Origin of the sequence: Halorubrum sp. LN27 (assembly GCF_016635065.1) — an archaeon.
GTDB classification, from domain to species: Archaea; Halobacteriota; Halobacteria; order Halobacteriales; family Haloferacaceae; genus Halorubrum; species Halorubrum salipaludis.
This window is the reverse complement of the sequence record NZ_JAEPET010000001.1, coordinates 1,112,936-1,224,455: the sequence shown is the minus strand read 5'-3', so window position 1 is coordinate 1,224,455 and position 111,520 is coordinate 1,112,936. Positions and strand designations below refer to the sequence as shown.

Below are 111,520 nucleotides of genomic sequence, written 5' to 3'. Positions count from 1 at the left end.
CCGTCCTTTTTAAGCGTCGGAGGCACCCATCGCCGCGTATGACCACGGTCTGGCTCGTCGATCGGGAGTTCGACTCGAAGGGACTCGTGCGGCTCACCTACGCCACCGAGGACGGCGAGCGGATGCACACGAAGGAGCTGGCCGAACAGCGGCTCCTCACGGGCGACGGGATCACCGCCGGCCGGGAGGTCGAGGAGACCGCGCTCGGCGAGAGCCCGGCCGACGAGGTCGAGCGGTTCGCGTCGGAGGCGTCGAAGATGGCGGCCGAACACGACCTCGACGACACGGTCTAACCGCGCCCCTCCGCGGAGGCTCCGCCCGCGGTCGAACGCGCTCGACCGCGCTGGCCCGCGATCCCGTCCCACACAACCGAGGCCGTTAAGGGGGAACCGCGGGAAGATGCGCGTGAAATGCCCAGTGGTGAGTACGACCCCGACGCCGTCGAGCCGCGGTGGCAGCGGCGATGGGTCGACGAGGAGACGTACGCCTACCCCGACGACGACCCGGTCGATCCGAACACCGTCTTCTCCATCGACACGCCCCCGCCGACGGTGTCGGGGAGCCTCCACATGGGCCACCTGTACGGATTCACCCTCCAGGACTTCGTCGCCCGCTTCGAGCGCATGAGCGGCGGAGCGACGTTCTTCCCGTTCGGCTACGACGACAACGGGATCGCCTCCGAGCGGCTCACCGAGGACGAGCTCGACATCCGCCATCAGGACTTCGAACGCCGCGAGTTCCAGGCGAAGTGCCGCGAGGTCTGTGCCGAATACGAGGAGCAGTTCACCGAGAACGTCCAGTCGCTCGGCGTCTCCGTCGACTGGGACCACACCTACCAGACGATCGAGCCGCGCGTCCAGCGCGTCTCTCAGCTGTCGTTCGTCGACCTGTACGACCAGGGCCGCGAGTACCGCGAGAAGGCGCCCGCGATCTGGTGTCCCGAGTGCGAGACCGCCATCTCGCAGGTCGAGACCGAGGACGACGAGCAGGCCAGCCACTTCAACGACATCGCCTTCCCCGTCGCCTCCGCCGACGAGAGCGACGATACCCCCGAGGAATTCGTCATCTCGACGACGCGCCCGGAGCTCCTCCCGGCCTGCGTCGCCGTCTTCGTCCACCCCGACGACGACGAGAACCAGGCCCTCGTCGGCGAGTCCGCCGAGGTCCCGCTGTTCGGCCATGAGGTGCCGATCATCGCCGACGAGCGCGTCGACATGGAGACGGGCTCCGGGATCGTGATGTGCTGTACGTTCGGCGACCAGAACGACATCGAGTGGTACCAGGTCCACGACCTGGACCTCCGGGTCGCCATCGACGAGTCCGGCCACATGACCGAGGTCGCCGAGGAGTACGAGGGACTCCACTCCGCCGAGGCCGGCGAGGCCATCGTCGAGGACCTCGAGGAGGCCGGGGCACTGTTGGACCGCCGCGACATCACTCACACCGTCAACGTCCACGAGCGCTGCGGCACGAGCGTCGAGTTCCTCGTCACCGAGCAGTGGTACATCGAGATGCTCGACAAGACCGACGAGTACCTCGAGATCGGCCGGGAGATGGAGTGGTCTCCGGAGAAGATGTTCAGCCGGTACGAGCACTGGGTCGAGGGGCTGCAGTGGGACTGGCTCATCTCCCGCCAGCGCTCCTCCGGCATCCCGTTCCCCGTGTGGTACTGCGACGACTGCGGCGAGGAGATTGTCGCCGAGAAGGCCGACCTGCCGGTCGACCCGCTCTCGGACGACCCGCCGGTCGACGCCTGCCCCGAGTGCGGCCACGACGAGTTCGAGCCGGAGGACGACGTGCTCGACACGTGGGCCACCTCCAGCCTGACGCCGCTCATCAACGCCGGCTGGGACTGGGACGAGGATCGCGAGGAGTTCACGATGGAACACCCGGAGCTGTATCAGTTCGACCTCCGGCCGCAGGGCCACGACATCATCAGCTTCTGGCTGTTCCACACGCTCGTCAAGTGCTACGAGCACACCGGGGAGGTCCCGTTCGCGGAGACGATGATCAACGGGCACGTCCTCGACGAGAACCGCGAGAAGATGTCGAAGTCCGTGGGCAACGTCGTCGAGCCCGAGACCGTGCTCGAGGAGTTCCCGGTCGACGCCACGCGCTACTGGGCCGCCGGCACCGCCGTCGGCGACGACTTCCCGTTCAAGGAGAAGGACCTCCGCGCGGGCGAGAAGCTGATCCGCAAGCTGTGGAACGCCTCCAAGCTCGTCGAGTCGCTCGCGCCGGAGCCGTACCCGGACGAGCCGGCCGACGAGGACCTCCGAGAGCTCGACCGCTGGCTGCTCGCCGAGCTTGACGGCGAGGTCGAGCGGCTCACCGAGCTGTTCGAGGACCGCGCGTTCTCGAAGGCCCGCGACGAGCTCCGGAGCTTCTTCTGGAACACGTTCTGTGACGACTACCTCGAGATTGCCAAGCAGCGCGAGGACGAGGCGGCGGCGTACACGCTCCGGACCGCTCACCGGCGGTTCCTGAAGCTGTTCGCCCCGCTGCTCGCCCACGTCACCGAGGAGCTGTGGCACGACATGTACGCGGACGCCGCGGCCGAGGCGGCCGACGCCGCCGACGGCGCCGCCGACTCCGTCCACCTCGTCGACTGGCCCGAGCCGCTCGGGATCGACGCCGACCGGGACGCCGGCGCGGCCGCCACCGCCGTGGTCGGGACGCTCCGCAAGTACAAGAGCGAGAACCAGCTCCCGCTGAACGCCGAGCTGGACGCCGTCGAGGTGTACGCCGATGTCCGCGGGTTCGAGGACGACATCACCGGCGTGATGCACGTCGCCGACCTCACGGTCCACCCCGACGAGGACGCTCCGGTCGAGACCGTGGTCACCGGGATCGACCTCGACTACGCGACGGTCGGCCCGAAGTACGGCGACCAGGTCGGCGACATCGAGGCGGCCTTGGCGCAGGGCGAGTACGAGATCGACGGCGACGAGCTTCACGTCGCGGGCGTCACGCTCGTCGACGAGGAGTTCGAAATCGAAGAGGAGCGGCAGTATCAGGGCGACGGCGAGCTGTTAGAAGCGGAGGACGTGGTCGTCATCGTCCGCAACGAAGCGTAGAAACCCGTTCTCGGCGCGGCCCGGCTACAGGTCAGCGCCGACGGCGTCTTCGATCGAGTCGAAGCCGTCGCGATTGAGGAGGTCGACGATCCCCTCGTTGATGTCGCGCGCGAGGCCCGGGCCCTCGTAGACGAGCGCCGTGTACAGCTGCACGACCGACGCGCCCGCGCGTATCTTCTCGTAGGCGCCCGTCGCGCTCGAAACCCCGCCGACGCCGATCACCGGCACGTCGGTGCGCTCGGCGACGAACCGGACCCGCTCCGTGGCGATGGGCTCGATCGGCTTCCCGGAGAGCCCGCCCCGTTCGGCCTTCTGCGGGCTCTTCAGCGAGTTCGGACGCGAGGTCGTGGTGTTGGTCGCGATGACGCCGTCGAGGCCGAGGTCGTCGACGACGCCGAGCGCGTCCTCGACGGCCGGCTCCGGGAGGTCCGGGGAGAGCTTCACGAGGAGGGGGTCGGCGCCGGCGTCCGCGAGGGCGCCGAGGATCTCCTCTAACGCCGCGCGGTTCTGGAGCTCGCGGAGCCCCGGCGTGTTCGGGCTGGAGACGTTGACGACGAAGTAGTCGCCCGCGTCCGCGACGCGCTCGTACGTGTACAGGTAGTCGTCGGGGGCCTCGTCGAGGGGCGTCGACTTCGATTTCCCGATGTTGATTCCGACGGGGACCTCCGGCAGGGGCTCCCGGTCGAGCCGTTCGCCGACGACGTCGGCGCCCTCGTTGTTGAAGCCCATCCGGTTTATCAGGGCCTCGTCCTCGCGCAGCCGGAACAGCCGCGGTCGCGGGTTCCCCGGCTGTCGCTCGGCGGTGACGCCGCCGACCTCGACGTGGCCGAAGCCCAGCGCCGCGAGGCCGCGCGGGACCTCCGCGTTCTTGTCGAAGCCCGCCGCGACGCCCACCGGGTTCGGGAACGCGTTCCCGAACGCCTCGACGCGGAGGCGGGGTTCGTCCACGACGAACCGATCGCGGAGGTGGTCGGTCACCGGCGTCGTCTGTACCGCCCGCAACAGCCGGTGTGTCAGCCCGTGTGCGGTCTCCGGCGGGAGTCCGAACAGCGCCGGTTTCAACAGGTCGTACGCGCCCATCGTTTCGGTCTCGTCGCGGACGGGCATCAATCCGCCGACCGCCGCCGCGTGCGACCGCCACCGATATCGCCGGGCGTTCGGCGTTCCCTTCGGTCCGGGCTTCGAAGCCGAACAACGAGCGCAGAAAATCGGTCGGACGGTTTCAGAAGTCGTGTTCGAGGTCCTCGGGGCTGGAGTCGGCCTTCTGGATGATGATCTTCCCGTCTCGAACCCGGACGAACACCTCGTCGCCGATCTCCATCCCGGCGACGGCGAGCTCGTCTTCGTGGAGGTTCACGTGGACGTTGTGGTACTCCCCGTCGTCGTCCTTGGCGCCGCTTGGGCTGAGCTTCTTTTTGCGGACCATCGCGGTTGTACTGGTCGGACTTCGCGATACCAGACACATAAGTGTTGTTTACGCGAACAGGGTCGCCGCCGCGCGTTCTCGGTGCCGTTCGTCGCGCGTCGAGGGCGTCGACGCCTCGTTTCGGGGCCGCCACGCCGCTGTGACCGTCGACCGAGCGGTCGGATCGCCTCGGAGACCGAGCGAAACCGCTAGCCCGTGCGGAGTTAATATATAAATGTTTTGGAGGACAGCTTTCATTTCCCCGATATATTTATTACAGACTGTGTGCTGGGTTCGCATGGAGGATAAACCATGGTACGTGAAGACGGTAAGCGAAACTTCGCCCTTCGAGAGGAAGACGGATCGGAACCGAGCGAGTTCTCCGGCAACATGCCCCGTCAGGCCGCGCTCAAAGCTGCCCGCACCCTTGATCCCGCGCCCTCGGAGGAGAAGGCGGAGCGGATCACGCTCCGGCTCCGCGAGAAGGGGACGCAGAAGGTCCACGAGTACGAAGGGTGGGCCTGGAAGGACAGCGCCCCCGAGGTCGACGAGGCCGACGACGACTTCTGGCTCAACGACCTCGACGACATCACGAAGGCGAACGTCTCGAAACAGGGGATCGAGTACATCGACGACGAGTAGCCTTCGAGGTCAGACAGGTTTTTTCCGCGTGCCCGCACGCATAGCTATTCGCTCGTTCACAGTTCCTCGGCATGAAACCGCATGACGTAGCGCCGATAGTTCGACGGGGTTAAATACAACCCCGGCATTGTGACTAATGCGAAGAACGCACCTGCGAACTCGGGCCGTTCAACCCGGCCCGGTTTCGCTGGATCTGAAGAGCTTCGATGGGTTTATGACCCCTCGAAGAAAATAATCAGATCCGCGAAGATGAGGATTTCGCCCCCTGCGCTCCGGCGTAAGAGGAAATCTGATGTGAGCCGTGGTAGTTCGGTGTCATCCGGGTCGCCGGGTGGACCGGACACCACATAGACCATGCAATGGTGTTTTGACTCATCGCGAGTCAAAACCCGCCAACACCCCTCCGAGCCGGGAATCAGGCTCTGGAGGTTATACATTCCGGTTGATCCTGCCGGAGGCCATTGCTATTGGGATCCGATTTAGCCATGCTAGTCGCACGAGTTCAGACTCGTGGCGAATAGCTCAGTAACACGTGGCCAAACTACCCTTCGGAGCTCCATACCCTCGGGAAACTGAGGCTAATAGAGCATACCACAATCCAGCTGGAATGAGGATTGTGTCAAACGCTCCGGCGCCGAAGGATGTGGCTGCGGCCGATTAGGTAGACGGTGGGGTAACGGCCCACCGTGCCAATAATCGGTACGGGTCATGAGAGTGAGAACCCGGAGACGGAATCTGAGACAAGATTCCGGGCCCTACGGGGCGCAGCAGGCGCGAAACCTTTACACTGCACGCCAGTGCGATAAGGGGATCCCAAGTGCGCAGGCATAGAGCCTGCGCTTTTGTACACCGTAGGGAGGTGTACGAATAAGGGCTGGGCAAGACCGGTGCCAGCCGCCGCGGTAATACCGGCAGCCCGAGTGATGGCCGATTTTATTGGGCCTAAAGCGTCCGTAGCTGGCCGCGCAAGTCCATCGGAAAATCCACCCGCCCAACGGGTGGGCGTCCGGTGGAAACTGCGTGGCTTGGGACCGGAAGGCGCGACGGGTACGTCCGGGGTAGGAGTGAAATCCCGTAATCCTGGACGGACCGCCGATGGCGAAAGCACGTCGCGAGGACGGATCCGACAGTGAGGGACGAAAGCCAGGGTCTCGAACCGGATTAGATACCCGGGTAGTCCTGGCCGTAAACAATGTCTGTTAGGTGTGGCTCCCACTACGAGTGGGTGCTGTGCCGTAGGGAAGCCGCTAAACAGACCGCCTGGGAAGTACGTCCGCAAGGATGAAACTTAAAGGAATTGGCGGGGGAGCACTACAACCGGAGGAGCCTGCGGTTTAATTGGACTCAACGCCGGACATCTCACCAGCATCGACTGTAGTAATGACGATCAGGTTGATGACCTTATCCGAGCTTCAGAGAGGAGGTGCATGGCCGCCGTCAGCTCGTACCGTGAGGCGTCCTGTTAAGTCAGGCAACGAGCGAGACCCGCATCCTTACTTGCCAGCAGCACTGCGAAGTGGCTGGGGACAGTAGGGAGACCGCCGTGGCCAACACGGAGGAAGGAACGGGCAACGGTAGGTCAGTATGCCCCGAATGTGCTGGGCAACACGCGGGCTACAATGGTCGAGACAAAGGGTTCCAACTCCGAAAGGAGACGGTAATCTCAGAAACTCGATCGTAGTTCGGATTGTGGGCTGCAACTCGCCCACATGAAGCTGGATTCGGTAGTAATCGCGTGTCACAAGCGCGCGGTGAATACGTCCCTGCTCCTTGCACACACCGCCCGTCAAAGCACCCGAGTGAGGTCCGGATGAGGCACGTTCCACGTGTCGAATCTGGGCTTCGCAAGGGGGCTTAAGTCGTAACAAGGTAGCCGTAGGGGAATCTGCGGCTGGATCACCTCCACCGACCCGAGACTCGCCCTCTGGGCGAGCTCACCTTACGACCGTCTCTATAGACGGTCACTACTCATTCATGGTCTCATGTGTCCACCCATCCGCCGGCCCGGACACCGACGAACTACCACGGTTCACACACACACACGCGTACGATACCTTCCCGTGAGGGAAGGTGGGCTCATAGCTCAGCGGTAGAGTGCCTCCCTTGCAAGGAGGATGCCCTGGGTTCGAATCCCAGTGAGTCCATGTCAGCCTCGGTTCGAATCCGTCCCCTTAAGTGGGAGACGGGATTCGGATTGAGTAGACGACGACCGATGCACCATCCCGGGAAACCGCGGATGGGAAGGGTTCGACGGACACGCTCCATGCCTGGACGTGATCCGATGACGACCGTGTATACGTGCGATCCAGACGTCCACTGAACTCATACGAGTTCGTGGAACGTCAGTGAACCATATACAGTCGGGTGACATTTAGTCACTTGACACCGTCAGCGGTTCTGTATAGAACCGACTGACACACTACTGGCTACTGTGCCAGCTGGTGAATGGCTCGGCTCGAGAGCCGATGAAGGACGTGCCAAGCTGCGAAAAGCTCGTGGGACCCGCATGGAGGGAAAGAACACGAGGTTTCCGAATCGGAATCCGTTTACAATTGCCACGCGCAATAGGGAACTCCCTGAATTGAAACATCTCAGTAAGGGAAGGAAAAGAACGCAATAGCGATGTCGTCAGTAACCGCGAGTGACCGCGACACAGCCCAAACCGAAGGTCTTCGGACCAATGTGGTGTTCGGGTTGACAATCAATTCTCGATCCGGTATCTGAAGTCTCCTGGAACGGAGCGTGAAACAGGGTGACAACCCCGTAAGATACCGCAGTACAGAAGGCGTCAATACCAGAGTAGCAGGGGTCGGATATCCTCTGTGAACAACTCAGGCATCCCCTGAGAAGGCTAAACACTCCTCGAGACCGATAGCGAACAAGTAGCGTGAGCGAACGCTGAAAAGCACCCCGAGAAGGGCGGTGCAATAGGGCCTGAAATCAGCTGGCGATCGAGCGACAGGGCGTACAAGGCGATTCTTGAAACGACCGAGGAGCGATCCTCTAGTAGGAAGAGAATCGAGCCGGCGTCGTGTCGTGCGTTTTGAAAAACGACCCAGGGAGTGCACTTGATTGGCGAGTCTAACCCGTGAACCGGGGAAGGCGCAGGGAAACCGATACGGCCGCAGCATTGCGAGGGCCACCGTGTTCAAGCGCGGGGAGTCAATTGGGTGCGACCCGAAACCAGGCGATCTATACGCAGGCAGGGTGAAGCGTGGCGAAAGCCACGTGGAGGCCCGTTAGAGTTGGTATTCTACAATATCCTCTCGTGATCTGCGCATAGGGGTGAAAGGCCCATCGAGCCTGGCAACAGCTGGTTCCAACCGAAACATGTCGAAGCATGACCTCTTCCGAGGTAGCCCGCGGGGTAGAGCTACCGATTGGATGACCCGCCTCCGAGAGGAGTCGGCCATCCTGTCGAACTCCAAACCCGCAGGCGCTGTAGACGAAGGGAGTCCGGTGTGCGGGGTAAGCCTGTGCACCGTGAGGGGAACAACCCAGAGCCGGGTTAAGGTCCCAAAGTGTAGATTAAGTGCGATTCGAAGGTGGTCTCAAGCCCTAAACAGCCGGGAGGTGAGCTTAGAAGCAGCTACCCTCTAAGAAAAGCGTAACAGCTTACCGGCCGAGGTTTGAGGCGCCCAAAATGATCGGGGCTCAAATCTACCACCGAGACCTGGCCGTGCCCTTGACAGGGGCAACCGCGTAGGTTGGCGTTCTGTTCGGATGGAAGCTCGGGCGAGAGCTCGCGTGGACCGTTCAGAAACGACAATCCTGGTCACAGTAGCAGCGATAGTCGGGTGAGAACCTCGACGGCCTGATGAGCAAGGGTTCCTCGGCACTGCCACTCAGCCGAGGGTCAGCCGGTCCTAAGATGCACCGTAACTCGACTGCATCAACGGGAAACTGGTTAAGATTCCAGTGCCATCGTGCAGTGAAAGTCGACGCCGTGTGGAACGCTGAGCCGGGCTTTCGCCCGGTCAAATCGTGGAATCTCGTGGACGCCGTCATGGCACGAAGCGAGAGAAGCGCGAGATAGCGCAAGTCAGCCGTACATAGGGCCCGTGAAAAGACGAGCACGATGTCCGTACCGAGATCCGACACAGGTGCTCTGGCAGCGCAAGCCAAGGCCTGTCGGGAGAACCGACGTTAGGGAATTCGGCAAGTTAGTCCCGTACCTTCGGAAGAAGGGATGCCTGCTCTCGACGGAGCAGGTCGCAGTGACTCGGGCGCTCCGACTGTCTAATAACAACACAGGTGACCGCAAATCCGCAAGGACTCGTACGGTCACTGAATCCTGCCCAGTGCGGGTATCTGAACACCTCGTACAAGAGGACGAAGGACCCGTCAACGGCGGGGGTAACTATGACCCTCTTAAGGTAGCGTAGTACCTTGCCGCTTCAGTAGCGGCTTGCATGAATGGATAAACGAGAGCGCCACTGTCCCAACGTTGGACCCGGTGAACTGTACGTTCCAGTGCGGAGTCTGGAGACCCCCAAGGGGAAGCGAAGACCCTATAGAGCTTTACTGCAGGCTGTCGCTGAGACGTGGTCGCCGATGTGCAGCATAGGTAGGAGCCGTTACACAGGTACCCGCGCCAGCGGGCCACCGAGGCAACATTGAAATACTACCCGTCGGTGACTGCGACTCTCACTCCGGGAGGAGTACACCGGTAGCCGGGCAGTTTGACTGGGGCGGTACGCGCTCGAAAAGATATCGAGCGCGCCCGAAGATCATCTCAGCCGGGTCGGAAATCCGGCGAAGAGCGCAAGAGCACAAGATGGTCTGACAGTGTCATTCCCAACGAGTGACGCTGACGCGAAAGCGTGGTCTAGCGAACCTACGAGGCTCCGGAATGGGGCCCGTAGATGACAGAAAAGCTACCTTAGGGATAACAGAGTCGTCACCCGCAAGAGCACATATCGACCGGGTGGCTTGCTACCTCGATGTCGGTTCCCTCCATCCTGCCCGTGCAGAAGCGGGCAAGGGTGAGGTTGTTCGCCTATTAAAGGAGGTCGTGAGCTGGGTTTAGACCGTCGTGAGACAGGTCGGCTGCTATCTATTGGGGGTGTCAAGGTACTTGACGTGAACGAACGTATAGTACGAGAGGAACTACGTTTGGTCGCCACTGGTGTACCGGTTGTGTGAGAACGCAATGCCGGGTAGCCACGCGACACGGGGTAAGAGCTGAACGCATCTAAGCTCGAAACCCACATGGAAAAGAAGTACCGATGAGGTCACTCGTAGAAGACGAGTTCGATAGACTCGGGATGTACGCACCGAGGCAACGAGGTGTTGAGTCCACGAGCACTAACAGACCGAAGCCACAGTCATACGGCACTGACACCACAGTTCGTATGAGTTCAGGCGGTAACTGGATCGCACGCATACACGGTCGGCCGATCGAGAGATCAGAACCACCGACACAGGCGTCTCTTCCACAGATTGTGGAGAGAGTCTCGGTTCGAGTCCGAGAGTCGGCGTAAAGGCGGCCAGAGCGGTGGGGGAACACCCGTACCCATTCCGAACACGGAAGTTAAGCCCACCAGCGTACCGGGAAGTACTGGAGTGAGCGATCCTCTGGGAACCGCGGTTCGCCGCCTGCCCATTCATACGGGAGAATTCTCCCACACACAGCCCACGGACACGGCGTCCGTGGGCTAATTTGCTATTCGGCGAGCGGCAGTGCTGTCTACCGCACGCGACCGCTAGGCTTAAACGCTCGACTGCGGTACCTTCGATAGCGCCAAGGTGGCAGAGTCTGGTCAGACGCAGCGGCCTGCAGAGCCGCCCAACGCCGGTTCAAATCCGGCCCTTGGCTTTCTTCGAACGTCGTTCCGACAGCGGTTCGCTCGCCGAATCGGGTGATCGCTGTCCCCCCTCTCAGAAGTCGTTCCCGTCGAACACTTCGCGGGAGCTGACCTCGTCACGGAAGCGCGCGGTGTGGTGCGGCAGTTGGTCGGCCGTGACCACGACGGCACGTCCGGTCTCGCACCGCGGCCTCGGCGACGGCGTCGGCCGTTCCGAGCCGGATGCCCGGGCGTGTCTTCCTTCGCGTCGTGAGCGCGTGGGCTTCCGAACCGCCTCACTTGCTCTCTCTCCCGAGTTCGTCGCCTGGCATCGAGAGGAATTCATCGAGGCCTACGGATCGGCGTGCCGTGGCGATCCGCGCTCCGCGTCGCTCCGTTTCGCGTTTCGAGAGCACGGCTTAGTAACCGTTATACACCGGGTGACCCATGCTGGAACTATGCAACGACGCGCTGTGGCCGTGTACGCCGCGCTCTTCCTTCTCGTCGCGGGCGTGGCCGGTGTGCTCACCGTAACGGCCGAGAGTCCGGAGGTCGCGTTCGAGAATCCCGACTACGAACTGTCCGCCGGTGACTCGTTCGAAGTGGACGGCGCGGAGTACGTCGTGGCCGACATCTCCGAGGTGGAAGAAGGCGGTGGCGGCCACGGCGGGAGCGCCGAGACCTCGATCGTGGCGACGATCGAACAAGAGGGGTCGGAGGGCGGCGAGATAGAGGTCGAAGACGAGTCCATGGTGACGCTCGGTGAGACGGACTTCGTCGCGAACTTCCCCGACGGCACCGCGACGCTGACGCTGTCGTCGGACATCGACGGGTACGAGGCGCAAGTCGCGGAGATCGACCAGTTCGAACAGTACAACTCCGGGCTGACCCGCGTGCTGATCCTCGGGCTGTTCTCGGTCGTACTGCTGCTCTCGGCGGCGTTCATCCCCTCGCGGTACTGATCTCCTCTGCGGGCGGGCCCTCCGCGGGTGCCGTTCGCTTTCTGTTTCCGTTTTCGACTCCGTCCGCGCGACCGACAACCTATATCCGTCCGTCCCGTTCCGAGGCGTATGACCGATACCGCGGAGAAAGTCCGTCAGCTCGCCCCGCACTGGGGCGTGATGTTCGTCGTGATGTTCGTCGTGTTGGCGGCGGTCGAGCGTCTCGTCGGCTCGCTCTCGTTTCTCCCGTCGATGCTTCTCGTGTTCGTCGTCGCGTTCGGCTACCCGCCCGTCGTTCGGGCGCTCGGCGTTGCCCCGCCGGTCTGGCAGGGCTCGTAGTCGGCCGGTTCGACGGTCGGAGTCCCGGCTCGACCGCTCTCGGTCACTCCTCCGCGGACTCTCGGAAGGGGGCCGTGAGCCGCCGGCCGTACGTGGCCGAGACGACGCCGAGAACGAACGAGACGACCGCGGCGATCGCGATCCACAGGGTGTTCGGGTGTTCGAGTCCGGAGTGTAGCAGTATCTCCATGCCTCTCGGTTCGCCCTGTTCGGATTAAGCGGTTCGCTTCGGCGTCGCCGCCGCCCCGGGCGAGCCGTCTGCACCGCTTTCCGAGCCGGGTCCGCGCCCGGATAACACCGGTGTCAGCGGGTGGCGCGGCGGTCCCTCTCGCTTTTATCCGTGTCGACCTCCTATCGGTGGTATGAGCGACGACAGCCCGGCTCCGGTCACGACGGAGCTTCCGGACGCACCGTTCCACACCACCGGAACCGACCACATCACCGTCTGGGGGAGCAACGAGGCCGACACGATCGCCTTCTACCGCGACCTGCTCGGCATGCCGCTCGTCCTCCGCCAGCCGAACCTCGATGACCCCTCGCAGACCCACCTGTTCTTCGACACCGGCGACGGACGAATCTTGACGTTCTTCGTGAGCGACGACCGCCCCTCCGCGCGCGGTCAGCGCGCCGGCACCGGCGCTGTCCATCACCTCTGTTTCAGCGTCGAGCCCGACGAGTACGAGGAGATCATGGCGGCGTTAGAGGAGGCCGGCAAGGGGTACAACGTGTTCGACCGCGGGATCTTCCACTCGATCTACACGCAGGACAACAACGGCCTCGTCATCGAGCTCTCCGCCGACAAGTACGAGATTCCGGACGACCGCAAGGGCGAGGTGCTCGCGACCGCCCAGCGGCTCCGCGAGGAGGACGGCGCGGACTTCGCGCAGGACCGGCACATGAAGGGGGCCTTAGAGGAGCTCGGCCTCCCGGTGATTAAACACGACCTCCCCGACGCGGACGCGGGCGTCGGCGTATGAGCGGGCGTACTCCGCACGCGGGCGACGACCCGCACGCCGACGAACCGCTGGTGACGGCCGGCGCCGCGGTCGAGGCGGCGGACGCCGCCGTCGTCCTCGTCCACGGGCGCGGCGCGACGGCGCGCAGCATCGTCGAGTTCGGAGAGCAGATCGCGGGCGACGGCGACGTCGCGATCTTCGCGCCGCAGGCGGCGGCGAACACCTGGTACCCGAACTCCTTCCTCGCCCCAGTCGCGGACAACGAGCCCGGTCGGAGCTCCGGGCTGCGGGCGGTCGGGCGAGCGGTCGAGGCCGCGACGGACGCCGGGATCCCGACCGAGCGGGTCCTCGTCGGCGGGTTCTCGCAGGGCGCCTGCCTGGCGAGCGAGTTCGTCGCGCGGAACCCGACCCGGTACGGCGGACTCGCGGTCCTCAGCGGGGGGCTCATCGGCGAGTCGATCGACCGCGACGACTACGTCTCTCACGCGGCGGCCGCAGTCGACGGGGAGGCGGCCGACGCGCTCGCGGGGACGCCGGCGTTCCTCGGCTGCAGCGACGTGGATCCGCACATTCCCGAGGAGCGGGTCCACGAGACGACCGAGGTCTTGGAGGCGCTCGGCGGCGATGTCGACGAACGGATCTACGAGGGGATGGGTCACGGGATCAACGAGGAGGAGACGGACGCCGTCTCCGCGATGGTCACCGACCTGGTGTAAGGCGGCGGTCGTTCGCGGCCGGTTGCGATCGAACGTCCGTGTCCCTGCGCTCCCGCTTTTTTCCCGCGCTCGTCACGCTAGCCAGTCGTCCGGCTTCGTGTCGTAGTCGACCTCGTCGGCTTCGATCCGCTCTCTGATCGCCGGGTCGAGGTCGTGTTCGGTCACCTCGCCGCCGTCGTACTGGAGGCGTACGCCGACCTCCTCGCCCTCCGGCTCGGTGCCCCGTCGCTTGGCGCGCCGGATCGCCTCGTCGGAGTACTCGACCCGGATCGTCGCGAGGTTCACCGGCCGACCCCACAGCTCGAAGACGCGCTCTAAGGTCGCCTTCGCCGACTCCTCGTCGAGGGAGATGCCGTTGTACCGGTGGCCCAAGAGGAGCTCTCCCCGGTTCCGGAAGTTCCCGTCCAAGACGACGATCGTCGGCTTCCCGAAGTTCGTGAACCGGAGCAGAAGCTTCTTCCGCACGTCGTCGGCGTCGACGCTGGCGACGCGGTGCCGTTCGGTCGCCCGGCTGTACTCGTAGGTGAAGTAGTTCCGCTCGCGCACGAACTCGTCGGTGAGGAACGCGTCGATGAACGTCACGTCGTTGTGGCTCTCACGGATCTCCAGCATGCGGTCCCAGCCGGCCGCGCGGTCCGCGTCGGCGAGCGCCTCGTCGACGGTCGCGTACCGGTCGACGTCGAACATGTACCGGGCCCGCTCGGCGAGCGTCTCCCGCGAGACGTTCCGGAGGGCGCCACGGTGTTCGGGCCGCGACAGGACGTAGTGGCGCTCCGCGAGCCCCTCGCGCGTGAGCAGCTTCCAGGGGTAGCGCTCGACGTCCGGCCCGGCGTCGGGAGCGGTCTCGCCGTCGTCGCCCGCCGACTCCTCCTCGCTCCGGGCCGACAGCGCTCGGTCGACCGCCTCGCCGTCGACGCGCGGGTCGCCCTCGGCGGCGAGGTCGGCGAGTTCGTCGAGCGTCGCCGGTCCCGCCCCGGCGATCGCGGGGTGGGGTTCGAGCGCGTCGGCGACCCGATCGAGGTCGATCCGCGAGTGGAAGTTCTCGGGCGTCACCCCCTCGACGCGGAGCAGCTTGTCGATCACGTCGCGGCGGGCGGCCCGCAGCTCCACGTGCGTCCACAGCTCGAACCCGAGCTTGTACGGGTTGAGCCCCGGCGAGCCGAGCACCCGCGACATGTGGTCGGCGTACGTGAGGAACTCGTCGGGGCCGGCGAATCCCTCGCCGCCCATCATGACGGATTCCCAATATGTTGCCCACCCCTCGTTCATCACCTTCGTCTGCTTCTGACCTGCGAAGTAGTACGCCTCCTCGCGGAGCGCGTCGATGACGGTCGTCTCCCACGGCTCGCGATCGACCGCCTTCCCGCTGTCGGGGTCGTACCGCTTCCCGTAGTCGCGCAGGAACGCGAGCACGTCCGGGCGCGGCTCCTCCGGCTCGACCCCCTCGCCTCTGGCCTCCAGCCACTCGTCGTCGAACACGTCGCGGCGCACCTCCTCGGAGAGGTCGAGCTCGTCGATCCGGTCTTGGATCGCCGCGAGCGCGTCGCCGTCGGGGTCGCTCACGTCGTCGGCGACGCCCGGCTTCTCGACCGAGCGCGCGGCGTCGACGGGGCTGTGCTGGTCGATCGTGTCCTCCAGCGCCGAGACGGCGTCGATCAGGCGCTCGACCTCGTCGCGGTCGACGTCGGGGCGGTCGGCGATCGCCGCGATCCGGTCGGCGTTGCGCTCCAGCCGCGCCGCGGCGTTCGGCCCGTCCTCGCCGCGGTCGGCGTACAGCCCGAACCACCGGTTGTTCGCGAAGAAGTCGGCGTGCGCCTCGACGTGGGTGATCACGGCCTTCTGGTCGGCGGGCGAGTTCGACTCTTGGAGGAACGCGTGGCTCGGGTCGTCGTTGTTGACGATCTCGAACGCCTTTCCGAGCCCGTGACGGTCCTTCTTCCGCTGTTGCTCGTAGTTCATCCCCCACCGCCAGTGGGGGTAGCGCCGCTGGAAGCCGCCGTACGCGATCAGCTCGTTCATCTCGTCGTGGTCGACGACCCAGTACCGCACCGGGTACGGCTCCAGGCCGAGCCGCTCGGCGAGCTCGCGGGCCTCCGCGGCGGGCTCGTCGAGCGCGTCGGCCTCGCGTTTCGCCTCCACGCGCTCGTCCCTCATCGGCCCCCACCCCCGTCGGTCCGCCCCCTCGCCGCCTCACCGGCGGTCGAATCACCGCTGCCCTCCCCTTCCGTGCTGAGGATCTCGTAGATGGCGTCGGTCACGTCGTCGGGCTCCGACACGCGCGCGACGGCGACGTCGTCGGCGTCGCCCAGCGCGTCCTCGACCTCGTCGGCGTGGCGCGCGTTCGGCGCGGCGCCGCCCGGCTGCGTCTCCACGTACGCGTGGAGGTTGGCGTCGATCGACTCCATCAGCGGGATCACGGAGTCGGTCGTGTCGCTGCCGGCGTTCTCGGAGTCGCCGGCCGCGAACACGTAGCGGTTCCACTCGCTGTAGGGATACTCTTCGAGGAGTTCTTCGACCAGCTCGTAGGCGCTCGAGATCTTCGTCCCGCCGCCCGACTGGATCCCGAAGAACTCCTCGCGGTCGACCTCCCACGCCTCCGCGTCGTGGACGACGTACCGGAACTCCGCGGCGTCGTACTTCCCGGTCAGGTACCAGTCCATCGGGGTGAACACCCGCTCGACGAGCTCGCGTTTCGTCTCCCGCATCGACCCGGAGGCGTCCCGGACGTTCACCACGACCACGTTGCGCTCGCGCTTCTCGATCACCTCCGGGTGGCGGAAGCGCTCGTCCTCCCGGCGGAAGGGGACGCTGTCGAGCCCCTCCCGCCGGATCCGGTGCGTGGCGGGTTCGCGGTCGACCTCGTCGTCGAGCGCGTCGAAGCTCTCCCACCGGTCGAGCGCTTCGACCGGCTCTCCGTGCGCTTCGGCCGCGGTCGCCGCGGCGTCGGCGATCCACGCCCGCGAGACGGGCACGCCCTCTCCCCGTGCCCACGCGAACACGTCGTCCACGTCGGCGCCGGCGACGAACAGCCCCTCCCGGACGTACTCCTCGTCGAAGTCGGTCGCGAGGTGGCGCTTCAGCCCGCGCTTGAAGAACTCGTCGACGTCGAGGGTCCCGCGCGGGCCGGCGCGGGCGGTGTCGGTGAAGTCGCCCTCAACCTCCTCGACCACCCGCTTCCCCTTCGGTTCGAGGTCGAGCCCGAGCGCCTCGTCGAGCTCGCGCGCGAACTCCTCGGGGTCCATCTCGTAATACTCGTGTTCGCCGCCCTCCTCGCCGGGGTCGCCCTCCTCGTCGCCGCCGGGCTCGGGCTCGACCGGCTGGCCGGGCTGCGGCTGGCCGTCCCCGCCCTGCCCGACGCCGCCGGCCTCTCGCCGATCGTACTCGAACTCCGGGAGGTCGACGATCTTGACGGGGATCCTCACTCGATCGGGACCGGAGCCGCCGAGGTCGCCGTGGCTGATGAACTCCGCGAGGTCCTCGCGGCGCTCCTCGCCGACCTCGCGGAAGCGCTCGCGGTCCTCGGTCAGTCCCACGACCGACCACCCCCGTTCCGGCCGTCGCGATCGTCTCCCGGTCCGTCCGGGGGAGTCCCGCCGCCGGCGCCGCCGTCGGCGGTCAGCTCCGCCCACTCGTCGCGGACGCTCCGCATCACGGCGCGGCTCGTCAGCTCGGCCGACGCGTGGCTGTACCCCCGGTCCACGAGCCGGTCTATCGTCGCCGCCTTCGCGCGCTCCGTCTCGGTGTCGGCCGGCGGGTCGGCCCACTCGGCGGGGTCCAGGTCCGGGAACCGCCGCTTCACGTCCGCGAGGTCGTTCGATTCCAGCACCGCCTTCAGCTCCGGGATCTCGCCGAGCGCCACGTCGTCGACGCTGAACGCGTCGCCGCGGTTCCGCCACGCGTACCGGGTCAGCGCGCGGATCACCCGCTCGCGTCGGAACGTCGCGACCGGCTCCGTGGGGTCGGTCCCGCGGTAGTCGCCCTCGTCGAACCGGCCGAGCGTCTCCGTCTCGAACACCTTCATCGCGAGCGCGTCCGGCTCCTCCGGGCCGCGCTCGGTCTCGACCGGCTCGTCGGCGTCCCACGCGTACACGTGTTCGACGTACTCCGCCACGGTCGCCTCCGGAACGGTCTCCGCCGCGAGCACCGCGTCGACCACGTCCGCCCGCTGGCGCTCGCGCACGCGCTCGGCGACGGGCGCCCGCCGGCTCTCGAACTCCGCGACCTCCGACCGCGAGAACACCGGCGCGTCGGCGAGCCCCTCGGCCATCGCGTCGAGCACGTCCGTCGGCGTGACCACCCGCTCGACCGGCAGCTCCGGGTGGCTCCGATCGGCGTCGGACCCGAGCAGCTCCGCGATGGCGTCCCGGACGTAGGTGACCGGGACCCCGTTCCGACCGTCGCCGTCGCCGAACTCGACGTCGTCGACGGCGATGCGCTCCTCCTCGCCGTCCCGCTCGCGCCGGATCTCGCCGGCCTCGTACAGCTCCGCCTTCTCGACGAGGTCGATCTCCGCGGGGAGGTCGTCGGTGTCGAGCCGCGTGACGACCGCGTACAGCGCGGCGGCCCCGACCGCGTGGGGCGCGAGCTCGCGTTCCGTCACGCCGCCGTCGCCGTCGCGGACGCCGATCGAGAGCGCCGCCGCGCCGGGTTCCTTCGCGGGGTCGCGCTCCGTCTCGCGCCCGTTCTCCCCGGCTTCGTTCTCTCCGGCCGCGTCCTCCTCGACCCCGTCGACGGTCGGCACGCCGCGCGGCCCGCCGACCTCGCGGCGCAGCAGCTCCGCCTCCAGCCGCCGGTTCGTGAGGTAGCGGAACTCGTGGCGGGTGAGCCGGCGCTTCAGCGCCTTCAGCGGGTCCGCCCCCTCGCGCTCGGCGTGGCGATCGAGCTCGGCGTCGAGGTCGGGGTTCGAGATGACGATGAGCTGGGTGTCCAGATCCATCCCGATCCCCTTGTCGAGCTTCACGCGCCGCTCGTCGGGGACGTTGAGGAGCCGGCGGAGGAGGTCGGCGTGCTGGCTGGCGTCCTCGACGACGGTTGCGACCCCGTTGCCCTGCGAGAGCACGCCGTCGTAGCTGAACGCCTGCGGGTTCTTCCGCCCGCGCGAGTCGAGCTCGCGGAGCATCCCGCCCATCCACGAGCCGACGAGCCGCTCCTTCGGGCTCCCGTCGTCCTCGGCGTGGAGCACGCCGATCCCCTCGCCCACGTCGACGACATAGCTCGTCACCCGCAGGTGGTCGCGGTCGGTGATCGCCGAGAACAGGTCCCGGCGCCCCTCGTCGCGGTACGCCGACTCGAGGTGGTCGTACGCCTCGCGGCTGAACGGGTCTAGGTCCACGTCGGCCGCGATCGGGTAGGCGTCGTCGTCGACGGCGTCGGCGATCGACTCCCGGACCGCCTCCGGGAACACCGAGAGGGGGTGCGTCTGGACGGGGCTCCGGTACCACGCCCCAGCGTCGCCGCCGTCGCCGTACGAGAGCGAGGCGGCGCCCGTCCCGCTCCCGCCGCCCCCGGCCCCGGTGACGTTCCACTCGACGGTGTAGCGCCGCCCGGCCTCGGTCTTCGAGAACTCCCGGAGCCCGTTCACCAGACACCGCTTGAACTCCGACTTCCCGGTGGCCGTGGGGCCGTCGATCCAGACGATCGTCTCGTCGTTGCCGCGCCCCGCGGCGGCGGCTCTGAGGTCGTCGACGAACGCGTTGAGCGCGGCGGTGTTGCCCAACACGGCGTGTTCCCCGTCGTTGAACGGATCGTCGAAGAACCGGTACCGCTCCAGCCGCTCGCCGCGCTCGCGGACCTCGCGGGTCCCCTGCGACTCGACGGCGGCGAGGAGGTACCGCGCGCCGGAGGCGGCCGCGGTCGGATTTTCCAACACCCGGTCGACGTACTCCTCGAGGCTCATCGGCGGGTCGTACGCCCCCCGGAGTGCCTCGTCGGCGTCGCGGACGAATGCGTCGCCGTCCGGCGGATCGCGTCCGGTCATCTCAGTCCCCGCCGTCCTCGATCTCGGAGCGGGCGACGGCCGCGCCCGCGTACTCCAGCACCTCGGCGGCGCCGTCCTCGGAGTAGCCGCGGTCGACCAAGGCGTCGACCCACGCGCTCCGCTCCTCGTCGTCGAGGTCGGTCGCGGAGACCAGCGCCGAGAAGTTGATGTTGTGCTTCTTGTCCTCCCAGAGCTTGCGCTCCAAGGCGCGCCGGAGCCGGTCGTTCTCCCGCGGGTCGAAGCCGCGCCCCTCGCGGGCGCGCCGGGAGACCCAGTTCGACACCTCCTGCCGGAAGTCGTCCTTCCGGTCCGAGGGCACGTCGAGCTGCTCCTCGACCGCGCGCAGGAACGTCTCGTCCGGCTCGGTCTCCCTCCCCGTCAGCTCGTCGTCGACGGTGGCGTCGTCGATGTACGCCATCACGTGGTCCATGTACTTCTCGCCCTGCCGGCGGAGCTCGTCCACGTCGTACGCCAACGCGTGGCGCACGTCCTCGATGGCGCGCTCGCGGTACTCCTCGCGGACGGTCTCTAAGAGGCGCTCGTACCGGTCGAGGTCGGACTCCGCGATCGAGCCGTGGCCGCCGAGGTTCGCCTCGAAGTGGTCGAAGACGGACAGCGGCGAGAGGTAGGTGCGGTCGCGGTGCGTGGCGTCCATGATCGCCTCGGCGATCTCGTCGCCGACGAACCGCGCGGAGATGCCGTCCATCCCCTCGCCCACGTCCGCGGACTCGGCGGCGTCCTCGCGGAGCTTCCGGCGGTCGATCTCTTCGTCTTCGAGCTCGCCGTTGTACGCCTTCGCCTTGTCGAGGAGGCTCACCGTCTCGTCGGTCGGCTCCTCCAGGCGGGTGAGCACGCCGAAGAGCCCGGCCATCTCCAGGGCGTGCGGCTCGACGTGGACATTGGGCACGTCGGCGTTGTCGAGCATCTTGCGGTAGATCTCCGCCTCGCTGTCGTACTCCAGCACGTAGGGGTAGTCGATCCGCTTGGTCCGGTCGTTGAACGCCTCCATCTTCTCGTCGCCGGTCTTCTCGCGGTACTCCGGCATGTTCGTCCGGCCGACGATCACCTGATCGATGTCGATCCGGGGGTTGTTCTTCGGCTTGATCGTCGACTCCTGGGAGGCGTGCAGGAAGTCGTAGAGGAACTCCCGCTGGAGTTTGAGCAGCTCCTCGCCGGAGAACAGCCCGCGGTTGGCGTTACAGAACGCGCCGGCGTAGTCGAACGCGCGCGGGTCGGACTCGCCGTACACCGCGAGCTTCGCGTAGTTGACGTCGCCGGTGAGCTCCGTCTCGTCCTGGTTCTTCTTGTCCTTCGGCTCGAACGTCTCGATGCACTCCCGGCGGTTCTCGTCGGCGACGAGCCGGACGACCTCGACGTGCTCGTCGAGGACGCTCTCCAGGTCGTCGTCGTAGTGGGCGAGCAGTTCGTTCAGGTAGAACTCCGAGGCCGGGTCCGGGTGCTGGTCGTTCCGGAGGGTGTAGGGGGCGTCGAGCCGCTCGTTGATCTCCGCTATCACGCGCTCGCGCTGCTCGCGCGGGATGAGGACGAGCGGGTCCTGGTTCATCGGGGACCGGACCACGTCGTCGCCGGGGTCCTGGTCGTCGATCACGGAACAGAGGTCGACCCACCGGAAGGTGTACATCCGGCCGGCCTCCTCGCGGGTGTACGCCTCGAAGTAGCGGCGGACCAGCCAGTCGAAGTGCGACTTCCCGGAGCCGACGGGGCCCAGGAGGAGCTTGATCCGCTTTTCCGGCCCGAGGCCGCGGGCACCGGACTTCACCTTGTTGACGAACTCGTGGATCGCCTCGTGGACCTCGCGGCCGTAGAAGACGTTCTCGCCGTCGTGGAGCGGGTCGTCCGCGGCGAGCCCGTACTCGACGACGCCGCGCTCCTCGTCGTAGCGGGTGCCGTAGTGGTCGAACATGTCCGCGACGCGCTGGTGAGCGTTCCGCGCGATCCGCGGCTCCTCGTACAGCGCGTCGAGGTACCAGTCGAACGAGCGGGGTTCCCGGAGGTCGTCCGGGACGTTCGTCCGGTACTCCTCGCTGAGCCGTTCGAGCGTGTGTCGGTCTGGCATTGTATCACGTCGCTCGGACGGGCGGGGACTCGACGACCGGGACGCGGTCGATCGCGGTCCGGCCGTCGCCGGACTCGCCCTGGACCCGCGTGGGGCCCGCGCCGGGGAGCAGCGCGGCTCTCCGTGCCGAAACGACGGCTCATGAAGCCGCGAACGCCGCTGTCGTCGAGGGGACCCGCCGCAGGTCGCCGGTTCGCCCGTAACCGAGGCTATATGTATGGGAGGGATTCTCACTCATAAGTGTGTCGGCAGTTACCGTGGCACGTACTCACTCGATCGGCCTCGCGGCGGGCGGTTTCCCGTCTCGACGGTTCATCGGCTATCGGCCGTCTCACGCCCCGTGATTGCGCTTTTCGACCGGCGAGGCGCGCCGAAAGCGGTAACGCCGCCCCCGGAGCGCAGCCTTTTGCCGGTCGCCGCCCCACGACGGGTGTGACGTTCAGCATCTGCGTTCGCGAGCGGTACACGGACGACGACGGCGGCGACCAGGTCCGGTACGGCGTGGCGGTGACCACGCGCCTGCCGGGCGTCGGGACGCTGTGTTCGTTCGCGTCGCCGGACGGCGCGGTGGCGACACAGTCGCTCGTCAACGTCGAGCTCGGGCGGAAGGGGATCGAGTACCTCGGGGACGGGCTCGCGGTCGACGACGCCCTGGAGGCCCTCTTAAACGCCGACGAGGGGAAGCCCCAGCGCCAGCTCCACGGCGTCGACGCCGACGGGACGTTCGCGTTCTCCGGCGAGGAGTGCAACGACTGGTACGGCCACGTCGTCGGCGAGAACTACACCGTCGCGGGCAACCTGCTGACGGGCGAAGACGTGATCGACGACACCGCGGCCGCCTACGAGTCGGACGCCCACGGCGACGCCCCGCTGGCCGAGCGGCTGATCGACGCGCTCGCGGCCGGCCACGAGGCCGGCGGCGACAAGCGGGAGGACCTCGAGGTCCAGTCCGCGGCGCTGCAGGTGACGAACACGGAAGCGGAGGCCGACGACCCCTACTACAACGACCTCCGCGTCGACGCGAGCGAGACGCCGGTCGCCGACCTCCGAGAGACGTACGAGACGGCGAAGCGCGGCTACGAGGCGGTGTTGGCGAAGTACGCGGACGAAGAGTAGGAGGAGTCGGTCCGCGCGGGGTCCGGCCTCCGGAAGCGTCTCACAGCTCCAACCGCGCGAGGATCGGCAGGTGATCGGAGGGGTACCGCCCCCGGTCGTCGCGGTCCGCGAGGGTCGCGAACGCCTCGACGCCCACCTCGGGCGAGACGAGCGCGTGGTCGATCCGGCGCCCGTCGATCAGCCGCGCGAAGTCGGTCAGGCTCGTCTCCGGGCCGTGCCGGAGGTCGGCGGCCGCGGCCGCGTCGCGGAGCGCGAGTCGGTCGCCGTCGGCCGGCTCTGCGGCCGGTTCCGTCCCCGCCTCCGGCTCGTCGTCGACGAGGATCCGGTGCGGATCCGATCCCGCCGTGCAGTTGAGGTCGCCGACGAGGACGACGGGAGACCGCCCGTTAGCCCCGTCTCCGGTGTTGCCGCCGGCGTCTCCTCCCGCTAGCCCGGGGAGCCGCTCGCGGAGCAGCCGGGCGGACTCGCGGCGCGCCCGCGCGCTGACGTGGTCGAAGTGCGTGTTGACGAGGAGGAGCGCGGCGTCGCCGTCGGTCGCGCGGACCCGCGCCCACGTCGCGATCCGCGGGTAGTCCGCGTCCCAGCCGGTCGACGGCTCGCTCGGCGTCTCGGAGAGCCAGAACGTGCCGCCGTCGAGGACCTCGAAGCGGTCGGCCCGCACCGCGATGGGACACCCCTCGCCCTCGCCGTCGGCCTTGCGCCCCCGGCCGACGAACTCGTAGTCCGGCAGCCGTTCGCGCAGGTCCTCGCGCTGCTCGGGCAGCGGCTCCTGAAAGGCGGCGACGTCCGGGCGGTGGAAGCGGACGAGCCGCCCGACGGCGTCCCGCCGGTCGTGCCACGCGTCGTGGTGGTCGCCGCGGTTGGCGTAGCGGACGTTGTAGCTCAGCACCCGAATCGCGGTCATTACCGTGGGGGTCGGTGGGGAGGCGATTAAAAGGCGCGGAGCGATCGCCCGGTCGACGACCGGCGCGTCGCTGGTCCCGATGCCGCGGGGCCGGTCGCTCAGTCATCTCCGTCCCACCGTACCTGGTATCCAGCGCGTTTTTATGCTCTCTCGGATATCGGGTGTTATGTCGAACGTCGGGGGGAGCAGTCGACCGCGTACGGCGGATCTCTTCGCCGTCGTCGCGAGCGTTCTGCTCGCGATCGGCGTCGCGTTCACGCCACTCGGGGAGTGGCGCCCGATTGCAGTGGCGTTCGGCCTCCCTTTCGTGTTGCTCGTACCGGGCTACGCCCTCGTGTCTGCGGTCTTCCCGCGAGCCGGAGAGACCGCGCCGCGCTCCGAGGGACAGACGTCGTGGACGGCCCGGCTCGGCCTGAGCGTCGCCGCGAGCACCGTCACCGTTGCCCTCGTCGGCGTGGCGCTCGATTTCACCGTCTGGGGGTTCGGACGAACGGCCGTCGTCGTCGGGCTGTCGGTCGTCACGCTCGGGGCCACGTCCCTCGCGTGGTACCGACGGCGCCGTCTCCCGGTGACCGCTCAGGCCGGTGCGGACGTCGACGCGGTTCGGGCCCGCGTCCGCTCCGTCGCGCTCGGCGACGGGCTCGCCGGCGTCGCGCTGACGCTCGTCATCCTCGTCGCCGCGGTCGGGGCGGTCGGCGTCGTCGCCGACGAGTCGACAGGTACCGCCTCGGTCACCGAGTTCTACGTGCTCGGAGAGGACGGTTCCGGGGACCTCGTCGCCGGGAGCTACCCCTCGAACGCGACCGCGGGCGAGCCGACGACGCTCGGTGTCGGCGTCGGAACGCTTCGGTCAGACTTCGACGGTCGCGTCGTCGTCAGCCTCGAACGCGTCACCGTCGAGGGGGACGCGGTCAGCGTCGACGAGTCGCGGGAGCTCGACCGGTTCGACGTCCGCGTCTCGGCGGGCGAAACGAACGTGACCCGGCGGACGGTCCGACCGCGGACGGTCGGCGAACGGCTGCGACTGACCGCGCGCCTCTATCGGGACGGATCCGACTCGCCGGTCCGACAGGTCCACGTCTGGCTCACTGTCCGGCCGGCGTGAGACGGAACGCCCGCCCGGACGGGCCGGAGGGGTGTGCTTATTTAACCTTGCCCGCGCCGTATGGGAGTAACGAGCACGCGAGTCGTGGGCGCGGAGAGAGACGAGATGAGAGACACTGATGCAAGACAGGGGGACGAGGACGTCGCGGTGACGAAATCGACCCACAGGATCGGGGCGGACAGCCAGCTGGTGACGGTCTCGGTACGGGCGGACGGGGCCGAGCCGACCGACGTGACGATCGCCGACGCCGTTCCGGAGACGCACGCGCTGCGCGTCGCGGGCGCCGCAGTTGAGACTGGAGGATCCGACGGACCGGAGGCGACTTACTCCGACGGGGAAGTCGTCGTCGATCAGCTGATCGGCTCGGACGGCGTCCGAGAGCTGGTTTATCAGCTCGACGGCCCGGCGGATCGGTCGCTGCCGCGGCCGACCGTCGAACGCGTCGAGGGGGAGCCGTTCGGCGTCGCGCTCGGGTACACGACCGGCTATCCGGCCGCGTTGAACGCCCTGGCTCGCGGGCGACACACCGCCCGTCCGATCCGGGCGTACGCCCGGGAGTACGACGTGCCGCTGCTGCCGGAACTCGACTGGCACGCGCCCCTCCCGCGGACGCCGTCCGGGTTCGGCGTCGTCGACGACGAGGCGTTCGCCGCCCTCGTCGAGGGGGAGATACCGACAGCCGACCTGCTCGATTCGAGGGTGCTCAAGGCCGGACGCTGGCCGGGCGGCGTGGCGTGGACGGACTTCGTTCAGACGTTTCCCGGGGCCGTGCCGGCGCCGTTCCGCTCGTTCGCCGGCACCGCCACGCCGACCCCCGACCGGCTCCGGGCCGTTCGCGACCGGACGACCGCCGAGCTGTTCGCGCACTCGTTCTGGCGGCGGTTCTGCCGCTCTGCGTAACCGACCCCGAGACGAAAGAGCGGATCGGCACCGTGAGTGCCTTTTCGGCCCCAAATCCAGGTTTCTTTCCCACGAAATCGCGAGACATATTCCGTCGTATTTATTCTATTCATATCGAAACCGGAGAAATAACGATGATCCGACGCTGGATCAGGTCCCTCTCCCGGGCGGGTGCCCTCGTCGGAGCCCTGCTGATCGGCGTCGCCGTCGCCTCGACGCTCTTCATGGTGTTGTCGGCCGCGGACGTGGTGGACGAGGTGGTGTTGTTGGTCGTCCTCGGAGTCGGGTCCGCGACCGTCGCCACCGGCGCGGCCGTGTACGGGTACATGCAGACCGACGGAGAGTGAGACGAGTCGCGCGACCGAGCCCGCCGCGGACGGGCTCCGGGCGACCGCCGCTTGGAGGCGTCGCCTCTCGGACGCATCGGTGGTGACCATTTATACGAGGCGCTTCCGCATTGGCGGACGATGACCGAGCGAGAGTACTTCGGAACCAGCGGTATCAGGGGGCGCGTCGGCGAGGAGGTCGACGCCGACCTCGCCCTGACGGTCGGGCGCGCGCTGGCGGGCGAGACCGATCGGGTCGTCGTCGGACGGGACGCGCGCACCAGCGGCCCGACGCTCGTGGACGCGCTGGCGGCGGGGTTGACCGAGTGCGGGACGGACGTGATCGACGTCGGCGTCGCCTCGACCCCGACCGTCGCCCGCGCGATCGCGACGTGGGACGCCGACGCCGGCGTGGCGGTGACCGCCTCGCACAACCCCCCGCAGGACAACGGCCTCAAGCTGTGGCAGCCCTCCGGACAGGCGTACGACCAGTCCGGACAGGACCGCCTCGTCGAGCGGATCCGGGCCGCCGACTTCGACCGGCAGCCCTGGGACGCCCTCGGCAAGCGGTCGACGCGGACGGAGGCGCGGGCGGCCCACGCCGAGGCGATCGCCGACGCGGTCGAGGTCGCGGACCCGCCGTCGGTCGTCGTCGACCTCGGCAACGGGGCGGGGGGCGTCAGCGTCGACGCGCTCGGGGCGATCGGCTGTTCGGTCGAGACGCTCAACGCCCAGCCGGACGGGCGGTTCCCGGGGCGACCCAGCGAGCCGACCGCGGAGAACTGCTCGACGCTCGCCGCGACCGTCGGCTCGACCGACGCCGACCTCGGGATCGCCCACGACGGCGACGCCGACCGCATGATGGCCGTCACCGGCGAGGGGGAGTTCGTTCCGGGGGACGTCCTGTTGGCGCTGTTCGCCCGGGACGCCGCCGGTCCGGGGGACCGTGTCGCCGTCCCCGTCGACACGAGCCTCCTCGTGGCCGACGCGCTCGCCGAGGTCGGCGCGGAGGTCGTTCGGACGCGCGTCGGCGACGTGTACGTCGCCGAGCGAACCACGGAGGAGGGCGTCGTCTTCGGCGGCGAGCCCAGCGGAGCGTGGATCTTCCCCGAGGACACGCTCTGTCCGGACGGCCCGCTGGCGGCGGCGAAGCTGGTCGAACTCGTTTCCGACGCGGGGCCCCTCGCGGAGCAGGTCGCCGACGTCGAGCGGTACCCAATCCGCAGAACCACCTTCGAGGTTCGCGAGAAAGCGGCGGTCATGGAGCGGATCGGCGACGCCGTCGAGGCCGACTACGAGGACGTCGACACCCTCGACGGCGTCCGGGTCGATCTCGGAGACGCGTGGTTCCTCGTGCGCGCGAGCGGAACGGAGCCTCGCATCCGGGTCACCGCCGAGGCACGCGACCCCGAGCGGGCGGACGCCGTCTTCGAGTCCGCCTGTGAACTGGTCGAGACGTACAGCGAGGGGGAGTAAAACCGTCCCTCCAGTTCGGCCGCCTTCGGTGCCCCGGCCGGATCGATGTCCGCATCCGTTTATAAGCGAATCTCCCGTTCGGCCGCGTTCACGCCGAGAACTCGTACAGCTCGTCGCCGACGTGGTGGATCGACTCGACGACCTTCCCGCTGTCGCCGACCATCTCGTCGCCGTCGACCATCGCGCGGCCGACCGCGAGCACCTTCCCGTGGGTCTCCTCCGCGATCACGACGAGGTCGCCCTCGCGGATCGCCGCGTCGGCCTCGACGATGCCGGGACGCATCACGTCGGCACCGTCGGAGACAAACGAGATGGCGCCGGAGTCGACGGTGACGATGCCGGTCTCCGGCTCGTAGTCGTTCGCGCCCCGCACGGTGAGGAACGGCTCGTCGTCGTCGACGTAGAAGACCGCCGGCTCGCCGTCGACTAACACGAGCTCGACGTCCGCGTCCACGAACTCGACGAGCTCGAAGGCGTCCCCGTCGATGTCGACGCCGAGGTGGTCGGCGACCGCCTCGCGGATCGCCGCGATGTCGTCGCTCCGGAGGTGGTGCCGCGATTTCACTTCCATGCGGGTCAAGTCGACCGCTCGGCCGATAAATGGACCGCTCCGTCGGCGGTCGCCCGGGATCGACGTCCAGACGCCCGGGATAGACGTCCGGACGCCACGGCGACGGCCCGGTGACGCCCCGTCGACGCCCCGGTGACCCCCCGGCGACATCCCGGTGCCGAGCCCGCTCGCGCGGTTGGACCGATCAAAACGGCCTTAAACCACCTCTTCTAATCCGTTCGTATGCTCAACCCGCTCATTGCGAACGTCGCGAACACGCCCGCGATCGTTCTCGGGGCGATCGCGACGCTGCTGGTCGTTTTCGTCAGCAGCCTGAAGGGGACAGGGTGGGAGCCCGCGACCGACATCTCGGACGAGGTGCTCGAACGCCGGGCGTCCGCGGTCCCCGAGACCGAGTTCCCCGAGCCCGGGAACCGCGCCATCGGCGGCGGCGGTGGCGGCGGGGCGATCCCCGCCGGGGGCGCCGAGGGCGAAGGGGGCGAACTGGAGGACGGCGAGGCCGGCGGCTCCGGTCCCGGCGACATCCCCGAAGACGAGGTCGAGTACTTCGAGGTCGAGTTCGTCAAGCAGGGCGAGACCGTCGAGCTCTCCAACGACCAGCCGATCTTAGAGCAGGGCGAAGACGAGGGGTGGGACCTCCCGTACGCCTGCCGTCAGGGCCAGTGCGTCTCCTGTGCCGGCCACATCACGGACGGCCCCTCGGAGGACTACGTCGAGCACGACAACCAGCAGATGCTCGAGGAGGCCGAGATCGACGACGGCTACACCCTGACCTGCGTCGCGTACCCCCGCGATTCGTTCTCCATCGAGACGGGCGAGGCGCCGTAGTCGTCGCGCTCTCCGCCGCGGTCCGCGGGGCTTTTCTCTTTCCTCTTCTCCCTCTCCCCTCTCTCCCTTTCTTCCTCTCTCTTCCATCCCTCCGATTCGCTTTCCGTCTCACGCACTCTCCCGTCCGCTCGCGACACCCTTTTTCGCCTCTCGACCGAACGATCGGTATGTCCCTCACCACGGTCCTCGGCGCCGGGATCGCCGCGGCCCTCGCCGCGGTCGCGGCCGCGCTCGTCTACCGCGACGCCGAGGCGGTCGGCGTCGACCTCGGATCGCCGGGCCTGTGGGCCGCCTTCGTCCTCGTCACGTCCGGCGTCGCCGCGACCACCGTCCTCCTCGTCCCCGACGCGCCGATTCCCGGCGTGCTCGTGATCGCGGCCTTGGGGCCCCTCCTCTATCTCCTCGAACGCGACGACTCGATGCACGGCGACGACCCCGCGGACCCCACTCGGCTCCCGAACGACGGAGACCGACGGGATCCGCCCGAGGAGTGACCGGTCTCTCCCGCAGGATCGACGGTGACACAGTTCCTTTCTCGCTTTCGCCGTGCTCGCAAACCGCAAGCTTCCATAGGTTCGGCCGCGAAGGCGTGGTAATGAGCGACGAGAGCGACGAAAGCCTCGCGGACCGGGTCGAGGAGTGGATGGTCGGGCAGATGCCGATCATCCAGATGCACGGCGGCACGAGCGTCGTGCGCGAGGCGGACGCCGAGACCGGCGAGGTCGTCGTCGAGCTCGGCGGCACCTGCTCCGGCTGCGGAATCTCGAACATCACCGCCGACAACATCCGCCGCGACCTGATCATGGACTTCGACGAGGTGGAGAACGTGACGGTGCGGACCGCCTCCTCCGGCGACCAGGGCGCCTCCACCGTCGAGGGCGGCCGCGGCGGGGAGCTGAAACACGAGACCGAGTCCGCGAACCACTTCTGAGCGCGGCGGGCCGACCCCGCCCTCCTCCCCCTACAGCGACGTGAACGGGAGCGTCGCGAGGGTATCGGCGCCGTAATCGAGCGCGTCCGCCTGCGAGACACCGTCGGGTGTGATCAGGTCAATCACCCGCGGGGCGTTGTCGGCCGCGCCCTCGCGGGCGCCGCCGAAGACGTAGTTCCTCGCGTCGACCGCGACCGGCCGGAGGCTGCCGCGGTCCTCCGAGCCGACGACCGGGAGGACCTCCCAGTCGGAGAGGTCCGCGCCGCCGAGCGCGGACGTCGGAACGGAGAGGACCGCGACGTTCGACTCGAAGCTGACGAACACCTCCGGCGTGCCGAGGCTCGCCCCGTCGGCGTCGGCGATCCCCCTCCCGAACCCACTCGCGTCGATCCGGTACTGCCACGGGTCGGCGAACTCGGCGGTGAGTCCGATGTCGTCGAGCGCGTCCGTCCGTCCCCCGTCCGCCTCGGGATCGCGCAGGTACACGAGGAAGTAGTGCGGCGAGAAGTCGCCGCCGAACGTGTCGTACAGGTTCTCGACCTCGAACGCGAATCGGTACTCCTCGTCCGTCTCCAGCACCCGGAACGAGCGCAGGTCGAACGCGCCCTCTTGGAAATCTCCACTCGTGGGGTAGACGTACTCGCCGGGGCCGTGGTCGTCGCCGGCGGGATCGGTGAGCTCCGAGACGAGGTCGCCGGGGGCGATCGTCACGCTCTCGGACGCCAGTTCGGTGCCGCCGTCAGCCTCGCGGACCGCCACGTCGAAGGTCCCGATCCGCGAGATGTTGAAGCCGAGGTCCACCGTCTCGTCGGTCGCGTTCGGCGGGAGCCGGACGTTGTCGAGCGCGGCGACCTCGCCGTCGACGACGACCTCGACCGTGGTCCCGCCGACGAAGGGCGCGTCGTTGGAGCCGGTCCCGGTGATAAACGACTCCCCGAGGTCGGCCTCGTCGGCGATCGACACGGAGATCGTCTGTTCCGGTCGCTCGTACTCCGGGAGCCGGTTGATCTCGCGGCCCCGCGCCGGGCGCAGTTTCACCGCGGTCCCGCCGCTCGGCGCCAGCGACGCCAACAGGGTCGAACTCGGCGTGACGACCGCCTCGTCGATGCGGACTCCGGTCGGGTCAGCGTCGACGCCGGCGCCGAGCGCGTCGGAGTGGACCTCGGCGACGTACTTCGGGCCGTTTCTTCCCCTCCCGTTGCCGGCGTTTCCGTCGCCGCGTCCCCGCCCATTGCCGTTGCCGCGTCCCTTCCCGCGCCCGTTTCCACCGCCTCGGCTCCCCTTCCCGCCCGAGTTCCCGGGCGCGAGGAACTCGAGCGGCACGTCGACCGCCCGGCCGTCGCCGTCGGTCATGACCCCGAGGTACCACTCGTCGCCGTGCCGGCGCGCGATCGCGAGGTACTCGCCGATCGCGGAGCCGACGACGCGGGTCTCGTCCCAGCCGGCCGCCGGGACCGACTCGATGAACCCGAACTCCGGCTCGGCGTCGAAGTTCTCGCTGTCGGGCTCGTACCCCTCGTACTCCGCCGGGACCGGGGAGGGCTCGGCGGCCTCGGTGACCGCGACCGCGTTGAGGTTGAAGCCGCCGACGTCACCGGTGAACCCGTTCTCGTCCTCTGCGTAGTCGAGTTCGATCGCAATCTCGTTGTCGCCCGCGGTCAACTCGACCTCGGTCGTGAACACGTCCCAGTCGTCCCAGTAGTCGGTGAACTCGGGCTCGATCGTCCGGCTGCCGTCGTTGACATGCAGCGTCGCGCGGGGGCCGCCCGCGCCGATCACCCGTCCCGCGTTCTCCTCCGGGGCGCTCGCGTACCGGAGGTGGAGGTCGTAGGTCCCCGCCGCCGGTACGTCGCGGACCGTGAAGGAGACCGACGACCCGCTCGGCGCGCGGTTGGGGTCGACCGCGACGAAGTTGGTCCCGAACGCGTTCCGCCACGAGTCGTCGGTGACGAGTCCGTCGAGCTCGCCGGCGGCGGCCTGGAGCGCTTCGCCGACCTCGAACGTCTCGTCGACGTACGCCTCGATGCGGTCGGCGGCCATCTGGAGCCCGCTGAGGTAGGTCGGGTACATCGCGAGCTGCTTCGCGCGGGTCGTCTGGACCTGGTCGCCGCGGTCGTCGCCGAAGGTGATGTCGAAGATGCCCGGCTGGAAGCTCACCGGCCCCGCGAGGTTTCGCGTGAACGGAAGCGTGACGTGGTGGTCGCGGCCGACGTTCGACCCGAGCTGGCCGAACCCGTCGTACTCCTGGGCCTTCACCACCTCGCGGTTGGCCACGTTCGGGTAGGTGCGGATCTCGCCGGTCGGCTTGATCCCCTCGTGGATCTCCAGCAGCTGGCGGTTCGCGGCGGCCTCGCGGATCACCAGCCGGTGGTGGTTCACCGCGAGCTGGTTGTGCTGGTTGTGGGTCGGCTCGGCGCCGTCGCCGTCGATCCCGAGCCCGGGGTCGGAGACGTAGCCGTTCTTGATCGAGCCGATCCCCTGGCTCTCGTACCCCGCGAACACGTCCTCGTCGACGACCGCGGACTCGTACCGCGGGAGGTTCCCGGCGGTCTCGTTGTGGATCGTCATCTCGACCGGGTCGGACAGGGCGGCGCCGAAGCCGGTCACCTCGGGCACGTCGAAGTCCGGGTACGAGTCGCCGACGCCGAATCCGAACCCGCTCCCGTCGCCGGGGTAGGTGTCCCACCCCTCGTTCCACCCCTCGACGAGCACGCTGTCGATGCCGTTCTCGCTCGCGAACCGCATGTACCGCTTCATCCGCTCGGTCCGGGCGCCGTGGGTGTAGGCCGCCGGATTGCCCCCCTCGCCCGCGATCGCGTCGTCCGACCTGTACTCCCAGTTGGCCGACCCGGCGATCATCGTCCACCAGATGCCGACGTACTTCCGGGGCTCGATCCAGCTCGTGTCCGCCTCGCCCCCCACCGCCGGCAGCGCCGACTCGTCGAGGGGGTCGGAGAGCAGGGGGACGAGCTGCGACTCGATCAGCTCGCCCGGGCGGTCGACGAGCTGGATCGTCCGCCACGGCGTGGTCGCCGGCAGTTCCAGCGACGCCTTCGTCCCGTCGGGAAGGGGAGTGAGCTCGGTACCGAAGGCGGTCCCGCCGTCGCCGTCGCGGGGGGCGAGCGTCGCCGCGGCGTAGTCGTCGAGGTTCGCCTCGTGGACGCTCAGGTACGCGCCGTCGCCGTCGCCGCTGGCGTCGACGGTGAGGGGCGTGTGCGCGCCCGTCCGGATCGGCGTCCCGGTCGGCCGCGTCTCTCGGGTCCCGCCCGGTATCTCCGAGAGGGGCGTCTCCGCGTACTCCTGTTCGAACCGCGGGTTGGTCACCTCGTTCGCGATCCACCACGCGTCGTAGTCGTCCGCGAACGCCACGCCCGTGTTCTCCGCCTCGATCACCGCCCGATCCTGGTTGCTCGCGAACCCCTCACCGAGGACGACCCGCAGCCCGATCCCGTCGTCGAAGACGCGGATCTGGAGGGTGGCGCTGCGCCCGTCGGTCTCCGTCTCGCTCTCGCCGTCGGACTCCTCACCGCCCGCCTCCGCGAGTCCGACGGTGAGCTGTTCGTACGCCGCGGACACCTCGTCGAACGCGCCCCAGACGGGCTCCCACGCCTCGGTCGCCGTCTCGCGCTCGGTGCCGGTGACGGTCAGGGGAACGTCTCCCTTCCCCTCCCCGTCGGCCGACGACGCCCCGAACGCCGGCTGGTTCCGGAAGTCGAACCCGAGCGCCGACGGCTCGACGTAGGTCGTCCCGCCGCGGGTGACCTCGTAGGTCGGGATCCCGTCGGCGACGTCGACCGTCACCGCGATCGATCCGTCCGGCGACGAGACGGTCTGAACCGGGTCGTCGTCCCCGTTTGCGACCCGCGCCGCGTCGTCGGCCGACACGTCTCGCGAGTAGGCGGCCGCGGCCACGAGCGCCCCCACGCTCCCGAGGAACCCTCGCCGCGTCGATTCGCCAAACGTTTGCTGTGATTCTTTCTCACGCATTCCACCGACACGTGAATACGGTGAACAATAATGTTATTGTAAGGATCCGATGTGATTGGATTTCGAAACGATCGAGTCGAAATCGCGTACCGGGGCCGCTCGCGACGCGGTCTCCGTCTTCGACGTAGCGGCCCTACCGTGCGTCTGGCTTCGACGCGTCCGTCTCCGCCGTGTCCGCCGCCGACGCGTCGGCTGCCTACAGCGCGTTCTCCAGCGCCGACGCCACGCTCCGCGCCTTCTCCGCGAGCGGTTCCGGCACCTCGCCGGCCGCCTCCGCCTCTCGCAGCTCGTCGTCGTCGACGCGCTCGACGCTCCCGTCCGGGCGCTTCACCACGTCGACGTGGAGGTCCACGTAGCGGGCGGCGTTCGGGAACACCTCGACCGGGGTGCAGACGTTGACGTAGGTCCCGCGCACCGTCCCGTCGCGCCCGCGGTACGTGGTCGGGTACCACCACCGGCCCTCCTTCAGGCTCGTCTCGGCGACGTCGCCGGCCTCGCGGGGCACGTCCAGCCCGTCGTAGGTGCCGCCGCCGGTCATCTCCCGTTCGACCGTCACCGACCCGTCGGCGTCGACCGCGGTCACCGTCGCCTCGCCGAGCGTGATCAGCCGCCCGTCTGGCTTGCCGTGTTCGAGGCGGAGCGCGTCGCCCTCGGCCGGCCCGAACGCGTCCGTCACAACCCCGAACGGGAACGCGGCGTCCGCGTCGGGCTCGCAGAGCGCCTCCGCGAGGTCGACGCCCGCGGACGCGTCCGCCGACCCCGCCTTCACGCGGTGGTGGCCCGGCATCGTCGCGGCCACCTCGCGGCGCCGGTCGTCGAGCGCGAACCGGCTCTCGCGGCCGAACCACACCCAGACGCCGGCGTTCGGGGTCGCCAGCGGCGCCTCGCGGACGAGGTCCGAGCCGTCGAGGACGCCGGCGCCGCCCGCCGCGTCGACGGCGTCGTCGAGCCCCTCCGCGGCCGCGACCGCCCGGTCGAGCCCGGCCTCGAGCGCCTCGGTGTCCGCGTCGACCGCGGGCGGCTTCCAGACGGCGCGCCACCCGTCCGGCGGCTCTAACCCGAGCAGGTCGAGCATCCCCGACAGCTCCCGGGCGGCCTCGTCGTTCCGCACGTCGACGCGGGTGCCCGAGCCGGGTTCGAGCGCGACGAACCCGCCGCCCGCCCGGAGCGACCCGTCCAGCTCCGGGCGGCGGTCCGTCCACGGCGCCGCGGACTCGCGGACCTGCACCCGGACCGAATCGCCCGTCTCGACCCGGTCGTCGACGCTCCCGTACGGGAGGTATCCCTCGGCGGTCTCTCCGGCGCCGTCGCCGCTTTCGCTCCCGCCGACGCGAAGCCGCACGGCCGCCCCGCCGCCGAGCGTCTCGGTCACCTCGCCGTCGAGGACGGTTCCGGGCGGGGTCGGATCGGCCCACGCCAGCGCGTCGAGCCCCGCACCGGTCAGGAGGTCGCGGAGAGCCGCCACCGCCTCGGGGTCGCCGTGCGCGCCGACGCCCTGCCGGTCCTCTGTCGTCGCGATCCGCGCGTCCGGCGGGTCGCTTCCGAACTTGGCGTCGAAGCGCCGTCGGATCGGCGGCGAGGCGTCGACGACCTCGTGGCCCGCGTCGAGCAGGGCCTCGGTGAGCGCCGTCGCGTAGATGCCGCGTACGCGGGCCTTCATAGCTCGTCGGGATCGCGAGCGAACCGGACGCGGTCGTGGACGGTCGGGCCGAGCGAGAGTTCGATGAGGACGGGCATCTCGTCGCCGCCGTCCTCCTTGCTGTCTCCCCCTTCTGCGTCGTCGCCTCCCGCCTCCGCCGTCCGCAACACCCGCCCGCCCTCGACCGGGACGCCCCACCCGTCGAGCGAGAGGTAGCCGCGGAGGTCGCTCCCGTGGGTGAACAGGTCGACGTCGGCGGTCGCGTGCTCCTGCGTCTCGGCGGTGCTGTGGGCCATCTCCATGTCGGAGTAGTAGGGCCCGTCCGGCGCGAAGAACGCCCGGAGCCGGTCGGCGTCCTCGTCGACGAGCTCGGCGACCCGGTCGGACGCCGACGCGATCGCGTCCGCGTCGAGGCCCGCCTCGCGGAGGGCCCGCTGGGTCCGTGAATCGAAGTGCATACCGCCCCTTCGGTCGCCGCGGTTTCAATCCTGTCGGCCCGCGTCGGGGCGACGCGACCGTGCGATCGCGACCGCCCTGGCCCCGACTCCCGCCACGGCTTAAGTCCCCCCGGTCCGAACCTCGGGGCATGTCATCTCGGTCGGACCCGGTCGAGTCGCGCGCCGACGACGACCGCGACCTCTACGACATCGCCACGTGGGAGGAGCGAACCTCCCTCGACGGGCTCTCCGTCGCGCTCCACTGGCTCATCACCCGGTCGGCGAAGGCGCTCGTCGTGTTCGTCGCACTCTTAGGGCTCCTCGCGATCCTCGGCTCGTTCGGGCTCGGGCTCGTCTTCGACCCGGCGGTCGCGATGCTCGTCGGGCTCTCCGCGGTCCCGGCGCTCGGGCTCGCCGCGTACGTGTACGTGTCCGACGTGACGACCGGGGAGCCGCTCTCGCTCCTGGTGGCGACGTTCCTGCTGTCGATCCTGACCGCGACGTTCGCGGCGGTCCTCAACAGCGAGCTCCAACCCTTCTTCAACCCGCTCGGCTTCCCCGGCCTCGTGCTCTTCTTCTTCCTGATCGTCGGCCCCGTCGAGGAGTCGGTGAAGCTGCTCGCGGTGCGGCTGTACGCGTACACCGACGCCCGGTTCGACGCCGTCATCGACGGGGCCGTGTACGGCGCCATCGCCGGGCTCGGCTTCGTCGTCATCGAGAACCTGGTGTACATCGCACAGAACGTCGAGCTCGGAGAGCTGACGCTCGGCGTCGCCGTGCTGGGGGCGGGAGACGGGATCGCCGCGCTCCGGGCGCTCGCCGGGCCGGGCCACGTCATCTACTCCGCGTTCGCGGGGTACTACCTCGGGCTCGCCAAGTTCAACCCGGAGCACCGCGGGCCGATCGTCGTGAAGGGGCTCGTCATCGCCGCCGCGATCCACGCGCTGTACAACTCGCTCGTCGGCCCGGTCACCACGGTGCTCTCGCTGGCGACCGGGCTGCCGCAGGTCGTCTCCCTGTTCGTCTTCGTGCTCCTCTTCCAGGGGGCGTTCGGGTACGTCCTCGTGCGGAAGCTCCGCCGGTACCGGGACGCGTACGTCGAGACGCGCGACGCGATCGATCCGGAGTTCGAGCCCGAAATGACCGAGTTCGAGGACTGATCGGGGTCGCTGCTGATCCGTCGCTTCCGACTCCCCCGCTCACCCCGGGGGCGACTCCACCCGCGACCGGTCGCCCGTGCCGCCGGTGAGCGCGCTCGCGAGCGCCCCCTTCACCACCACCTCGTCGCCGAGCTCGGTGAGGCGCACCTCGGGGACGTTGATGAACACCATGTCCGCGAGCTTCTCGCGGATCGGGTCGAGCACCCGATCGGGGTTGTTGAGCGCGACCGCGCCGCCGATCGTCACGACCAGCGGGGCGTACGCGTGGATGACGTTGGCGACGCCCATCGCGTTCCAGTGGGCGACCTGCTCGATCACGTGGTCGGCGAAGGTGTCCTCGCCGGCCGCCTCGAACACGTCGACCGCGGAGAAGTCGGGGTCCTCGATCGGCAGCGAGGTCTCGATCGGGTCCTCCTCGTGGAGCTCGCGCGCGTACTTCGGGATGTTGTTCCCCGAGCAGTACCCCTCCCAGTGGCCGTCGAGCCCGCAGCCGCAGGTCATGAACCCGTGCGGGTCGACGGTCATGTGCCCGACCTCCCCGGCGTTGCCGTCCCAGCCCGAGAGCACGTTGCCGTCGACGGCGACGCCCGCGCCGATCCCCGAGGAGATGGTGAGATACACCATGTCGTCGGGGTTGCGCTCGGAGTGGAACCGCTCGCCGATGACGCCCGCGATGGTGTCGTTGTGGAGGTGGACCTCGTCGGTCTCCAACAGCTGCGACACCGGCCCGACGAGGGGGATCCGCTCGACGGTGTCCGGGAGGTTCGCCGGCCCCTGCACGACGCCGGCCGCGAGGTCAAGCGGACCGATCGAGCCGATGCCGGCCGCGACGGCTGCGGTCGGGTCGATCCCGGCGGCATCGCACGCGCCCCGGACCACGCCGAGGACGGCCTCGGTGACCGCGATCCCGTTCGGGCCGCGCGGGGTCCCTCGCGAGTCGGACCCGAGAATGGTCGCGGTCTCGTCGCCGACGACCGCTCGGACGTTCGTCGCTCCGAGGTCGACGCCCACGTAGTACATCGGATAAACGCGCGGACCGGTGTCACTTAAGCGGGACGCTTCGGAGGACACGCGCCGCGGGGGACCGCTTCCCATATCGCTGACGTGCGCTTCACGCCTCGAAAAGACGATTCCCCGACTACGACGCCGAACGCACGAACGTCACCGGACACGGCGACGAGAGGATGACCTCCTGGGCGACGCTCCCGAAGACGGCCTTCCCGGTCGGCGACCGGCGGCGTCCGCCGACGACGACCCGATCCGCGTCGACCGCCGACGCCGCCTCGACGACCTCGTCGGCGTGGTCGCCGACCGCGCCGCGGATCGTGTGCGACACGCCGGCCTCGTCGAGCGCCATCGAGAGCTCCCGCGTGGTCGTGTGCCGCTCGGCGACGGCGTCGGGAGTCGACTTCTCGCTCGTCTCCTCGATACCCAACCGGGACTTGACCCCCTCGAACTCCTCGTCGCTGAACACGTGGGTCAACACGATCTCCGCGCCCGCGGGCTCGGCCACCGCGATGGCCTCCTCCGCGAGCCGCTCGGCCCGCTCTTCGTCTTCCGTTCCGACCGCCAACACGACTGTCTCGATGCTCATACCTCTCCTTGTCCCCTCGACGGCTTAAAACCTCCGAACAATTTACTCGATTCCGAATAAACTTTCTCACCGATCGATCCTGACACTCGCCCGATCGGCGGAGCCGCGGCTCGCGAGGCGTCGAAAATCGTCGAAAACCGGGCGTCTCCCCTCAGTAGTCGGGCGCGTCGTCCTCGACTTCGCGCTTCAACGAGTCGCGGCGGGACTTCGCGTCGCGGCCGGTCGCCTCCAAGAGGAACTCGTTTTTCGCGTCGACCGCGTCGGCGGCGGCGTCAGCGTTCCCCTCCGCGATCACGTCCTCGGCGGGGCGCTCCTCGAAGTGGACCGCGAGCTTGTCCTTCTTGCTGCCGTACTCGGCCGCGCCGGCGACGATGCGGTCGAACACGGGGTTGTCCGGGTCCTCGACGACGTATAGTTCGTGGCCCTCCCACTCTTCGGTGCCGGTGACCTCGCCGAAGTACTCCTCGATGGAGCCTTTCAGGTCCGGCATGCGGTCGTCCAGATGCTCGCCGCGGCGCATCTTGTACTCCTTCATGCCGCGTTCGTTCGACAGGGGGCCGTAAACCAGTTTCGTCACGGGGTCTTCGCCCGGTTCGCCGGGGGATCGAGCGAACCGGTCGACGGGCGCTCGGGGAGGGGCGCTCGGGGACGGGAGAACTCGCAGGGTCCGCGCTCAGAGCGGTCGCTCGTCGACGTAGCCGCGCTTGCACTCGGGACAGATGTCGCCGGCGCGCATGGAGTTACCGTCGGCGGCGCGGGTCATCTCGCACTCGGGACAGTAGTACTCCGTCGTCACCTCCGAGCTCGACGTCTCGAGATCGGGGCTCTCGCCGCGGGTGATTCCGGTCCCCTCGTCGACCGCCCCGCCGGTCTCCTCCGGGTCGTCGATCCCGCCGGACCCGCCCGCCGTCCGCGCCGGCGCCTCGACGTACTCCGCGTCCTCGTCGTCTGCCGGCGCGTCGGCCGCCTCCGGCGTGAGCCCGCCGCCGAACTCCACGTCGCCCGCGCCGCCCTCGCCGACCTCGGCGCTGAACCCCTCGTCCTCGCCGCCGTGTTCGGGCCACGGGGTCGCCTCGCCGTCGCCCTCGTCCGACTCGTCCACGTCGGGCCACGCGCCGCGCTCGCGGTCGTCTGCGTCGTCTCCCTCCTCGTCGAGGATCACGCCGTCGTCGGTCTCCGCGCGCTCCTCGTCGGCGGGCGCGTCCGCGGTCTCGGCCTCCGGGTAGGCCGCGTACTCGCCCTCGTCGCGTTCGAGGCCGTCGCCGTCGCCACGGTCGCCCTCTCGGTCCCCGGCGTCGTCGGCCGACGGACCGCCGCCGATCAGCTCCGCGTCGTCGCCCTCGGCGGACGCGCCCGCGTCGAGGTCCGCTTCCGTCGCCGCGGGCTCGGCGTCGGCCGACCCGGGCGCGGAACCGCCGGGCGCCTCGTCGGCGCCCCCGACGTCGTCGTCGATGATCACGGCGTCGTCGATATCGTCCCCGTCGTCGCCGATTCCGTCTCCGTCGTCGAGCCCGACCGCGGCCGCGGTCCCCGCGTCGGGTCCGACTTCGACGCCGTCGGAGCCGCCCTCACCGACGCCGGGTCCGGGCGTCTCGCGCTCGGGGCCGGTGTCGGGCGCCGTCGGCTCGTCGCCGGCGGCGGCGGCCTCGTCGGTCAGCTGCTCCATCGTCGTGACCTCGGTATTCTCGCTGACCACCTGCGTCTCGCCGCAGCGAGCGCAGGTCTTCACCTCGGTGACGGTGGTGACGACCTCGTTCCCGTCCTCCTCGCGCTCGCGCCGTAGTTCGGGCTCGTCGAAATCGTGCCCGAGCAGACACCTGAGTCCCATTACGCTTCACCTGCGGTTCCGAGGGTAAAAAACGCCCCGTCCGGCGTCCGACGCCCGGCAGACGGGAGCCGAGGCGGGCCGCTACCCTCCCGTCGCCGTTCCCGACGATTCTTTGTGGTTCGCTCGCGTACCACTCGATCGTCCATGCCGACCGTATCCTACCAAGGCGAGGAGATCGAGTGCGAGGAAGGGGCGATCCTCCGCGACGTGCTCAAAGAGGCCGGCCTCTCCGTGTACAACGGCAAGATGAAGCAGCTCAACTGCCGGGGGGCGGGGTCGTGCGGGTCCTGCGCCGTCCAGGTCGACGGCGAGGTCAGCGAACCCGGCAAAAAGGAGAAGCTCCGTCTCTGGGCCCCGCCGCACCACCCGAGCCACGACGTGCGCCTCGCCTGCCAAGTCCGCGTCGAGGGAGACGTCGAGGTGACGAAGGGACGCGGGCTGTTCGGACAGCACGTCTGAGTCGGCCGTTACGCCGCTCATTGTCCAATCCGAAGCGGGCCGGCGCTACCGCTTGTCGCCGCGCGCCACCGACCTCCCGTTCCGTCGGGATCGGCGGCAGCGACGCTCAGTGTCGTAATAAGAACCCGCGTCGGACGTGAATCCGGGGGCGGGCAGAAGTCTCGTTGTCGCGTGTCAGAGTCGCGTTCGGCGTCAGCCGGACCGACCCACCGTATCGGATCGGCTTACTGCCGAACGACGTTGGACGCGCGCGGCCCCTTGGGCGAGGACTCGATGTCGAACTCGAGCTCCTGGCCCTCTTCGAGGTCCGGCCCTTCGACGTCTTCCATGTGGAAGAACACGTCGTCGTCAGCGTCGTCAGTCTCAATAAATCCGTAGCCGCCAGTGTCGTTGAAGAAATCAACCTTTCCGGTCGCCATTGCATCCTAACGGACGCCCCCTCGGAAGATAAGGATTGCGAGTGTACAGTTACCACGAGTGTATCCGGACAATCGTTCCTGTTTCTAGAGACTATCGAGACGATCGGTGACCGTACACGCGGGCTCGCGCGGAGAGCCCGACCGATCCGGCGGTTCCGCGCCGAAAACGCGCCGACACCGAGATTCGGTCGCCCCGACGCTTATCCCCCGTCGCGCCGAACCGCTCGGTCGTGCTCCGACCCCTCCGCGAGAACGGGCCGGCCCTGCTCGTGCCGGCGGCGTGGCTCGTCGCCGCCGCGACCGCGCTCGGCGCCGTCTCGACGCACGCGCTGTTTGTCGCGCACGTCGTCATGAGCGTCCTGCTGGTCGCGTTCGTCGCCGCCTCGCGGCGCGAGATGGCGAGCGGCGTGCTCCGGACGTGGAAGCTCGTCATCGCCGCGGGCACGCCCGTGACGCTCGCGGGCGTCGCGGGGTTCCTCGCGCTCGGCGGATCGCTGGACGTCCCGCCGACGGCCCTGCTCGCGGTCTCGCTGTACGGCTGGGCGCTCCTCCCGGCCGCCGGATTCGTCGCCACTCGGGGCCGCGTCGAGTCGGGGACGCGGATCTACGACCTCGGCGCCGGCTGCTGCGTCGCCGGCGCGGTCGGCGTCGCGCTGGCGCCCTCGGCGGCGTGGACCGCGGTCGCGCTCGCGGTCGTCGGCGCCGGGCAGACGGCGGGCATCCTCGACGCCACGCTGCGGTACTGAGCGCTTCTACCGCTTTTCACCGCTTTCACCACTGATCTTGTGGCGTGCGATCACCCCACAATATCTCCCGCTGCGGTCCGTACGGGTCGTATGGTCGATCTCGGGATCCTCTACGTCGCGATCACGGGCGCGCTCCTGCTCGTCGCCCTCGGCGTCGGGATCCGCGTGCTCCGCGACGTCGCCGGCGAGGCGCGCGAGCGCCACCGCAAGCGCCGATCCGGCGAGCTGGAGCGGTACACGAAAGACGAGGAGTACGATCGGGTCCACCGCGATCCGACCGAGGGGGGCGACGGCGACGGAGACGGAGCGACCTCGACGCCGTGCCCGCACTGCGGGGCCGACAACGACGCCGCGTTCGACTACTGCCGCCGCTGCGCGTCGCCGCTCCCGCCCGGCGGGTGACCCTCGTCGTCGACCGCGTCGGGCCGGGTGTACCACCACGCCCACAGCAGCAGCACGCCCTGTAGCGGGAGCCGCGCCCACGCCGCCGCGCGGGCGACGCCCGAGAGGCGGTCCGGGGCGAACTCGGCCGCCACGTCGTCGGTCGCCATGTACACGTTCGCGGGGAAGACCGCGCCGAGCAGGGCCATGATCCCCCACGCCGACCCGCGCCGCGTCCGATCGCAGGCGACGCCGAGCCCCAGCCCGATCTCCGCGATCCCGGAGAGGTAGACGAGGGCGCGCGGTCTCGGAAGCCCGGGCGGGACGACCCGCGCGAACGCCTTCGGCGCGAGGAAGTGTGCGATCCCCGCGGTCACGTACGCCGCGCTCATCGCGTAGCGAAGCGGGCGCTTCCGGCGGGCGAGCGGTCCGTCGTCGGGGTCGTCGAGGTCGTCTCCGTCGTCGCTCACCCGCGTGGATAGCGACGGCCGGCTAATGAGCGTTCCTCCCGCTCTCGGCGCGGATCGCGACGGTCGACTCGATCACCGGTCGTCGCCATCGAAAGCGGGTCGCCGTCGAACGCGGGTCGCCGTCGAACGCGACTCGACTTCGAACGCGGGGCGGCGTCGAAGGCCCGTCTCCCCGATTCGAACGAGGCACCTCGGGCACCGGCGACCCGAAGTCGCAACGAATCACGGACGAAATTTGAACGGACTTTCGGCGAACCACGATCGGATGTTGAAAAATTGCCTTTAGACGGTCTCACGTGTCCGTTAGTGATGTCGAAACAATTGACCGACGAAACGCGACGACGCGTCCTGACTGCCGGCGGCAGTGCGGCCCTGATGGGGTTGGCCGGCTGTCTCGGTGGCGACTCCGGCGACGAATCCGACGGCGGGATGGAGGAGGAGTCGGACGGCGGGATGGAAGGCGAGTCGGACGGCGGGATGGAGAACGAATCCGACGGCGGAATGGAGGAGGAGTCGGACGGCGGGATGGAAGACGAGGGGATGGAAGCGGAGCCGACCGACCCCGACGAGGCTCCCCGCACGACCATCGACCGATTCAGCGAGGCCGCCGGCACCCTCCACGTCCGGGGTTCGGACAACGACCTGCCGGCTCCCGGCGATCCCGTCGACTTCGACGAGCGCTTCCTCGTCGACGGGTTCGGCCCCGACGGGCAGCGCGTCCGGTACTACGACTTCGACGTTCAGCCGACCGCCCCGGCACCGATCTACGCGTTCGTCCGCGAGAACGGCGACCCCGTCGAGGGACAGCGGAACGTCGTCGGCGTCGTTCCCGGCGACGACGGCTACAACGACTTCTGGCACGTCCACAGGGTGACCGTCTCGGACGAGTACGTTGCCAACACGGTGACCGGCGTCGAGGGCGTCCTCGGCGGCGACTTCGAGGTCGAGGCCACCGACACGATCAAGAACTGTCCCGTCGTCCCCGACGGGTCGACGGCTGAACGACGCCACGGCGCCGACGAGAGCGCCGCCGACCTCGTCGAGGGGTGGTACGACGGCGAGATCGTCTACTACTTCCTCTTCGAGGAGCGGGCGCTGGAACCCTCCGACGGCGAGGTCCCGCTCTCCCCGATCTACGTCTCGTTCAACACGAACCCCGGCGAGGAGGGCGGCGGTCCCCAGTCCGGGTTCATGACCGAGGCGGGTAACGACCAGACCCACAACGTCACCTCGACGGTGCCGAGCGACGCGGCGTACTCGCCGCTGTGGGACGTGAACATCTACGACAACGCGGACTTCGACTCCGTCTCCGACCTCGACTCGGCGCTCGACGCGGCGATCCTCGCGTCCGGCGCGGCACGCGTCAACTGTCCCGTGGTGTCCGAAAACTAGGTCGGGCTGTCCGCGTCTACCGATGCCGCCTCCCCGATTTGAACGCCGGAAGACGGTCGCGCTCACTTCGTTCGCGCGCTGCGACTTCCGTGCTCAAATCGGCTCGGCGTCGTTTCTTTACCCGCTCGCTGCGCTCGCGGGTTCAGAATATGCCGCCTCCCCGATTTGAACGCCGGAAGACTTCGCTGCGCTCGTCTTCCGAGCCCCCGCTCGCCGCGCTCGCGGGGACGGGGGACAGCTCGATCTTCAGTCGAAACTCCCGAATCTAAACCGTGTCAAAAAGCCATGCCGCCTCCCCGATTTGAACGGGGGACAGCTCGATCTTCAGTCGAGTGCTCTCCCAGTCTGAGCTAAGGCGGCTCGCAATCTGACCAACGCCGATTCGAGACAAAAGGATTTCGAAAGGCGGCGACCGGGTCGGCGCGTCGCGTCGCCCCGCCGTCGTCCGCGCGCGCGGCCTCGCTCGGCGCCGCCTCGAACGCGATCGAGACCGGCACCGCGGCTCGATTCGATTCTTCACTTCAAAGCATCGGCCGTTTCGATCGCTTACTTGAAAGCACCGTTCGTTGACCCGATCAACTCCGTTCAAGTCGCCCGAAATCGGTTCAATTCACCGCCACGGTTTCCGGTTTTTACCACCCTTCCGGCACACCGACCAGATGCGATGACCCGACACACTCGACGTTCGGTCGTGAAGCTCGCAGGTGCATCGGTCGCGGCCGCCGCGGTCCCCGGCGTCGTGTCGGCGGCGGATGAGTCGGCCTCCGACTGGACCGCCGCGAAGACCCCGGTCGACGGGACCCTCCACGACGTTCGGTACACCGCCGCGAACCCGCACGCGGTCGGGGCGGGCGGCGTGCTGATCGAGCGGACGGCGGCCGGCTGGGAGACGGTGTTCCGCGGCGGCGTCTCCGGCAACGGCAACGGGCTCCGCGGCGCCGCGGTCACCGACGACGGCGAGCGCCTCTGGATGGTCGGCAACAGCGGCGCCGTCGGTGAGTACGACGTGACCACCGGCAACCTGGTCGACCGGTCGCAGCCGAACGACGCCTCCAACCAGTTCAACTCCGTCGCGGTCACGGGCCCCGCGGGCGACGCGGACGTGTACGTGGTCGACGACTCCGGGCTGGTGTACTACAGCTTCGAGAACGGCGAGGAGGGCACTTGGAACTACCTCACGCCCGGCTCCGGCGCCGGCATCCCCGCCGTCGACTTCTACGGCGCCCGCGCGGGGACCCTCATCGACACGAACGGGAAGGTGTTCGCCACCGACGACGGCACCACGTGGGAGCCGTTCGGCATCGAGGACGCGGACACCACCTTCGCCGGGCTCGACGCCGACGCCCCCGACGACGTGACCGTGGTCGGCGGCAGCGGCTCGCTCTACGTCTACGACGGCGTCGAGTGGCGGTCGGACCGGATCGCCGAGGCCGGCCTCAAGGACGTGATCACCGGTGGCGCCGGCGGGGTCGCCGTCGGCGGGAGCGGTACCGTCGTCGAGCGCGAGGACGGCGACTGGACCGTCGTCGACACGCCTTCCGGACAGAACCTCCGCGCCGTCGCGGCGTTCGACGGCGACCGCGACTACGTCGTCGGCGCCAGCGGGACGGTGCTGGAGCGGTGAGGCCCGCCCTCGGTGATTTGACACTCGGAATAACTTTCGGCAAATAGTCAGCTCACACTGGCCACATTCTTTCTAGTAGATAATCTTTTGCAAAATTAATCCGATAATCTTCTTTTTCCGGTGGATCTACTCGAAGTGAGATCGAACTACCAAACGAATCGTCCGATACGAGATACCATTCCTCTTTCTCAGGATTCTTAAATGAGTAGTAATCGACGTTGTTTCCGTTCGCATTGAATCGGATCAGTCCGTTCTCGATCCATGCCGATTCGACACGGATTCGAAAATAAGATCGGTCGTGTTAACTTAAGCATCGGTTCCAGCAGACGGCGAAGGCTCGGAGCCATGATTCTGCCGCCGTCGGCTCCGCATTTCTAAACGTATTTGAAAATGAAGAAGTTCGTCGTTTTATTTCTCGAAAGACACGTTCAACGGCATTCCGATTTCCATGGCGAGTGATTTGAAATCGAAGTGAGGTTCGTGAGAGTGCTGCTGTGAGGTGTCCGCCAGCATCAACGAGAAATAGCGCGTCCTCAACGTGGTGTTTCTCTCTGAGATCGCGGAGAAACACCAGCGTAAATTGTTGATTTTGGACGGGAAATACGTCAACGTGAAGGAATTCATTTGTCCGAGGATCGACGGCGGCATACAGCCAGTATCTGTCCGAATCGATCTGAATCGCAGTCTCATCGACCGCAACGCGATTCGGGCTCGTACCGTCAACTGGCTGTAAATCGGCCTTTTGAATCCAGTTGTGAATTGCTGTTCGACTCCGCTCGACACCCAACCTTTCAAGATACTGTTTGGTATTCGAAAGTGATAGTCCAGCAAGATGGAGTTGAATACCGGTTTCAATGATCTCGTGGGGTGTCCGCTCACGCTCCACAAACTCCAAGTCGATCCAATCAGTAGAGCCGCCGAGGCGGTTGGATTCGGACATAGACCATTCGAAACACCGACCGCCTCGTTCTTAACTTAACATCGCCTTCGTGCCCCTGTCGTGACCTTTTACTCCCGCGACGGAGACCCTCGGGTATGCACTTGGAAGGGACCGTTCTCGTCGGTCCGGAGTTCGAACCGATCGAGGGACGGGTCGTGGTCGCCGACGGCGAGATCGTTCGGATCGAAGAGGAGTCCGTCGAGAGCGACGACGTGATCCTCCCGGCGTTCGTCAACGCCCACACGCACATCGGCGACTCGATCGCCAAGGAGGCCGGCGAGGGGCTCTCGCTCGACGAGCTGGTCGCGCCGCCGGACGGGCTCAAACACCGGCTCCTGCGCGAGGCCAGCCGCGAGGAGAAGGTCGCCGCGATGGCGCGGAGCCTCCGGTACATGGAGTCGACCGGGACCGGAACCTTCCTCGAGTTCCGCGAGGGCGGTGTCGAGGGGGTCGCCGCGCTCCGCGACGCGGTCGCGGGCGAGGGCGTCGACTTCGGCGAGCGCGCGATCGACCCCGTCGTCCTCGGCCGAGACGACCCGGACGTGCTCTCGGTCGCGGACGGGTACGGCGCCTCCGGCGCCCGCGACGCCGACTTCGACGCGGTGCGCTCGGAGACCCGCGAGGCCGGCAAGCTGTTCGGGATCCACGCCGGCGAGCGCGACGCGGACGACATCAACGCCGCGATGGATCTCGACCCCGACTTCCTCGTCCACATGGTCCACGCCGAGGGGATCCACCTCGAACGGCTCGCGGACCGCGGGACGCCCGTGGCGGTCTGCCCGCGCTCGAACCTCGTGACGAACGTCGGCGTGCCGCCGATCCGCGACCTCGCCGAGCGGACGACGGTCGCGCTCGGCACCGACAACGTCATGCTCGACTCGCCGTCGATGTTCCGCGAGATGGAGTTCGCCGCGAAGCTCTCCGACCTCCCGGCCCGCGAGATCCTGCGGATGGCGACGGTGAACGGCGCGGCGATCGCGGGGCTGAACCGCGGCGTGGTGGCGGAGGGCGCCGACGCCGACCTGCTGGTCCTCGACGGCGACTCCGACAACCTCGCTGGTGCGCACGACCTCGTCCGCGCGATCGTCAGGCGGGCGGGCGCCGCCGACGTTTCGCGGGTCGTGATCGGCGGTGACCCGGTAGACGGGTAGGAGACCCGGCGGGGGACTGAAACCGCTCGGGACCGTACGTTCGATCGATGACCGCGTTCTCGCTGCTGTCCGGACTCGCGCTCGGACCGGTCGTCGGACTGCTCGCGACCCTCGCGATGGACCGCGTGATGCCCCGGCTCCCGGAGGGGACGACCGCCCCGCGGGTCGCCGCGGGCGTGCTCACCGACACGCCGGTCGACGGGGCGCCGGAGCGGCTGGCGACGTGGGTCCACTACGTCGCCGGCGTGGGCTCCGGGCTCCTGTTCGTCGGCCTCGTCGCGGCGGTTCAGACCGCGCTCGGCGTCGGCACCGCCGTCGCGCTGGCGGTGGCGGGCCACGCGATGTTCGCGTTGATGGTCGGCTTCTTCGCGCTCGTTCCGCTGCCCCGAGCACGGGGGCTCGCCCGCCAGCGGCTCTCGCGGATTCGGCGCGACTGGGCGCTCTGCGCCGCGGTCTACGTGGTCACCGCCGCGTTGCTCGTCGCGCTCGCGGTCGGGGCCTGAGACCCCGCGCCCGGCCGGGAGAGAAACGGTTTAGTCGCTGGCTCGTGCCCGTCAGGGCATGCACGCGATCACTCGATCCGGCTGGATCGAGGTCATTTCGGGATCGATGTTCTCGGGGAAGACGGAGGAGCTGCTCCGCCGGCTCCGGCGCTCGGAGATCGCTGGTCAGTCTGTCGCGGTGTACAAGCCCGCCGTCGACGACCGCTACGGCGAGACGACGATCGGGACCCACAACGGCCGGCAGTGGGACGCGACGGTCGTCGACAACGAGGGGGACGGTCCCCTCGACATCCTCGACGACGACCCGTACCCCGAGGTCGTCGCGATCGACGAGGCGAACTTCTTCTCCGACGCGCTCGTGGAGGTGTGCAACGCTCTCGCGGACAACGGGACCCGCGTGATCGTTTCCGGCACCGACCAGACGTTCCGCGGCGAGCCGTTCGAGCCCCTCCCGGAGCTGATGGCGACCGCCGAGTACGTCGACAAGCTGCAGGCGATCTGCTCGCAGTGCGGCGAGCCCGCCTCCCGGAACCAGCGGCTCATCGAGGGCGAGCCCGCCCACGTCGACGACCCGACGATCCTCGTCGGCGCCGAGGAGTCCTACGAGGCGCGGTGCCGCGACTGCCACGTGCTGCGGACCGGCGAGCGCTCCGAGGCGGACCGGGCATACCTGACCGACGACTGATGGGGCGACGGTGAGCGGCTCCTACCCCCGGTCGGTCGCGTCGCGGTAGGCCCACAGGTGGCCGCGCCCGTCAGGCAGGTCGATCGGGCGGTACGTCCGCAGGAGGACGCGGCCGTCGGCGAGCGCGATCCGCTCGTCGTCGACGGGTCGGCGCGCGTCGACGATCGCCTCGATCCCCTCGACGAACGACTCGGGGTCGTCGAACAGCTCGCTCATCTCGACGGCGAGCCGCGCGCAGTCGCGACCGGTCGCCGCCGACGGGTCCCCGTCGAGACCGAGGAGGTCGTACAGGCGGCGGTTGACGCGGATGACCCGCCTGTCGGCGTCCTCGGCGAGCACGCCGACCGGGAGCGTGTCGAGCACCGTCGACAGGACGGCGTTCGTGCGCTCGAGCTCCCGCTTGCGGGTCGCCTGCTCCGTGACGTCCTCGAACTGCGAGAAGACGCGGATCACCTCGCCGTCCTGGTCGGTCACCACCTGGTTGTGCCACGCGCAGCGGATCCGCTCGCCGTCGGCGCGCACGTTCTCGTTGACGCTCCGGTACCCCCCCTTGTCCGAGAGGAGCTCCCGTTCGACCGCCGCGACGTGGCGGTGGAGCTCTTCGGGGACGAAGCGCGTCCACGTCCCGCCGATCAGCTCCGACTCCGAGTAGCCGAGGATCTCCTCGGCCGCCGGGTTCACCCGAACGATACGGAACGCCTCGTCGTACTCGATCGTCCCGAGCGGCGACTGCTCGATGAACCGCGAGAGTCGCTCCTGGCTCGCCGCCAGCGCCGCCCGCGAACGGGACTGATCGACCGCGTTCCGGACCCGGTTCGCGAGCACCGTGTACTGGTCGGTCCCCGAGCGCTTCTGGATGTAGTCCGTGACCCCGGCGGAGATCGCCTCGCTCGCGATCTCCTCGCTCCCCTTTCCGGTGAACAGGACGAACGGAACCGCCGAATCGCGCTCGCGGACGCGTTCGAGGAAGGCCAATCCGTCCGTCCCGGGCATCTCGTAGTCGCTGACTACGCAGTCGATCTCCCCGGACTCGATCGCGTCGAGCGCGGCGTCAACGTCCGTCTCCGACCGGATCTCGAACCCGTCGTCCATTCGCTCTAAGTAGGTGGCGACGAGGTCGAGGAAGGCCGGCTCGTCGTCGACGTGTAACACCCGGACGACCGAGTCGTGCTCCCCGTGCGGACGAAGGGGCGGGTCCGACATTGCGATACCATACCACGACCCCGTGCAAATACGTTCGGGTGGTCGCGAAACGGTCCTCCACGAGACGCCGGTCCGAGAAGGCTCTTCTCCGCGCTTATTCCCCGAGGGCGTCGATGTCTTCGACGGCGTCGCCGGCAGCCCCCTCGTCGTCCTCGGCGGTCGCGACGCCGTACAGCCCGACGAGCGCCGCGAGCACGAGCACGGCGCCCTCGGCGCGCGCGGCGACGTGGACCCACTCGCGGGGCTCGGCCTCTCCGGCGTTTCGATACAGCGCCTTCGTCCACAGGCGGACGACCCGCCGCGGGACGAGCGTTTGGACCAGTCCGCCGATTCCGGCGACCAACAGCAGCAGGGCCTTCATACCCTCCCTTCGCGGGACGGGTGCAAAAACGATGCGGCGCGCTCTCACGGCGCGGCGCGTCCTCGCGGTGCGCGCTCACGCCGGCTCGGCCGCGGCGAGGTAGCGCCGGCAGGTCGCGGCCGCCCACTCCCGGACCGCCGGCGCGTCCGACCACAGCAGCGCGGCGAGCCCGCGGTCGTCGAACAGCCCGACGACGGCCCGGTCGCCGACGAGGAGCACGCCGATCGGGGAGTCGCCGTCGTGGCGGTGCGCGTCGACCCCGTGCTCGGCGAGGACCGACCGGATCACGGCTCCCGAGGGGCCGGCCAGTCGGTCGGCGGCCCGCCCGGTGAAGACGAGGCGGACGGTCCGGCCCTCCTCGCGGGCAACGCCCCGCCCCTCGCCGTCGCCGTCGCCGTTCCCCAACACCCGCCGCGCGAGGGCGGTGTCGGCGCGAGGCACGACCCCGACGACGCTGTCGCCCGAGGCGACGAGTTCGGGGAGTCGAGCCGCCGGCCCCGGGTCCTCGCCGCGCTCGGCGAGGCCGGCGGCGATCGCTTCCGTATCGCCCGTCTCGGCGCCGGCCGTCTGGACGGTGTCCCCTTCGGCGCCGACCGCCTCCGCGACCAGTTTCCGGAGGGCCGCACCGGGGGCGTCGCCGTCAGCCATCCGTTTGCGCCGCGAATCCGCCTTCGCTACCGTCGCTCTCGCCGCTTCCTCTCCTCTCGTCGCTTCCCCACCTCTCGTCCCCCTCGTCCGGACGGGGCGGATACGTCTGCCGCCCGCCGTGCGACCGGCGCGCGAGCAGCCGAGCGGTCGCGCGCCGGCGGTCGCCGGGACGCTCCTCGGTCGTCTCGTCGTAGTACAGCACGGTCAGCCCGAGCCCGGCGCGCAGGAGCTCGTTGGCCGCGAACCGGTAGCGGTCGCTGCTCGGTCCCGAGGGCGTCGCGTCGGCCGACCGCAGGTGCCCCTCGACGAACAGGTAGCCGCCGGGCGCGAGCGACTCGGTCAGGTCCGCGAACCGGTCGAGCGCGTGGAAGAAGCTCATCGCGATCAGCTCGTACGCCTCCGCCGGGAAGCCGTAGGTCCCGGCGTCGGCCTGGATCGTCTCGACCCGGTCCGCGACGCCGCGCTCCGCGGCGCGCTCGCGGACGATGGAGAGCCCCTCGCGGGAGGCGTCGAGGGCGTCGACCGCGTACCCCGCGTCCGCGAGGTAGATCGCGTTGCGGCCGGTGCCCGTGGCCACGTCGAGCGCGCGGCCGTCGGGGATCGCGGGCTCGTACGAGCGCAGCACGGGTGACGGCTCCGGGGCGCGCGGGTACTCCCCGGACGCGAACCGGTCGTCCCAGTCGGTGTCGGTCACGGTCGTCCTTCGGCGCCCCGCGGCGTAAACCTCAGGGGCGTGTCGCCCGCAGGGCGTCCATGGCCGATTCGACCGACGCCGCCGCGCGCCTCAACGCCCTGCTGACCGACCGCGAGGAGACGCTCGCGACCGCGGAGTCGCTGACCGGCGGGCTCGTGGGGTCGCGCGTGACCGACGTGCCGGGCGCGAGCGCGTACTTCGACCGGGGGTTCGTCACGTACACCTACGACGCCAAACGCGAGCTGCTCGGGGTGTCCCGGGAGTCGCTCGACGCCCACGGCGCGGTCAGCGACCCGGTCGTCCGCGAGATGGCCGCCGGCGCGCGCGACCGGGCGAACACGGACTGGGCGGTCGCGACGACCGGCATCGCCGGGCCGACCGGCGGCACCGACGAGAAGCCGGTCGGGCTCGTGTACGTCGGCGTGGCCCACGCCGCGCCGTGGGGGACCCAGGAGTCGTTCGTCCGGACGGAGCGGGCCGTCCTCGACGGGGACCGCGACGCGGTGAAGCGCGGGGCGGTCGAGACCGCGCTCGACGCGCTCGTCCGGGCGATCGCGGACGAGGGAGCGAGCGAGGCGTGAGGCAGCGGCAGTCGATCCGGCTGCCGGTCGGCGCGGACCCGTCAGTCGAGGTACGCGTGGCCGACGACGGCGACGAGCAGCGCGGCGACGACGATCCACGCCAGCGGCTCGGCGGCGAGCAGCCGGATCGGGCGGGCCGCGGACTCGTCGAAGCCGAACAGCGCCCCGGCCGACAGCGCGCCCGCGAACACGAGCGCGGCGACGACGCCGGAAACGCCGAGAAGCAGGGCGTCGATCCGATCCATACCCCGGATCCGCGGGGGACGAATATAAACGGATCTCCGCGGCGCATCGGGTTCGCGTCGGTCCGGCAGAAGAGCCAGGGCAGGGATTTGAACCCCGGAAGTCTCGATTACAAGTCGAGTGCATGAACCGCCCATGCTCCCCTGGCGCAGGCGGGCGTACTCGGCCCACCTATGAGTGCGTGTCGCTTTCCGCGAAGGTGACCGTGTCGGTGGCGGCGCCGTGTCGCGATCAGTCGCTGGCGTCGTCGCCGTCGTCATCGTCCGCCCCGTCCCCAGCCGCGAGCGACTTCGTCAGCTCCACGCGGTGCGTCTCGTACCCCCGGTCCGCGTAGAACTCGCGGGCCCGGTCGTTCGCGGCGAGCGCCTCTAACGCGACGGTCTCGGCGCCAGCCTCGCGGAGCGCCCGCTCGGCGGCGTCCAAGAGGTCGGTCCCGATCCCCTCGCCGCGGCGCTCGGGGACGACGAACAGGTTGCTCACCGTTCCGCGGGTCCGGTCGCGCTCGTAGCCGCCGTGGTCGAGCGCGAACCCGACGAAGCCGATCGGGTCCTCGCGCGATCCGTCGTGTTCCTCGTCGGCACCGCCGTCCCGCGCGACGAAGAGCTCGCCGGTGACCACCGAGCGCGCGACCCACTCGCGGACCGCGGCTCGGTTCCCCTCGGCGAGCAGCGTCGACCCGTGCGCCCGCTGGCCCTCCGCGAGCGCGATCCACAGGTCGGTTATCGGGTCGACGTCGTCGACGGTGGCGGGCGTGACGCGCGGGCTGTCGCTGTCGACCATTCGTTCGGTCCTCGGCGCGCCGGGCGTTTGAGCCTACCGGCGAGAAATCGGTCGGGATCGCGTCACACCTCGCGGCACTCCGGGCACACCGCCTGTCCGTTCGCGCTCACGAGGTCGGGCACGAGCGCGCCGCAGCTCTCGCAGACGCCCTGCGTCGGAGAGCCGGCAGGGTCGACGCCGCCGTCCGATCCCATCATCGCCTCGTCGCCGCGCCGCGGGTTCCCCGTCGCACCCTCGTCGGCGAGCGGGTCGCGGGCGCCCTCACCGGTCCGTGGCGCGCCCGCGGCGAGCACGTCGCTCGCGGTGACGACGCCGACCGCCTCCCCCTCCTCGACCGCGACGACGCGGTCGACCCCGTCCGCGACGAGCCGCTCCTCGACGGTCGCCAGCGCGTCGTCGGGCGCCACCGCCGGGAGCGGCGGCCCCATGACCGAGCCGACCGTGAGTCCGGGGTCGCCGCCGTCGCCAGCTTCGGTCCCCGCGTCGAGGAGCGCGCCGAGCGCGTCGCGGCAGCCCAGCCGGCCGACCGCCTCGCCGCCCCGGAGGACGACGAGGCAGTTCGTCCCCTCGTCGATCAGCAGCGCCGCCGCGTCGCGCAGCGGGTCCGACTCGCTCACGCCGAGGAACTCGCGATGCATCACGTCGCGAACCGTGGTGTCTGTTCGCATGGCACGTGATTTCGCGGCGAACGGCTAAAAGGTGCCCCCGGTATCGTTTTACGTATTCCTCGCGTAGCCTGGCGATCAGCGGTCGAGCCGCGCGGACGACGGCGACGAAAAGGAGGCTTCAAACCCTCCGGCGCCCGAGGCGGGGGTATGACCATTCCCTCGTTCGTGATCGGGATCGCGGGGGGGACCGGCGCGGGGAAGACGACGGTCTCCCGGCTCGTCACCCGCGACCTCGGCGACAGCGTCACCCGCATCCCGCTGGACAACTACTACGAGGACCTCTCGCACCTCGACTTCGAGGAGCGCGAGTCCGTCAACTACGACCACCCCTCCGCGTTCGAGTGGGAACTGCTCAGAGAGCACCTCGAGTCCCTGTTAGAGGGGCAGTCCGTGCAGATGCCGCAGTACGACTTCGAGATCCACAACCGGAAGGAGGAACGCATCGAGGTCGAACCGACGGATGTGATCGTGCTCGAAGGGATCCTGGCCCTGTACGACGAGGAGATAAACGACATGATGGACCTCCGGCTGTTCGTCGAGACCGACGCCGACGTGCGCATCCTGCGCCGGATCCGCCGGGACGTGATCGACCGCGGCCGCGATCTGGAGGGCGTCATCGACCAGTACCTCTCGACCGTGAAGCCGATGCACGAGCAGTTCATCGAGCCCTCGAAGAAACACGCCGACGTGATCATCCCGGAGGGGGCCAACAGCGTCGCCGTGAACCTCCTCGAAGAGAAGCTCCGCGCCGAGGTCGAGGGCGACGCGGTCCGGAGCTGGGAGCGCGGGAGCCTCGAAGAGGAACTCGGCGAGAAGCGCTCGCTCGACATGGACGGCGACGACTGAGCCGTCCGGACACGGCCCCGCCTGGATACAAACCCGCCGGGACCCGACGCGTCTCCGAGCCGCATTTCTCAGCCAGCGGCTCCGTTTCTTCCCGTCTCGGTGATACGTCCGGAAGTAAAACCGGACGCATTGAGGTTTCGTCGCCCGTTCACGGCCGTCACAGGGCGGTCGTGACGACTGCGTAGAAGAGCAACACGGCCGCGGCCCCCAACGCAGCGTGTCCGATCGCCCCGACGGCGACGATCAGTCCGCACACGAGTCGTTCGATCGGCGCCAGCGAGTCGCCGAAGATGTCGCGCTCGACGGTTGAGACGGACATAGTTTGCCTCCAGTGGAGCGTACGTGTTGTACCGTTCAAAACACCGCGATTATTCCCAACGGCTGAAAATGAATACCCGATGAGATGTAGGTTCGATAATTTCGAACCGAATGAATTGAACAGGTACCACATGAGGGACCCACATCGACCGTCGCTAGATCACGAACTATCACTTCTGAAGGGTTTCGACGCACCGAGGGTGTACGTCCGAACTCGGCTGATCGCGCTCACCGCCGCCGGCTCGCCACCCGTTCCTCGGCGGTCTCCGCGCTGACGACCTCGTAGAGGATCGCTCGGCCGCCGTCCTCCTTCGGACGGAGCACGCGGCCGAGCCGCTGAGTGAACTCGCGCTCGCTGCCCGAGCCCGAGAGCACGACCGCGACGTTCGCGTCGGGCACGTCGACGCCCTCGTCGAGGACGTTGGCGGCGACAACCCGACCGTACGTCCCCTCGCGGAAGCGCTCCAGGATCTCGCGGCGCTCCCTCGCGCCCGTCTCCGCGGTGATCGCGGGGAGCAGGAACCGCTCGGAGAGCCGGTAGACGAGGTCGGTGTGGGCGGTGAACACGATCACCCGGTCGTCCCGGTGGCGGTCGAGGATCGATTCGAGCCGGTCGATCTTCCGGCGCGCGTTCATCATGATCTCGCGGGCGTCCTGCTTCGCAAGGAGGGCCTCGCGGGCGGCCGGGTCGTTCCCGGAGCGCTTGACGAGCTCCCGGTAGTCGCTCCCGCTGGTGAACGTGATCCCCGCGTCGCGGACGTACTCGACGAAGGTGCCCTGCTTCTCGTCGTAGCGCTCGCGCTCGTCGGGCGTCAGCTCCACCTCGATCCGCCGGATGTCGTAGGGCGCGAGGTGGTCGCCCGCCAGGTCGTCGGCGTCGAGGGAGTACACGCGATCGCCGATCAGCTCCGCGACCGTCTCGTGGGCGCCGTCGGGGCGCTCGAAGGTCGCCGTCAGGCCGAGCCGCGCGGGCGCCGCGAGCAGCCGCGCCACGTCACGGTACCCCTCGCCGCCGAGGTGGTGGACCTCGTCGAAGACGACGAACTCGAAGGCGTCGCCGACGTCCTCCGCCTTCAGATACGCCGAGTCGTAGGTCGACACCGTGATCGCTTCCCGCCGCTGCTCGCCCCCGCCAAACCGACCGATCGGGACGTCGAACTCCGCCTCCAGCTCCCGCTGCCACTGATCGAGGAGGTCGACGGTGGGGACCACGACGAGCGTCGGCACGCCCAGCTCGACCATCGCGCGGATCGCGATCACGGTCTTGCCGGCCCCGGTCGGGAGTTCGAGCACGCCGCGGTCGCCGGCGTCGCGCCACGCGTCCAGCGCCTCGCGCTGGTACTCCCGGAGGTCGTAGTCGGTCGCGAGGCCGTCGGCGAGCCCGACCGCCTCGGCGGCGCGGTCGCTCGCGTCCAGCACGCGGTCCTCGACGCTTACCCCGGCGACCTCCAGGGCACGCCGGATCGCGGCGTAGCGGTAGGCGGGGGCTCGTCCGGTCCCCGACCGCGGATCGCTCTCGACGCCGGGGAGGGGCGGGAGCGACTCGAGGGCGTCCCCTGCGGGGGTCCCTCCGCCGGCGGCGACCCGGATCGTCCCGTCCTCGTAGGTCAGCCGGACGTCCATCGGCGGACGTTGCCGACCGACTTACAAAGGGGCACCGCCTCCGTCCGCCATGCGCGCGGACGAACTCGACCCCGAGATCGCCGCCGTCGTCGACGAGATCGAGGCGCTCGGGCTCCCGGACTGGCACGCGCTCTCGGTCGACGCGGCGAGGCGCGTCGAGGACGAGGTGTTCTCCGGCGACCCGGAGCCGCCCGTCGCCGACGTGCGGGACCTCGCGTTCGACGGGCCGCACGGCGAGGTTCCGGTGCGGGTGTATCGACCGGAGGCGGCCCTCGGCGGAACGACCGACCGCGCCGGCGACGGCGACACCGCCGGCGACATCGACGCCGAAACCGACGCCGGCGCCCGCACCCTCGTCCACTTCCACGGCGGCGGCTGGACCCTCGGCACGCTCGACTCGATCGACGGCCCGTGTCGCGAACTGGCGACCCGCGCGGACGCGGTGGTCGTCTCCGTCGACTACCGGCTCGCCCCCGAACACCCCTTCCCCGCGGCGGTCGACGAGGCGGCCGCGGCCGTCGCGTGGGTCGCGCGCAACGCGGCGGCGCTCGGCGGCGACCCGGGCAGGCTGGGCGTCTCCGGCACCAGCGCCGGCGGGACGCTCGCGCTCGCGGCGGCGCTGCACGCCCGCGAGTTCGGCGCCGGGCCGTCGGGGGCCGAGCCCGCCGGGGCCGAACCCCCGGAGATCGCCGGCCAGTTCCTCCTGTACCCGATCGCGGGCCGCGACTTCGGCACCGACTCGTACCGCGAGAACGCCGACGGCCCCCTCCTCACCCGGGCGGACATGCGGTGGTTCTTCGACAGCTACCTCCGGAGCCCGGTCGACGCGTACAACCCGTTCGCGGTCCCGCTGCGGGCCGACGACCTGGGCGACCTCCCGCCCGCGACGGTCGTCACCGCCGGCTTCGACCCCCTCCGCGACGACGGGGTCGCCCTCGCGGAGCGGTTCGAGCGCGAGGGGACCCCGGTCGAACACCGCCACTACCCGGCGATGGCGCACGGGTTCTGTAGCCTCGCCGACCGCGTCGGCGCCGCGGAGGCCGCGCTGTCGGCGGTCGCGACCGACGTGCGGGACCGGCTCTGAGCGTCGGGAGCGGTCCCTCCGGAGGCCGTCGCGACGCCGGCGACGGCGACGCCACCAAGTGGCTCGCCGCGAAACGGGCGACCATGAGTGTCATCGGATCGGCGGTCACGTTCGTCGTCAGCCTGCTCGTGGGCGGGCTGGCGATCTTCATCGCCGCCGCGGTCGTCACCGGCGCGCGCGACTACGGCCACGCCGTGTTCACGGCGCTCGTCGGCGCGATCGTCTGGGGGCTCACGGCGTTCTTCCTCTCGTGGGTCCCGCTGATCGGCGAGTTCCTCCCGCTCCTCGCGTGGGTCTGGGTCATCCGGGCGCGCTACGGGGCCTCGTGGGTCCACGCGGCGATCATCGGGTTCGTCGCGTGGGCGTCGGCGGTGCTGGTGCTGGCGGTGCTCCCCTTCGCGGGCGTCACCGACGCGGTCGGCGTGCCCTTCGTCCGGTCGCTCGGCGCGATCTGAGCGGTTCCCTCAGTGGAGCGAGTACAGCGTCCCGTCGTCGCCGGCCCGGTCGAACGCGAACGCGTACAGGTGGTCGCCGACGACGAACGGACTGTACGCGGTCTCCTCGGACAGCTCCACGGACCAGGCCAGTTCGCCGGTCGCTTTCTCCACGGCGCGGATACGCCCGTTGTCACCGTATCTACTCCCCAGCAGGAGGTGGTTCCGCGTCGCGATCGGGAGGGTGCTCGATCCGCCGGCGATCCGCGGATCCCCGTCCGGAGCGTACGACCAAAGCGCCTCCCCGCTCGACGCGTCGATCGCGTACAGCGAGCCCCCGCCGACGGCGAACACTCGGTCACCGTCGACGGTCACGCCGGTTCGCGGCGGGTTCTGGAACTCGAACCGCCAGGATTCGGACCCGTCGGCCAGCGAGAGCGAGCGTATCCCTTCGAACCCGGACTCGTCGGCCGGACGGTCGGTCGGCAGATACAGCCGCCCGTCGCCGACGACGGGGATCGCCTCGCCGATCCGGAGCCGCCGCGACCACAGCCGCTCGCGCTCGGCGAGATCGAACGCGACGACGTTGTCCACGTCCGCAGCGGCCTCGTCGGTCGTCACGACGAGAGTCTCGCCCGAGACGGCGAGGTCCTCGGGGTTGAGTCGGGACCGACCGAGTCGCGCCGTCCAGCTGACCGATCGGCCCGACAGATCGACGGCGATGAGGTCGGTCCGCGGGCTCTCGGAGTCGTCGCTGCTCGTCACCGCGATCGCGCGATCCCCCGCGACGATCATCGTTCTCACGCTTTCCGTCTCCTCCGTCGGAAGTTCGACGGTCCACGCTTCCGTTCCCGTCGCGGCGTCGACGGCGACGAGCTCCCAACCGCGCGTTCGGTCGTTCACGCCGGCGAACAGCACGTTCCCGTCGCGGTGGAAGACGCTCGCCACGGTCCGGTAGCTGTCAACGGCCGATTCGGAGAGCCGCCACCGAACCTCGCCCGTCTCGCGCGCGTACGCGACCACGTCGGTCAACGGGGAGATGACGACCGTCTCTTCGCCCGCGACCGGCGTCGTGAAAATACGCGTGTTCAGGTCCGAGACGTCCGCGTCCCAGTCGACGATCGGCGCCGACTCGGGGGCGGTCGCCTCCCGCTGCGCCATGCTGTTCCGCGAATCGACGAAGGCGTGATCGACCGAGGACGGACCGGAGATCTCCCGCGTCTCCGGATCCGCGCCGTCGTCCTCCGCGGCGGTCTCGTTCGACCCGTCGGCGTCCCCCTCCGACTCGTCGGTCGCGTCCTCGCCCGTCGTCGGCGACGGGTCCGACGGCACCCCGATCTCTCGTAACTCTCCTAGACAGCCGCCGAGCCCGGCGATACCGAGCGCGCTCAGTCTGAGCCAGTCCCGCCTCCCGGAAGAGCCTTGCATGGACGCCCTACAGTGTCATCCCACTATAAATTGTCGTGATGAGACAAATACGGAGAGATTGAAGGGTGCTTCGAGTCTCCCGAATTGAACGCGAATCCGGCCGGAACTGTCAGTTCGCGCCGAACTTCCCGGAACCTCACTCCGAGACGGTCGTCTTCACGATGCTCACCGGCGCGGTCGACTGCCGCGAGACGCGCTCGGTGACCGACCCGAGCATCCGGCGGTAGTCGCCCGACCGGGTCTTCGATCCCATCACCGTGAGATCGATGTCCGCGTCGTCGATGTAGCCGAGGATCTCCTCGTGGGGGACGCCGTACACCAGCTCGGTCACCGCGTCGACGCCGGCGTCGGCCGCGTGCGAGGCCACCTCGTCGAGCGCCTCGCGGCCGCGCTCTTCGAGGGTCTCCTCGGCGCCCTCCGAGCCGTCGACGAACTCGTCGCCGGAGTAGGCGTTGACCACGTCGGTATCGACGACGAACAGCACGTGGAGGGTCGCGCCGTAGCGCTCGGCGGCGTCGATCGCGTGGTCGATCGCGCGGTCGACGCCCTCGCTACCGTCCGTGGGGAGCAGTATGCGGTCGTACATACCCGAGGATACGTCCCGTCACCGAATAAATCGGTCGCCGTTTCCCGAACGCTTACCACGCTCCCACACCCGGTCTCGCCCATGACCGACGCCGCGGATCGCCTGTTCGTGAACGGGGAGATACACACGCTCGCGACCCCCGACGAGACCCACGAGGCCGTCGCCGTGCGGGACGGCGAGATCGTCCGCCTCGGCCCGAGCCGCGAGGTGCGGTTCCTCGAAGGGGTCGACACCGAGGTTATCGACCTCGACGGGCGCGTGCTCCTCCCCGGGTTCGTCGACGCGCACACCCACCTGACGACGGTCGGGCGTTCCCTCGTCCACGCCGACCTCTCCGCCGCCGGCTCGCCCGACGAGGCGGTCGACCTGCTGGAGCGGCGGGCCGACGAGGTCGGAGGCTCCACCCCCGATTTGGACTCCCTAGCCGGTTCGGGCTCCCCGACCGGTTCGGACTCCCCGACCGGTTCGGACTCCCCGACAGACTGGGTGCTCGGCTACGGCTACGACGAGTCGACGTGGGACGAGGACCGCTACCTGACCCGCGAGGACCTCGACCGTGTCTCGACGGAGCGCCCGGTCGCGGCGTTCCGCGAGGACATGCACGTCGCCGCGGTCAACGGGGTCGTCCTCGACCGGTTCGCGGACGAGCTGGCGAGTGTCCCCGACGAGACGGTGCCGACCGACGACGCCGGCGAGCCGACGGGGGTCCTCTTGGAGAGCGCGATCGATCCGATCTATGAGGCGGTCGAGCCCGGTCCGGTCGAGACCCGGGAGCTGGTCGCCGCTGCGCTCGACGACTGCGCCGCGAAGGGGATCACGGGCTTTCACGACATGGTCCGGAACTCGCACGCCCCGCGCGCCTACCGCGACCTGGACGCCGCCGGGGAGCTGACCGCGCGCGTCCGGATCAACTACTGGAGCGACCACCTCGACGCGCTCCGGGAGGTCGGCCTCCCGACGAACGCCGGCAGCGACATGGTCGAGACCGGCGCGATCAAGTCCTACACCGACGGGAGCCTCGGCGGGCGGACCGCGCGGCTCTCCGAGCCGTACGCGGACGCGCCCGACGAGACCGGCCAGTGGGTCGTCGACCCCGACGAGCTGGCGGGGACCGTCGCGGACGCGACCGCGGCCGGCTACCAGTTCACCGCCCACGCCATCGGCGACGAGGCGGTCGACGCCGTCCTCGACGCCTACGAGGAGGCCGCCGAGACCGACCCCGGCGAGGCGCGCCACCGGATCGAACACGTCGAGCTCGCCGACGACGCGGCGATCGCGCGGCTCGCCGAGACCGGCGTCGTCGCCAGCGTCCAGCCAAACTTCCTCAAGTGGGCGGCCGAGGACGGGCTCTACGAGGCGCGTCTCGGGGCCGAACGCACCGCCGCGACGAACCGCTACCGCGACATGCTCGACGCGGGCGTCCGCCTCGCGTTCGGCTCCGACGGGATGCCGATGGACCCCGTACTCGGCGTCCACCACGCCGTCAACGCCCCCGCGGAGGCGCAGCGGCTCACCGTGACCGAGGCCCTGCGCGCGTACACCCGCGGCGCCGCCTACGCGGGCTTCGACGAGCACCGGCTCGGCACGGTCGAACCCGGCAAGCGCGCCGACTTCGCCGTCCTCGACGCCTCGCCGTGGGAGGAGCCGTCGGCGATACGCGAGATCGGCGTCGCGATGACGGTCGTCGACGGCGAGGTCGTGTACGACGGGCGGTGAGGGGGTCCGAGAACGCGCGCAGTTCCAGTCTGAAACCCCGCAAGCGCTGCCAGAATACAGTAGTTATTAATCGTGTAGAATCTAACGAGGAGGTATGGCCGAGATCGCCATCGAGTACGCCGCCGGCAGTCGCCTCCGGTCGGAGGCGGAGACCGCTCGACGCCTGATCGACTCCTACCTCGGCGACCGCTCAGACGTCGACCGAGTCACCCTCGCGCCATCCAGCGAGTCCGTGTTCTGCGTCAGCGTCGAGGGAGACCGCATCTGGTGTACGGATCCGCGGGAGTGGATCGACGCCGTCGAGGCGGTGACCGCGGTACGGCGGCGGCTCTCCGAGGTGTCGTGATCGGTCGCCTCCCGGGCGACCGCGTTCGCTGACGGCGGCCCCGTCCGCCGCGGGTGGGAATTCTTATTCGGCCCTTCCGCGTTGCCATCGCCATGAGCGAGACCGAGGGCCGGTGCGCGTACGTCCACGAGAGCGCCGACGCGGCCCCCGCCGGCTGGGAGTGTCCGCACCCGACCGACGACGGCGAGCGGTGCGTGTTCCATCGGCCCGCGGGCGACGCGAGCGCGGAGCGCGTCGCCGCGGCGTTCGAGGCGGCGGTCGCGGCCGGGGAGTCGGACCCGCGCCGCCGACGCTTCCACGGGGCGACGATCGAGCGGCTCGCGCTTCCCGAAGGGACGCTTCTGGCTCCCGATCGGTCTCACACCGTCGATCTCGCGGACGCGAGCGTCGGGGAGCTCGCGCTCGGCGGCGCGACCGTCGGCAGCGATCTCCGGCTCGACGGTGCGACCGTCGACGGCGGCTTCGAGGCGGGCGGACTGACGTGTTACGGCGACCTCCGCTGTCAGGACCTCCGCGCGGCGAGCGTCGACCTCGCGAAGGCGACCGTCGACGGCGTCGCCGACTTCGCGTTCGCGACGATCGACGGGTCGTTCAGCGTCACGCGGGCGGATCTCGGTCGGTTAGCGGTCAGCGACGCCGAGATCGACGGCACGCTGAGCGCGAACCTGGTTCGCGTCGACGAGCGGACCGAGCTGAACAGCGCGGCGGTCGGCGGCTCCGTCCTCGCGGCCGACGCGACGTTCGCGGGCGAGGTCCGGGCGATGGGCGCGTCGGTCGGCGGGGCGCTCGCGTTCACCGGGAGCGCCTTCGGTGACGGGTTCAACGGGAACGACGCGAGCGCCGACCACGGGATGACCGTCGACGGTCCGGTCGTGTTCAAGGGGGTCACCGTGAGGGGACCGACCGACTTCCGGTACGCGACGTTCCGAGCGCCGGTTCAGTTCCACCCCGAACAGCACAGCACCGAGACCCGGTTCGACGGCGCGGTCGACTTCGAGCGGGCGACGTTCGAGGCCGGGTTCGACTTCCGCGAGACCGTCTTCGACGGGCGGCTGTACGTCGCGGACGCGACGGTGTCTGGTCGGGGGCGTCTCGACGGCGCCGAGCTGGCGCGGGGACTGACGCTCGACCGGACGGAGACGACCGCGCCCCTCTCCGCGACCGGGGTCCGGGTCGGCGGCCCGCTCTCGATCGTCGCCTGCGAGTTCGACGGGCCGGTGGCGCTCGACGGCGGGGTCGTCGCCGGCGAAGTCGACTGTAACGGCGGCGAGCGCGGCGAAGCCACCCGGTTCGGGGCGGGACTGTCGCTGGCCGGCGCAGAGTGCCGGTCGGGCGTCGACCTCCGGTGGGTGACCTGCGGGGGACCGGTCGCCTTCCACGACCCGGAGACGGAGAGCCGGACGACGTTCGGCGACGCCGTCGACGCGACCGGCGCGCGGTTCGACGGCGGCCTCGACGCGAGGTCGGTTCGCTTCGACCACCTCGCCGGCTTCGAGGACGTTCGCGCCGGCGACGACATCCGACTCGACGAGAGCGAGATCGGTCGTCTCCGGAGCGACGTCGCTCCCGCCGAGGCGGGGGACGACCGGCCGACGGTGAGCCTCCGCCGGGGCTCGATCGACGAGGGGGCGATCGCCCATCCCGGCGACGGGACCGTCACGTACGACCTCGCCGACGCCCGAGTCGGTCGGATCCGGATCGACGCGGACGACGGGCCGGTCGGTCCGCTCGCCGCGGTCCGGTTCCTCGGGACCGAGTTCGACGGCTTCCGGTTCGCCCCCTACCACGGGGCGCTCGAGGCGACCGGCTGGCGCCTCCACGACTGCGAGGGGGCCGCCGACCTCCCGGAGCCGGACCCGGGTCCCCGACGGCTCGAGACGACGTACCAACAGGCGAAGACGGGCGCCAACGCCGTCGGGGACGCGACCGCGGCGGCGGAGTTCTTCAGGCGCGAAATGCGCCACCGCCGTGCGGGCCACGCCGCAGACCTCCGGTCGACGCGCGGGACCGACCGGGCGGTCGCCGCGTACGACTGGCTCGCGAACGCCGTTCTCGACGCGACGGCGGGATACGGGGAGCGACCGGGCTGGACCCTGCTGTCGTCGCTCGCCGTCGTCGTCGCCTTCGCTGGCGGCTACGCCGCGCTCGGGGACCCGGCGGACTCTGCGAGCGAGCTGCTGCTGTTCAGCTTCCAGAGCTTCATCACGTTCGTCGTCGGGCCGGCGCCCGCGGAGACGTTCGCCGTCCGCCTGCTCAGCTCCGTGCAGGGCTTCCTCGGCGCGTTCCTCGTGGCGCTGTTCGTGTTCGCCCTGACGCGGTCGGTCGACCGCTGAGGCGGAGTCCGCCGCGGTCGCGCCGCGCCGATTTCGGCGGCCGGGCTACCGCCCGTCGCCGTGGGCGAAGACGAACTCCCGCAGCAGCTTTCCGGCCAGCGCGGCCGCCTGTCCGTCGTCGCGGTCGTTCACCTCGACGACGTCGAACCCGTCGGCGCTCGGCGCGACGGCCCGGACGAGGTCTCGGACCTCTCGGGGGTCGAGTCCGAACGGCTCCGGCGTGCCCGTTCCGGGGGCGTACGCGGGATCGAGGGCGTCGATATCGACCGAGCAGTAGACGGACTCCTCGGAGACGCCGTCGTCGGCGAGCGCGTCGATCCACGCTCGGGCGTCCGCCGGCGGGACGACCGTCACGTCGGGGCCGTCGGCCCGGTCCCACTCCGCCTCGGAGCCGGTGCGCGCGCCGACGATCACGGCGCGGTCGACGCCGAGGTCGTCGAGACACCGGCGCGTGACGCAGGCGTGGTTCCACGGGGTCCCGTCGTACGCCTCGCGTAAGTCGAGATGCGCGTCGCAGACGACGAGGAGGTCGGGGTCGACCGCGTCGACGCCCGCGTACGTGACCGTGTGTTCGCCGCCGAGGAGCAGGGGGACCGCGTCGTCGTAGGTGACGCTCCGCAGTTCGGCGGCGAGGTGATCGAGGTACGCTTCCGCGTCGTCCCACGGGCGTACGTCCCCGGCGTCGGCGACGCCGAGCGCGGAGAAGCGGCTATCGGTCCTGCGGTCGTAGTCGTCGTACGTCTCGGCGAACCGGCGGACTCGGTCCGGTCCGAACCGAGTCCCCGGCCGAAAAGTGGTCGTGGCATCGAGCGGGGCGCCGACGACCACGTAGGAAGCAGCTTCGCGGTCGGTCGTCGCCCCGGGGAACATCGCCGATTACCCGACGATCTTCCGTTGGCCCTCGTAGTCGAGGTACTCGATGTTGTCGTCCGAGGTGAAGTCCTCGCCCTCGGGGATGCGCATCGTGAACGTGTCGTAGGTGTCCAGGTCCATCACCTGGACCTCGTCGTCGTTGACGTTGACGACCTGTCCCTGCTTGCGCTCGATTATCGGGACCCAGACCTTGGCGTCGACCGGCTGCGAGAGCGAGCGCTTCCTGTCGTCGAAGACGCCCTTGCCCTCGACGCGCGCCTTCGCGCTCCCGTGTTTCCCCGGCTTCGCTGTGCTGTAGTGGTTGATCTTACAGGGAGTGTCGTCCATCATGACGTAGCTTCCCTCCTGCAGTTCGCGAACCTGCTTCTGCTCTCGCGGCATGGGCGCTACTTTCCCCGGCGCGGGTATAAACGGTTTGGAACGGCGTTGTGCGGGGCGGACGATGACCGACTCGGGCGGCGGCTCCCTACGGGTCCATCTCGTCGACGTACTCCTCCTCGTCGGCGTCGCCGTCCGGCGGGACGAACTGACCGGTGAGGAGGTAGCTGGCGACGAACAGGCCGAGGAAGCCGATCCCGACCGCGGCGGTGGTCCGGACGACGAACGGGAAGTCGATCCACCAGAGCGCGCGGTCGGCGATCGCCATGACGACGACCGCGACGAACAGCGCCTTCTGCTCGTCGGTCGGGTCGCGGACGAACCCGACCACGTCCTCTTTGATCTCGCTGAAAAAGCCCATCTCAGGCACCCCCCTCCGCGCCGATCTCGTCCGCACGCTCGCCCTCGATGACGCGGCTCACGCGGTCGAGTCCCTCCTCCAGCTCCTCGGTCGGGAGCCCGAACCCGATCCGGAACCGGTTCGGGAAGCCGAACAGCCCGCCGGGCGCGAGCACGACGCTCTCCGCCTCGACGACGGTCCGACAGAACGATTCGGCGTCGTCGAACCCGTCGGGGACCGTGACGAACCCGTTGACGCCGACCGGGTCGTACCAGTCGAGGCCGTGGCGGTCGAGCCAGTCGGCCACGATCGCGCGGTTCGTCTCCGCGAGCTCGCGGTTCTCCTCCAAGATCCTCGGCTCGCGCCGGCCGAGCGCCTGCTTCGCGACGTGCTGGCCGAACAGGCTCGGCGAGATGGTGGTGTAGTCCTTCCAGCGCCACGCGCGCTCGACGACCGCCTCGGGGCCGGCGATCCAGCCGAACCGGAGCCCGGCGAGCCCGTACGCCTTGGTGAGGCTCGTCGTCGAGATCCCGTGCGAGCCGAAGCTGGCGACCGGCGGCTGGGGCGCCTCGGCCAGCAGGCGGTACACCTCGTCCGCGAGGAGGTACGCGTCGCGGTCGACCGCCACGTCGTAGACCGCCCGCATCGCCGCCTCGTCGTGGTACCGGCCGGTGGGGTTGTTCGGGTTGTTCACGACGATCACGGCGGTGTCGTCGCGGGCGGCGTCGGCGACCGCGTCCGGGTCCAACTCCCACTCGGGGGGTTCCAGCTCGACGCGAGTCACCTCGCCGAAGGCCTCGGGGACGGCGTGCAGGGCCTGATACGTCGGCGTGACGACGACGGCGTGGGTGCCGGAGCCGACTCCCTCGCCGTCGGGGTCCTCCCCGTCGACCCCGTCGCCCCCGGCTTCCGATCCGCCGTCAACGGCGCCCTCGTCGCCCAGAAGCGAGAGGAACGCGAGGAAGTTCGCCTCCTGCGTCCCGCAGGTGAACAGCACCTCGTCGGCGCTCCGGCCGTACCGGTCGCCGACCGACGCGCGGAACTCGGGGTCGCCGTTCGTCGGGATGACGTAGCCGAGCTTCCCCGGATCGAGGTCGAACCGGTCCGCGCCCAGCGACCGGATCCCGCTCTCGGCCAGCATGATGTCGGCCTCGTGCTCGTACTCCGCGAACCAGCGTTCGAGGCCGAACGGGTCGATGCGCATACCCCTGCTCGGGCGGGCGCGAGGTTAGGTGCTACGGTCCCCAGCGGCGGCCGACGCCGGCGCTGCGCCCTCGCGGGGGTGGAGGCGTACGGAGACCCGGAGGCGCCCACCGCACCCGCAACGACTTTTACCGGCGGACGTGAGGCCCGACCATGATCCTCAACCGGGGACGGCTGCTGGGCGCGTTGCTCGTCGCGCTGGCCGCGCTCGCGGCGGTCGTGCTGGCGGAGGTGTTGCGGACCGTCGTCTTCGCGGTCACCGTCGCGTACGTCCTGTACCCGGTTCGTCAGCGGCTCGTCGGACGGGGGGTGTCCCGCCGGATCGCGTGCGTCGCCGCCACCGTCGTCGCCTTCGTCGCCGCCGTGCTCCTCGTGGTTCCGCTGTTTTACGTGCTGTATCGGCGGCGAGCGGCGCTGATCGAGATACTCGGACAGATCCCCGACGTCGTCCCGATCAGCGTGGGCGAGTTCGAATTCGCCCTCGAGACGGTGCCGTACGTCGCGGCCGCCGAGGTGTGGATCCGCCAAGTCGCGATCGGGGTCGCGGCCGCGGCGCCGCGGCTCGTCTTGGAGCTCGTCGTCTTCACGTTCCTCGTGTACGGGATCCTCTACCGACCGAGGGCGGTCGAAACCGCCGTCTTCGGCGTGGTGCCCGCCGAGTACCAAGACATCCCGACGCGGCTCCACGAGCGGACGCGGGAGACGCTGTACTCGATCTACGTCCTGCAGGCGGCGACGGCGGCGGGGACGTTCGGCCTCGCGTTCGCGCTGTTCGCGCTCCTCGGGTACGACTCGCCGGCTCTGCTGGCGGTCATCGCCGGGGTCCTCCAGTTCATACCCGTCGTCGGTCCGAGCGTGCTCGTCGTCGCGCTGACCGCGGGCGACCTCTTGGCCCAGGAGACCGGACGGGCGATCGCCGTGTTCGTGCTCGGGATCGTCGTCGTCTCCTTCGTTCCCGACGCGGTGATCCGGACGCAGCTCGCCGACTGGGCCGGCCGGATCTCTCCGGGGCTCTACTTCGTCGGGTTCGTCGGCGGCGTCCTCACGCTCGGCGCGGTCGGGCTCATCGTCGGCCCCCTCGTCGTGTCGCTGCTGCTCGAGGTGATCGACATGCTCACCGAGCGCGGCGCACCGGCGGACTCCCTCGGGGGCGCAGGGAACGCGGAGGAGTGACTGACCCTTCCCGGCTGGCTCCCCGACCCGCCCGATCCGCCGGCACGGCTTTCACTCGTTCGACCCGCCCGATCCGCCGGCACAGCTTTCACTCGTTCGACCCGCCCGATCCGCCGGCACAGCTTTCCCTCGCCCGACCGTTCGATCGGTGTCAGATGTCTTCGCCCGATCCCCCCGCGGCGCTCGCCGACGCCCCGACCCTCGCGGCCCGACGGCTCGACGACCTCGCCGGCCGCGTGGCATGCGCGAGTCCCGCTGACGGCGGCGGTGACCGGACCGGCTCGGCCGACGGCGGCGCCCTCGAGGTGTTCGCTCCGGCGACCGCCGAGCGGATCGGCTCGGTGCCGGCCTGCGACGCGGACGACGTCGACGCGGCGGTCGAGCGCGCCCGCGAGGCGCAGGACGAGTGGGCGGCGACGCCCGCGTCGGAGCGCGCGGCCGTGCTCGACCGGTTCGGCGACCTCGTGCTCGACCGCCGCGGGGAGCTGCTCGATCTCCTCCAAGTCGAGACCGGGAAGTCGCGCCGGACCGCGGTCGAGGAGCTGTTCGACGTGCCGACGGGGTGCGGCTACCTCGCCGAGCGCGCGCCCGGCGCCCTCGCGGACGAGCGGCGGGCCGCCGTCGCGCCCGGGATCTCGACGGCGACCGTCACCTACGAGCCGGTCGGCGTCGTCGGCGTAATCTCGCCGTGGAACTACCCGCTGACGCTGTCGATGGCGGACGCGCTCCCCGCGCTCGCCGCGGGCAACGCGGTGGTCCTCAAGCCCGACGAGAAGACTCCGTACGGCGCGCTCGCGCTCGGCGAACTGCTGGAGGTCGCCGGGCTCCCCGACGGGCTGTTTCAGGTCGTCACGGGCGAGGGGCCGACGGTCGGTCCCGCCCTGATCGACGCGGTCGACCACGTCGCGTTCACCGGGAGCACCGAGACCGGCCGCGCCGTGGCCGAGCGCGCGCGGCGGAACCTCGTCGACTGCTCGCTGGAGCTCGGCGGCAACAACCCGCTCGTCGTCCTCGACGACGCCGACGTCGACGAGGCGGCGCGGGGCGCGGTCCAGGCCTGCTTCTCGAACGCGGGACAGCTCTGCCTGTCGGCGGAGCGGATCTACGTCGCGGAGCCGACGTACGACGCGTTCCTCGACGCGTTCGTCCGCGAGACGGAACGGCTCACCCTCGGGACCGGGTACGACTACGACGCCGAGGTGGGCTCGCTCGTCGACGCCGCCCAGCTCGATCGGGTTGAGAGTCACGTCGCCGACGCCCGCGAGCGCGGCGCGACCGTGCTGACGGGGGGCCGGGCCCGCCCCGACGCGGGGCCCTACTGCTACGAGCCGACGATTCTGACCGGCGTGGACCCCGACGCGACCGTCGCGTGCGAGGAGACGTTCGGGCCGGTGGTCGCCGTGGCGCCCGTGCCCGACGCCGACGCCGCGGTCGCGGCCGCGAACGACTCGCCGTACGGGCTCAACGCGAGCGTGTGGACGCGGGACCGCGACCGGGGCGCCGCCCTCGCCCGCGAGATCGACTGCGGCACCGTCAACGTCAACGACGCCTTCCTCGCGACGTGGGGCGCCGCGGACGCGCCGATGGGGGGCTTCGGCGACTCCGGGCTGGGCCGCCGTCACGGCCCCGAGGGGATCCGGCGGTACGTCGAGTCGCGGACGATCGGCGTCTCGCGGGTCGGGCCCCTCGGGTTTCCGGACCGACTCCCGACCGACTGGTTCGTCCGCGGCGCGTTCGCGGCGCTCTCGGTCGGGCGGCGGGCGCGCCGCGGCGCGCGCCGGCTGAAAGAGCGGGCCGGGCTGCGGTAGCGCTGGTCGTCGTGAAGGCGGAAGTCGCCGGGGGACCTCCGGATTCAAGCCCGTGGCCTGCCACGTCGACCCATGGCAGGACCGGATCCCACCAAACTCCGGCGGGTCGTCGACGCGTTCCCTGCGACGCTTGACGACGACGCCGACCGCGTCGACGACCTCCTCGACGGGACGTACGGCAGGCTGACGCGCGAGTGGTACCCGGAGCTCGCGGAGCTGACAGAAGCGTACGGCGACCGCGAGATCCTCCGCGAGGACGTGCTCGAACACGTCGAGGCGGTGCCGTCGTTCCGGCTCTCAGACGGCGCGGCGCCGCTCCCGGAGAAGCGACGGGCGCTCGCGAGGGCCGACGAGGCGGCCAACGACGTGACCGAGATCGCCGGCTGGTACGCGACGCTCCGGTCGATGCTCACCGACGACCCCGAGGACCTGACCCGCGTCGAGCGCCTGCTCCACGGCTTCGGCTACGTCCTCGCGCACGGGCTCTTCCTCGGCGCGTCCTCTCCCGAGCGAATCGTCCGACGGCTCCGGCTCGCGTACCGGTCGGTCGGCGTCGACATCGACGACACGGACAGCGAGGCCGGCGCGGAGCGAACGACGTTCACCTGTCCGTACCGAAACGTGGGGGCGCGGATCTACGGCGAGAAGTGGGTCTGCCACGAGAAGCTCGACCGCGTCGACGACGGGTACGTGACGTACCTCGCGGAACGGGGGATCGACTACCAGCGCCCGCGGGACTGCGACAGCGGCGAGCGGTGCTACTCGACGGTCGCGCGCGACGGCCCGGAGCTGTGGTGGCCGAAGACCGCCCCCGCGGAGCTCGGGGCGCTCTCGTGACTCGGGACCGGAGCCGGCCGCGGTCGACGCCGGGGGGATCGGGGGGCCGCACGCCGTCGTCGACCGCCGAGGACGAGGACGAGGACGCGCACCCGATACACCGGATCCAGCGCGGATACGCCGCGTGGGCGCGGGTCTACGACTGGTTCGCGCGGGCGACCGCCTCGGTCGGCGGCGTGCGTGCGGGCTGCGTGCGGGCGCTCGACCTCGCTCCGGGCGACACCGTCGTCGAGTTCGGCTGCGGGCCGGGGGTCAACGTCCCGGCGCTGCGCGAGGCCGTGGGCCCGACCGGACGCGTCGTCGGCGTCGACGTCACCGGCGCGATGGTCGACCGGGCGCGGCGACTGGCCGACCGGCGGGGGTGGGAGAACGTCGCGTTCGTGCGGGGCGACGCCACCGACCCGCCGATCCACGGGGGAGCGGTCGACGCCGTCCTCGCGACGTTCGTCACGTCGCTGTTCTCGGACCCGCACGCGGTCGTGAGCGGCTGGTGTGACCTGGCCGACAGCGTCGTCGTCGCCGCCTTCGCGCCGCGGGGGAGCCGCCCCGCGAACGCCGCCCTCTCGGCGTTCGTCCGCCTGAACGGACGGCTGTTCGACGCGGACGCGGGCGATCCCCTCGACCGACTCGACCGGCGGACGGCGGCCGCGCGGCGGGCGCTCGCGGAGAACGCGGCGACGCTGACGGAGGAGCGGTACCTGTTCGGGACGATCGCGACGTACGCCGGCCGCGGACGCGCGGACGAGCGAGGGCGGTGAGGTGGGGCGAAACAGCAACGTTTAGCGCGCCCCCGGACGCACCCCCTCACATGAGCTTCTTCGAGACGCTCGCGGCCCGGATCGAGTCGACCGACAGCCTCGTCTCGGTCGGGCTCGACCCGGATCCGAGCCGGCTCCCCGAGTTCGTCGCCGACGCCGACCTTCCGCGGTGGGCGTTCAACCGCCGGATCATCGACGCGACCCACGAGCACGCCGCCTGCTACAAGCCGAACGCGGCCTTCTACGAGGACGCCGACGGCTGGCGCGCGCTCGAGGAGACGATCGCCTACGCCCACGGCAAGGGCGTGCCGGTCCTCTTGGACGCCAAGCGCGCCGACATCGGCAACACGACCCGACGCTACGCCGGGGCGCTCGACGACGACGGGCTCGGCGCCGACGCGATCACGGTGAACCCGTACCTCGGTCGTGACTCCCTCCAGCCGTTCCTCGACCGCGAAGAGAGTGGCGTGTTCGTCCTCTGTCGCACCTCCAACCCGGGCGGGAGCGACCTGCAGGACCTCGAACTCGCCTCCGGCGACCCGCTCTACGAGCGGGTCGCGGCGCTCGCGGACGTGTGGAACGGGAACGACAACGTCGGGCTCGTCGTGGGCGCGACCGCGCCCGAGGAGCTGGCCGAGGTCCGCGAGATCGTCCCCGAGATCCCCTTCCTCGTCCCCGGCGTCGGCGCGCAGGGCGGCGACGCGGAGGCCGCGGTCGAGCACGGGCTCGCGGAGCGCCCTGACGCCGCCGTCGACGTCGGGCTCGTCAACTCCTCGCGCGGGATCATCTTCGCCGGCGAGGAGTCGAGCCGACCAGGCGACGAGGCGACCTACTTCGGCGCCGCGGGCGACGCCGCCAAGCGCCTCAAAAAGCGGCTGAACCGGCATCGGTAGGGCGTCGACGGCTGGTCGAACCGCGGGCGCGGGGCCGTCTCACTGCTGGCGTCCCTGGGTGCACGCCGTACAGGCCCCGGCGGCGTCGTTCCAGTGGTCCTCGCAGACCGCGCGGCCGCACCGCGGGCACGCGTGCCGCGCCGGCGCCGCCTCGCACACCTGGCAGATCCCGGTGACGCTCATGGGGTCCCCTCCGGTCGGGTCGCTTATGAGCCTCGGGGTCGACCCCCGCGTATGCGCCAGTTCGTCGTCATCGGCCACGACGTGCCCACCGATCCGGACGCGATCTCGCTGTCGGACATCCCCGGGGCGGGCAGGCTCGACCTCCTCTGTCGGTGTGTGAGCGCCGGCGTCTTCCTCTCGCACGGGATCCGCGAGGCGGTCCGGGTCCACCTCGTCGCTGCCGACGAGTTCACGGTCACCTTCGACGCGGACAGCCTCCGGCACCTCCACCCCGACGAGCGCAACGTCGCCGCCCGGATCCGCGACGCGCTCGACGCGCAAGACGACGCCATCGGGCACATGCCCGCCGACGTGTCGCCCGGTGTCGAGCTCCGCCGGATGGGGCTCGACGCGACGCTCGACCGGCTGCTCGACGGGTCCGGCGCTTCGGGCGGGTCCGGCGGATCTGCCGGCGACGACCCGACCCTCGTCCAGCTCCACGAGGAGGGCGACCCCCTCGTCGAGGCCGCGCCGCCGACCGACCCCGTGTTCGTGCTCTCCGACCACAACGACTTCGCCGCCGCCGAGCGCGACCTGCTCGCGGACCGCGCGGACCGCCGCGTGCGCGTCGGGCCGAAGCGGCTCCACGCCGACCACACCGTCTCCGTCGTCCACAACTGGCTCGACACCGATGGGTACGCCTCCTACTGACGACCGGCGCACGACGACCGCGCCCGCGACCGACGACCGGTTCGCGGTCCCGCTCCGGGGCGTCGCCGTCGACCCCGAGACGCGCTGCGCCCACTGGGACAGCGCCGTCGACGTGGTCGCGCTCCGGTTCGGCTGCTGTGAGGCGTACTACCCCTGCGACGCCTGCCACGACGCCGCGACCGACCACGCGGCCGAACCCTGGCCCCGCGACCGGTTCGACGAGCCCGCGGTGCTGTGCGGGGCCTGCGGCGCGACGCTTTCCGCCCGCGAGTACCTCGACGGGGACAGTGAGGGACGGAGTCCCTCTAGCAGTCGGACGCAGTCCGACGACAGTGAGGCGCAACGCGCCACTGGCAGTCGGGCACAGCCCGACGACGCCTGCCCCCGGTGTGACGCCGCGTTCAACCCCGGCTGCCGGGCGCATCGGGACCGATACTTCGAGTCGTGATGCGGGCGGGGCGGGCGGCTCCGGGCGGGAGCGTTCCCCGATCGCCCCGGCTTTCGGAAAGGTTAAAAGAACGAACGGCCTTCTGTCAAGTGCGGGCCGGTGGGGTAGCTTGGTATCCTTCGGCCTTCGGGTGGCCGTAACCACGATTCAAATTCGTGCCGGCCCATAGGATACATATCCTTTTTCCACCATTCTCTGCCAGTTAGCGGCGGGTTTTCGTCCGACTAGGGGTAGCGGAATGAGCGTCGATCACCAGACGGATGTGGAAGCCGACCTCGACGACAACTGCACGGTCGCGACCGTTGTCGAGAGGTGGACGATCGAGATCGGGACCTGTTCAACGACAACGCCGAGCTACGGCTCTGGGAAGACTCGGGTGCACCGAGTTCGAAGGCAATCCGCTTCTCGGTGTCGTCGGCCCTCTCAACGAGGCGGTCGGCTTCGGCCTGACTGAGTCAAACTCTCTTTCCGGCTTCGTCTTCGTCGTGGTCCCTTGGGCCCATCGCACGTCCGATTATCTCGTTAACCAATCAAAAGGTACTGCAAAGTGGAGTATCTGGAGGTAATAGAGCGCTCTAGAGGGCTAATTTCGTCCGGGTTCACACACCTTTCCAGACACCGGAGTCTGCTAAATTCTCTTGGTCAGACAGAGGAACTGCCGAAATTTCTTAGTTATCGTGTTATGTTAAGGACACTATGACTGATGCCAGCGGGTATGACCAACACAATATCGACTATCCAGTTAGTCGGCGAGGATTACTCAAATTCTTAGCTGTAACCGGTGTGGTGAGCGGCGTCGGTGCCCAATCTGGAACTGCACAACAAGAGGCTGGAGAACAGCGATGGGAATTCACTACGGAGGGATGGGTTAACTCTTCTCCCACAATCGTCGATGAAACAGTGTTTTTCGGAAGCCGAGACGGAAGCACCGTGTACGCCGTCGACACAGCAAGTGGATCAGAACAGTGGCAGTTTCCAGCAGGCGATTTCGTAACTGCGTCAGCAAATGTCGTCGACGGGACGGTGTATATCGGGTGTGGGGGTGGAGATGCCGAAGAAGCAAACAATCTATACGCGCTCGATGCCGCCGATGGAACAGAGCAGTGGAGATTTGAAGCGGACGGCTATTTTTTATCTGCTCCGACCGTGGCAGATAATCGCGTGCTCGTTGGCAACAGCAATGGAAGCATCTACTGTGTCGATACAGAAGATGGGAGTATAATCTGGGAAGTGACAGATCAATACTCGCGTGACGTGAACTCCTCACCAGTTGTACTGGGGGAGACAGTATATATCGCCAAGTCGGAAGGTACTGTTTATGCCCTCGAGGCGAAATCCGGGTCTGAACAATGGTCGTTCGAGACAGGGGGTAACCCAGCGTCCCCCACTGTCATCGACGACACGCTTGTGATCGGCGATAGTGAGGGCATTGTTTACGGAATCAATGTAACCGAAGGTACAGAACAATGGCAGTTCGAAACAGGTGAGTCGGTTAGGTCGACACCAACTGGTGCTGACGGAACGGTCTATATCGGAAGCAACGACAACTATCTGTATGCACTTGACGTTGCCACCGGCGATACACACTGGGAAGTGAACCTCGGAGCGAGCGTCAATTCACCAACAGTAACTAATGACCACGTGATTGTTTCAGCCGAAGATGGAACCGTGGCCGCAGTGGGGATTTCAAACGGTACTGAACGCTGGCAGGCGACTGTAGAGCGCATCGAGAACTCTTCACCAACCGTCGTTGATGGAACGGTTTTCATTGGAACTCGGGGGGTTGGATCCGGCACACTACAGGCGATTGCGACGGGAACCACCGAATCGAGTGTTGGATCGCGGGTTCAATTGGGTACACTCGGCCACCATCATACATGGGCACAGACTGCTTCACAAACAACTTCCGAAGAAGAGGCGCCACCCGACGGATCGAATAGCAGCGATGTTGAATCCAATACGGCTAGCCAGCTCAACGAGCAGATTCTCACCACTCTCGGAGTCGTTGTTGCTGCACTCGCGAGCATAGCATATGTCGTCACACGTCGGCTGGGTAAATCGAAATAGTACAAAGAGAACCGACTGCTCTACTCTGCTGAACCCACAGAGGGAATCCGGCTCGGTTCGTTATTTCATCGATTCAGTATTAGTCGCGATATTAGTTCTGAGACGGGAGGGAGAAGACTCATCCGTTAGTTTTGATGAGTATCAATCATGAACAGACGCCAGTACCTCGTAGCCGCCTCAGCCGTGGTGCCACTTGCTGGATGTACCTCGGATAATGAAGATCCCTCCTCAGACGGAAATACCTCCACCTCGGATCAGACCGAGTTACTCGAATCAGCACAGGAAGAGCTAGTAAACGCTCTTGATGCTTTTGAGGCGGAACTGGATGATATAGACGAAGTCGATAGTCGGATTTCGTTTCAGGACGAGACTATACAGGCGCATCTCGATCAGGCCGAGTCGTACCTAGATGATGCCGAAGAGGAAGGCGCTGATCAAGAAGATTGGATTGAGGCTATGCGAGGCGTTGTCAGCCTCATGCGGTCATTCATCGATGCCTTCGGTAGTTTCGCTGATGGTCTTGACGAGTTCCAGACTGGTGCTACGTACCTAGAAAATGAGCGATACAGCGATGCTGAATTGTCTTTCGTTGAGGCAAACGACCTCATAAATCAATCTAGCGACGAATTGGTGGTTGCACAAGAGAATCTCGATGAAATAGATTTCAGCGAATTCTCAGATTCCAGTGAGATCGATCGGATTGAGATGGAAACTCAGTTAGAAGAGTTCAGTGCCCTCAATACTGCCGTGTTGAATAGCGATCTAATCGGCTTATATCACGGTGTAGAAGGGCGAAGCCGAGGTAATCGATTCTGTCCATGGAAGTCGATCTCCTCGACTTCGTTGAGCAGTGTCGGCACCTAGTCAAACAAGCGTTGGGGAAACACGCGGGCGAGCCCGCCAGCGGCGGGTTCGCCCGCTGGAAGCACGTCGTCCTGCACTGTTTTCGGCTCGAAGAAGACCACAGCTACCGCGAAACGCCGAATCGGCTGGACTACATGGCTGAGATTCGTGATGTACTCGACTTAGATCGGGACAATCTACCGGATTACAGCACCATCTACAAATCGTTTGATCGGCTGAAAATGTGGGTGTGGCGGGCGCTGCTGCGCGTTTCAGCGCAGCAGCACCCGCAGTCTGGCCACGCAGCACTCGACAGCACGTTCTTTGACCGCCGCTCGGCCTCGTCATACTATCGCCAGCGGTCGGGAAGTAACGTCCAAACGCTGAAAGTCACGACACTAACCGATAGAGAGTCGCTTGCCGTTCTTGACGTACATATCTCTGCCCGGTGGAAACATGATACGAAGACCGGGCCGCAGGTCGTCCGCCGGAACGCGGACGACCTGCTGTCCGTGGCTGCTGACAAAGCCTTCCACAACTGGGTCACGAAGTACGAATTCTACGCGCTTGGCGTCGAGCCACTCATCTTACAGCGTGGGTCAAAGCCGTTGACGCTAGGACACAACGCGCTCATCCGGGCAAAAGGCTACTCTCAGCGCTGGATGGCCGAGACTTCATATTCGACGACGAAGCGCTCGCTCGGCGATGCCGTGCGAGCGCTGGGCTGGTATCGGCAGTTCCGTGAAATTGTCCTTATGTTCGCCATCTCCAACATAGAACCGCTCTGTAAGCCACTCTAACCGTGACTCAGCACCTATTCAACACGGCACTCAATACCGATCTTGAATACATGACTAGGACGTATCGAGATCTCGCTCGCGGATTTGGTGAGTTCCTTCCGGCCGCTGAGTCATTCGACAATGAACAGTATGGTGATGCCGAAGATGAGTTCCGGAGTGCAAGAGACCACTTCTCATCAGCCGCTTCTACGATAAAAGAGGGAGAGGAATCAGCGACCGACGATTTTATTGATGACTTCATTGGGCTGACTTGCTATGCTGAAGCGCTGAGAGATGCCGCCGATAATTACGTATCCGCGTCAGAGGCGGCCTCGAATTCCGACTGGGACACGGCCGAATCTCGTGCTGAAGATGCCAACGCTGCTCTTGAGAGATGTGACTACCAAGCTACGTAATCAGACCTATTTTTAGCCACAGGGGTTCGAAAAAGAATCGCGTCCTAGCCGGCTACTGAACCGGATTGACTCTGAACGTGTCGTCTGTTTCGTCGACGCGAAGATGCGTGTCGGCCAACTCGTCGTCGTCATCGATGTGATCCCATTCGCAAAACCGACGTTGCCAACTTTCAAGTCCGCCGCTGGCCGCGTGTGACACGGATGCAACTCTTCGCTTCGGCGTCGGACCGGCGGCGGGGAATTCTCGCGATCGTCGTCGTTGCGGCCGCGTTCGTCGGCCTCTACCTCCTCGTTCGTGAGTACGCGGGCTTCATCACGGACGCCGAGGCGCTGCGCGCGTGGCTCCGGCAGTTCGGCGTCCTCGCCCCGCTTGTGTTCGTCGCCGTGCAGGCCCTCCAAGTCGTCGTCGCACCGATCCCCGGGCAGGTCGTCGCGCTCGTCGCGGGCTACCTCTTCGGGCCGGTCGCGGGCACCGTCTACAGCCTCACGGGCGTGCTCATCGGCAGCGCGGTCGCCTTCTCGCTCGCGAAGCGGTACGGTCGCTCGTTCGTCGAGGACGTGCTCCACGAGGACGTGATAACGCGGTTCGACGGCTTCGTCGAGACGGTCGGGGTCCCCGGGCTGTTCGCGTTCGTGATCATCCCCGGGCTGCCCGACGACGCGGTGTGCTTTCTAAGCGGGCTCACGAAGTGGTCGCTCCCGACCTTCATCGCGGTGATCGCCGTCGGTCGGCTGCCCGCGTACGTGTTCACCGTCTACGCCGGCGGCGAGCTGGCGAGCGGGCGGGTTCTCTCGGGGGTCGCGCTCATCCTCGTCGTCGTCGCCGCGTCCGCGGTCGGCTACTACAAACGGGAGGCGGTCAGGGACCTCGTCGCCCGCGTGGAGCCGCGGCTTCCGTTCTGAACGGTCGTCGAAGCGTCGCGGGCCGCGGCGGCCGGCGGCCCCGACCGGTCACCCCCACGTCCACTGGTGGTCGAGCACGAACCGGTAGAGCCCGCTGAGGAAGATGGCGACCGCGTTGGCGACGAGGTACATGACCCCCGCCCACTCGACGAGCGCGGCCAGCACCCCGAGCTGGATCGGGATGGCGGTGCCGCGGACGAGGTTCGTCTTGAGAAGCCCTCTGAGATACGCTGAAGTCCCTGTGTTCTGTCTCGCGCGGAAGGTCCACGCGTTGTTGAGCACGTACGAGAGGACGATCGTGATCTCGATCGCGATGGTGGCGCCGATCAGGTAGTTCAGCCCGGCCGTGTCGACGAACAGCCACAGCAGGCCCATCTGGATCGCGGCGGTGGTGGCCCCGACGACGACGAACCGGCGCATCTGGACCGCGATCGGCCCGGACGCGAGGTCCCTGAGAACGGCGCGGAGCATCACCGGTAACCGAGCGCTTCGAGGCGGGCTTCGAGGTCCTCGTCGACCGCCTCGTCCTCGTCGCTCCCGTTCTCGCCGCCCTCCTCCGCGTCCGCCTGTACGTCGCGGAGCTCCGCGACGTGCTCGGCGGCGATGGGCGCGAACCGCTCGACGACCGCGAGCGCCTCGTCGGACGGGTCCCCGGAGAGGTCGTCCTGCTGGGTCGGGTCCGAGGGCCGGTGGTACAGCTCCGTCTCCCCCGTGTCCGCGTTCTCGATGTACGTCCACTCGTGGTCGCGGACGCTCACGAGCAGGTCGCCGTCGGACAGCGACCGCGGAATCGGCTGTTCGGTCACCTCTTCACCGCGGACGGTGACGGAGACGACCGGGTCCTGATCGGGCGACTCGTCGCCGGTGACCGCCGGCGCGAGCGACTCGCCGCGCCACTCCGGGGGCGCCTCGACGCCGAGCAGGTCGGCGACCGTCGGCGGGATCGCGTCGAGCCCGACGTGCTCGGAGACGCGCCGGCCGCCGTCCTCACCGGGGACGTTCACGATGAGGGGCACCTGAATCAGCTCGTCGTACAGCTTCGGGTAGTGCGCGAGGTGGCCGTGCTCCTGGAACTCCTCGCCGTGGTCGCCGGCGACGACGATCGCGGTCTCGTCGGCGATCCCGGCCGCTTCGAGCTCGTCGAGCAGGCGCCCGACGCTGGCGTCGACCTGCCGCACCGTCGCCTGATACAGGGTCCGGAGTTCGCGCAGCGTGCGCTCGCCGACCTCCCAGCCGAGGCTCGTCCGCGTGTGGGCGTGGAGCATCCGGTGGGTGCCGACGAGCCCGTCCGAGACCTCGCGGATGTACCGCGGCGCGGGGACGTACGGCGTGTGCGTGTCCATGTAGTGAACCCACAGGAAGAACGGGTCGTCGGTGTCGTCGACGAAGTCGGTCGCGGCGTCCTCCACGTCGAACATCCGCGACGCGTCGAGGAAGGGCCGGTCGTCGCTCTCGCCGCGGAGCTTGGAGCCGAACCGGCGGAACGGCGACGTGGCAAGCTGGATCCACGCCTCGACCGTCGGGTGCGCCGCGAGGTACCGGCTGTAGCGGCTCGACCCGACGCTGGTGACGAACGGTTCGAACTCGTCGAACCCCTCGGGGTACCCCCAGTGGGAGGTGAGGAAGCCGTTCGCGGCGTTGAAGCCGCCGGTCGCGATGCCGGCCTCGGAGAGCACGGACGCGAGCGTTCGGGCGCCCTTCACGCCGATGTCGCCGTTCCGCGTGAAGACGGGCTCGGAGGCGAGGATCGAGGGGAACGAGAAGGGCGTCCAGTTGCCGGTGGCGAACGAGCGGTCGAAGACGGTCCCGTCGGCGGCCAGCTCCGAGAGCACCGGCGAGTGTCGGTCGTCGTCGTAGGGGCCGATTGCGTCCGCCCGGAGCGAGTCGATCGTGACGAGGAGAACGTTGGATACCGCTCCGCCCGATTCGGTCGAGGCCGAGCCGTTCGCGTCCGATTCGGTCGAATCCGATCCGTCCGAATCCGACGCCGCTGAGGTCGATGCCGCTGTGTCCGAGGTCGACGTGTCCGATACCATGTTATGCGAGAGTGTGGTCTGACGCCGCCGAACCGCGGGCCGGCCCGACCGAGCGCGCCGGGTCCCGCCCCCCGAGGGATCGGAACGCGCTCGTCCGTCGAGCCGAGGGGCCGTCGCTGACCCCGCGTCCCGTCGGGCCGGCCGTCAGAATCACTAGTATACCCGACAGCGGTCTGCCAACGGCTTGAGGATTTCGGTTCCCGGGATGACGGGGATCGAGAGGCGAGTTCGCGCCGAACGTAGCTATTTCACCTTCGCGACCCGAGACCGATGCATGAGCGACGCGTCGACTGCGGCGAGCGGCGAGGGGGAAACGACCGACGGGGGGGAGGCGACCGGCGCCGGACGCCTCGGGCTCGAAGCGCTCGACGAGCCCGTGCCGTCGGACGAAATTCCCGAGGACGTGCCGGGAGAGTCGCGGGCGGTCGACGTCGGCGACGTCCGGCTCCACGTCGTCGAGGCCGGGCCCGAAGACGGGAAGCTGCTGGTCCTGCTCCACGGTTTCCCGGAGTTCTGGTACGGCTGGCACGAGACGGTCGCGCCGCTCGCCAACGCGGGCTACCGCGTCGTCGTCCCCGACCAGCGCGGCTACAACCTCTCGGAGAAGCCGCCCGCCGTGAGCGACTACCGGATCGACGCGCTGGCGCGCGACGTGGTCGGCCTGATCGACGCGTACGACCGCGAGACCGCCGCCGTGGCCGGCCACGACTGGGGCGCCGCGGTGGGCTGGTGGCTCGCGCTCCACCACGCCGACCGGCTCTCGGAGTTCGTCGCGGTCAACGTGCCGCACCCGACCGTCTTCGAGCGCGCCCTCCGGAGCTCGTGGGACCAGCGGCTCAAGAGCTGGTACGTCCTCGCGTTCCAGCTCCCGAGGCTCCCCGAGGCGGTCGCCAGCGCCGGGAACTGGCGCCTCGCCGCCCGGGGGCTCCGCGAGTCGAGCGATCCGGGAACGTTCACCGACGAGGACCTCAGGCGCTACCGCCGCGCGTGGAACCGCGACGGCGCGTTCGAGGCGATGGTGAACTGGTACCGGGCGATCGTCCGCGATCGCCCGACCCCCGAGACGGAGACCGTCGAGGTCCCGACGCTCGTGATCTGGGGCGCGAAGGACCGCTTCCTCGCCACGCGGCTGGCCGGCCAGAGCGTCGAGCGCTGCGCCGACGGCCGGCTCCTCACCCTCGACGCGGCGACCCACTGGGTCGTCCACGAGGAGCCCCACCGGGTCGCCGAGGCGATCGCCGAGCACGCCGACCCGCTGCCGCCGGGCGCGCGGGAGTAGCTCGGTGGCCGCGGCCGCCCGCGTCGCGTTCCCCGGCCCCGCGCCCCCGATCCGCCAAACGCCTTTTGTACCGACGCCGGCGACGACACGGTATGACGCTCGATCGATACGCGGACGGGGTCGACGGGCTCGCGCCCGACGACGGAGCAGTGGAGACCGCGGAGCTGGCCGTCACCGACGACGTGCTCGTCAAGGCGTTCGCGCTCGGCCCGGGCGCGACCGTCGACCCGCACGAGCACGGCGACGCCACCAACGTCTTCCACGTCCTCGAGGGCGAGCCGACCGTCGTTCGCGGGGACGAGGAGGAGACGCTCGCGGCGCCCGCGGTCGTGCTGAACGAGCGCGGGACCGTCCACGGCGCCCGGAACGACACCGACGAGCGCGCCGTCATCACCGCCAGCCTCTGCCCGCTCCCCTGATGGACGGCGAGATCGACCCCGAGGAGCTGGCCGCGCTGCTCGACGACGCCGACAGCGACTCCGGAGACGGGGAGGGTGACGACGGGGGAGAGGACCTCCGGATCGTCGACATCCGCGACCGGCGCGCCTTCGACCGCGGACACGTCCCCGGCAGTGAGTGTATCCCCTTCCCGGAGCTGACGAGCCGCGTCGCGGAGCTGGAGGGCGCCGCGCGGATCGTCACCGTCTGTCCCCACGGGGTCGCCAGCCGGCAGGCGGCCCAGCTGATCGGGAGCTACGCCGGGACGCAACGCGCGCGCGTCGAGAGCCTCCGCGGCGGGATCGAGGCGTGGGAGCGCGACGCGGGAGCGCTCGTTCCGACCGCGGCCGACGGCGGCGACCCCGACGGCGACGCCGACCCCGACGAGGGACCGGACGCGCCCTTTTAGGGCGCTACGGGGTCCGGAGAGGGGTTAGCGGCCGGGCGTTCCTCCCCGGACTCACTCCGCGTTGGCGCAACGGCGATCGATAGCGGGAGTGGGTCTCGCAGATCGATGGTAGTGAGCATCGTCGATCCCTTATAAACACCCGCCAGCACCACCACAATCCGACTTATAAACAACCGATTCATCGCAGTGATTCACGTACTCCCGCCGTCGATCGTATAGCGTCGCGTCCGGGAGTGTGCGCCGGAGACGCCTCGGCGGAACGCATATCCCGCTGCTATCCTAACCCGAGTCATATCGATGACAATGGGTACCACTCGCACGGTCTCCCTCCGGCGGGTCGGCGCGCGCCCGGACCGGAGCGGTACGCGACCGGACCGGGTCGCCACAGGCGGGCCGCGATCCGCGGTCCGTGACGACGAGCGACGCCATGACTGATCCGGCGGAGTCGGGGCCGCTGGGTGCGGGCCTCGGCGAGAGAAACGGCGACGGTGAGGTGGACGGCGACGGCGAGAAAAACGGCACGGCCGCCGAGGGGCCCGCGATGGAGCCCGCGGCGGTTGCCGAGCTCGCCGATCGCGTCGCCGACAACGTCGAGGAGGTGATCGTCGGGAAGCGGGAGGCGGTCGAGCACGTCGTCGTCACCCTGCTCGCCCGCGGCCACCTCCTCGTCGAGGACGTGCCCGGCGTCGGGAAGACGACCCTCGCGAAGGCGGTCGCGCGCTCGATCGACGGCTCCTTCAAGCGCGTCCAGTTCACGCCGGACCTCCTTCCCTCCGACGTGACGGGCGTCAACGTCTTCGACCAGTCGACAGACGAGTTCGAGTTCCAGCCGGGTCCGGTGTTCGCGAACGTCGTGCTCGGCGACGAGATCAACCGCGCGCCCCCCAAGACGCAGTCGGCCCTCCTCGAGGCGATGGAGGAGCGACAGGTGACGACGGACGGGGAGACCCGCGAGCTCCCGGACCCGTTCTGCGTGATCGCGACGCAAAATGACGTGGAGCCCGGCCAGACGTACGACCTGCCGGTCGCGGAGGTCGACCGGTTCACCAAGAAGATCCGGCTGGGCTACCCGGACACCGACGAGGAGGCCGAGATCATCGGGCGGATGGCCGCCGGCCACCCGGTCGAGGCGGTCGAACCGGTGGCGACGATCGAGGACGTTCGTCGCGCGCGGGCGGCGGTGGGCGCGATCGAGGCGACGGAGGAGCTGCGGGAGTACGTGGCGCGGCTGGCGGTCCACACCCGGCGGCACGCACACCTCGGCGTCAGCCCGCGGGGGAGCCTCGCGCTGTTGCGGGCCGCGCAGGCGCGGGCCGCGCTCGACGGCCGCGGCTACGTGATCCCGGACGACGTGCAGGCCGAGGCGCCGACGGTGTTCGCCCATCGGATCCGGTCCGAGTCCGGCGGCGCCGACGGCGCGGAGATCGTCGCCGACGCCCTCGAACGGGTCCCCGTGGAGTGAGCCGATGCCGAAGGCGACCCTCACCCGGCGCGGCCGCGTCGTCGCCGCCGCCTGCGTGATCGGCGGCCTGCTGGCGCTGGCGGCGGGCGGGCGGGCGCTCGACGCGGTCGTCCTCCCGGGGATCGTCGCGCTCATCGCCGGCTACGTCCAACTGGCGCGGGTCGAAGACCCCGAGGTGCGGCGGGTCCCGCCGCCGGACGGGTTCGTCGGCGAGCGCGGCGAGGTCCGGATCGAGCTTCGCCCGTCGACCGCGGGAGCGGCGGGAACGTATCTGGCGGCCGTCGCCGACGACACCGACGAGGGGCTCGAAGGGCCCGAGACCCCGATCCGCGCGTCGATCGGGGAGGGACCGGTGACGTACCGGGTCCGGTACCGCAAGCGGGGAAGGCGCCGGCTGGGGCCGGCGAGGGTGACCGCGACGGACGTGTTCGGGCTCTTCGACCGCGAGGTGGTCGTCGACGACGCGGACGCGGTGACCGCGTATCCGGTCTGTCACCCGATTCCGGCGCGGTTCCGGCGGGAGCTGTACGCCGCCGACGCGGTCGGCGTGAGCCGGCGGCGCGAGGAGTTCGACCGGCTGCGGGAGTACGCGCGCGGCGACGCGCTCCGCGACGTGCACTGGCCGACGACCGCGAAGCGCGACGAGATCGTGGTCAAGGAGTTCGCCGCGGAGACGCGGCGCGGGCGGGTGTCGATCGCGGGCGAGACGACCCGCGAGCGCGAGGGGGCCGACGCCCTCGCGAGCGCGGCCGCCAGCCTCGCGCTCGCGGTCCTCGACGACGGGGTCCCGGTCGACCTGACGCTGCCGGCCGGGAGCGTGTCGGTCCGACCGGGGCCGCAGGGCCGGCGCGCCGTCCTCGAACTGGCCGCGGTGACCGGTCCGGGCGATGTCGCCGTCGACGACGCCGACGTGGCGGTGATCGCCGACGGCGACGGCGCGCGGTACCGGACCAGGGGGCGGACCGTCGACGTGGACGAGCTCCGGGCGTCGGCCGCGGACGGTGAGTCGGGAGGGGAACCGGCACCGGAGGCCGGCGGCACACCGCCCGAACCGGGGGTTGGCGGGCGATGAGCGGTCGAGTCCCGGGCGACCAGCGGCGCGTCGCGGCCGCGAGCAGGCGCGCGTCGGGCGCGTTGCCGGACCTCGGCCGCGAGGAGGCCGACGAGCCCGCCGAGGACTGGAGCGGGCTCGCGGACCCCGCGGTCGTCGGCGTCGCGCTCGTCGCCGCGGCGTACCTCGGCGTGTTCTTCGAGGCGACGAACGTGGTCGGGGGGACGGCGCGGACCGCCGCGGCCGTCTCGATCGCGGCGGTCGCCGGCGCGGTCCTCGCGCGGGTCGTCACCGAGCGCACCGCCGTGCGGCTGACGGCGACCCTCTTCGCCGCGGGGCTCGCGGGGTACTACTTCGCGGTCCCCGCGAGCCGGCGGGCGCTGTTCTCGGTCGAGAGCGTCGCGCTCGACGTGGTGTCGCTGCTGACCGGGCTCTCGATCCTCCGGCTCGCGGTCGCGGACGTGTGGGTGCTCGCGGTCGCGCCGGTCCCGACGTTCCTCGTCGCGTACCTCGCCGGTCGGGGGCGCCACGTCGGCGCGACCGCGGTCGCCGGCGGGACGCTCGGGTTCCTCGTCTGCACCGGCGACGCGGGGGGACTGGCGGCGCTGGTCGGGGTCGTCGGCGCCGCTACCGCCGCCGGGCTCTCGACGCTGTCGACGCCGGGCGCGCTCCGGAGCCACGGCGACCAGCTCGCCGCCGTGCTGGCGGCGATGATCCTCGTGAGCGCGACGGTCACCGTGCTGCCGGCGGGCGCGGCGCAGCCGTGGGCCGCCGACCGCGGCCAGACGCTGGAGTCGTCGCTCGGCGCCGGCGACGAGGTCGAGGTCGTCGGTCCGACGCGGCTCTCGCCCGAGGTGCGGTACGAGATCGAGAGCCCGGTCGCGTCGAACTGGCACGTCGCCGCCTACGACACCTACACCGGCGACGGCTGGGTGCGGTCGGGCGAGCGGTCGAACCTGGAGGGGTCGCTCGACGGCCCACCCGGCGAGACGACGACCGCGAACGTCACGGTCACCGCGCGGACCGAGTCGACCGCGCTGCCCGCGCCGTGGCAGGCCGTCGACGTGCGCGGCGCGGGCGCCTCGACCGCGCAGGTCGACGAGCGGGGAGCGATCCGGCTCGGGGCCGCGCTGCGTCCCGGGGAGGAGACGACCGTCGAGAGCCGGGTGCTCGACGCGGAGCCGGCGGCGCTCCAGAACGCCAGCACGGAGTACGACCCCGCGATCGAGGACCGGTACACCCAGCTCCCGGAGAGCACGCCCGACCGCGTCGGCGAGCACACGGAAGAGATCGTGGCGGCGGCGGACGCCGAGAACCCCTACGATCGGGCCGCCGCGGTCGAGCGGTACCTGCGGACCGAGTACGACTACTCGCTCGCGGTCGAGGAGCCGGACGGCGACGTCGCCGACGCGTTCCTCTTCGAGATGGACGCCGGCTACTGCACGTACTTCGCGACGACGATGGTCGCGATGCTGCGCTCGCAGGGGATCCCGGCGCAGTTCGCGACCGGCTACTCCGAGGGCGAGCGGGTGGGCGAGGACCGGTACGTCGTCCGCGGACAGGACGCCCACGCGTGGGTGAAGGTGTACTTCCCCGAGCACGGCTGGGTCACGTTCGACCCGACCCCGCCGAGCGAGCGCGACGAGGCCCGGAGCCGGCGGCTCGCCGAGGCCCGCGAGACCGGTGAGGCCGATGTCGACACCGAGGCGTCGGAGCCGGGCGACGACCCGACGACCGACCCCGAAGACGACCCGTCCGTCGGGGCCGAAGACGAGCCGCTTCCGGCTGCGAACGGGAGCAACGGGACCGCCGGCGGGACGGGCGACGCCACCGGGATCGGCACCGGGATCACCGAGGACGGGTTCTCTCAGGAGCGGCTCGTCCAGGACGGAACGCCGGCCGGCGGCGTCGACTCGGGAGCCCGCGGGGGCGAGGACGGCGGCCTCCCGATCCCCTCGCGAGAGGCCGTCGCGTACTGGCTGTTCGTCGTGACGGTCGGCGTCGCCGGCGCCCGACGGCTGGGGGTGGCCGAGCGCGCGCGCCGCGCCGTCCGGGTTCGGGTTCCGTGGGCGTGGGGCCGCGGCGATCCGGTCGCCGACGCGAAGCGGGCGTTCGCGGACTTGGAACGCCTGCTCGCGCGGCGCTACCGCGAGCGACGGCCCGGGGAGACGCCGCGGGCGTACCTCGACGCGCTCCCGCTCCGCGACGGCGACGAGCGCGCCCGAGCGGTCGGCGAGACGTACGAGCGCGCGGCGTACGCCGGCTCGGTGACGCGCGCGGAGGCGGACGAGGCGCGGCGGGTCGTCCGCCGGCTCGCCTTAGAGCGGACGCCCGTGATCGGCCGGCTGTTCGACCGCGAGTGAGCGGAGCGCGGGCGAGACGCGGCCGCGCTCGGCGTGCGCGCCGGCCGCACTCCCGACACTATTTAATACAGGCGTCTTGTAGTTTCGGTCGTAATGTCGGAAGTCTGCTCGACGTGCGGACTGCCCCAGGAACTCTGCGTCTGCGAGGACGTCGCGAAGGAGTCCCAGCAGATCAGCATCCGCATCGACGAGCGCAGGTACGGAAAGGAGGTAACGGTCATCGAAGGATTCGACCCGAAAGACGTCGACATGAGCTCCCTCTCGTCGGATCTCAAGTCGAAGTTCGCCTGCGGAGGCACCGTCGAGGACGGCGCCATCGAGCTGCAGGGGAACCACTCGGGTCGCGTGGAGGACTTCCTCCGCGACAAGGGCTTCAACGTCGCGTGACCGTCACCTAACTGTCCGCCGTCGAGCGTTTTTCGATACGCTGATTCGTTGAGCGGCCGCGCTGTGGAGCGATTCGGTCGTTTTGTTTATAAACGGCGATCGATGGCGAACTCCTCCAAAGCCCCAGCCGCTCGCTTATAAGTCGTTGATTTCTGATCGATGACGAACACCGCCAAAGCCCCAGCTGCGAGGCGATACGCGATCGAAACCCCCGCGGAGAACACTGTCAAAGCCCCAGCCGCGAGGCGGGCGCACGCTCGGGGCGGTCCTCGCTCGTTCGCTGCGCTCACTCGCTGTGGTCCTCCCGTCGCCTGCGCCCGCCTCGCGGCTGCCCCTTTGAGTCCCACCCCGCACCGCACGACACCGCAGCCTCACGCCTCCCCAACCTCGGGCGGCGGCGGCCGCGGAACCGCACCGCAGCGCGGCCGCCGCCGCCCTCCCTCGCGGTCTGCTCGCGCCCTTTTAAGGGCGCGAGCAGGCGCGCCGGATATCGATCAGCGGTCCTGTTCCCGGAAATCGGCGAAAGGCGTCACAGTCGGCGCTCATCCCCGATCGCTCAGACGAGCAGCACGGCGCGGCCGACGACGAACGCCGCGGCGGCGAGGAACGTCCCGTATTTAAACCGCCGCTGTGCCGCGGTCGGGTCGGCGAACGCCTCGTAGCAGGCGTACAGCATGACCGCGTCGGCGACCGCGACGAGGAGGAGGTAGGCCCCGCCAAAGGTTCCGGAGAGGTACGGGAGCGGGCTGGCGGCGACGGCGACGACGAGCGATCCGGTCGCGACCCACAGTGACCGCCGCTCGCCGATCGCCACGGGGAGCGTCCGGAGCCCCTCCTCGCGGTCGCCGACCACGTCCTCGACGTCTTTGATCACCTCGCGGGCGAACGTCGAGAGCGCGGCGAGCAGCGCGAGGGCGACGACCGCCTCGGGGCGCCCCACCGCGGCGCCGCCGAACAGGAACGTCGACCCCACCAGGTACGAGACGAGGGCGTTGCCGAGCCCCGGCGTCCCCTTAAATACGGTCGTGTAGGTGACGAGGGCCACGAGATTGATCCCGGCGATGGCGAGCGCCAGCGTCGGGAGCGCCACCGCGAGCGCGACGGCGGCCGCGAACCAGACGCCGGCGATCCCGAGCGCGCCCCGCGGCGACACCGCGCCGCGCGGAATCGGGCGATCGGGCCGATTGATCGCGTCGATCTCGCGGTCGAAGTAGTCGTTGATCGCGTTGCCGGCGGCGACCGCGAAGGCGGTGGTGACCGCGGCGATCGCCGCCGGGGCGAGCGCGTCGCCGGCGCCGGCGACGAACGCGCCGGTCGCGGTGAGGACCGCGGCGGCGACGCAGTTCCCCGGGCGTGCCAGTTCGAGGGCTCCGCGTGCTGTCTCGCGCACGTCGTCTCCGTGAACCGCGGCGCGGCACATAAACGGCGCGGGATCCGGAGAACCCGAGGGACCGAGCCAGCCCCATCCACCCGCGTTCCCGGACACTGAGGATCCGCCGAGCCACTAAGCCGCCCGGCCGCGAAGCGACCCCATGGCCGATGCCGCAGGGGAGGGACGGCGGCTCCGCGTCGACCTCGACATCGATCCCAGCGACGACTGGGAGTGCCCGATCGTCTCCGAGACCCCCGACGCGAGCGACGTTGCCGTCAACGCGGTGGGCCACGAGTGCACCGTGGACGTGCAGCCGGCCGACGACGACGGTCTGGTGCGCGCCCGCGGCGAGGTCTCCGACGACTGCCTCTGTCGGATCTTCCAGGAGTTCGGCTGCGTCCCGCAGGTCCGGCGGGTCGAGGACGGAACGATGCTCGTGACTACCTACGTCGACGACCGGGACACGGTCCGCGACGTGGTCGGCAGGCTCAGGGAGGACCTCGATCACGTCCGCCTGGTCCGGCTCGCCGTCGTCGAGGGGCCGGAGGCGAGCGAGCAGGCGACCTTCGACCTGTCCGCGCTCACGCCGAAACAGCGCGAGGGCCTCGAACTCGCGGTGGTCCGCGGCTACTTCGACGACGACCGCGACGTGGGGCTCGGCGAGCTGGCCGCCGAGCTGGACATCAGCAAGTCCGCGCTCTCACAGCGGCTCCGGACCGCGCAGGCGAAGCTCGTCACCGACGTGTTCGACGAGGTCGAGCGGTAAGTTCCGCGCGGTCCGCTTTTAAAATCATCTACCGGTAAAGCGCCGCACGGAGGGTGCCGGAGCCCGTAAATCGATCCATGAGCGACTCCCAAACCGATCCCCGATCCCCGCCCGAAGACAAGACGGGACGCGACGCGGCGGAGGGGGGAGACGCGCTCGTTCCCCGCCCCGCGCACGACGAGGCGACGGTCGAACTGGTCCGCGACGCGATCGGCGTCGCGCGCGGCGAGCTCTCCGACGAGCGGTTCTCCGAGAAGTACGGCACCGCGGACGAGCCGCCCGGCGCGTGCGGTGGAAGGCCCGACGACGGCGGGTCCGACGGGTAGCTCAGTCCGCGTCGGCCGCCGCGTCGCCGCCGATCCGGCTCAGCGCCGCGTTCCCGTCGCGCTCGGCCTCGGTGAGGTAGCACTTCGGGTCGGGCGCGAACGGGTCGCCGTGGGCCGCCAGCGCCCGGAGCCGCGAGCCGCCGCGGCAGACGCCCTTGTACGCGCAGTCGGCGCACCGCCCGGAGAGGCGGTCCTCGCGCTCGCGGAGCGCCCCGAGCAGCGGGTTCGACTCGTCCGACCAGATCGCGCCGAACGAGCGGTCGCGGACGTTCCCGGGCGAGTACCCCTGCCAGAACTGCGTGAGGTGGACGTTGCCGACGGGGTCGACGTCGGCGACGCGCTCGCCGGTCGGGTCCCCGCCGTTGCGCTGGAGGTACCGGTAGATCAGCCGCGCCCGGTCGGTCCCCATCTCGCGGTCGGCGTACTCGACGAGGTGGCCCGCGTCGGCGTAGTTGCCGACCAGGAGCGTCTCGATCTCCTCGCCCGCCTCGTGGTACTCGCGGGTGAGGTCGCACAGGTCGGTGACCGCCTTCCGGGTCGCCTCAGGAGAGAGGTCCACGTCGGAGATGTCGGCGCCGCGGCCGCCGTAGTCGAGGTGGTAGAAGCAGAACCGGTCGACGCCCACGTCGACGAGCAGGTCGACGACGCCCGCCAGATCCTCGACGTTGTGCTCGGTGATCGTGTAGCGGAGCCCCGTCTTGAGCCCCACGTCGAGACACGCCTCGATCCCCCGGACCGCCGCGTCGAACGCGCCCTCCTCGCCCCGGATGCGGTCGTTGCGCTCGGGGAGGCCGTCCACCGAGACGCCGGCGTACTTGAGGCCCGCTTCCTTCAGCTCGCGGGCGCGCTCGCGGGTCAGGAGGGTCCCGTTCGTCGAGAGCACGGGGCGGACCCCGCTGTCGGCGGCGTGCGCGACCAGCTCGGGGAGGTCCTCGCGGACGAGCGGTTCGCCGCCGGAGAAGAGCAGGACGGGCACGCCGAACTCGGCGAGGTCGTCGATGAGGGCCTTCCCCTCCGCGGTCGACAGCTCGTTCGGCGCCCCCTCCTGGTCGGCCGCGGCGTAGCAGTGCTCGCAGTAGAGGTTACACCGCTTCGTGGTGTTCCAGACGACGACGGGACGCTCCTGTTTGTCGTCCGTGATCTGTGGCTCCTTCGAGCCGTCGGCCGCGTCGTACCGGAGGCCGTCGCTCTCGGCGTCGAGGTCACAGAGGAGCTTGCTGACGGAGATCATCGCGACCCCTCCGCGCCGTCGGTGTCGGCCGCGTCGGCCGCGGGCGCCCCGCCGCAGGAGACGGTCGGCGTGCCCTCGGTCTCCTCGTAGACGCGCGGTTCGTCGGCATCTCCGGACTCCCCGGTACCCGCGTCGTCGCCCGCCTCGTCCGCGAGCGACTCGGCGGAGTACCGGTGGGTCTCCTCCGCGGGACACACCCATACGTCGCGGGCGTACCACGCGAAGAGCTTGCTCGCCTCCTCGTGGGCGGCGTCTGGCGTCGGCGCCGCGACGGTGCCGACGTGTCGGAGCGGGTCCGCCTCCTCCTCGCGGACGAACACCTCGAAGCGCCGACCGTCCGCGGAGCGCGCCCCGTTCGATCCGCCGGTCCGGTCCGTCTTCTCGACCATACCCCGGATACACAGGGCCCACCGAACCCGTTTTCGAGGGTTCCCACGGCCGCGAAACGCGCCCGAACACGTTCGGTTGTCGATCGTATAAACTGACTCTCGCTATAGAAAATCGGGTTCGCGGAGCGGAGTCGGGTCGCGCGGCGCGCACAGACTCGGCGTCGGATCGGGCCGCGCGTTAATGTCCGCCGAGCGCCTACCCCCTGGCATGCGCGAACTCGTCTTCGCCCTCGAGTACGAGCCGGGGCGCAACAGGGTGGCCGACGCGCTGGCCGACCACCCCGGGTCCCGGGTCCGGTCGCTGTCGGTGCACGCCACCGACGACCACCTCTGGCGCGTCGACCACGCGGCCGGCAGCCCGGCCGCGCTCGACGCGCTCGAGACCGCCTTCCTCGACGGCGACTACTACGCCGACTGCCTCGCTGCCGAGGACTGCGGCGCGGTCCAGACCACCCGCGTCCTCGATCACACCGACGACGCGCTGGTGTTGTACACCGACTGGGAGCCGACGCCCGTCTGCGCGTCCGTTCCCCACATCGCGCGCGACCACCTCGGGGAGAGCGTGCTGTTCGAGACGCGCCACGAGGGGCGCCACTACACGTGGCGGCTCATCCACTCCGGCGAGGGGGACGTGGGCGCGTTCTTCGACGCGCTCCGCGACGCCGTCGGCGACGCCGCCCGGACCGAACTGCTCAAGACGGCGAGCGCGACTGGCGGACCGGGAACGGACGGGGACGACATCGGCCTCAGCCCCGAGCAGGAGGCCGCCCTGCGGGCCGCCGTCGAACACGGCTACTACGAGTCGCCGCGCGAGGTCGACGTGGGCGGTCTCGCCGACCACCTCGACGTGCCGCGGTCGACGCTCACCTACCGGCTCCGTCGGGCCGAGGAGCGGCTCGCGAAGGCGCACGTCGCCGAGGGACGGGTCGTCGACGCCGGACCGCCCGAAGAGTGAGGCGGCGGGGCCGACCGTCGCCCGGCCCGGCCGGTCCGCGAATCTTGGAATACTCCAACCAAGGCTTATCGAGATACGGCTCTTCTCTCCGCGTAATGAGTGACGGCTCGAACGACGACGGGACGACACCCGGGGTCGAACCCGACGGAAACGGGAGGCACCGGGAGCTGACCGCCCGCCTCGCGGTCCCGGAGATGGACTGCCCCTCCTGCGCCGGCAAGGTCGACAACGCGCTCGGACGCCTCGACGGCGTGACCGACACAGCGCTCAACCCGACCGCCGGGACGGCGACGGTGACGTACGATCCCGACCTCGTCGGCGAGAGCGACGTGGTCGCGGCGATCGAGGGCGCCGGCTACGAGGTCACCGGCGGGCGGACGGGCGGCGACGGGACCGACGCCGGGGGTGCTACCGACAACGACGCCGACGCGGGCTCCGGCGGCGTCGCCGTCGCGCCCCCCGCCGAGGTCTGGACGACGACGCGCGCGAAGAAGACGTGGCTGGGCGCGGCGCTCGTGACGCTCGGGCTCCTGTTCGAGTTCGTCCTGACCGCGCGGAACCCCGCGGTGGCGAGCGTGCTCGGGTATCCCATCCATCTCTCCGGCGTCCTGTTCCTCGGCGCGGTCGCGGCCAGCGGGATCCCCATCGTCCGCGGCGGGTACTACTCGGCACGCAACCGCAGCCTCGACATCGACCTGCTGATGGGGACGGCGATCGTCGCGGCGACGGGGATCGGCTACTTCGTCGAGGCCGCCACGCTCGCGGTCCTCTTCAGCGTCGCCGAGCTGCTGGAGGACTACGCGATGGACCGCGCCCGCGACTCGCTGCGCGAGCTGATGGAGCTGTCGCCGGACGAGGCGACGGTCAGGCGCGACGGCGAGGAGGCGACCGTTCCGACCGACGACGTGGCGGTCGGCGAGACCGTGATCGTCCGGCCGGGCGAGAAGGTCCCCCTCGACGGGACCGTTCTCGAGGGCGAGAGCGCGGTCGACGAGTCGCCGATCACGGGCGAGAGCGTCCCCGTCGACAAGGCCCCCGGCGACGAGGCGTTCGCGGGCGCGATCAACGAGACGGGGTACCTCGAGATCGAGGTGACCTCGACCGCGGGGGACTCGACGCTGGCGCGGATCATCGAGCTGGTGCAGGGCGCGCAGGCCGAGAAGACCGAGACCGAGCGGTTCGTCGACCGCTTCGCGGGGTACTACACGCCGGTCGTGGTCGCGCTGGCGATCCTGACGGCCGCGGTCCCGCCGCTGGTCATCGCGGAGCCGATCGCGGTCGACGTCGCCGGGTACGGGTTCGTCTTCGCCGCGGACTGGGGGACGTGGTTCGTCCGCGGGCTCACCCTGCTCGTGATCGCGTGCCCCTGCGCGTTCGTCATCTCGACGCCCGTCTCCGTCGTCTCCGGGATCACGAGCGCGGCGAAGAACGGCGTGCTGATCAAGGGCGGCAACCACCTCGAGGCGATGGGCGAGGTCGACGCCGTCGCGCTCGACAAGACCGGGACGCTCACCAAGGGCGAGCTGGCCGTCACCGACCTGCTCCCGCTCGGGGACGCCGACGAGGCGAGGCTGCTGCGGCTCGCCGCGGCGCTGGAGCGGCGGAGCGAGCACCCGATCGCCGCGGCGGTCCTCGACCGCGCCGAACGTGCGGGCGTGTCCGACCTCCCCGAGCCGGCGGGCTTCGAGAGCCTGACCGGGAAGGGGATCCGCGCCGAGATCGACGGGGAGACGTACTACGCCGGGAAGCCGGCGCTGTTCGAGGAGCTCGGGTTCGACCTCTCGCGGGCCCAGGCGGAGACCGACGGCGGGGTCGTCGCCGAGGACGACGAGACCGAGGGGGCAACCGGAGGGAGCGACGGGTCCGCCCCCGACGAGTTCGCCGACGGCGCCCTCGCCGCGCTGGAACGCGACGGGAAGACGGTGGTGCTCGTCGGGACGGCGACGGAGCTCACCGGGGCCGTCGCCGTCGCCGACGAGGTCCGCCGCGACTCGAAGCGGGCGGTCGCGCGCCTCCGGGAGCTCGGCGTGGAGCGCGTCGTGATGCTGACCGGGGACAACGAGGGGACCGCGCGGGCGATCGCCGAGTCGGTCGGCGTCGACGAGTACCGGGCCGACCTCCTGCCGGAGGAGAAGGTGGACGCGGTCGAGTCGCTGCAGGCGGCGTACGGCGAGGTGGCGATGGTCGGCGACGGGATCAACGACGCGCCCGCGCTGGCGACCGCCGAGGTCGGCGTCGCGATGGGCGCGGCGGGGACCGACACCGCGTTGGAGACCGCCGACATCGCGCTGATGGGCGACGACGTGGCGAAGCTCCCGTACCTGTACGACCTCTCGCACGCCGCCAACGGCGTCATCCGCCAGAACGTCTGGGCGAGCCTCGGCGTGAAGGCCCTGCTCGCGCTGGGCGTGCCGCTGGGACTTGTGAGCGTCGCGATGGCCGTCGTCGTCGGCGACATGGGGATGAGCCTCGGGGTCACCGGCAACGCGATGCGGCTCTCCGGGATCGAACCCGAGTCGTTCGAGTAGGCGGGAGGGCGGTGAGTCCGCCGCCCGCAACGCTCGAACGAACATGAACAATTATTAAGGATGCGCTCTTTGGATGAGACGTGCCACCCGTAGTACACGGTTGACCCGAGCTCGGAATCGGAGGCGGCGGTCGGTCCCGAGGGCCCGAGCACGCGCGAGACGAGCATCGAGACGGAACCGGCGGCGTCGAGAGACGGCGCGCCGGGCGGTTGCGAGGAGTCCGCCGACCTGCCGACCGCTGCCGAGGCGGTCGCGCGCTCCGCGGCGACGTTCGACGCCACGGACACCTCGCGAATCCCGAACGGAACCGGCCGCTGGAACGCCTACGCGGGGTCGTGTCACGACGGCGAGTGACCGACTCCGGCCCGCGATTTTTCGACCGGCGAGCGGCGCGTCCGAGCCGCGGCGCTCGGCGCGACGCACCCGTCCCTTTTAGGCGACGAACCAACTACGAGCCACCGGCCGATGACGATGCACCGCTCCGAGCCGCCTCGGCACCGGCGATGACGAGCCCTATGAGTGCCGAGGTCGACGTCTATGGGACCATTATTGGTCCTATAACGTTCGGAAATCGGGTTAGGAGGCAGTTACAGTACTATTTCCGATCAGATGCCCAATCGGGCCACAGTGACCGCGTCGTTCAGACTGCTTCGAGTTCGTCGTAGACTGCGCCGAAGTTGTCATACTCGCCGTTCTGGTCATTCCAGATCTCCTCAACAGTATTGCTATCGTCTATTTCGTAGACCGCAATATCACCATCAAATATATTATTGTAATTACTATTTTCCGTTGCAGTATCTATGACATAGCTTCCGGAGTGCGTCTGTAGATATTCCGATATATTAGCAAAATTCCATAGTTCCTCAAACTCCGCCTCATCGTTTTGATTGTACTCAAGGACTGTACGTGTGAGTTGCTCAGTTAGACCTGTTGTAACAGCGATTTCGTTTTTATCATAATCATGATTGGGAACAGAAGCAGTGGTTTCAGTAGAGATAGTATTAATCATTCCGACCGCCTGTCTTTTTGCATCCTCAAAGCCGATTCCCTGTCTATCCCACTCATCAGTATGAAAGAGAGCAGGGTGATGGAAGTCAGTAGGATCAACTCCACCCGCTCTTGATTCGTCATCTGGGTCTTCTATTACTCGCCAGTCCTGAATTTCAGGGTGGAGTTGCTTAGTGCCGCTTCCTGCTGTCGGGGGGTTAGGATTTTGGCTGAATACACGGATTTTATCGTCGTTAGGTGAATATAACAGTCCACCGGCGCGTGATCCCATTTCCATAGACGTAGTCCATGCTAATATATCGAAATCATGGTGCTGTTTATACGCTTCTCGCATTATTACTGCTCTTTCTTCTGGACGGCCTGCACCTTCTGCCTCGAAGAAATCCACGGTCAAAAGCCAGTTGTGAGCAAGATCCAGAGATTCCTCAACCGTATCAGCATTCAACCACGCTTCAGGACTGTATTCGCTGTGCTCATTCTGATCACTGGTGATAAAATGCTCATTATGTTCCTCATAAATGCTCTCATCAACAAAAGCCTCAACCATACGCCCCATGGGCCCAGCATCAGTCCCTCTGCTTATCACCTCAAAATTGCTCTCTCTGTATAGTTCGAGCGCGTTAAAGTCGATCTCGTGGACATCCCGCTCGCTATCTGTGCTGTAGTCAAAGGCGGGGTGATCTTCCACTACGCCGCCGACATCGCGATCCACGTATTGATCGAGGGCTTCTCGAAGCTGAACGTTTCTCCCAGGTCTCAGATCCCAACGATAATTGTCAGGCCGGTCAACGGCCGACTCGTCATCCTCCGCCCCGGTTTCTCCATCCGTCTCCGTTTCGTCTGCTACAGACGTGTCGTTTTCAGCGGGTTCTACTGACGTTTCGTTCGGACCGTTGTCGGGCGTTTCCGCCGAGTTGTCCGAACAGCCGGCCACCGCGACCGTCAGCGACGCCGTGAACCCGGTTCGGAGGAACGTGCGTCTTCGCATCAGTTACAAACCGGTCACAGCGCCCGACCGATAGAACTTCTGAAAATTCACAACGTACTAACTGGAACCTCCGTGAGTGCCGAGGCCACGCTTTCTCCGTGAGATAGCGGTCGAGGCTGATTCGTCCGGCGTCGAACGTCCGGCGCCTGAGCCGCGGCACCGCGAACGGCGATCGACTGCTGAGTCGGATTTTGTATAGCGGTTACCGGTACATGTACGATGACGAGGGGCCGAACCGCCGGCCCGCGACGTTCGGCTGTGACCGCCTGACGAGCCGGCGATCCCTCACAGATCGGCGTCGATGGCGTCGTTCGCGCGGTCGATCCCGGCGAGCGCCTTCGGATCGATCGCCTCCACGGCCGCGTCGCTGTATCCCGCCTGATCGTCGGTCAGGAACGCGTCCCGAACGTCCCACAGCGACGAGGTCGCGGCGGAGAGCCGGTCGTCCGCCGCTCGCTCCTCGCCGCTCTCCGCGGCGTCGACCGCCCCCGCCGCCGACTCCCGGGCGCGGGAGATCCCGTCGAGCACCGGGTCGGACGCGGTCCGGTCGCGGTCGCGGTCCTCGTCCGTCTCGTTCTCGGAGTCGTCGTCCTCGTCGTCCGGCGCGAGCGACGCCGCGAGCGCGTACAGCTCGTCGAGCTCGTCGCGGAGCGTCCGCGCGAGCGCCGCCTTGCCGGTTTCGACCCGCTCGCGGACCGCCTCGCCGTTCTCGTCGAAGGAATCCGGCGTCACGCGGTACGCCCCGCGCACTCCCGCCCTGTCGACCACCTCGACCGTGTAGCGGCCCTCGCGGTGGACCGCGACCGCGAACCGGTCGGTCTCGACCGGCTCGCCGTCGTAGACGACGCCGGCGTAGTCCTCGACGACGCGCACGCGCTCGATCCCGTCCGTCTCCCGGGCGTCGCCCCGGATCCAGCCGGCGTCCTCGCGGGCGACGACCGCGAGCTCTCCGTCGCCGCCGACCCGCGCGAGCCCGCCCTCGTGGACGAACCGGGACGCGACCGGCGCGATCCCCGGCCCGTTGGCGACGAGGAGGTGCGGGCCGGGCTCGACGCGGAGGTACTCGAACACCCCGCCTCGGGTGACCGTCGCGGTCGGGTCCTCGCTGGCGAGCCGGACGGCCAACTCGGTCGGGAGCGCGAACAGCGACACGCCGGCGACGTCCGCGACCGCGTCGGCGGCCCCGTCCGTGACTCCGTCGAGCGCGCCCGCGGTCCCGGCCCGGAGCTGTCGCACCCGGCCGACGACGCGGTTCGAGAGCCCGTCGGGCTCCGCGCCGTCGATCTGCCGCCGGTGCGCGGGGTCGGTGACGTCCGAGAGGGGGTCGGCGAACCGCTCCTGTTCCCAGGGGATGCCGACCGACGTGATATGGCTCGCGAGCGCGTCCTCGACGAACCCGGGGATCGCGAACTCGAAGCTCAGCTGCGGGCCGACAAAGTCGTCGATCTCGTCGCCGAGCGGCGCGAGGGGTTCGAGCGCGTAGGTCGCGTCCGCGTCGACGGCGCTGTCCGGGTGGGCGATCACGAGCCCGGGCTCGCGCAGGGGGAGGTCCTCGGGAGGGGTCGGGAGCCCGCGCCACGACCCGACCGTCACCCGCTCGTCGATCAGGTCGCTCCGCTCGATCGACAGCGAGGGGTGCTCGTGGAGCGGGGAGCCGTCGAGCTCCGGCAGGACGAACGGGAGCCGCGCGCCCTCGTCTCGGGGGAGACCGTAGGCGAAGGGCGCGCGGAGGGCCGCCGACACGTCGATCGCGTCGTTGGTCACGTCGGAGACGAGGTCGCCGACCGGGAGCCGCTCGAAGCTGGGGACGAGCCCGTTGACCTCGCTGGCGCTGGAGTGCGACCCCACCTCAGAGAGGATCCCCGGCCGCGAGCCGTCCGGGATCTCCGGCTCGAGGAACTCGTTGTTCGGGCTGGCCCGGGAGTGGGCGCTGGCGGAGAGCAGTATCGGGTCGCCGCTCTCGCGGTCGACAAACACCTGCAGCAGCTCCCAGTCGTGCCAGTGGAAGTTGACCGTGAACTGGTCGAACGCCGAGTAGAGCCAGTACTGCACCGCGTCGACGCCCGGCGCCGCCTCGACGACGTTGTAGAAGACGGTGGGCGCGGGCGGCGTCCCGGTCTCGCGGAACGCCGCCGAGTACTCGTCGAGCGCGGTGAACCCGTCGACGACGGCCCCCGCATCGGTCTCGACGACGTACGGCCGCGGGTCGGTGGGGTACCACTTCTCTAACGCGCCGAAGTACAGGTCGGGCGCGTACCGAGTGACCACCGCCGGGACCTCGTCGTCGGGGGCCTCCACGGGATCCTCCGATCCGTCGGTGTCGTCGCCCTCGTCGGTCCCGTCGCCGGGCTCCGCGTCGGGCTCCGGCCGCGAGGCGTACCAGGCGCCGGCGATGCCGGTGCCCGCGAGCGCGGCGAGCCCCGCGTACCCGAGGACGCGGCGGCGGTCGGGGTCGTCGGGGAGACGGTCGGAGTCGTCGGAACGACGGCCGGAATCGTCGGGACCACGGCCGGAATCGTCGGGAGACCCGTCGGTCGGCGGGCTCTCGGCGCTCGACTCCCCGCCGTCCGTCTCGGTCCGGTCGGTCATCTGTTCCCGTTACCTGAGGCGCCGAAATGCGTTAAACGTTACCTATTCACAAATAATACGCCCCGGGACACCGGAACTGTCCGGGGGGACGTTTAACCGCGCGCCGGCGAACGTGTGGCCATGGACCCAGACGTGGACCGCTTCGGCTCCCGACGGTCGACGGTGTACGGACAGCGCGGCGTGGTCGCCACGAGCCAGCCGCTCGCGAGCGAGGCGGGGATCGAGGTGTTGCGCGACGGCGGGAACGCGTTCGACGCCGCGGTGGCGACCGCCGCCGCGCTCAACGTCGTCGAGCCCACGTCGACGGGACTCGGCGGCGACGTGTTCGCCTTGTACCGCACCGCCGACGGCGAGGTCGGCGCCATGCGCGCCTGCGGCGGCGCTCCCGCCGACGCGACGATCGAGAACGCCCGCGAGGCGCTCGCGGCCGACGACGACATCGACGGCGACGACCCGAGCGAGGTGGAGATGCCGATGACGGGGGCCCAGACGGTGACGGTCCCGGGGACTGCCCGCGGGTGGGAGGCGACCGCCGAGCGGTTCGGCGAGTTCGGGCTCGACCGACTGCTGCGGCCCGCGATCCGCTACGCGACGGAAGGGTACCCCGTCAGCGAGGTGATCGCGGACGCGTGGAGCCACGGCGAGGAGCTGTTCGAGAGCGATCACGCCCGCGAGGCGTACCTCTTCGACGGCGAATCGCCCGCGGTCGGGCAGGAGGTGACGCTCCCCCGACTCGGCGAGTCGCTGGAGCTGATCGCCGAAGAGGGGGCGGACGCGGTCTACGAGGGCGAGATCGCCGAGGCGATCGCCGCGGAGGTACAGGCGGCGGGCGGGTTCATGACCGTCGACGACCTCGCGGCGTTCGAGGTGGAGTGGCCGGAGCCGGTCTCGACGACGTACAACGGCGCGGAGGTGTACGAGCTCCCGCCGAACAACCAGGGGCTCATCGCGCTGGAGGCGCTCAACGTCGCCGCCGAGCTGGGCGCCGGCGAGTACGACTACGACAGCCCCGAGCGCGTCCACTACTTCGCGGAGGCGCTGAAGGTGGCGTTCCACGACGGCCACCGCTACATCACCGACCCGAGCTACGAGGAGGTCCCGCCGCTCGCGTCCGCGGAGTGGGCGGAGCGCCGCGCGACCGAGGTCGGCGAGACGGCCAACCGCGACGTGAGCTTCGGCGTCCCCGACGCCAACGCCGAGGACGCCGACACCGTCCTGCTGACGGTCGCCGACGAGGCGGGCAACGTCGTCTCGTACATCAACTCGCGGTTCGCCGGGTTCGGCTCCGGGCTCGTCGCCGGCGAGACGGGGATCGCCCTCCAGAACCGCGGCGCGTCGTTCTCGCTCGATCCCGACCACCCGAACCGCCTCGAACCCGGCAAGCGACCGTTCCACACCCTGATCCCCGGGCTCGTTCGCTTCGACGAGGACGACTGGGCCGCCTTCGGCGTGATGGGCGGGTACATGCAGCCCCAGGGGCACGTGCAGGTGATCTCCAACCTCGTCGACTACGGGATGCCGCTCCAGCGGGCGCTCGACGAGCCGCGGTGGCGTTACCGCGAGACCGGCGAGCTAGCGCTCGAACCGCACGGGGACGGGGGGACCGCCGCGAAGCTCGCTCGGAAGGGACACGACGTGTTGACGCTCCCGCCGGCCATGTTCGGCGGCGCGCAGATCGCGCGGTGCCGGGACGGCGTCCTCTCGGCGGCGACCGAGCCGCGAAAGGACGGGAACGCGCAGGGGTACTGAGACCTCCCGCCGCGACATGACTGATTTCCGTAACTAACCGCCGTTTCGCGGTGATCGGCGATGAGCGCAGACGCCGGCAGTCGGCGTCTCGAACGCGCTACCGCCCTCAAATCGGGACCGTGTCGGCCCGCTGTGGTATTTGTGGGCGTGGATACACTTATAAACACACGTATGGTATAGCGTAACAGAATGACGCGAAGGAAACGCATACAGCGACGCGACGTACTCAAGGGCGCCGGAGTGGCCGGCATCGCGGCACTCGCCGGCTGCTCGACCGAGAGCGGCGACGGCTCGGACGGGAGCGACGGCGAGGACGGCTCCGACGGCAGCGACGGCGGCGACGGGATGGACGGCGACGACGGGTCCGACGGCTCGGACGGGAGCGACGGCGGCAGCGCGCCTGACGCCGTGATGGTCGTCGGCTTCCCCGAGTCCGGCATTCAGCTGTTCCGCGACTTCTACTCCGAGTTCGCCGACGGCGCGCCCGACCTCGACATCGTCGTGCCCGACGGGCTGATCGACGCCAGCCTCCCCGGGGAGGTCGACAACGACATGAACAACGTCATCGGGACCGCGCCGTCCGCGGGCGGCCCGGGCGCCGAGTTCTTCGCCGACTCGTACGAGTCGGAGTACGACAGCGCGCCCGGCGTGTTCACCGCGCAGGCGTACGACGCGATGGCGGTCGAGATCCTCGCGGCGACCGCGGCGGGCGAGAACGACGGCGAGGCCATCCGGGACCGCATCCGGACCGTCGCGAACCCCGGCGGCGAGGAGTTCGGCCCGGAGAACCTCCCCGAAGCGGTCGAGACCGTGGCGGCCGGCGACCCCGTCCACTACGTCGGGGCGTCCTCCAGCGTCGACTTCGACGTCAACGGCGACATCGCCACCGCCGCGTACGACGTGCAGGACTTCCAAGACGGCGAGATCGTCACCCTCGACACGCTCGAGTTCGGGAACGAGCTCTCCGATGAGGACCTGAACGCGACGGCCGCGGACCCCGTCGGAATCGACGGCGAGTTCGAGGCGAAGATCGGCGTGTTGATGCCCGAGACCGGTGACCTCGGTCCGCTCGGGGGTCCGATCCGCGACGGCGCGCTGCTCGCGGCGACCCAGGTCAACGACGCGGGTCTGGACATCACCGTCGACACCCGCGTCGAAGACACGCAGACGGACCCCCAGGCGGGCATCTCGGGCGCGAACGCGCTCGTCGACGCCGGCTACGGCGCCGTCGTCGGCCCGGCCTCCTCGAACGTGAACCTCCAGGTGGCCGACCAGGTGTACATCCCCAACGGCGTCGTCGGGATCTCGCCGTCCTCGACGAGCCCGGACGTGACCGACTTGGACGACAACGGCTACGTCTTCCGGACCGCGCCGTCCGACCTCCTGCAGGGCCCGGCGATGGCCGAGCTCGCGCTGGGGGACATGGTCGGCGCCGAGAGCTCCGGGACGCTGTACCTCAACGACGCATACGGCCAGTCGCTCGAAGAGCAGTACGTGGCCGCCTTCGAGGACAACGGAGGGGCGATCGGCGAGCGCGTCTCCTTCGAGCCGGCGCAGGCGACGTACACCAGCCAGTGGTCGAGCGTCTTAGAGGAGTAAGCGCTCCGTAGCGACGGGCGGCCGTCGCCGAATTCCGCCTTTTGAAGCGGCGTCTCGCCGAGAGCCGTTTTTCGATCGATAGCGGGAGTGAGTCTCGCCGATCGATCGCGGCGAGACGGCTTTTAAAACCCGGGAGCGACGGCGACGACCAGTTATAAACCTCCGCCAGCGCCACGGCAATCCGATTTATAAACAGCCACGCCACTACCGTGCGAGACCCACTCCCCTCCTCGATCGCCGTTTCACGGATACCGGCCACACCCGATCTCGGCACACGCTTCTGGCTACGCGGGCGACACCGGCGTCGACGGAGAGAGGCGACGCCGCGGAGAAGGGTCGTCCGAGGCGACCTCGCTTACGAGGTCGACGGCGACATCTCGATGTTGAGGCTCTTCTGGACGAGCTGGGTGAACGCCATCGAACACAGGAAGTACCAGAGGATCCACATCTGGATCGGACCGACGATCCCCGTGTCCCACGTGACGGAGCCGGCGAGCGGCACGACGAGCTCCTGTGAGGCGACGGCGGGGTACGCGGCGTCGGAGCCGCGGTAGCCGATCACCCAGAACATCCACAGGAACGCCGGGATCGTGAGGAACATGATCCACACCATCGGGCGGAACTGCTCTTTGAACATGCCGAGCTGGTCGCCCATCGCGTCCATCTGCTCCTCCTGGATGGCGTCGAGCGCCTCCTGATCGTCGCGCTCCTTCGCCTCCTTCCGGCGGTCCTGGATGTCCTTCATCCGCTCTTGGTACATGCTCATTTTCTCCATGTCCATGAGCCCCGCACGCAGCAGGGTGGAGTAGAGCCCCGTCCCGAGCGCGATGACCATAATCACGACGTAGAAGGGAACGACGTTCAACATCGGCCCCAACACGAGGTCGAAGGCGCCGGCGATCGCGTTGCGGACCGGGTTGACGGCGTAGCCGACGAACGCGCCCACCGTCGCGAGCGCGGCGATCTTGTCCCACTTGGTCCAGGAGGTCGTCTCGGGGGTGTCGACGTCGCCGCCGCCGGTCAGGTCGTCGTCGTCCTCCAGCCCCGCCTCGATGGCGTCACGGTCCGCGAGCGCGAAGCCGGTCTCGCCGTCGACGAGGATCTCCTTCTCGATGAGCCGGCCCCACTGGCCGCTCGTGATCTCGTCGCGGACGTCGACCCACCGAACCTCGCCGTCGGCGGCGTTATCGAGGACGACCTCGACTGCGTCTCGCATCTCGCCGTCGTCGCCGACCAGCGAGCGGACTCTCCGTTCGACCTTGCTCATTACCGCCCGGTTGTCGGCCGACGGTTAAGAACCTTGCAGGATCGGGCGGCGGTCGGATCGCCGCCGCTGAACCGACGACGACTCGGTCTTACTCGTCGAGGACGTCTCGAATGCGGTCGAAGACCTCGTCGGGCGCCGCCTCACCGTCGACCTCGACGAGGACGCCCTCGTCGCGGAAGTGGTCGATGACGGGCTCGGTGTTGTCGTAGAACACCTCGAGCCGCTCGCGGGCGGTCTCCTCGGTGTCGTCGTCGCGCTGGATCAGCTCGCCGCCGCACTCGTCGCAGACCCCCGCCTCCTCGGGCGGCTGGAAGTCGACGTGGAAGTTCGCGCCGCAGTCGTCACAGACCCGGCGGCCGGTGAGCCGGTCGACGAGCACCTCCTCGTCGACGTCGAGGAAGATCACGGCGTCGAGGTCGGTGATCTCCGAGAGGTACTCCGCCTGCTCGAGGTTGCGCGGGTAGCCGTCGAGCACGAACCCGTCGGCGTCCGCCAGCGCGGCCTCGACGATCTCGTTGACGACCGGGTCCGGCACGAGCTCGCCGGCCTCCATGAACGAGCGGGGCGTCCCGTACTCCGTCTCCATGTCCTTGTTCGCGCGGAGCGCGTCGCCCGTCGTGACGTGCTCGACGCCGTACTCGTCGGCGAGTTTCGTGCTCTGCGTGCCCTTTCCGGCGCCCGGTGCCCCCAACAGCAGAATTCGGTGGCTCATACCGAGGGGTCTCCCGCCGCCCCTAAAGGCTTGAAGATTCCGGCCAACGCTACCCGCCGTCGGTCCCGGAGTCTCCGGCGCCCGGCTCCCCGCCGTTCTCGATTTCTCCGGCCTCTTCGCCGCCCCCGTCCGGGTTCAGCCGGAGTCCCATCTCCAGTTCGAAGCTCTCGGCGTCGGAGGTCTCGAACCCGATCTTCTTGTACAGCGAGACGGCCGCGCGGTTCCAGCGCTCCACCGTGAGCCACACCTTCCGGATCCCCTCGGCCTGCCCGTGACCCAGCAGCCCGCGGATGAGGTGCGTGCCGATGCCCGCACGCTGGTACTCCTGGTGGACGAAGATCGCCAGCTCGTAGGCGTCCTCGTCGGGCACCAGCGTCGCGTGGCCGGCGACCTCGTCGCCGCACCACGCGATCACGTTGAGGCAGTCGTCGCCGAGGATCGCGTCCAGCCACTCGCGGATCCGCTCTTCGCCGCCCGGCGGGATCCCCTGCGCGCGGTCGGCCGGGTCGAAGGCGTCGTACATCTCGACGAGCGCCTCGTACCCCGCCTCGGTGCCCTCGTAGGGGCGGACCTCGACGGTGCGCCCCTCCCTGTCGGTGAACTCCGTGGGGGGAGCGGGGAACTCGTCGGCCACCGCCTCCGGGTATCCACGGTCGCTCATCTGACCAGCGTGACGGACGTCTTGGCGTTCAACAGTACGAACTCGGCGATCGACCCGATCGTGATCTTCCCCATCGGGCTCGTGTGGCCCCCGCCGAGGACGATCTCTTCGAACCCCTCCGTCTCGGCGATCTCCACGAGCCGGCTCCCGGGATCGCCCTCGACCAGCCGGACCTCGGCGTCGAGCGCCGCCTCCTCGATCGCCGACTCGGCCCGCCGCGCGATCTCGTCCGGCTCCACCGACGAGTCCGGGTTCTCGACCACCGCGACCGTGAGGTCGTCGTCCGCGACCGCCGCGCGCTCGACGGTCCGATCGAGCGCCCGGAACGAGTCGTCGCTGCCGCCGATCCCGCAAAGCACCTTCATACGTGCCCCGTCCGCACGGCGGTACAAAAATGGATCTCCGCCGAGACGCGGTCCGGCCCCGTGACGGCGGGCGGGTTCGGGCGGTCCCCGGCCGCGACGCCCCCAATTCGCGCACTCTCGCGAGCCCGCGACGGCCACCGACAACCCTTTTGTTCGGCGGTAAGGTTACTCACGACATGAACGAATCAACCGATCCCGCGTCGGACGAGGGATCGGACGACGCCCCCGAGCCCCCGGACGCCGCGTCGGCGGGGTCGGCGCCGGCCGACGAGCCCTCGGCGCCCGACGCCGGCGAGACAGACGGGAGCGCCGCGGATAGCGATGCGGACGAGCGCGCCCCCGGCGACGACGGAGATGACGCGGGGGACGGCGGAGCTGTCGCGGGCGACGAGGGCGGGAAAAGCGCCGAGCAGGGACGAGACCAGGTCCCCCCGGAGGTCCGCAAGTACGAGCGGTTCAAGAAGATGGACGGCGCGCGCTACGAGCGCGTCAACGAGTTCCTCCGCGACCGGACCTACATCACGGCCCGCGAGTGGGCGATCGCGCGACTCTGCGCCGACTTCCGCACGGAGACGGGGGTCGAGATGACGAAGATCGGCGAGAACCTCCCGGAGCTGGTCCCCTTCATGACCGACACGTACACGCCGCAGGCGGTCAATCAGGCGCGCTACTCCTTCGAGGAGAAGGTGACGAAGGCGGGCGCGACGTTCCTCTACGGCGCGATGTCCGGCTTCTTCACCGCGGAGGACTTAGACGAGATGATGTACGAGGTGACGGAGGTCGCGAAGTTCCTGTTGGAGGTCGAGGGCGTCGACCTCGCGGTCGCCGACGAACTGGAGGCCGAAGACAAGATCAGCGAGGTGATGCGCGAGGTGCGCGCCTCCTCCGCCGACCTCCGCGGCGAGGAGGTCCGGTGCCCCGAGTGCGGGCACGTCCACGAGCCCAGCGAGGAGTAGCGATGGAGCGATTCCCGGAGGCCCTCGACGGGATCCCGGACGCGGTCGTGATCGTCGACGACGACGGGATCGTCCGGGCCGGCAACGAGCGGGTCGAGGCGGTCCTCGGGTACGCGCCGTCGGAGGTGGAAGGGACCGATTTCGAGACGCTGCTGTACGACCCCCGGGGCGGCGCGGCGGGGGAGGAGCTCCACCGCTACGTCGTCGACCCCCAGCCGCGCTCGATGGCGGCGAGCCTGGACCTGCACGCGCGCCGCGCCGACGGGAGCGAGGTGCCCGTGACGCTCAGCCTCGGGCCGTTCGAACGCGACGGCGAGACGTACCTCGTCGCCACGATCGTCGACGTCAGGGAGGAGCGCGCACAGCAGGCGGAGCTCCACCGCCGGACGCGGACGCTGGAGGCGCTCCACGAGGCGACCCAGGACCTCCTGAAGACGACCGACCGCGAGTTCGCAGCCGAGGCCGCGGTCGAGTACGTCGAGGAGGTGCTCGGCCACCCGATCGCGGCGATATGGCTGTACGACGAGCGCCGGGACCTGCTCGAACCGGCCGTCTGGACCGACGCGGCCGACGACCTCGTCGGCGACCACCCGACCTTCGGTCCCGACTCCCCGAGCATCTCCTGGGAGGCCTTCGAAACCGGCGACCCGGCGTACGTGGAGGACACGCACGCCGACCCGGAGCGCCACAACCCCGACTCGCGGATCCGCAGCGAGCTGATCCTCCCGCTGGGCCGGTACGGGCTCATCAACATCGGGGCCACGGATCCGGACGCGTTCGACGAGTCCGACCTCGCCGTCGCCCGCCTCTGGGCCGCCACCGTCACGATGGTGTTCGTCCGGATCGAGCGGGAGCGACAGCTCCGGGCCCGCGAACGGGAGATCGCTCGGGAGCGCGACCGGCTGGAGGAGTTCGCCAGCCTCGTCTCCCACGACCTCCGGAGCCCGCTCAACGTCGCGACGGGGAACCTCGACCTGCTCCGCGAGCGGCTCCGGAACGAGAACGAGGATCTGACCGAGATCGACACGGTCGCCCGCTCGCTCGGCCGGATGGAGGCGCTCGTCGAGGACATGCTGACGCTCGCGCGGCAGGGTGCCGCGATCGACGAGACCGAGGCGGTGGCGCTCGCCGACTTGGCGGCGGAGTGCTGGGAGAGCGTGGACACCGCGGCCGCCGAGCTCGTCGTCGGCGACGACCTCCGGTTCCGCGCCGACAGGAGCCGGCTGCGGCAGGCCCTCGAGAACCTGTTCGCCAACGCGGTCGCTCACGCCGGCGAGTCGGTCCGCGTTGAGGTCGGCGCCCTCCCCGACGGCGACGGCTTCTACGTCGAGGACGACGGCCCGGGCATCCCCGCGGACCGCCGCGACGAGGTGTTCGACGCCGGGGTCACGACCGATCCGGGCGGGACCGGCTTCGGCCTCAAGATCGTCGCCGAGGTGGCCGACGCTCACGGGTGGACCCTCGACCTCGTCGACGCCGCCGACGGCGGCGCGCGGTTCGAGTTCCGGGGGATCGAGCCCGCGGACGCCGACGCCTGAGATCCAGGCCCCGGCGTCGCCGGGTCCCCTCTTCTCGTCGTCGGTTCAGACCCCCTCGAACGACGGGAGGTGCCAGGTCGAGACCCCGTCCCCGTCGACCACGACGTCGACGTTCGGGCCGCGGTCGGCGCTCGGGAGCCCGACCTCGATCCGCCCCTGGCCGGTGATCCCGTCGTCCTCCATGCGAGCGGTGACGCGGTAACCGCCGCGCGCGTTCGCGATCGAGCGGAGTTCGACGGCGGTCTCCGGACCGACCGCGACGCCGCGGTCCGCGACGGTCTCGCTCGTCTCCACGTCGCCGACCTCCCGCCGCGTGACGGTCAGCCCAAGCTCGCGCGCCTCCCCGGTGACGTTGAGGAGGCGGACGCCGAGCGGCGGCGAGACGCGCTCGTCGCCCGAGGCGGTGTCGTTTCCGTCGGAAGCACCGCCGTCGCTGCCGTCGCCCTCACCGCCCTGACGGTCGGTTTCCGCGGTCCGGCGCCGCACGTCCAGCCGCAGGGTGCGATCCGGCGTCACCAGATACGGGACCGGGTCGCCGTACAGCTCCCCCACGGAGCGGTCGCCGTCGTCGGTCTCGTGATACACCGACCCGGCGTGCTGTGCGGTCGCGTAGTGGTCGTCGCCGGAGGCGTGATCGAAGGTCGCGGCCGCGTCGATCGACACCTCGACCGCCCCCGCCGCCGCCTGCCGGTTGTGCGCGCGGACCTCCTCGTAGGCGGCGACGTACTCCCCGACCGACTCGGCCGTGAGCTCGTCGGGGCGGTCCGGCGGATCGCGCTCCGCGACCGCCCTCCTCCCGTCGCCGTCGACGAGGTCGGCACAGCCGGCGAGGCCGCCGCAGCTCCCGACCGACCCGACCGCCCCGCCCGCGCGGCGGAGGAACGCGCGTCTGTCCATACGGACTCTCGGCGCGGGCCCGGCAAAAGGTCAACGAAAGGACAAGCTCGCGTTTGCGTGTCGGGGCGGTCGCGCGCCGCCCGGATCGCTCCCGGTCGCGCATCCCTCCCGGTCCGTCGGCGCGCCTCCGGATCGCCCGTCTCTCCCGGTCCCGTCGGCGCGCCCTCGGATCGCCCGTCCGCCATCCGACACCCGGGTCACGCGTCGAGCTCGTAGTGGGTCACCGC

The 111,520-nt window shown here is 69.3% G+C and carries 105 protein-coding genes, 5 tRNA genes and 3 rRNA genes (1 of these 113 only partly in view); 64 read left to right on the top strand and 49 right to left on the bottom strand.

Features of this window, described 5'->3' with window-relative positions; translation table 11 throughout:
• Nucleotides 1–38: 38 nt before the first annotated feature.
• A complete protein-coding gene (locus tag JIN95_RS06065) occupies nt 39–293 on the top strand; it encodes a hypothetical protein (RefSeq protein ID WP_095637051.1) in 255 nt (84 codons plus the stop codon).
• A gap of 117 nt (nt 294–410) precedes the next feature.
• On the top strand, nt 411–3,077 hold the full coding sequence (locus JIN95_RS06060; protein ID WP_200530800.1) for a valine--tRNA ligase: 2,667 nt from the start codon (nt 411–413) through the stop codon (nt 3,075–3,077).
• A 24-nt stretch (nt 3,078–3,101) separates the two neighbouring features.
• On the opposite strand, the gene JIN95_RS06055 is transcribed toward JIN95_RS06060, so the two are convergent.
• Nucleotides 3,102–4,157: a quinone-dependent dihydroorotate dehydrogenase gene (locus JIN95_RS06055; RefSeq protein WP_200532111.1), complete on the bottom strand. Its 1,056-nt coding sequence runs from the start codon at nt 4,155–4,157 to the stop codon at nt 3,102–3,104.
• Between the two features lie 142 nt (nt 4,158–4,299).
• The gene (locus JIN95_RS06050) at nt 4,300–4,503 is read right to left on the bottom strand and encodes a hypothetical protein (protein ID WP_050024870.1); all 204 of its coding nucleotides are present in this window, start codon (nt 4,501–4,503) and stop codon (nt 4,300–4,302) included.
• Nucleotides 4,504–4,794: 291 nt separating this feature from the next.
• On the opposite strand from JIN95_RS06050, the gene JIN95_RS06045 reads away from it, so the two are divergent.
• The 8 genes from JIN95_RS06045 (at nt 4,795) to JIN95_RS06010 (ending at nt 12,190) form a co-directional block, all read left to right on the top strand.
• Nucleotides 4,795–5,124 carry a non-histone chromosomal MC1 family protein gene (locus tag JIN95_RS06045; protein ID WP_095637053.1) on the top strand — a complete coding sequence of 110 codons (330 nt, stop codon included), beginning with the start codon at nt 4,795–4,797 and terminating at the stop codon, nt 5,122–5,124.
• Between the two features lie 435 nt (nt 5,125–5,559).
• Nucleotides 5,560–7,029 (top strand): 16S ribosomal RNA (locus JIN95_RS06040).
• 167 nt (nt 7,030–7,196) lie between these two features.
• Nucleotides 7,197–7,268, top strand: a tRNA-Ala gene (locus JIN95_RS06035).
• Nucleotides 7,269–7,540: 272 nt separating this feature from the next.
• Nucleotides 7,541–10,457: ribosomal RNA gene (locus JIN95_RS06030) — 23S ribosomal RNA — on the top strand.
• 148 nt (nt 10,458–10,605) lie between these two features.
• A 5S ribosomal RNA gene (gene rrf / locus JIN95_RS06025) occupies nt 10,606–10,727 on the top strand.
• Together the 16S, 23S and 5S rRNA genes with 2 tRNA genes alongside form the textbook arrangement of a ribosomal RNA operon.
• 139 nt (nt 10,728–10,866) lie before the next feature.
• Nucleotides 10,867–10,942 (top strand) — tRNA-Cys (locus JIN95_RS06020).
• Between the two features lie 441 nt (nt 10,943–11,383).
• The gene (locus JIN95_RS06015; protein WP_095635731.1) at nt 11,384–11,872 is read left to right on the top strand and encodes a hypothetical protein; all 489 of its coding nucleotides are present in this window, start codon (nt 11,384–11,386) and stop codon (nt 11,870–11,872) included.
• 108 nt (nt 11,873–11,980) lie between these two features.
• Nucleotides 11,981–12,190 carry a hypothetical protein gene (locus JIN95_RS06010; RefSeq protein WP_095635704.1) on the top strand — a complete coding sequence of 70 codons (210 nt, stop codon included), beginning with the start codon at nt 11,981–11,983 and terminating at the stop codon, nt 12,188–12,190.
• A gap of 43 nt (nt 12,191–12,233) precedes the next feature.
• Here the strand turns inward: JIN95_RS06010 and JIN95_RS06005 are convergent, their stop codons facing one another.
• On the bottom strand, nt 12,234–12,380 hold the full coding sequence (locus tag JIN95_RS06005) for a hypothetical protein (protein ID WP_198951484.1): 147 nt from the start codon (nt 12,378–12,380) through the stop codon (nt 12,234–12,236).
• 172 nt (nt 12,381–12,552) lie between these two features.
• Here JIN95_RS06005 and JIN95_RS06000 point away from each other — a divergent pair, with 172 nt between their 5' ends.
• Nucleotides 12,553–13,167: a VOC family protein gene (locus JIN95_RS06000; protein ID WP_095635703.1), complete on the top strand. Its 615-nt coding sequence runs from the start codon at nt 12,553–12,555 to the stop codon at nt 13,165–13,167.
• Entirely contained in the window at nt 13,164–13,862 is a 699-nt protein-coding gene (locus tag JIN95_RS05995) for a dienelactone hydrolase family protein (RefSeq protein ID WP_200530799.1), read from the top strand. Before JIN95_RS06000 ends, JIN95_RS05995 begins: the two co-directional genes overlap by 4 nt.
• Nucleotides 13,863–13,934: 72 nt before the next feature.
• Here the strand turns inward: JIN95_RS05995 and JIN95_RS05990 are convergent, their stop codons facing one another.
• From JIN95_RS05990 to JIN95_RS05975, 4 genes are read right to left on the bottom strand one after another with little or no spacing between them, the layout of a single operon-like run.
• Complete coding sequence (locus tag JIN95_RS05990; protein WP_200530798.1) at nt 13,935–16,016, bottom strand: SpoVR family protein; 2,082 nt, start codon at nt 16,014–16,016, stop codon at nt 13,935–13,937.
• Complete coding sequence (locus tag JIN95_RS05985) at nt 16,013–17,395, bottom strand: DUF444 family protein (protein WP_095635700.1); 1,383 nt, start codon at nt 17,393–17,395, stop codon at nt 16,013–16,015. The genes JIN95_RS05990 and JIN95_RS05985 overlap by 4 nt, the downstream gene beginning before the upstream one ends.
• Nucleotides 17,386–19,839, bottom strand: coding sequence for a kinase anchor protein (locus JIN95_RS05980; protein ID WP_200530797.1), 2,454 nt, complete (start codon nt 19,837–19,839; stop codon nt 17,386–17,388). The genes JIN95_RS05985 and JIN95_RS05980 overlap by 10 nt, the downstream gene beginning before the upstream one ends.
• Before the next feature lies 1 nt (nt 19,840).
• Nucleotides 19,841–21,916 carry a serine protein kinase PrkA gene (locus JIN95_RS05975; RefSeq protein ID WP_200530796.1) on the bottom strand — a complete coding sequence of 692 codons (2,076 nt, stop codon included), beginning with the start codon at nt 21,914–21,916 and terminating at the stop codon, nt 19,841–19,843.
• Between the two features lie 432 nt (nt 21,917–22,348).
• Between JIN95_RS05975 and JIN95_RS05970 the strand changes: the two genes are divergently transcribed.
• A complete protein-coding gene (locus JIN95_RS05970; RefSeq protein ID WP_200530795.1) occupies nt 22,349–23,032 on the top strand; it encodes a DUF1028 domain-containing protein in 684 nt (227 codons plus the stop codon).
• Nucleotides 23,033–23,072: 40 nt separating this feature from the next.
• On the opposite strand, the gene JIN95_RS05965 is transcribed toward JIN95_RS05970, so the two are convergent.
• Nucleotides 23,073–23,936 carry an endonuclease/exonuclease/phosphatase family protein gene (locus JIN95_RS05965; RefSeq protein ID WP_200530794.1) on the bottom strand — a complete coding sequence of 288 codons (864 nt, stop codon included), beginning with the start codon at nt 23,934–23,936 and terminating at the stop codon, nt 23,073–23,075.
• A 166-nt stretch (nt 23,937–24,102) separates the two neighbouring features.
• On the opposite strand from JIN95_RS05965, the gene JIN95_RS05960 reads away from it, so the two are divergent.
• From JIN95_RS05960 to glmM, 4 genes are all read left to right on the top strand, one after another.
• A complete protein-coding gene (locus JIN95_RS05960; RefSeq protein WP_200530793.1) occupies nt 24,103–25,041 on the top strand; it encodes a DUF1616 domain-containing protein in 939 nt (312 codons plus the stop codon).
• Nucleotides 25,042–25,146: 105 nt separating this feature from the next.
• Nucleotides 25,147–25,941: a hypothetical protein gene (locus JIN95_RS05955; RefSeq protein WP_200530792.1), complete on the top strand. Its 795-nt coding sequence runs from the start codon at nt 25,147–25,149 to the stop codon at nt 25,939–25,941.
• Between the two features lie 134 nt (nt 25,942–26,075).
• Nucleotides 26,076–26,288 carry a hypothetical protein gene (locus JIN95_RS05950; protein WP_095635676.1) on the top strand — a complete coding sequence of 71 codons (213 nt, stop codon included), beginning with the start codon at nt 26,076–26,078 and terminating at the stop codon, nt 26,286–26,288.
• Between the two features lie 120 nt (nt 26,289–26,408).
• Nucleotides 26,409–27,743 (top strand): phosphoglucosamine mutase, encoded by a 1,335-nt coding sequence (gene glmM, locus JIN95_RS05945; RefSeq protein ID WP_200530791.1) that lies wholly within the window; start codon nt 26,409–26,411, stop codon nt 27,741–27,743.
• 88 nt (nt 27,744–27,831) lie between these two features.
• Here glmM and JIN95_RS05940 read toward each other — a convergent pair whose 3' ends face one another.
• Nucleotides 27,832–28,314 carry an RNA-binding protein gene (locus JIN95_RS05940; RefSeq protein WP_095635674.1) on the bottom strand — a complete coding sequence of 161 codons (483 nt, stop codon included), beginning with the start codon at nt 28,312–28,314 and terminating at the stop codon, nt 27,832–27,834.
• Between the two features lie 222 nt (nt 28,315–28,536).
• On the opposite strand from JIN95_RS05940, the gene JIN95_RS05935 reads away from it, so the two are divergent.
• From JIN95_RS05935 to JIN95_RS05925, 3 genes are all read left to right on the top strand, one after another.
• On the top strand, nt 28,537–29,142 hold the full coding sequence (locus JIN95_RS05935) for a 2Fe-2S iron-sulfur cluster-binding protein (protein WP_095635673.1): 606 nt from the start codon (nt 28,537–28,539) through the stop codon (nt 29,140–29,142).
• Between the two features lie 167 nt (nt 29,143–29,309).
• Nucleotides 29,310–29,636 carry a hypothetical protein gene (locus JIN95_RS05930; protein ID WP_095635672.1) on the top strand — a complete coding sequence of 109 codons (327 nt, stop codon included), beginning with the start codon at nt 29,310–29,312 and terminating at the stop codon, nt 29,634–29,636.
• A gap of 101 nt (nt 29,637–29,737) precedes the next feature.
• Nucleotides 29,738–30,073 (top strand): NifU family protein, encoded by a 336-nt coding sequence (locus tag JIN95_RS05925; RefSeq protein ID WP_095635671.1) that lies wholly within the window; start codon nt 29,738–29,740, stop codon nt 30,071–30,073.
• A gap of 30 nt (nt 30,074–30,103) precedes the next feature.
• Here JIN95_RS05925 and JIN95_RS05920 read toward each other — a convergent pair whose 3' ends face one another.
• The 3 genes from JIN95_RS05920 to JIN95_RS05910 all read right to left on the bottom strand — a co-directional run bounded on the left by JIN95_RS05920 (nt 30,104) and on the right by JIN95_RS05910 (nt 36,157).
• Entirely contained in the window at nt 30,104–33,997 is a 3,894-nt protein-coding gene (locus JIN95_RS05920) for a glycoside hydrolase family 97 catalytic domain-containing protein (protein WP_200532110.1), read from the bottom strand.
• A gap of 259 nt (nt 33,998–34,256) precedes the next feature.
• Nucleotides 34,257–35,720, bottom strand: a complete 1,464-nt coding sequence (locus JIN95_RS05915; RefSeq protein WP_200530790.1) for a DUF402 domain-containing protein — start codon at nt 35,718–35,720, stop codon at nt 34,257–34,259.
• On the bottom strand, nt 35,717–36,157 hold the full coding sequence (locus JIN95_RS05910) for a hypothetical protein (protein ID WP_200530789.1): 441 nt from the start codon (nt 36,155–36,157) through the stop codon (nt 35,717–35,719). The genes JIN95_RS05915 and JIN95_RS05910 overlap by 4 nt, the downstream gene beginning before the upstream one ends.
• Nucleotides 36,158–36,285: 128 nt before the next feature.
• Here JIN95_RS05910 and JIN95_RS05905 point away from each other — a divergent pair, with 128 nt between their 5' ends.
• Nucleotides 36,286–37,296, top strand: a complete 1,011-nt coding sequence (locus JIN95_RS05905) for a PrsW family glutamic-type intramembrane protease (protein WP_200530788.1) — start codon at nt 36,286–36,288, stop codon at nt 37,294–37,296.
• A gap of 39 nt (nt 37,297–37,335) precedes the next feature.
• Here the strand turns inward: JIN95_RS05905 and JIN95_RS05900 are convergent, their stop codons facing one another.
• The 4 genes from JIN95_RS05900 to JIN95_RS05885 form a co-directional block, all read right to left on the bottom strand.
• On the bottom strand, nt 37,336–38,316 hold the full coding sequence (locus tag JIN95_RS05900; RefSeq protein WP_095635666.1) for an ROK family protein: 981 nt from the start codon (nt 38,314–38,316) through the stop codon (nt 37,336–37,338).
• A gap of 118 nt (nt 38,317–38,434) precedes the next feature.
• The gene (locus JIN95_RS05895; protein WP_095635665.1) at nt 38,435–38,890 is read right to left on the bottom strand and encodes a universal stress protein; all 456 of its coding nucleotides are present in this window, start codon (nt 38,888–38,890) and stop codon (nt 38,435–38,437) included.
• Between the two features lie 151 nt (nt 38,891–39,041).
• Complete coding sequence (locus JIN95_RS05890; protein ID WP_095635664.1) at nt 39,042–39,425, bottom strand: DUF5611 family protein; 384 nt, start codon at nt 39,423–39,425, stop codon at nt 39,042–39,044.
• 138 nt (nt 39,426–39,563) lie between these two features.
• Nucleotides 39,564–40,718, bottom strand: coding sequence for a hypothetical protein (locus tag JIN95_RS05885; protein WP_095635663.1), 1,155 nt, complete (start codon nt 40,716–40,718; stop codon nt 39,564–39,566).
• A gap of 144 nt (nt 40,719–40,862) precedes the next feature.
• Between JIN95_RS05885 and JIN95_RS05880 the strand changes: the two genes are divergently transcribed.
• Nucleotides 40,863–41,177, top strand: a complete 315-nt coding sequence (locus JIN95_RS05880; RefSeq protein WP_095635662.1) for a 2Fe-2S iron-sulfur cluster-binding protein — start codon at nt 40,863–40,865, stop codon at nt 41,175–41,177.
• A 224-nt stretch (nt 41,178–41,401) separates the two neighbouring features.
• Here the strand turns inward: JIN95_RS05880 and JIN95_RS05875 are convergent, their stop codons facing one another.
• Entirely contained in the window at nt 41,402–41,596 is a 195-nt protein-coding gene (locus tag JIN95_RS05875; protein ID WP_004048101.1) for a cold-shock protein, read from the bottom strand.
• A gap of 230 nt (nt 41,597–41,826) precedes the next feature.
• Between JIN95_RS05875 and JIN95_RS05870 the strand changes: the two genes are divergently transcribed.
• Together JIN95_RS05870 and JIN95_RS05865 are read left to right on the top strand one after the other, a co-directional pair.
• Nucleotides 41,827–42,342 (top strand): hypothetical protein, encoded by a 516-nt coding sequence (locus tag JIN95_RS05870; RefSeq protein ID WP_095635661.1) that lies wholly within the window; start codon nt 41,827–41,829, stop codon nt 42,340–42,342.
• A gap of 90 nt (nt 42,343–42,432) precedes the next feature.
• Nucleotides 42,433–42,744 carry a zinc ribbon domain-containing protein gene (locus JIN95_RS05865; protein ID WP_200530787.1) on the top strand — a complete coding sequence of 104 codons (312 nt, stop codon included), beginning with the start codon at nt 42,433–42,435 and terminating at the stop codon, nt 42,742–42,744.
• Here JIN95_RS05865 and JIN95_RS05860 read toward each other — a convergent pair.
• The gene (locus JIN95_RS05860) at nt 42,702–43,193 is read right to left on the bottom strand and encodes a DoxX family membrane protein (RefSeq protein WP_095635659.1); all 492 of its coding nucleotides are present in this window, start codon (nt 43,191–43,193) and stop codon (nt 42,702–42,704) included. The genes JIN95_RS05865 and JIN95_RS05860 overlap by 43 nt on opposite strands.
• Before the next feature lie 309 nt (nt 43,194–43,502).
• Between JIN95_RS05860 and JIN95_RS05855 the strand changes: the two genes are divergently transcribed.
• Nucleotides 43,503–44,585, top strand: a complete 1,083-nt coding sequence (locus tag JIN95_RS05855) for a hypothetical protein (RefSeq protein ID WP_200530786.1) — start codon at nt 43,503–43,505, stop codon at nt 44,583–44,585.
• 286 nt (nt 44,586–44,871) lie between these two features.
• Here the strand turns inward: JIN95_RS05855 and JIN95_RS05850 are convergent.
• Nucleotides 44,872–44,945, bottom strand: a tRNA-Phe gene (locus tag JIN95_RS05850).
• 304 nt (nt 44,946–45,249) lie between these two features.
• Here JIN95_RS05850 and JIN95_RS05845 point away from each other — a divergent pair.
• On the top strand, nt 45,250–46,209 hold the full coding sequence (locus JIN95_RS05845) for a hypothetical protein (protein WP_095635657.1): 960 nt from the start codon (nt 45,250–45,252) through the stop codon (nt 46,207–46,209).
• A gap of 301 nt (nt 46,210–46,510) precedes the next feature.
• Here JIN95_RS05845 and JIN95_RS05840 read toward each other — a convergent pair whose 3' ends face one another.
• A complete protein-coding gene (locus JIN95_RS05840; protein ID WP_200530785.1) occupies nt 46,511–47,149 on the bottom strand; it encodes an IS6 family transposase in 639 nt (212 codons plus the stop codon).
• Nucleotides 47,150–47,244: 95 nt separating this feature from the next.
• Here JIN95_RS05840 and JIN95_RS05835 point away from each other — a divergent pair, with 95 nt between their 5' ends.
• From JIN95_RS05835 to JIN95_RS05825, 3 genes are read left to right on the top strand one after another with little or no spacing between them, the layout of a single operon-like run.
• Nucleotides 47,245–48,300 carry an amidohydrolase family protein gene (locus tag JIN95_RS05835; RefSeq protein ID WP_095637163.1) on the top strand — a complete coding sequence of 352 codons (1,056 nt, stop codon included), beginning with the start codon at nt 47,245–47,247 and terminating at the stop codon, nt 48,298–48,300.
• Between the two features lie 47 nt (nt 48,301–48,347).
• Nucleotides 48,348–48,803: a hypothetical protein gene (locus JIN95_RS05830; RefSeq protein ID WP_200530784.1), complete on the top strand. Its 456-nt coding sequence runs from the start codon at nt 48,348–48,350 to the stop codon at nt 48,801–48,803.
• Nucleotides 48,804–48,861: 58 nt separating this feature from the next.
• Nucleotides 48,862–49,488 carry a thymidine kinase gene (locus JIN95_RS05825; protein WP_095637161.1) on the top strand — a complete coding sequence of 209 codons (627 nt, stop codon included), beginning with the start codon at nt 48,862–48,864 and terminating at the stop codon, nt 49,486–49,488.
• Nucleotides 49,489–49,509: 21 nt separating this feature from the next.
• On the opposite strand, the gene JIN95_RS05820 is transcribed toward JIN95_RS05825, so the two are convergent.
• The 4 genes from JIN95_RS05820 to JIN95_RS05805 form a co-directional block, all read right to left on the bottom strand.
• Nucleotides 49,510–50,691, bottom strand: a complete 1,182-nt coding sequence (locus JIN95_RS05820; protein WP_200530783.1) for a PAS domain S-box protein — start codon at nt 50,689–50,691, stop codon at nt 49,510–49,512.
• Nucleotides 50,692–50,785: 94 nt separating this feature from the next.
• Entirely contained in the window at nt 50,786–51,052 is a 267-nt protein-coding gene (locus tag JIN95_RS05815; RefSeq protein ID WP_200530782.1) for a hypothetical protein, read from the bottom strand.
• Between the two features lie 75 nt (nt 51,053–51,127).
• A complete protein-coding gene (locus JIN95_RS05810; RefSeq protein WP_200530781.1) occupies nt 51,128–51,700 on the bottom strand; it encodes a hypothetical protein in 573 nt (190 codons plus the stop codon).
• Nucleotides 51,693–52,394: a class I SAM-dependent methyltransferase gene (locus JIN95_RS05805; RefSeq protein ID WP_200530780.1), complete on the bottom strand. Its 702-nt coding sequence runs from the start codon at nt 52,392–52,394 to the stop codon at nt 51,693–51,695. The genes JIN95_RS05810 and JIN95_RS05805 overlap by 8 nt, the downstream gene beginning before the upstream one ends.
• 59 nt (nt 52,395–52,453) lie before the next feature.
• Here JIN95_RS05805 and JIN95_RS05800 point away from each other — a divergent pair, with 59 nt between their 5' ends.
• Nucleotides 52,454–52,975, top strand: coding sequence for a CinA family protein (locus JIN95_RS05800; protein ID WP_095637157.1), 522 nt, complete (start codon nt 52,454–52,456; stop codon nt 52,973–52,975).
• Nucleotides 52,976–53,016: 41 nt separating this feature from the next.
• Here the strand turns inward: JIN95_RS05800 and JIN95_RS05795 are convergent, their stop codons facing one another.
• The 4 genes from JIN95_RS05795 to JIN95_RS05780 form a co-directional block, all read right to left on the bottom strand.
• Nucleotides 53,017–53,220 carry a hypothetical protein gene (locus tag JIN95_RS05795; protein WP_200530779.1) on the bottom strand — a complete coding sequence of 68 codons (204 nt, stop codon included), beginning with the start codon at nt 53,218–53,220 and terminating at the stop codon, nt 53,017–53,019.
• A 72-nt stretch (nt 53,221–53,292) separates the two neighbouring features.
• Nucleotides 53,293–53,366 (bottom strand) — tRNA-Thr (locus JIN95_RS05790).
• A gap of 83 nt (nt 53,367–53,449) precedes the next feature.
• Nucleotides 53,450–53,998: a GNAT family N-acetyltransferase gene (locus JIN95_RS05785; protein WP_200530778.1), complete on the bottom strand. Its 549-nt coding sequence runs from the start codon at nt 53,996–53,998 to the stop codon at nt 53,450–53,452.
• A 62-nt stretch (nt 53,999–54,060) separates the two neighbouring features.
• Nucleotides 54,061–54,666, bottom strand: a complete 606-nt coding sequence (locus tag JIN95_RS05780) for a CBS domain-containing protein (RefSeq protein ID WP_200530777.1) — start codon at nt 54,664–54,666, stop codon at nt 54,061–54,063.
• A 147-nt stretch (nt 54,667–54,813) separates the two neighbouring features.
• Between JIN95_RS05780 and udk the strand changes: the two genes are divergently transcribed.
• The gene (gene udk, locus JIN95_RS05775; protein ID WP_095637142.1) at nt 54,814–55,512 is read left to right on the top strand and encodes a uridine kinase; all 699 of its coding nucleotides are present in this window, start codon (nt 54,814–54,816) and stop codon (nt 55,510–55,512) included.
• Between the two features lie 157 nt (nt 55,513–55,669).
• Here udk and JIN95_RS05770 read toward each other — a convergent pair whose 3' ends face one another.
• Together JIN95_RS05770 and JIN95_RS05765 are read right to left on the bottom strand one after the other, a co-directional pair.
• Nucleotides 55,670–55,831 carry a hypothetical protein gene (locus tag JIN95_RS05770; protein ID WP_198951546.1) on the bottom strand — a complete coding sequence of 54 codons (162 nt, stop codon included), beginning with the start codon at nt 55,829–55,831 and terminating at the stop codon, nt 55,670–55,672.
• Nucleotides 55,832–56,058: 227 nt separating this feature from the next.
• Nucleotides 56,059–57,453, bottom strand: coding sequence for a DEAD/DEAH box helicase family protein (locus tag JIN95_RS05765; RefSeq protein WP_200530776.1), 1,395 nt, complete (start codon nt 57,451–57,453; stop codon nt 56,059–56,061).
• 49 nt (nt 57,454–57,502) lie between these two features.
• On the opposite strand from JIN95_RS05765, the gene JIN95_RS05760 reads away from it, so the two are divergent.
• Nucleotides 57,503–58,537, top strand: a complete 1,035-nt coding sequence (locus JIN95_RS05760) for an alpha/beta hydrolase (protein ID WP_200530775.1) — start codon at nt 57,503–57,505, stop codon at nt 58,535–58,537.
• Nucleotides 58,538–58,620: 83 nt separating this feature from the next.
• Complete coding sequence (locus tag JIN95_RS05755) at nt 58,621–58,992, top strand: hypothetical protein (RefSeq protein ID WP_200530774.1); 372 nt, start codon at nt 58,621–58,623, stop codon at nt 58,990–58,992.
• Between the two features lie 9 nt (nt 58,993–59,001).
• Here JIN95_RS05755 and JIN95_RS05750 read toward each other — a convergent pair whose 3' ends face one another.
• On the bottom strand, nt 59,002–60,399 hold the full coding sequence (locus tag JIN95_RS05750) for a PQQ-binding-like beta-propeller repeat protein (RefSeq protein WP_200530773.1): 1,398 nt from the start codon (nt 60,397–60,399) through the stop codon (nt 59,002–59,004).
• Nucleotides 60,400–60,535: 136 nt separating this feature from the next.
• A complete protein-coding gene (locus JIN95_RS05745; protein WP_095637138.1) occupies nt 60,536–60,985 on the bottom strand; it encodes a universal stress protein in 450 nt (149 codons plus the stop codon).
• A gap of 81 nt (nt 60,986–61,066) precedes the next feature.
• On the opposite strand from JIN95_RS05745, the gene JIN95_RS05740 reads away from it, so the two are divergent.
• The 3 genes from JIN95_RS05740 to JIN95_RS05730 all read left to right on the top strand — a co-directional run bounded on the left by JIN95_RS05740 (nt 61,067) and on the right by JIN95_RS05730 (nt 65,380).
• Nucleotides 61,067–62,701, top strand: a complete 1,635-nt coding sequence (locus JIN95_RS05740) for an amidohydrolase (RefSeq protein WP_200530772.1) — start codon at nt 61,067–61,069, stop codon at nt 62,699–62,701.
• A 94-nt stretch (nt 62,702–62,795) separates the two neighbouring features.
• A complete protein-coding gene (locus JIN95_RS05735) occupies nt 62,796–63,047 on the top strand; it encodes a hypothetical protein (RefSeq protein WP_095637136.1) in 252 nt (83 codons plus the stop codon).
• A 92-nt stretch (nt 63,048–63,139) separates the two neighbouring features.
• Nucleotides 63,140–65,380 carry a pentapeptide repeat-containing protein gene (locus JIN95_RS05730; protein ID WP_200530771.1) on the top strand — a complete coding sequence of 747 codons (2,241 nt, stop codon included), beginning with the start codon at nt 63,140–63,142 and terminating at the stop codon, nt 65,378–65,380.
• 45 nt (nt 65,381–65,425) lie between these two features.
• Here the strand turns inward: JIN95_RS05730 and speB are convergent, their stop codons facing one another.
• The 4 genes from speB to JIN95_RS05710 form a co-directional block, all read right to left on the bottom strand.
• A complete protein-coding gene (speB, locus tag JIN95_RS05725; protein WP_200530770.1) occupies nt 65,426–66,250 on the bottom strand; it encodes an agmatinase in 825 nt (274 codons plus the stop codon).
• A 6-nt stretch (nt 66,251–66,256) separates the two neighbouring features.
• On the bottom strand, nt 66,257–66,634 hold the full coding sequence (locus JIN95_RS05720; protein WP_095637133.1) for a translation initiation factor IF-5A: 378 nt from the start codon (nt 66,632–66,634) through the stop codon (nt 66,257–66,259).
• Nucleotides 66,635–66,719: 85 nt separating this feature from the next.
• Nucleotides 66,720–66,992 (bottom strand): hypothetical protein, encoded by a 273-nt coding sequence (locus tag JIN95_RS05715; RefSeq protein ID WP_095637132.1) that lies wholly within the window; start codon nt 66,990–66,992, stop codon nt 66,720–66,722.
• 1 nt (nt 66,993) lies between these two features.
• The gene (locus JIN95_RS05710; protein WP_200530769.1) at nt 66,994–68,175 is read right to left on the bottom strand and encodes an aminotransferase class I/II-fold pyridoxal phosphate-dependent enzyme; all 1,182 of its coding nucleotides are present in this window, start codon (nt 68,173–68,175) and stop codon (nt 66,994–66,996) included.
• Between the two features lie 152 nt (nt 68,176–68,327).
• Between JIN95_RS05710 and JIN95_RS05705 the strand changes: the two genes are divergently transcribed.
• The 13 genes from JIN95_RS05705 to JIN95_RS05645 all read left to right on the top strand — a co-directional run bounded on the left by JIN95_RS05705 (nt 68,328) and on the right by JIN95_RS05645 (nt 79,972).
• On the top strand, nt 68,328–69,347 hold the full coding sequence (locus tag JIN95_RS05705; protein WP_095637130.1) for an AI-2E family transporter: 1,020 nt from the start codon (nt 68,328–68,330) through the stop codon (nt 69,345–69,347).
• Nucleotides 69,348–69,502: 155 nt separating this feature from the next.
• A complete protein-coding gene (locus tag JIN95_RS05700) occupies nt 69,503–71,155 on the top strand; it encodes a succinic semialdehyde dehydrogenase (RefSeq protein ID WP_200530768.1) in 1,653 nt (550 codons plus the stop codon).
• A 72-nt stretch (nt 71,156–71,227) separates the two neighbouring features.
• Entirely contained in the window at nt 71,228–71,992 is a 765-nt protein-coding gene (locus JIN95_RS05695) for a hypothetical protein (protein ID WP_200530767.1), read from the top strand.
• Nucleotides 71,989–72,750, top strand: a complete 762-nt coding sequence (locus JIN95_RS05690) for a methyltransferase domain-containing protein (RefSeq protein WP_321169252.1) — start codon at nt 71,989–71,991, stop codon at nt 72,748–72,750. Before JIN95_RS05695 ends, JIN95_RS05690 begins: the two co-directional genes overlap by 4 nt.
• A gap of 50 nt (nt 72,751–72,800) precedes the next feature.
• The gene (pyrF, locus tag JIN95_RS05685; protein ID WP_200530765.1) at nt 72,801–73,643 is read left to right on the top strand and encodes an orotidine-5'-phosphate decarboxylase; all 843 of its coding nucleotides are present in this window, start codon (nt 72,801–72,803) and stop codon (nt 73,641–73,643) included.
• 234 nt (nt 73,644–73,877) lie between these two features.
• Entirely contained in the window at nt 73,878–74,516 is a 639-nt protein-coding gene (gene trmY, locus JIN95_RS05680) for a tRNA (pseudouridine(54)-N(1))-methyltransferase TrmY (RefSeq protein WP_095637125.1), read from the top strand.
• Nucleotides 74,497–74,964: a CHY zinc finger protein gene (locus JIN95_RS05675; RefSeq protein WP_200530764.1), complete on the top strand. Its 468-nt coding sequence runs from the start codon at nt 74,497–74,499 to the stop codon at nt 74,962–74,964. The genes trmY and JIN95_RS05675 overlap by 20 nt, the downstream gene beginning before the upstream one ends.
• Before the next feature lie 93 nt (nt 74,965–75,057).
• Nucleotides 75,058–75,130, top strand: a tRNA-Pro gene (locus JIN95_RS05670).
• A 530-nt stretch (nt 75,131–75,660) separates the two neighbouring features.
• Entirely contained in the window at nt 75,661–77,031 is a 1,371-nt protein-coding gene (locus JIN95_RS05665; protein WP_200532109.1) for a PQQ-binding-like beta-propeller repeat protein, read from the top strand.
• 147 nt (nt 77,032–77,178) lie between these two features.
• Complete coding sequence (locus JIN95_RS05660; RefSeq protein ID WP_200530763.1) at nt 77,179–77,895, top strand: hypothetical protein; 717 nt, start codon at nt 77,179–77,181, stop codon at nt 77,893–77,895.
• Nucleotides 77,850–78,674: an IS5 family transposase gene (locus JIN95_RS05655; protein WP_050034033.1), complete on the top strand. Its 825-nt coding sequence runs from the start codon at nt 77,850–77,852 to the stop codon at nt 78,672–78,674. Before JIN95_RS05660 ends, JIN95_RS05655 begins: the two co-directional genes overlap by 46 nt.
• 2 nt (nt 78,675–78,676) lie before the next feature.
• Entirely contained in the window at nt 78,677–79,069 is a 393-nt protein-coding gene (locus JIN95_RS05650) for a hypothetical protein (protein ID WP_200530762.1), read from the top strand.
• Between the two features lie 201 nt (nt 79,070–79,270).
• On the top strand, nt 79,271–79,972 hold the full coding sequence (locus tag JIN95_RS05645; RefSeq protein WP_200530761.1) for a TVP38/TMEM64 family protein: 702 nt from the start codon (nt 79,271–79,273) through the stop codon (nt 79,970–79,972).
• A gap of 48 nt (nt 79,973–80,020) precedes the next feature.
• On the opposite strand, the gene JIN95_RS05640 is transcribed toward JIN95_RS05645, so the two are convergent.
• Nucleotides 80,021–80,443, bottom strand: coding sequence for a GtrA family protein (locus tag JIN95_RS05640; RefSeq protein WP_095637122.1), 423 nt, complete (start codon nt 80,441–80,443; stop codon nt 80,021–80,023).
• Entirely contained in the window at nt 80,443–82,008 is a 1,566-nt protein-coding gene (locus tag JIN95_RS05635; RefSeq protein WP_200530760.1) for a sulfatase, read from the bottom strand. Before JIN95_RS05635 ends, JIN95_RS05640 begins: the two co-directional genes overlap by 1 nt.
• Nucleotides 82,009–82,282: 274 nt before the next feature.
• Between JIN95_RS05635 and JIN95_RS05630 the strand changes: the two genes are divergently transcribed.
• The 7 genes from JIN95_RS05630 (at nt 82,283) to yciH (ending at nt 89,397) form a co-directional block, all read left to right on the top strand.
• On the top strand, nt 82,283–83,287 hold the full coding sequence (locus JIN95_RS05630; protein ID WP_234699164.1) for an alpha/beta hydrolase: 1,005 nt from the start codon (nt 82,283–82,285) through the stop codon (nt 83,285–83,287).
• A gap of 92 nt (nt 83,288–83,379) precedes the next feature.
• Nucleotides 83,380–83,706, top strand: a complete 327-nt coding sequence (locus tag JIN95_RS05625) for a cupin domain-containing protein (RefSeq protein ID WP_095637119.1) — start codon at nt 83,380–83,382, stop codon at nt 83,704–83,706.
• Nucleotides 83,706–84,134: a rhodanese-like domain-containing protein gene (locus JIN95_RS05620; RefSeq protein WP_200530759.1), complete on the top strand. Its 429-nt coding sequence runs from the start codon at nt 83,706–83,708 to the stop codon at nt 84,132–84,134. Before JIN95_RS05625 ends, JIN95_RS05620 begins: the two co-directional genes overlap by 1 nt.
• 427 nt (nt 84,135–84,561) lie before the next feature.
• Nucleotides 84,562–85,596 carry an AAA family ATPase gene (locus JIN95_RS05615; protein ID WP_200530758.1) on the top strand — a complete coding sequence of 345 codons (1,035 nt, stop codon included), beginning with the start codon at nt 84,562–84,564 and terminating at the stop codon, nt 85,594–85,596.
• A 4-nt stretch (nt 85,597–85,600) separates the two neighbouring features.
• Entirely contained in the window at nt 85,601–86,668 is a 1,068-nt protein-coding gene (locus JIN95_RS05610; RefSeq protein ID WP_200530757.1) for a DUF58 domain-containing protein, read from the top strand.
• Nucleotides 86,665–89,010, top strand: a complete 2,346-nt coding sequence (locus JIN95_RS05605; protein WP_200530756.1) for a transglutaminase domain-containing protein — start codon at nt 86,665–86,667, stop codon at nt 89,008–89,010. The genes JIN95_RS05610 and JIN95_RS05605 overlap by 4 nt, the downstream gene beginning before the upstream one ends.
• A 93-nt stretch (nt 89,011–89,103) precedes the next feature.
• Entirely contained in the window at nt 89,104–89,397 is a 294-nt protein-coding gene (yciH, locus tag JIN95_RS05600; protein ID WP_004046732.1) for a stress response translation initiation inhibitor YciH, read from the top strand.
• Nucleotides 89,398–89,953: 556 nt separating this feature from the next.
• Here the strand turns inward: yciH and JIN95_RS05595 are convergent.
• Nucleotides 89,954–90,817, bottom strand: coding sequence for a geranylgeranylglycerol-phosphate geranylgeranyltransferase (locus JIN95_RS05595; RefSeq protein WP_200532107.1), 864 nt, complete (start codon nt 90,815–90,817; stop codon nt 89,954–89,956).
• 112 nt (nt 90,818–90,929) lie between these two features.
• Here JIN95_RS05595 and JIN95_RS05590 point away from each other — a divergent pair, with 112 nt between their 5' ends.
• A complete protein-coding gene (locus JIN95_RS05590; protein WP_095637114.1) occupies nt 90,930–91,535 on the top strand; it encodes a helix-turn-helix domain-containing protein in 606 nt (201 codons plus the stop codon).
• A 77-nt stretch (nt 91,536–91,612) separates the two neighbouring features.
• Entirely contained in the window at nt 91,613–91,861 is a 249-nt protein-coding gene (locus tag JIN95_RS05585) for a hypothetical protein (protein WP_095637113.1), read from the top strand.
• A 1-nt stretch (nt 91,862) separates the two neighbouring features.
• On the opposite strand, the gene JIN95_RS05580 is transcribed toward JIN95_RS05585, so the two are convergent.
• Both JIN95_RS05580 and JIN95_RS05575 read right to left on the bottom strand, forming a co-directional pair.
• Nucleotides 91,863–93,092 (bottom strand): TIGR04347 family pseudo-SAM/SPASM protein, encoded by a 1,230-nt coding sequence (locus JIN95_RS05580; RefSeq protein ID WP_200530755.1) that lies wholly within the window; start codon nt 93,090–93,092, stop codon nt 91,863–91,865.
• Nucleotides 93,089–93,481 carry an Htur_1727 family rSAM-partnered candidate RiPP gene (locus JIN95_RS05575; protein ID WP_095637111.1) on the bottom strand — a complete coding sequence of 131 codons (393 nt, stop codon included), beginning with the start codon at nt 93,479–93,481 and terminating at the stop codon, nt 93,089–93,091. The genes JIN95_RS05580 and JIN95_RS05575 overlap by 4 nt, the downstream gene beginning before the upstream one ends.
• Nucleotides 93,482–93,689: 208 nt before the next feature.
• On the opposite strand from JIN95_RS05575, the gene JIN95_RS05570 reads away from it, so the two are divergent.
• Both JIN95_RS05570 and JIN95_RS05565 read left to right on the top strand, forming a co-directional pair.
• Complete coding sequence (locus JIN95_RS05570) at nt 93,690–94,436, top strand: helix-turn-helix domain-containing protein (RefSeq protein ID WP_200530754.1); 747 nt, start codon at nt 93,690–93,692, stop codon at nt 94,434–94,436.
• A 95-nt stretch (nt 94,437–94,531) separates the two neighbouring features.
• The gene (locus JIN95_RS05565; RefSeq protein ID WP_200530753.1) at nt 94,532–96,964 is read left to right on the top strand and encodes a cation-translocating P-type ATPase; all 2,433 of its coding nucleotides are present in this window, start codon (nt 94,532–94,534) and stop codon (nt 96,962–96,964) included.
• Between the two features lie 640 nt (nt 96,965–97,604).
• On the opposite strand, the gene JIN95_RS05560 is transcribed toward JIN95_RS05565, so the two are convergent.
• On the bottom strand, nt 97,605–98,960 hold the full coding sequence (locus JIN95_RS05560; RefSeq protein WP_200530752.1) for a hypothetical protein: 1,356 nt from the start codon (nt 98,958–98,960) through the stop codon (nt 97,605–97,607).
• Nucleotides 98,961–99,245: 285 nt separating this feature from the next.
• Complete coding sequence (locus tag JIN95_RS05555; protein ID WP_200530751.1) at nt 99,246–101,549, bottom strand: hypothetical protein; 2,304 nt, start codon at nt 101,547–101,549, stop codon at nt 99,246–99,248.
• Between the two features lie 120 nt (nt 101,550–101,669).
• Here JIN95_RS05555 and ggt point away from each other — a divergent pair, with 120 nt between their 5' ends.
• The gene (gene ggt / locus JIN95_RS05550; RefSeq protein ID WP_200530750.1) at nt 101,670–103,298 is read left to right on the top strand and encodes a gamma-glutamyltransferase; all 1,629 of its coding nucleotides are present in this window, start codon (nt 101,670–101,672) and stop codon (nt 103,296–103,298) included.
• Between the two features lie 189 nt (nt 103,299–103,487).
• Nucleotides 103,488–104,897: an ABC transporter substrate-binding protein gene (locus tag JIN95_RS05545; RefSeq protein WP_200530749.1), complete on the top strand. Its 1,410-nt coding sequence runs from the start codon at nt 103,488–103,490 to the stop codon at nt 104,895–104,897.
• Nucleotides 104,898–105,252: 355 nt separating this feature from the next.
• On the opposite strand, the gene JIN95_RS05540 is transcribed toward JIN95_RS05545, so the two are convergent.
• The 4 genes from JIN95_RS05540 to JIN95_RS05525 all read right to left on the bottom strand — a co-directional run bounded on the left by JIN95_RS05540 (nt 105,253) and on the right by JIN95_RS05525 (nt 107,902).
• Nucleotides 105,253–106,164 (bottom strand): DUF106 domain-containing protein, encoded by a 912-nt coding sequence (locus JIN95_RS05540; RefSeq protein WP_095637089.1) that lies wholly within the window; start codon nt 106,162–106,164, stop codon nt 105,253–105,255.
• Between the two features lie 88 nt (nt 106,165–106,252).
• Nucleotides 106,253–106,876: an adenylate kinase gene (locus JIN95_RS05535; protein WP_095637088.1), complete on the bottom strand. Its 624-nt coding sequence runs from the start codon at nt 106,874–106,876 to the stop codon at nt 106,253–106,255.
• A gap of 49 nt (nt 106,877–106,925) precedes the next feature.
• A complete protein-coding gene (locus tag JIN95_RS05530; RefSeq protein WP_233139080.1) occupies nt 106,926–107,537 on the bottom strand; it encodes a GNAT family N-acetyltransferase in 612 nt (203 codons plus the stop codon).
• Nucleotides 107,534–107,902, bottom strand: a complete 369-nt coding sequence (locus JIN95_RS05525) for a universal stress protein (protein ID WP_095637087.1) — start codon at nt 107,900–107,902, stop codon at nt 107,534–107,536. Before JIN95_RS05525 ends, JIN95_RS05530 begins: the two co-directional genes overlap by 4 nt.
• Before the next feature lie 176 nt (nt 107,903–108,078).
• On the opposite strand from JIN95_RS05525, the gene JIN95_RS05520 reads away from it, so the two are divergent.
• Both JIN95_RS05520 and JIN95_RS05515 read left to right on the top strand, forming a co-directional pair.
• Nucleotides 108,079–108,858, top strand: a complete 780-nt coding sequence (locus tag JIN95_RS05520; protein WP_200530748.1) for a DUF5806 family protein — start codon at nt 108,079–108,081, stop codon at nt 108,856–108,858.
• Between the two features lie 2 nt (nt 108,859–108,860).
• A complete protein-coding gene (locus JIN95_RS05515) occupies nt 108,861–110,396 on the top strand; it encodes an ATP-binding protein (protein ID WP_095637085.1) in 1,536 nt (511 codons plus the stop codon).
• Nucleotides 110,397–110,441: 45 nt separating this feature from the next.
• Here JIN95_RS05515 and JIN95_RS05510 read toward each other — a convergent pair whose 3' ends face one another.
• Nucleotides 110,442–111,293 carry a hypothetical protein gene (locus JIN95_RS05510; protein WP_200530747.1) on the bottom strand — a complete coding sequence of 284 codons (852 nt, stop codon included), beginning with the start codon at nt 111,291–111,293 and terminating at the stop codon, nt 110,442–110,444.
• 197 nt (nt 111,294–111,490) lie between these two features.
• Nucleotides 111,491–111,520, bottom strand: partial view of a metallophosphoesterase gene (locus JIN95_RS05505; RefSeq protein ID WP_200530746.1) — the 3' portion only. Its footprint extends 588 nt past the window's final position; only the last 30 of its 618 coding nucleotides appear in the window; its start codon lies beyond the right edge, outside the window — the gene reads right to left on this strand; the stop codon is at nt 111,491–111,493.

Bases quoted from the DNA above. Each gene is read 5' to 3' on its own strand.
- JIN95_RS06065 (WP_095637051.1), top strand. From the start codon at position 39: ATGACCACGGTCTGGCTCGTCGATCGGGAGTTCGACTCGAAGGGACTC.
- JIN95_RS06060 (WP_200530800.1), top strand. From the start codon at position 411: ATGCCCAGTGGTGAGTACGACCCCGACGCCGTCGAGCCGCGGTGGCAG.
- JIN95_RS06055 (WP_200532111.1), bottom strand. From the start codon at position 4,157: ATGGGCGCGTACGACCTGTTGAAACCGGCGCTGTTCGGACTCCCGCCG.
- JIN95_RS06050 (WP_050024870.1), bottom strand. From the start codon at position 4,503: ATGGTCCGCAAAAAGAAGCTCAGCCCAAGCGGCGCCAAGGACGACGAC.
- JIN95_RS06045 (WP_095637053.1), top strand. From the start codon at position 4,795: ATGGTACGTGAAGACGGTAAGCGAAACTTCGCCCTTCGAGAGGAAGAC.
- JIN95_RS06010 (WP_095635704.1), top strand. From the start codon at position 11,981: ATGACCGATACCGCGGAGAAAGTCCGTCAGCTCGCCCCGCACTGGGGC.
- JIN95_RS06005 (WP_198951484.1), bottom strand. From the start codon at position 12,380: ATGGAGATACTGCTACACTCCGGACTCGAACACCCGAACACCCTGTGG.
- JIN95_RS06000 (WP_095635703.1), top strand. From the start codon at position 12,553: ATGAGCGACGACAGCCCGGCTCCGGTCACGACGGAGCTTCCGGACGCA.
- JIN95_RS05995 (WP_200530799.1), top strand. From the start codon at position 13,164: ATGAGCGGGCGTACTCCGCACGCGGGCGACGACCCGCACGCCGACGAA.
- JIN95_RS05990 (WP_200530798.1), bottom strand. From the start codon at position 16,016: ATGAGGGACGAGCGCGTGGAGGCGAAACGCGAGGCCGACGCGCTCGAC.
- JIN95_RS05980 (WP_200530797.1), bottom strand. From the start codon at position 19,839: ATGACCGGACGCGATCCGCCGGACGGCGACGCATTCGTCCGCGACGCC.
- JIN95_RS05975 (WP_200530796.1), bottom strand. From the start codon at position 21,916: ATGCCAGACCGACACACGCTCGAACGGCTCAGCGAGGAGTACCGGACG.
- JIN95_RS05965 (WP_200530794.1), bottom strand. From the start codon at position 23,936: ATGACCGCGATTCGGGTGCTGAGCTACAACGTCCGCTACGCCAACCGC.
- JIN95_RS05960 (WP_200530793.1), top strand. From the start codon at position 24,103: ATGTCGAACGTCGGGGGGAGCAGTCGACCGCGTACGGCGGATCTCTTC.
- JIN95_RS05955 (WP_200530792.1), top strand. From the start codon at position 25,147: ATGAGAGACACTGATGCAAGACAGGGGGACGAGGACGTCGCGGTGACG.
- JIN95_RS05950 (WP_095635676.1), top strand. From the start codon at position 26,076: ATGATCCGACGCTGGATCAGGTCCCTCTCCCGGGCGGGTGCCCTCGTC.
- glmM (WP_200530791.1), top strand. From the start codon at position 26,409: ATGACCGAGCGAGAGTACTTCGGAACCAGCGGTATCAGGGGGCGCGTC.
- JIN95_RS05940 (WP_095635674.1), bottom strand. From the start codon at position 28,314: ATGGAAGTGAAATCGCGGCACCACCTCCGGAGCGACGACATCGCGGCG.
- JIN95_RS05935 (WP_095635673.1), top strand. From the start codon at position 28,537: ATGCTCAACCCGCTCATTGCGAACGTCGCGAACACGCCCGCGATCGTT.
- JIN95_RS05930 (WP_095635672.1), top strand. From the start codon at position 29,310: ATGTCCCTCACCACGGTCCTCGGCGCCGGGATCGCCGCGGCCCTCGCC.
- JIN95_RS05925 (WP_095635671.1), top strand. From the start codon at position 29,738: ATGAGCGACGAGAGCGACGAAAGCCTCGCGGACCGGGTCGAGGAGTGG.
- JIN95_RS05915 (WP_200530790.1), bottom strand. From the start codon at position 35,720: ATGAAGGCCCGCGTACGCGGCATCTACGCGACGGCGCTCACCGAGGCC.
- JIN95_RS05910 (WP_200530789.1), bottom strand. From the start codon at position 36,157: ATGCACTTCGATTCACGGACCCAGCGGGCCCTCCGCGAGGCGGGCCTC.
- JIN95_RS05905 (WP_200530788.1), top strand. From the start codon at position 36,286: ATGTCATCTCGGTCGGACCCGGTCGAGTCGCGCGCCGACGACGACCGC.
- JIN95_RS05900 (WP_095635666.1), bottom strand. From the start codon at position 38,316: ATGTACTACGTGGGCGTCGACCTCGGAGCGACGAACGTCCGAGCGGTC.
- JIN95_RS05895 (WP_095635665.1), bottom strand. From the start codon at position 38,890: ATGAGCATCGAGACAGTCGTGTTGGCGGTCGGAACGGAAGACGAAGAG.
- JIN95_RS05890 (WP_095635664.1), bottom strand. From the start codon at position 39,425: ATGAAGGAGTACAAGATGCGCCGCGGCGAGCATCTGGACGACCGCATG.
- JIN95_RS05885 (WP_095635663.1), bottom strand. From the start codon at position 40,718: ATGGGACTCAGGTGTCTGCTCGGGCACGATTTCGACGAGCCCGAACTA.
- JIN95_RS05880 (WP_095635662.1), top strand. From the start codon at position 40,863: ATGCCGACCGTATCCTACCAAGGCGAGGAGATCGAGTGCGAGGAAGGG.
- JIN95_RS05875 (WP_004048101.1), bottom strand. From the start codon at position 41,596: ATGGCGACCGGAAAGGTTGATTTCTTCAACGACACTGGCGGCTACGGA.
- JIN95_RS05865 (WP_200530787.1), top strand. From the start codon at position 42,433: ATGGTCGATCTCGGGATCCTCTACGTCGCGATCACGGGCGCGCTCCTG.
- JIN95_RS05855 (WP_200530786.1), top strand. From the start codon at position 43,503: ATGTCGAAACAATTGACCGACGAAACGCGACGACGCGTCCTGACTGCC.
- JIN95_RS05845 (WP_095635657.1), top strand. From the start codon at position 45,250: ATGACCCGACACACTCGACGTTCGGTCGTGAAGCTCGCAGGTGCATCG.
- JIN95_RS05840 (WP_200530785.1), bottom strand. From the start codon at position 47,149: ATGTCCGAATCCAACCGCCTCGGCGGCTCTACTGATTGGATCGACTTG.
- JIN95_RS05835 (WP_095637163.1), top strand. From the start codon at position 47,245: ATGCACTTGGAAGGGACCGTTCTCGTCGGTCCGGAGTTCGAACCGATC.
- JIN95_RS05830 (WP_200530784.1), top strand. From the start codon at position 48,348: ATGACCGCGTTCTCGCTGCTGTCCGGACTCGCGCTCGGACCGGTCGTC.
- JIN95_RS05825 (WP_095637161.1), top strand. From the start codon at position 48,862: ATGCACGCGATCACTCGATCCGGCTGGATCGAGGTCATTTCGGGATCG.
- JIN95_RS05820 (WP_200530783.1), bottom strand. From the start codon at position 50,691: ATGTCGGACCCGCCCCTTCGTCCGCACGGGGAGCACGACTCGGTCGTC.
- JIN95_RS05815 (WP_200530782.1), bottom strand. From the start codon at position 51,052: ATGAAGGCCCTGCTGCTGTTGGTCGCCGGAATCGGCGGACTGGTCCAA.
- JIN95_RS05810 (WP_200530781.1), bottom strand. From the start codon at position 51,700: ATGGCTGACGGCGACGCCCCCGGTGCGGCCCTCCGGAAACTGGTCGCG.
- JIN95_RS05800 (WP_095637157.1), top strand. From the start codon at position 52,454: ATGGCCGATTCGACCGACGCCGCCGCGCGCCTCAACGCCCTGCTGACC.
- JIN95_RS05795 (WP_200530779.1), bottom strand. From the start codon at position 53,220: ATGGATCGGATCGACGCCCTGCTTCTCGGCGTTTCCGGCGTCGTCGCC.
- JIN95_RS05785 (WP_200530778.1), bottom strand. From the start codon at position 53,998: ATGGTCGACAGCGACAGCCCGCGCGTCACGCCCGCCACCGTCGACGAC.
- JIN95_RS05780 (WP_200530777.1), bottom strand. From the start codon at position 54,666: ATGCGAACAGACACCACGGTTCGCGACGTGATGCATCGCGAGTTCCTC.
- udk (WP_095637142.1), top strand. From the start codon at position 54,814: ATGACCATTCCCTCGTTCGTGATCGGGATCGCGGGGGGGACCGGCGCG.
- JIN95_RS05770 (WP_198951546.1), bottom strand. From the start codon at position 55,831: ATGTCCGTCTCAACCGTCGAGCGCGACATCTTCGGCGACTCGCTGGCG.
- JIN95_RS05765 (WP_200530776.1), bottom strand. From the start codon at position 57,453: ATGGACGTCCGGCTGACCTACGAGGACGGGACGATCCGGGTCGCCGCC.
- JIN95_RS05760 (WP_200530775.1), top strand. From the start codon at position 57,503: ATGCGCGCGGACGAACTCGACCCCGAGATCGCCGCCGTCGTCGACGAG.
- JIN95_RS05755 (WP_200530774.1), top strand. From the start codon at position 58,621: ATGAGTGTCATCGGATCGGCGGTCACGTTCGTCGTCAGCCTGCTCGTG.
- JIN95_RS05750 (WP_200530773.1), bottom strand. From the start codon at position 60,399: ATGCAAGGCTCTTCCGGGAGGCGGGACTGGCTCAGACTGAGCGCGCTC.
- JIN95_RS05745 (WP_095637138.1), bottom strand. From the start codon at position 60,985: ATGTACGACCGCATACTGCTCCCCACGGACGGTAGCGAGGGCGTCGAC.
- JIN95_RS05740 (WP_200530772.1), top strand. From the start codon at position 61,067: ATGACCGACGCCGCGGATCGCCTGTTCGTGAACGGGGAGATACACACG.
- JIN95_RS05735 (WP_095637136.1), top strand. From the start codon at position 62,796: ATGGCCGAGATCGCCATCGAGTACGCCGCCGGCAGTCGCCTCCGGTCG.
- JIN95_RS05730 (WP_200530771.1), top strand. From the start codon at position 63,140: ATGAGCGAGACCGAGGGCCGGTGCGCGTACGTCCACGAGAGCGCCGAC.
- speB (WP_200530770.1), bottom strand. From the start codon at position 66,250: ATGTTCCCCGGGGCGACGACCGACCGCGAAGCTGCTTCCTACGTGGTC.
- JIN95_RS05720 (WP_095637133.1), bottom strand. From the start codon at position 66,634: ATGCCGCGAGAGCAGAAGCAGGTTCGCGAACTGCAGGAGGGAAGCTAC.
- JIN95_RS05715 (WP_095637132.1), bottom strand. From the start codon at position 66,992: ATGGGCTTTTTCAGCGAGATCAAAGAGGACGTGGTCGGGTTCGTCCGC.
- JIN95_RS05710 (WP_200530769.1), bottom strand. From the start codon at position 68,175: ATGCGCATCGACCCGTTCGGCCTCGAACGCTGGTTCGCGGAGTACGAG.
- JIN95_RS05705 (WP_095637130.1), top strand. From the start codon at position 68,328: ATGATCCTCAACCGGGGACGGCTGCTGGGCGCGTTGCTCGTCGCGCTG.
- JIN95_RS05700 (WP_200530768.1), top strand. From the start codon at position 69,503: ATGTCTTCGCCCGATCCCCCCGCGGCGCTCGCCGACGCCCCGACCCTC.
- JIN95_RS05695 (WP_200530767.1), top strand. From the start codon at position 71,228: ATGGCAGGACCGGATCCCACCAAACTCCGGCGGGTCGTCGACGCGTTC.
- pyrF (WP_200530765.1), top strand. From the start codon at position 72,801: ATGAGCTTCTTCGAGACGCTCGCGGCCCGGATCGAGTCGACCGACAGC.
- trmY (WP_095637125.1), top strand. From the start codon at position 73,878: ATGCGCCAGTTCGTCGTCATCGGCCACGACGTGCCCACCGATCCGGAC.
- JIN95_RS05675 (WP_200530764.1), top strand. From the start codon at position 74,497: ATGGGTACGCCTCCTACTGACGACCGGCGCACGACGACCGCGCCCGCG.
- JIN95_RS05665 (WP_200532109.1), top strand. From the start codon at position 75,661: ATGACTGATGCCAGCGGGTATGACCAACACAATATCGACTATCCAGTT.
- JIN95_RS05660 (WP_200530763.1), top strand. From the start codon at position 77,179: ATGAACAGACGCCAGTACCTCGTAGCCGCCTCAGCCGTGGTGCCACTT.
- JIN95_RS05655 (WP_050034033.1), top strand. From the start codon at position 77,850: ATGGAAGTCGATCTCCTCGACTTCGTTGAGCAGTGTCGGCACCTAGTC.
- JIN95_RS05645 (WP_200530761.1), top strand. From the start codon at position 79,271: ATGCAACTCTTCGCTTCGGCGTCGGACCGGCGGCGGGGAATTCTCGCG.
- JIN95_RS05640 (WP_095637122.1), bottom strand. From the start codon at position 80,443: ATGCTCCGCGCCGTTCTCAGGGACCTCGCGTCCGGGCCGATCGCGGTC.
- JIN95_RS05635 (WP_200530760.1), bottom strand. From the start codon at position 82,008: ATGGTATCGGACACGTCGACCTCGGACACAGCGGCATCGACCTCAGCG.
- JIN95_RS05630 (WP_234699164.1), top strand. From the start codon at position 82,283: ATGAGCGACGCGTCGACTGCGGCGAGCGGCGAGGGGGAAACGACCGAC.
- JIN95_RS05625 (WP_095637119.1), top strand. From the start codon at position 83,380: ATGACGCTCGATCGATACGCGGACGGGGTCGACGGGCTCGCGCCCGAC.
- JIN95_RS05620 (WP_200530759.1), top strand. From the start codon at position 83,706: ATGGACGGCGAGATCGACCCCGAGGAGCTGGCCGCGCTGCTCGACGAC.
- JIN95_RS05615 (WP_200530758.1), top strand. From the start codon at position 84,562: ATGACTGATCCGGCGGAGTCGGGGCCGCTGGGTGCGGGCCTCGGCGAG.
- JIN95_RS05610 (WP_200530757.1), top strand. From the start codon at position 85,601: ATGCCGAAGGCGACCCTCACCCGGCGCGGCCGCGTCGTCGCCGCCGCC.
- JIN95_RS05605 (WP_200530756.1), top strand. From the start codon at position 86,665: ATGAGCGGTCGAGTCCCGGGCGACCAGCGGCGCGTCGCGGCCGCGAGC.
- yciH (WP_004046732.1), top strand. From the start codon at position 89,104: ATGTCGGAAGTCTGCTCGACGTGCGGACTGCCCCAGGAACTCTGCGTC.
- JIN95_RS05595 (WP_200532107.1), bottom strand. From the start codon at position 90,817: ATGTGCCGCGCCGCGGTTCACGGAGACGACGTGCGCGAGACAGCACGC.
- JIN95_RS05590 (WP_095637114.1), top strand. From the start codon at position 90,930: ATGGCCGATGCCGCAGGGGAGGGACGGCGGCTCCGCGTCGACCTCGAC.
- JIN95_RS05585 (WP_095637113.1), top strand. From the start codon at position 91,613: ATGAGCGACTCCCAAACCGATCCCCGATCCCCGCCCGAAGACAAGACG.
- JIN95_RS05580 (WP_200530755.1), bottom strand. From the start codon at position 93,092: ATGATCTCCGTCAGCAAGCTCCTCTGTGACCTCGACGCCGAGAGCGAC.
- JIN95_RS05575 (WP_095637111.1), bottom strand. From the start codon at position 93,481: ATGGTCGAGAAGACGGACCGGACCGGCGGATCGAACGGGGCGCGCTCC.
- JIN95_RS05570 (WP_200530754.1), top strand. From the start codon at position 93,690: ATGCGCGAACTCGTCTTCGCCCTCGAGTACGAGCCGGGGCGCAACAGG.
- JIN95_RS05565 (WP_200530753.1), top strand. From the start codon at position 94,532: ATGAGTGACGGCTCGAACGACGACGGGACGACACCCGGGGTCGAACCC.
- JIN95_RS05560 (WP_200530752.1), bottom strand. From the start codon at position 98,960: ATGCGAAGACGCACGTTCCTCCGAACCGGGTTCACGGCGTCGCTGACG.
- JIN95_RS05555 (WP_200530751.1), bottom strand. From the start codon at position 101,549: ATGACCGACCGGACCGAGACGGACGGCGGGGAGTCGAGCGCCGAGAGC.
- ggt (WP_200530750.1), top strand. From the start codon at position 101,670: ATGGACCCAGACGTGGACCGCTTCGGCTCCCGACGGTCGACGGTGTAC.
- JIN95_RS05545 (WP_200530749.1), top strand. From the start codon at position 103,488: ATGACGCGAAGGAAACGCATACAGCGACGCGACGTACTCAAGGGCGCC.
- JIN95_RS05540 (WP_095637089.1), bottom strand. From the start codon at position 106,164: ATGAGCAAGGTCGAACGGAGAGTCCGCTCGCTGGTCGGCGACGACGGC.
- JIN95_RS05535 (WP_095637088.1), bottom strand. From the start codon at position 106,876: ATGAGCCACCGAATTCTGCTGTTGGGGGCACCGGGCGCCGGAAAGGGC.
- JIN95_RS05530 (WP_233139080.1), bottom strand. From the start codon at position 107,537: ATGAGCGACCGTGGATACCCGGAGGCGGTGGCCGACGAGTTCCCCGCT.
- JIN95_RS05525 (WP_095637087.1), bottom strand. From the start codon at position 107,902: ATGAAGGTGCTTTGCGGGATCGGCGGCAGCGACGACTCGTTCCGGGCG.
- JIN95_RS05520 (WP_200530748.1), top strand. From the start codon at position 108,079: ATGAACGAATCAACCGATCCCGCGTCGGACGAGGGATCGGACGACGCC.
- JIN95_RS05515 (WP_095637085.1), top strand. From the start codon at position 108,861: ATGGAGCGATTCCCGGAGGCCCTCGACGGGATCCCGGACGCGGTCGTG.
- JIN95_RS05510 (WP_200530747.1), bottom strand. From the start codon at position 111,293: ATGGACAGACGCGCGTTCCTCCGCCGCGCGGGCGGGGCGGTCGGGTCG.